93 protein-coding genes (1 of these 93 running past the window's edge) are annotated in these 110,207 nt (G+C 54.2%); 52 read left to right on the top strand and 41 right to left on the bottom strand.

What is annotated here, in order from left to right:
* The 11 genes from AC16KF_RS16745 to AC16KF_RS16695 form a co-directional block, all read left to right on the top strand.
* Positions 1-682: cohesin domain-containing protein (locus tag AC16KF_RS16745; RefSeq protein WP_484038497.1), on the top strand; the 682-nt coding region annotated here is incomplete at its 5' end.
* A gap of 68 nt (positions 683-750) precedes the next feature.
* The gene (locus AC16KF_RS16740) at positions 751-3,633 is read left to right on the top strand and encodes a PQQ-dependent sugar dehydrogenase (RefSeq protein WP_484038496.1); all 2,883 of its coding nucleotides are present in this window, start codon (positions 751-753) and stop codon (positions 3,631-3,633) included.
* A gap of 222 nt (positions 3,634-3,855) precedes the next feature.
* Positions 3,856-5,937: a hypothetical protein gene (locus tag AC16KF_RS16735; RefSeq protein ID WP_484038495.1), complete on the top strand. Its 2,082-nt coding sequence runs from the start codon at positions 3,856-3,858 to the stop codon at positions 5,935-5,937.
* Between the two features lie 166 nt (positions 5,938-6,103).
* Positions 6,104-6,640, top strand: coding sequence for an RNA polymerase sigma factor (locus AC16KF_RS16730; RefSeq protein ID WP_484038494.1), 537 nt, complete (start codon positions 6,104-6,106; stop codon positions 6,638-6,640).
* A complete protein-coding gene (locus AC16KF_RS16725; protein WP_484038493.1) occupies positions 6,627-7,160 on the top strand; it encodes an anti-sigma factor family protein in 534 nt (177 codons plus the stop codon). Before AC16KF_RS16730 ends, AC16KF_RS16725 begins: the two co-directional genes overlap by 14 nt.
* Positions 7,161-7,260: 100 nt before the next feature.
* Positions 7,261-7,752, top strand: a complete 492-nt coding sequence (locus tag AC16KF_RS16720) for a hypothetical protein (protein WP_484038492.1) — start codon at positions 7,261-7,263, stop codon at positions 7,750-7,752.
* 195 nt (positions 7,753-7,947) lie between these two features.
* Positions 7,948-8,487, top strand: a complete 540-nt coding sequence (locus AC16KF_RS16715; RefSeq protein ID WP_484038491.1) for a hypothetical protein — start codon at positions 7,948-7,950, stop codon at positions 8,485-8,487.
* Positions 8,488-8,626: 139 nt separating this feature from the next.
* Entirely contained in the window at positions 8,627-10,102 is a 1,476-nt protein-coding gene (locus AC16KF_RS16710) for a DUF1800 family protein (protein WP_484038490.1), read from the top strand.
* A gap of 337 nt (positions 10,103-10,439) precedes the next feature.
* Positions 10,440-11,642, top strand: coding sequence for a DUF1501 domain-containing protein (locus tag AC16KF_RS16705; protein WP_484038489.1), 1,203 nt, complete (start codon positions 10,440-10,442; stop codon positions 11,640-11,642).
* A 118-nt stretch (positions 11,643-11,760) separates the two neighbouring features.
* Complete coding sequence (locus tag AC16KF_RS16700) at positions 11,761-12,798, top strand: DUF5050 domain-containing protein (protein ID WP_484038488.1); 1,038 nt, start codon at positions 11,761-11,763, stop codon at positions 12,796-12,798.
* A gap of 64 nt (positions 12,799-12,862) precedes the next feature.
* Positions 12,863-13,612, top strand: coding sequence for a DNA methyltransferase (locus AC16KF_RS16695; RefSeq protein WP_484038487.1), 750 nt, complete (start codon positions 12,863-12,865; stop codon positions 13,610-13,612).
* On the opposite strand, the gene AC16KF_RS16690 is transcribed toward AC16KF_RS16695, so the two are convergent.
* From AC16KF_RS16690 to AC16KF_RS16660, 7 genes are all read right to left on the bottom strand, one after another.
* Positions 13,604-14,212, bottom strand: coding sequence for a restriction endonuclease (locus AC16KF_RS16690; RefSeq protein WP_484038486.1), 609 nt, complete (start codon positions 14,210-14,212; stop codon positions 13,604-13,606). The two genes, AC16KF_RS16695 and AC16KF_RS16690, sit on opposite strands and share 9 nt — an antisense overlap.
* Positions 14,202-14,435 (bottom strand): helix-turn-helix domain-containing protein, encoded by a 234-nt coding sequence (locus AC16KF_RS16685; RefSeq protein WP_484038485.1) that lies wholly within the window; start codon positions 14,433-14,435, stop codon positions 14,202-14,204. The genes AC16KF_RS16690 and AC16KF_RS16685 overlap by 11 nt, the downstream gene beginning before the upstream one ends.
* 117 nt (positions 14,436-14,552) lie before the next feature.
* Positions 14,553-15,527 carry an NBR1-Ig-like domain-containing protein gene (locus AC16KF_RS16680; protein ID WP_484038484.1) on the bottom strand — a complete coding sequence of 325 codons (975 nt, stop codon included), beginning with the start codon at positions 15,525-15,527 and terminating at the stop codon, positions 14,553-14,555.
* A 113-nt stretch (positions 15,528-15,640) separates the two neighbouring features.
* Positions 15,641-17,890, bottom strand: coding sequence for a hypothetical protein (locus AC16KF_RS16675; protein WP_484038483.1), 2,250 nt, complete (start codon positions 17,888-17,890; stop codon positions 15,641-15,643).
* Positions 17,891-18,048: 158 nt separating this feature from the next.
* On the bottom strand, positions 18,049-18,753 hold the full coding sequence (locus AC16KF_RS16670; protein WP_484038482.1) for a class I SAM-dependent methyltransferase: 705 nt from the start codon (positions 18,751-18,753) through the stop codon (positions 18,049-18,051).
* Between the two features lie 213 nt (positions 18,754-18,966).
* Entirely contained in the window at positions 18,967-20,112 is a 1,146-nt protein-coding gene (locus tag AC16KF_RS16665) for a polysaccharide deacetylase family protein (protein WP_484038481.1), read from the bottom strand.
* Positions 20,113-20,212: 100 nt separating this feature from the next.
* On the bottom strand, positions 20,213-21,298 hold the full coding sequence (locus tag AC16KF_RS16660; protein ID WP_484038480.1) for an inositol-3-phosphate synthase: 1,086 nt from the start codon (positions 21,296-21,298) through the stop codon (positions 20,213-20,215).
* 64 nt (positions 21,299-21,362) lie between these two features.
* Here AC16KF_RS16660 and AC16KF_RS16655 point away from each other — a divergent pair, with 64 nt between their 5' ends.
* From AC16KF_RS16655 to AC16KF_RS16645, 3 genes are all read left to right on the top strand, one after another.
* The gene (locus AC16KF_RS16655) at positions 21,363-22,631 is read left to right on the top strand and encodes a GAF domain-containing sensor histidine kinase (protein WP_484038479.1); all 1,269 of its coding nucleotides are present in this window, start codon (positions 21,363-21,365) and stop codon (positions 22,629-22,631) included.
* Positions 22,632-22,664: 33 nt separating this feature from the next.
* On the top strand, positions 22,665-23,663 hold the full coding sequence (locus AC16KF_RS16650; RefSeq protein ID WP_484038478.1) for a carbohydrate kinase family protein: 999 nt from the start codon (positions 22,665-22,667) through the stop codon (positions 23,661-23,663).
* A 92-nt stretch (positions 23,664-23,755) separates the two neighbouring features.
* Positions 23,756-24,907, top strand: a complete 1,152-nt coding sequence (locus AC16KF_RS16645) for a M20/M25/M40 family metallo-hydrolase (RefSeq protein ID WP_484038477.1) — start codon at positions 23,756-23,758, stop codon at positions 24,905-24,907.
* Between the two features lie 44 nt (positions 24,908-24,951).
* Here AC16KF_RS16645 and AC16KF_RS16640 read toward each other — a convergent pair whose 3' ends face one another.
* The 6 genes from AC16KF_RS16640 to AC16KF_RS16615 all read right to left on the bottom strand — a co-directional run bounded on the left by AC16KF_RS16640 (position 24,952) and on the right by AC16KF_RS16615 (position 34,110).
* The gene (locus tag AC16KF_RS16640; protein WP_484038476.1) at positions 24,952-25,995 is read right to left on the bottom strand and encodes a reverse transcriptase domain-containing protein; all 1,044 of its coding nucleotides are present in this window, start codon (positions 25,993-25,995) and stop codon (positions 24,952-24,954) included.
* Positions 25,996-26,197: 202 nt separating this feature from the next.
* Complete coding sequence (locus AC16KF_RS16635) at positions 26,198-26,368, bottom strand: SUMF1/EgtB/PvdO family nonheme iron enzyme (protein WP_484038475.1); 171 nt, start codon at positions 26,366-26,368, stop codon at positions 26,198-26,200.
* A gap of 31 nt (positions 26,369-26,399) precedes the next feature.
* Positions 26,400-26,747 carry a diversity-generating retroelement protein Avd gene (gene avd, locus AC16KF_RS16630; protein WP_484038474.1) on the bottom strand — a complete coding sequence of 116 codons (348 nt, stop codon included), beginning with the start codon at positions 26,745-26,747 and terminating at the stop codon, positions 26,400-26,402.
* A gap of 82 nt (positions 26,748-26,829) precedes the next feature.
* Positions 26,830-29,874 carry an SUMF1/EgtB/PvdO family nonheme iron enzyme gene (locus AC16KF_RS16625; protein WP_484038473.1) on the bottom strand — a complete coding sequence of 1,015 codons (3,045 nt, stop codon included), beginning with the start codon at positions 29,872-29,874 and terminating at the stop codon, positions 26,830-26,832.
* A gap of 127 nt (positions 29,875-30,001) precedes the next feature.
* Positions 30,002-31,717 (bottom strand): adenylate/guanylate cyclase domain-containing protein, encoded by a 1,716-nt coding sequence (locus tag AC16KF_RS16620; RefSeq protein ID WP_484038472.1) that lies wholly within the window; start codon positions 31,715-31,717, stop codon positions 30,002-30,004.
* Between the two features lie 20 nt (positions 31,718-31,737).
* Positions 31,738-34,110: a transglutaminase-like domain-containing protein gene (locus AC16KF_RS16615; RefSeq protein WP_484038471.1), complete on the bottom strand. Its 2,373-nt coding sequence runs from the start codon at positions 34,108-34,110 to the stop codon at positions 31,738-31,740.
* A 334-nt stretch (positions 34,111-34,444) separates the two neighbouring features.
* Between AC16KF_RS16615 and AC16KF_RS16610 the strand changes: the two genes are divergently transcribed.
* The 13 genes from AC16KF_RS16610 to AC16KF_RS16550 all read left to right on the top strand — a co-directional run bounded on the left by AC16KF_RS16610 (position 34,445) and on the right by AC16KF_RS16550 (position 51,277).
* Positions 34,445-35,428, top strand: a complete 984-nt coding sequence (locus tag AC16KF_RS16610) for a phosphatase PAP2 family protein (RefSeq protein ID WP_484038470.1) — start codon at positions 34,445-34,447, stop codon at positions 35,426-35,428.
* A gap of 60 nt (positions 35,429-35,488) precedes the next feature.
* Positions 35,489-37,684 carry a protein kinase domain-containing protein gene (locus AC16KF_RS16605; RefSeq protein ID WP_484038469.1) on the top strand — a complete coding sequence of 732 codons (2,196 nt, stop codon included), beginning with the start codon at positions 35,489-35,491 and terminating at the stop codon, positions 37,682-37,684.
* Between the two features lie 308 nt (positions 37,685-37,992).
* Positions 37,993-39,030 (top strand): heat-inducible transcriptional repressor HrcA, encoded by a 1,038-nt coding sequence (hrcA, locus tag AC16KF_RS16600; protein ID WP_484038468.1) that lies wholly within the window; start codon positions 37,993-37,995, stop codon positions 39,028-39,030.
* A gap of 78 nt (positions 39,031-39,108) precedes the next feature.
* Positions 39,109-39,654: a nucleotide exchange factor GrpE gene (gene grpE, locus AC16KF_RS16595; protein WP_484038467.1), complete on the top strand. Its 546-nt coding sequence runs from the start codon at positions 39,109-39,111 to the stop codon at positions 39,652-39,654.
* A gap of 140 nt (positions 39,655-39,794) precedes the next feature.
* Positions 39,795-41,675 carry a molecular chaperone DnaK gene (gene dnaK, locus AC16KF_RS16590; RefSeq protein WP_484038466.1) on the top strand — a complete coding sequence of 627 codons (1,881 nt, stop codon included), beginning with the start codon at positions 39,795-39,797 and terminating at the stop codon, positions 41,673-41,675.
* A 64-nt stretch (positions 41,676-41,739) separates the two neighbouring features.
* Complete coding sequence (dnaJ, locus tag AC16KF_RS16585; RefSeq protein ID WP_484038465.1) at positions 41,740-42,855, top strand: molecular chaperone DnaJ; 1,116 nt, start codon at positions 41,740-41,742, stop codon at positions 42,853-42,855.
* A gap of 143 nt (positions 42,856-42,998) precedes the next feature.
* Positions 42,999-44,444 carry a DUF6056 family protein gene (locus AC16KF_RS16580; RefSeq protein ID WP_484038464.1) on the top strand — a complete coding sequence of 482 codons (1,446 nt, stop codon included), beginning with the start codon at positions 42,999-43,001 and terminating at the stop codon, positions 44,442-44,444.
* 5 nt (positions 44,445-44,449) lie between these two features.
* A complete protein-coding gene (locus AC16KF_RS16575) occupies positions 44,450-45,385 on the top strand; it encodes a sulfotransferase (RefSeq protein WP_484038463.1) in 936 nt (311 codons plus the stop codon).
* 55 nt (positions 45,386-45,440) lie between these two features.
* Entirely contained in the window at positions 45,441-46,259 is an 819-nt protein-coding gene (locus AC16KF_RS16570) for a glycosyltransferase family 2 protein (RefSeq protein WP_484038462.1), read from the top strand.
* 116 nt (positions 46,260-46,375) lie between these two features.
* Complete coding sequence (locus AC16KF_RS16565) at positions 46,376-46,987, top strand: YveK family protein (RefSeq protein WP_484038461.1); 612 nt, start codon at positions 46,376-46,378, stop codon at positions 46,985-46,987.
* Between the two features lie 304 nt (positions 46,988-47,291).
* The gene (locus AC16KF_RS16560; RefSeq protein ID WP_484038460.1) at positions 47,292-48,734 is read left to right on the top strand and encodes an O-antigen ligase family protein; all 1,443 of its coding nucleotides are present in this window, start codon (positions 47,292-47,294) and stop codon (positions 48,732-48,734) included.
* A complete protein-coding gene (locus AC16KF_RS16555) occupies positions 48,731-49,459 on the top strand; it encodes a sulfotransferase domain-containing protein (RefSeq protein WP_484038459.1) in 729 nt (242 codons plus the stop codon). Before AC16KF_RS16560 ends, AC16KF_RS16555 begins: the two co-directional genes overlap by 4 nt.
* A 63-nt stretch (positions 49,460-49,522) precedes the next feature.
* The gene (locus tag AC16KF_RS16550) at positions 49,523-51,277 is read left to right on the top strand and encodes a GAF domain-containing sensor histidine kinase (RefSeq protein ID WP_484038458.1); all 1,755 of its coding nucleotides are present in this window, start codon (positions 49,523-49,525) and stop codon (positions 51,275-51,277) included.
* A 12-nt stretch (positions 51,278-51,289) separates the two neighbouring features.
* Here the strand turns inward: AC16KF_RS16550 and hydA are convergent, their stop codons facing one another.
* Both hydA and AC16KF_RS16540 read right to left on the bottom strand, forming a co-directional pair.
* Complete coding sequence (hydA, locus tag AC16KF_RS16545) at positions 51,290-52,744, bottom strand: dihydropyrimidinase (RefSeq protein WP_484038457.1); 1,455 nt, start codon at positions 52,742-52,744, stop codon at positions 51,290-51,292.
* Entirely contained in the window at positions 52,728-53,291 is a 564-nt protein-coding gene (locus AC16KF_RS16540; protein WP_484038456.1) for a hypothetical protein, read from the bottom strand. Before AC16KF_RS16540 ends, hydA begins: the two co-directional genes overlap by 17 nt.
* A 113-nt stretch (positions 53,292-53,404) precedes the next feature.
* Here AC16KF_RS16540 and AC16KF_RS16535 point away from each other — a divergent pair, with 113 nt between their 5' ends.
* From AC16KF_RS16535 to AC16KF_RS16515, 5 genes are all read left to right on the top strand, one after another.
* On the top strand, positions 53,405-54,589 hold the full coding sequence (locus tag AC16KF_RS16535) for a sensor histidine kinase (protein WP_484038455.1): 1,185 nt from the start codon (positions 53,405-53,407) through the stop codon (positions 54,587-54,589).
* On the top strand, positions 54,586-55,254 hold the full coding sequence (locus AC16KF_RS16530; protein ID WP_484038454.1) for a response regulator: 669 nt from the start codon (positions 54,586-54,588) through the stop codon (positions 55,252-55,254). Before AC16KF_RS16535 ends, AC16KF_RS16530 begins: the two co-directional genes overlap by 4 nt.
* 123 nt (positions 55,255-55,377) lie before the next feature.
* A complete protein-coding gene (locus AC16KF_RS16525) occupies positions 55,378-56,079 on the top strand; it encodes a sensor histidine kinase (RefSeq protein ID WP_484038453.1) in 702 nt (233 codons plus the stop codon).
* A 310-nt stretch (positions 56,080-56,389) separates the two neighbouring features.
* Positions 56,390-57,004, top strand: coding sequence for a hypothetical protein (locus tag AC16KF_RS16520; protein WP_484038452.1), 615 nt, complete (start codon positions 56,390-56,392; stop codon positions 57,002-57,004).
* 25 nt (positions 57,005-57,029) lie between these two features.
* On the top strand, positions 57,030-57,944 hold the full coding sequence (locus AC16KF_RS16515) for a CPBP family intramembrane glutamic endopeptidase (protein WP_484038451.1): 915 nt from the start codon (positions 57,030-57,032) through the stop codon (positions 57,942-57,944).
* A gap of 99 nt (positions 57,945-58,043) precedes the next feature.
* Here AC16KF_RS16515 and AC16KF_RS16510 read toward each other — a convergent pair whose 3' ends face one another.
* The gene (locus AC16KF_RS16510) at positions 58,044-58,670 is read right to left on the bottom strand and encodes a zinc ribbon domain-containing protein (protein WP_484038450.1); all 627 of its coding nucleotides are present in this window, start codon (positions 58,668-58,670) and stop codon (positions 58,044-58,046) included.
* A gap of 83 nt (positions 58,671-58,753) precedes the next feature.
* Positions 58,754-60,220 carry a pyridoxal-phosphate dependent enzyme gene (locus tag AC16KF_RS16505; RefSeq protein ID WP_484038449.1) on the bottom strand — a complete coding sequence of 489 codons (1,467 nt, stop codon included), beginning with the start codon at positions 60,218-60,220 and terminating at the stop codon, positions 58,754-58,756.
* A gap of 65 nt (positions 60,221-60,285) precedes the next feature.
* Between AC16KF_RS16505 and AC16KF_RS16500 the strand changes: the two genes are divergently transcribed.
* Complete coding sequence (locus AC16KF_RS16500; protein WP_484038448.1) at positions 60,286-60,717, top strand: hypothetical protein; 432 nt, start codon at positions 60,286-60,288, stop codon at positions 60,715-60,717.
* A 410-nt stretch (positions 60,718-61,127) separates the two neighbouring features.
* Here the strand turns inward: AC16KF_RS16500 and AC16KF_RS16495 are convergent, their stop codons facing one another.
* From AC16KF_RS16495 to mce, 13 genes are all read right to left on the bottom strand, one after another.
* A complete protein-coding gene (locus tag AC16KF_RS16495) occupies positions 61,128-62,345 on the bottom strand; it encodes a MalY/PatB family protein (protein WP_484038447.1) in 1,218 nt (405 codons plus the stop codon).
* Between the two features lie 112 nt (positions 62,346-62,457).
* Positions 62,458-63,096, bottom strand: coding sequence for an O-methyltransferase (locus AC16KF_RS16490; protein WP_484038446.1), 639 nt, complete (start codon positions 63,094-63,096; stop codon positions 62,458-62,460).
* A 146-nt stretch (positions 63,097-63,242) separates the two neighbouring features.
* A complete protein-coding gene (locus AC16KF_RS16485) occupies positions 63,243-63,890 on the bottom strand; it encodes an SGNH/GDSL hydrolase family protein (RefSeq protein WP_484038445.1) in 648 nt (215 codons plus the stop codon).
* 109 nt (positions 63,891-63,999) lie between these two features.
* Positions 64,000-65,403 (bottom strand): MATE family efflux transporter, encoded by a 1,404-nt coding sequence (locus AC16KF_RS16480; RefSeq protein WP_484038444.1) that lies wholly within the window; start codon positions 65,401-65,403, stop codon positions 64,000-64,002.
* A gap of 126 nt (positions 65,404-65,529) precedes the next feature.
* Positions 65,530-66,462: a glycosyltransferase family 2 protein gene (locus AC16KF_RS16475; RefSeq protein WP_484038443.1), complete on the bottom strand. Its 933-nt coding sequence runs from the start codon at positions 66,460-66,462 to the stop codon at positions 65,530-65,532.
* Positions 66,459-67,706 carry an AI-2E family transporter gene (locus AC16KF_RS16470; protein WP_484038442.1) on the bottom strand — a complete coding sequence of 416 codons (1,248 nt, stop codon included), beginning with the start codon at positions 67,704-67,706 and terminating at the stop codon, positions 66,459-66,461. The genes AC16KF_RS16475 and AC16KF_RS16470 overlap by 4 nt, the downstream gene beginning before the upstream one ends.
* Complete coding sequence (gene thrC, locus AC16KF_RS16465; RefSeq protein ID WP_484038441.1) at positions 67,703-68,971, bottom strand: threonine synthase; 1,269 nt, start codon at positions 68,969-68,971, stop codon at positions 67,703-67,705. The genes AC16KF_RS16470 and thrC overlap by 4 nt, the downstream gene beginning before the upstream one ends.
* A gap of 275 nt (positions 68,972-69,246) precedes the next feature.
* Complete coding sequence (locus AC16KF_RS16460) at positions 69,247-69,558, bottom strand: hypothetical protein (RefSeq protein ID WP_484038440.1); 312 nt, start codon at positions 69,556-69,558, stop codon at positions 69,247-69,249.
* 109 nt (positions 69,559-69,667) lie between these two features.
* A complete protein-coding gene (locus AC16KF_RS16455) occupies positions 69,668-69,832 on the bottom strand; it encodes a DUF2281 domain-containing protein (RefSeq protein ID WP_484038439.1) in 165 nt (54 codons plus the stop codon).
* A 101-nt stretch (positions 69,833-69,933) separates the two neighbouring features.
* Positions 69,934-72,816, bottom strand: coding sequence for a molybdopterin-dependent oxidoreductase (locus tag AC16KF_RS16450; protein WP_484038438.1), 2,883 nt, complete (start codon positions 72,814-72,816; stop codon positions 69,934-69,936).
* Between the two features lie 105 nt (positions 72,817-72,921).
* Positions 72,922-73,338 (bottom strand): GxxExxY protein, encoded by a 417-nt coding sequence (locus AC16KF_RS16445; RefSeq protein ID WP_484038437.1) that lies wholly within the window; start codon positions 73,336-73,338, stop codon positions 72,922-72,924.
* Between the two features lie 305 nt (positions 73,339-73,643).
* Positions 73,644-74,543 (bottom strand): FAD binding domain-containing protein, encoded by a 900-nt coding sequence (locus tag AC16KF_RS16440; protein ID WP_484038436.1) that lies wholly within the window; start codon positions 74,541-74,543, stop codon positions 73,644-73,646.
* Between the two features lie 178 nt (positions 74,544-74,721).
* A complete protein-coding gene (mce, locus tag AC16KF_RS16435) occupies positions 74,722-75,126 on the bottom strand; it encodes a methylmalonyl-CoA epimerase (RefSeq protein WP_484038435.1) in 405 nt (134 codons plus the stop codon).
* A gap of 188 nt (positions 75,127-75,314) precedes the next feature.
* Here mce and AC16KF_RS16430 point away from each other — a divergent pair, with 188 nt between their 5' ends.
* The 14 genes from AC16KF_RS16430 to tilS all read left to right on the top strand — a co-directional run bounded on the left by AC16KF_RS16430 (position 75,315) and on the right by tilS (position 92,582).
* Positions 75,315-75,695 carry a hypothetical protein gene (locus AC16KF_RS16430; RefSeq protein WP_484038434.1) on the top strand — a complete coding sequence of 127 codons (381 nt, stop codon included), beginning with the start codon at positions 75,315-75,317 and terminating at the stop codon, positions 75,693-75,695.
* A 74-nt stretch (positions 75,696-75,769) separates the two neighbouring features.
* A complete protein-coding gene (gene lysA, locus AC16KF_RS16425; RefSeq protein ID WP_484038433.1) occupies positions 75,770-77,173 on the top strand; it encodes a diaminopimelate decarboxylase in 1,404 nt (467 codons plus the stop codon).
* Positions 77,170-77,856: a Crp/Fnr family transcriptional regulator gene (locus AC16KF_RS16420; protein WP_484038432.1), complete on the top strand. Its 687-nt coding sequence runs from the start codon at positions 77,170-77,172 to the stop codon at positions 77,854-77,856. Before lysA ends, AC16KF_RS16420 begins: the two co-directional genes overlap by 4 nt.
* Before the next feature lie 127 nt (positions 77,857-77,983).
* Entirely contained in the window at positions 77,984-78,295 is a 312-nt protein-coding gene (locus AC16KF_RS16415) for a cupin domain-containing protein (protein WP_484038431.1), read from the top strand.
* Between the two features lie 74 nt (positions 78,296-78,369).
* On the top strand, positions 78,370-79,548 hold the full coding sequence (locus AC16KF_RS16410) for a hypothetical protein (RefSeq protein WP_484038430.1): 1,179 nt from the start codon (positions 78,370-78,372) through the stop codon (positions 79,546-79,548).
* 248 nt (positions 79,549-79,796) lie between these two features.
* Positions 79,797-80,330, top strand: coding sequence for a cytochrome b (locus AC16KF_RS16405; protein WP_484038429.1), 534 nt, complete (start codon positions 79,797-79,799; stop codon positions 80,328-80,330).
* A gap of 125 nt (positions 80,331-80,455) precedes the next feature.
* Positions 80,456-81,055 carry a GNAT family N-acetyltransferase gene (locus AC16KF_RS16400; protein ID WP_484038428.1) on the top strand — a complete coding sequence of 200 codons (600 nt, stop codon included), beginning with the start codon at positions 80,456-80,458 and terminating at the stop codon, positions 81,053-81,055.
* Entirely contained in the window at positions 81,052-83,076 is a 2,025-nt protein-coding gene (locus AC16KF_RS16395; RefSeq protein ID WP_484038427.1) for a hypothetical protein, read from the top strand. The genes AC16KF_RS16400 and AC16KF_RS16395 overlap by 4 nt, the downstream gene beginning before the upstream one ends.
* 338 nt (positions 83,077-83,414) lie before the next feature.
* Entirely contained in the window at positions 83,415-85,418 is a 2,004-nt protein-coding gene (locus AC16KF_RS16390) for a hypothetical protein (RefSeq protein ID WP_484038426.1), read from the top strand.
* A 186-nt stretch (positions 85,419-85,604) separates the two neighbouring features.
* On the top strand, positions 85,605-86,804 hold the full coding sequence (locus AC16KF_RS16385; RefSeq protein ID WP_484038425.1) for a BMP family ABC transporter substrate-binding protein: 1,200 nt from the start codon (positions 85,605-85,607) through the stop codon (positions 86,802-86,804).
* A gap of 154 nt (positions 86,805-86,958) precedes the next feature.
* A complete protein-coding gene (locus tag AC16KF_RS16380; protein ID WP_484038424.1) occupies positions 86,959-88,551 on the top strand; it encodes an ABC transporter ATP-binding protein in 1,593 nt (530 codons plus the stop codon).
* Complete coding sequence (locus tag AC16KF_RS16375) at positions 88,544-89,668, top strand: ABC transporter permease (RefSeq protein ID WP_484038423.1); 1,125 nt, start codon at positions 88,544-88,546, stop codon at positions 89,666-89,668. The genes AC16KF_RS16380 and AC16KF_RS16375 overlap by 8 nt, the downstream gene beginning before the upstream one ends.
* A gap of 444 nt (positions 89,669-90,112) precedes the next feature.
* Complete coding sequence (locus AC16KF_RS16370; protein WP_484038422.1) at positions 90,113-91,081, top strand: ABC transporter permease; 969 nt, start codon at positions 90,113-90,115, stop codon at positions 91,079-91,081.
* Positions 91,082-91,151: 70 nt separating this feature from the next.
* The gene (gene tilS, locus AC16KF_RS16365) at positions 91,152-92,582 is read left to right on the top strand and encodes a tRNA lysidine(34) synthetase TilS (protein ID WP_484038421.1); all 1,431 of its coding nucleotides are present in this window, start codon (positions 91,152-91,154) and stop codon (positions 92,580-92,582) included.
* 26 nt (positions 92,583-92,608) lie between these two features.
* On the opposite strand, the gene AC16KF_RS16360 is transcribed toward tilS, so the two are convergent.
* Positions 92,609-93,502 carry a tyrosine-type recombinase/integrase gene (locus AC16KF_RS16360; protein WP_484038420.1) on the bottom strand — a complete coding sequence of 298 codons (894 nt, stop codon included), beginning with the start codon at positions 93,500-93,502 and terminating at the stop codon, positions 92,609-92,611.
* A gap of 261 nt (positions 93,503-93,763) precedes the next feature.
* On the opposite strand from AC16KF_RS16360, the gene AC16KF_RS16355 reads away from it, so the two are divergent.
* The gene (locus AC16KF_RS16355) at positions 93,764-94,093 is read left to right on the top strand and encodes a stress response translation initiation inhibitor YciH (RefSeq protein WP_484038419.1); all 330 of its coding nucleotides are present in this window, start codon (positions 93,764-93,766) and stop codon (positions 94,091-94,093) included.
* A 402-nt stretch (positions 94,094-94,495) separates the two neighbouring features.
* Here the strand turns inward: AC16KF_RS16355 and AC16KF_RS16350 are convergent, their stop codons facing one another.
* Together AC16KF_RS16350 and AC16KF_RS16345 are read right to left on the bottom strand one after the other, a co-directional pair.
* Positions 94,496-95,488, bottom strand: a complete 993-nt coding sequence (locus AC16KF_RS16350) for a GNAT family N-acetyltransferase (RefSeq protein WP_484038418.1) — start codon at positions 95,486-95,488, stop codon at positions 94,496-94,498.
* Between the two features lie 82 nt (positions 95,489-95,570).
* On the bottom strand, positions 95,571-97,025 hold the full coding sequence (locus AC16KF_RS16345; protein WP_484038417.1) for a nitrilase-related carbon-nitrogen hydrolase: 1,455 nt from the start codon (positions 97,023-97,025) through the stop codon (positions 95,571-95,573).
* A gap of 90 nt (positions 97,026-97,115) precedes the next feature.
* Here AC16KF_RS16345 and AC16KF_RS16340 point away from each other — a divergent pair, with 90 nt between their 5' ends.
* From AC16KF_RS16340 to AC16KF_RS16330, 3 genes are read left to right on the top strand one after another with little or no spacing between them, the layout of a single operon-like run.
* Complete coding sequence (locus AC16KF_RS16340; protein ID WP_484038416.1) at positions 97,116-97,241, top strand: hypothetical protein; 126 nt, start codon at positions 97,116-97,118, stop codon at positions 97,239-97,241.
* The gene (locus AC16KF_RS16335; protein ID WP_484038415.1) at positions 97,216-98,418 is read left to right on the top strand and encodes a histidine kinase; all 1,203 of its coding nucleotides are present in this window, start codon (positions 97,216-97,218) and stop codon (positions 98,416-98,418) included. The genes AC16KF_RS16340 and AC16KF_RS16335 overlap by 26 nt, the downstream gene beginning before the upstream one ends.
* Positions 98,418-99,062 (top strand): response regulator, encoded by a 645-nt coding sequence (locus tag AC16KF_RS16330; RefSeq protein WP_484038414.1) that lies wholly within the window; start codon positions 98,418-98,420, stop codon positions 99,060-99,062. The genes AC16KF_RS16335 and AC16KF_RS16330 overlap by 1 nt, the downstream gene beginning before the upstream one ends.
* 234 nt (positions 99,063-99,296) lie before the next feature.
* On the opposite strand, the gene AC16KF_RS16325 is transcribed toward AC16KF_RS16330, so the two are convergent.
* The 3 genes from AC16KF_RS16325 to AC16KF_RS16315 all read right to left on the bottom strand — a co-directional run bounded on the left by AC16KF_RS16325 (position 99,297) and on the right by AC16KF_RS16315 (position 105,561).
* Positions 99,297-103,139, bottom strand: coding sequence for an ExeM/NucH family extracellular endonuclease (locus tag AC16KF_RS16325; protein WP_484038413.1), 3,843 nt, complete (start codon positions 103,137-103,139; stop codon positions 99,297-99,299).
* 364 nt (positions 103,140-103,503) lie between these two features.
* A complete protein-coding gene (locus AC16KF_RS16320) occupies positions 103,504-104,598 on the bottom strand; it encodes a DmpA family aminopeptidase (protein ID WP_484038412.1) in 1,095 nt (364 codons plus the stop codon).
* 78 nt (positions 104,599-104,676) lie between these two features.
* Entirely contained in the window at positions 104,677-105,561 is an 885-nt protein-coding gene (locus AC16KF_RS16315) for an ATP-grasp domain-containing protein (protein ID WP_484038411.1), read from the bottom strand.
* 193 nt (positions 105,562-105,754) lie between these two features.
* Between AC16KF_RS16315 and AC16KF_RS16310 the strand changes: the two genes are divergently transcribed.
* The gene (locus AC16KF_RS16310; RefSeq protein WP_484038410.1) at positions 105,755-106,246 is read left to right on the top strand and encodes an FKBP-type peptidyl-prolyl cis-trans isomerase; all 492 of its coding nucleotides are present in this window, start codon (positions 105,755-105,757) and stop codon (positions 106,244-106,246) included.
* A gap of 18 nt (positions 106,247-106,264) precedes the next feature.
* Here the strand turns inward: AC16KF_RS16310 and AC16KF_RS16305 are convergent, their stop codons facing one another.
* From AC16KF_RS16305 to AC16KF_RS16285, 5 genes are all read right to left on the bottom strand, one after another.
* Positions 106,265-107,068 (bottom strand): hypothetical protein, encoded by an 804-nt coding sequence (locus AC16KF_RS16305; RefSeq protein WP_484038409.1) that lies wholly within the window; start codon positions 107,066-107,068, stop codon positions 106,265-106,267.
* A 20-nt stretch (positions 107,069-107,088) separates the two neighbouring features.
* Positions 107,089-107,472, bottom strand: coding sequence for a hypothetical protein (locus tag AC16KF_RS16300; RefSeq protein ID WP_484038408.1), 384 nt, complete (start codon positions 107,470-107,472; stop codon positions 107,089-107,091).
* A gap of 92 nt (positions 107,473-107,564) precedes the next feature.
* Positions 107,565-108,800, bottom strand: coding sequence for an MDR family MFS transporter (locus tag AC16KF_RS16295; RefSeq protein ID WP_484038407.1), 1,236 nt, complete (start codon positions 108,798-108,800; stop codon positions 107,565-107,567).
* Between the two features lie 139 nt (positions 108,801-108,939).
* Entirely contained in the window at positions 108,940-110,019 is a 1,080-nt protein-coding gene (locus AC16KF_RS16290; protein WP_484038406.1) for a glycosyltransferase family 4 protein, read from the bottom strand.
* A 104-nt stretch (positions 110,020-110,123) separates the two neighbouring features.
* On the bottom strand, positions 110,124-110,207 hold the 3' portion of the coding sequence (locus tag AC16KF_RS16285) for a 6-pyruvoyl trahydropterin synthase family protein (RefSeq protein WP_484038405.1). The gene runs 294 nt beyond the window's last position; the window shows 84 of its 378 coding nt (coding positions 295-378); its start codon lies off the right edge, out of view; it ends in the stop codon at positions 110,124-110,126.

Here is a 110,207-nt window from a genome sequence, read left to right as displayed (position 1 = left end):
GGGCGCGCGTACGCGCGCCCGGAATTTGGAGTATGTAGTGAAACGAATTATTCCTATCCTATTGGCGCTCCTTATCGCGCTGATCGGCATTCGCGCCGCCTATGCCCAAGGCGCCGAGACCATCTGGCTGAGCGCTGTCAACACATCGTACAAAACAGGCGAGACCGTTCTCGTCACGGTCAACGCCTCCTCTGCCACGCCCGTTCAGGGATTCACCTTCCAGATCCGCTACGATCCGGAATGTCTGCGTCCGGTCAATGCCTCTAGCCCGATCGCGGGAATGAACGGTTTGCAACTTCCGCAGCTCACCGGTTTGGTGGATGGCTCGTACGCCAGCACTACCCCTCAAACGATTAACGGCGCGCTGGCAGAAGTGAGATTCACCGCCTTGCAAGGGTGCGACACCAGCCTGTATCTGGAAAGCGCCGCCCTGGCAATACGCAATGCCGAGGGGTTTGCCGCGCCGTTGTTGAGCGTTCTCGTCGGTGAGCGGAATGTCTCCTTATTCATCGACAAAGAAGTCGTAACGCAAGTCGCTCCGCAGGACAGCGGTTCGATGCTGGCGCTCGAGCCGCCGGAACCCGAAGGCGGAACGTCGATCGGGTGCATCGTAGCCGTCATTGCGATTCTGATCGCGGTGGGATTGTTCGGCGTGTACCGCGTCTTGCGAAAACCATCATGAGATCGGGGTTGCCGACTCGGCTGACTGAAAAGCGAATCAAGCCGCCCCGTGGAAAGATGCGAGGAGCAATGTCCAATACGATTCTTCGCGCCATGTTTTTGATCATGTTCATGACCTCGCTTCTCTCGCAGGGTCAGCCTGTTCGCGCCGCGCCGCCGTTCCCGCCAGTGGACATGTTCCAACTGCCGTGGGAGTTGGGCAAGGCGTGGGTTGCGTATGATGGGTTTGGGCGTCACGCGACCAGCGCGCACAACCCTGCCAACGGCGGAGCGGTTGATTTTGCGCCGCACACAAACATGAAAAAAGGCGAGAACACATCCAATGCCTGGGTGACCGCTGTTGCCGATGGCACGGTGGTGGCGATTTCCAAATGCCATTTGATCATTGCGCACAGCGGCGGCTGGACAAGCGAATACCAACACCTCGCAAATTTTCAAGTGAAGTTGGGCAACGCGGTGACGCGCAATCAACGCTTGGCAGTGATCGCGAACGCTTCGGCTCAACAGCCCGTGTGCCTCGGCAGTGAAGATCAGGATACGCCGCATTTGCATTTTTCACTACGCCCCAACATGGTCGGCGCGACGTTCGCGGGTTGGGAGTTCAAATATAACTCGCTGTTCAAAACGACAACCTTTGTCAAGAACGGCAACAGCGTTGGTTTATTCGCGCCCCTCTTGAATGTGATGGAAACATCCACCACGCCAACGCCGATAACCGCCACACCATCAACTCCAACATTGATTCCAACGGCGACCAGCACCGCGCTATCGGGCCCGTACATTTCGACGACAGTCAGCGCGCCGAATGTGGCTGTGGGCGACACCGCGCTTGTCACTGTCAATTTGAACAACGTGCCTGCGGAGGGCTACACCAGCGCGGAGATCACTTGCACTTACAACGCGAGTCTTCTTGAAGCGAGCAACATCACCTTTACGAATCTCTTCGGCGCCGATGCCGCAACGACGATCTTCGGTCCGCAAGACGGAAGTTTCATCGCCGCCATCGCGGGCAAGAAGGGCAACAGAGCGACCACAAGCGGCACGGTCTTCACTTTCACTGTGAAAGGTCTGCAAGCGGGATTGACCGCCATTGATTGCACCGCGCGCATCTCGCAAGGCAACGGCGCGTTGACGAGCATCCCCTATGTTGGGACAAGTATCACGGTTCTTGGATCATCCACACCGACGCCGCCGGTCACTTCGACGCCTGTGCCTGCCTCGCCCACTTCAACATTGATCCCCACCTCGACCAATCCCTCCGCCACCCCGACGATTGTCTCCACCCCACTTGGTCCCGGTGACTTGGTCCCTTCGCTGTCTTTCGTTCCAGTTGTCACCGGTTTATCTCAACCGGTCTTGGTCACGAATGCGGGCGATGGTTCCGGGCGTTTGTTTGTTCTGGAACGAGTTGGGCGCGTTCGAGTGATCAGCAACACAGGCAGTCTTCTTCCAACTCCTTTTTTAGATCTCACCTCGATCGTGGGTTCATCGGGAAGTGAAGAAGGTTTGCTGGGACTCGCCTTTCATCCCAATTACGAATCCAACGGATTATTTTTTGTCGCATACACCGATACGTCTGGCAATCTCGTTCTTGCAAAGTATTCGGTTTCATCAGACCCGAATGTGGCGAACCCTGCCAGCGCGGTGACCGTGTTGACGATTCCGCATCCGGGCAACGCGAATCACAACGGCGGGATGCTTGCCTTCGGCAGTGACGGTTACCTCTACTGGTCAACGGGCGATGGCGGCGGCGGGGGAGATGTTCCCAACAATGCGCAGAATACGAATGCGCTCTTGGGGAAAATACTGCGCTTGGATGTGAACTCCGGCAGTCCGTATTCGATCCCCTCGGACAATCCGTTCGTTGGCGTCTCAGGCGCGCGCGGCGAAATTTGGGATTATGGCTTTCGCAACCCCTGGCGTTTTTCCTTTGATCGAGGCACGAGCGATCTGTACATTGGCGACGTGGGGCAGGGGAGCCGCGAAGAAATTGACTTTGAATCCTCTTCATCATCTGGCGGACTGAATTATGGCTGGCGGGTCATGGAAGGCAGTCTCTGCTTCAACCCCTCCAGCGGATGCGACACCAGCGGAAAAGTTTTTCCCGTCACTGAATATGACAACACGGGAGTCACCTGCTCGGTGACCGGCGGATACGTCTATCGCGGTTCGCAGTCTGCGCCGATGACTGGCATCTATTTCTACGGCGATTATTGCAGTGGAGAAATTTGGGGGCTCCTGCAACAATCTCCCGGCGTTTGGGATTCCGACCTCATCACGGATACCTCGTTTTTCATCTCCTCGTTCGGCGAGGATGAAGCGGGCGAACTGTATCTCACCGATTATTCGAGTGGCTCAGTGCAGAAGATCATCGGTCCGAATGCGCAAGTTCCAACGGCAACTTTCACCCCAACCCCGTTCGAGTCGCCCACGCCTATTCCAACATTTACATCCGTTCCCGGCGCCACTCCAACGCCGACTGTTACAGATATTCCCATCCAAACGTTCACGCCATTGCCTACTGCTACGGCAATTTCCGGCGCGGCAGTCACTGGACAAGTGATCGCCTCAAAAGTTGTCACTGTGCGATTGTATGACACAAATGACACTTTTGTCTCATCGGTCAATGCGAACCCCGATGGCACGTTCAGGCTTGACGTTGCGGCGGGAACGTACACCATCGTCGCCACTGCCAACGGATTTCTCCGCATTCAAGGGACGATTACACTTTCTGGTGGAGAAACCCATGCCATGCCAGCCATTGCCTTGCTGGCTGGCGATATTGATGATGACGGTTCCATTGACCAATTCGACGCGATGACCATTGGTTTCGGTTACGGAACCTCCGAACCGCCCGGCGCAGACTTGAACAGCGATGGCATCATCAATATTCTGGATTTGGAATTGCTGGCGAAGAACTACCGCAAGACCGGTCCGATCCTGTGGGAATGACGCGCGAAAATTGAACGAGTAGACCAAAGCCCCCGAAGGCGAACCAGCCCGAAGGGGTTTTTGATTCGCAGTCTTTCGTCAAAATGGAATACAATCAATACATCGTTTGCAAAAATCTTTGCCACAGAGATCACAGAGACCACTGAGAAAAGCTCTTTTTACTCTGTGATCTCTGTGGCTTAGCAGAACTCACCACACAAAGCCTAATTCAAGGAGCGTATCATGGCGGCTCAAAAATATTTCCAATGGCAGAACGATATTTTGCTCAAAGATATTTACCCGATGCGGCTGGTGAAACTGCGCGACGTTCTGGTCTTCTTCAAAGAAGCCGACCTGTGGGCGGAATATAAAAACAAGGACATTGCCGCGCTGACTGCGGATGTGGCGGAATATAAAAGAGGGATGGAAGCCGCCCGCAAAGCGGAGATAGATAATTACTCGAAATTAAAAACGTATTTCCTTACGAAAGATGTAAGCGCCGCCTTTGCCAAATACAAACCCGTCGAGCCTGAGGCGATGGCGCTCATCCAAAAAAATCACGATCTCTTTATCGCGTCGTGGCCCAAGGATATTCGCGGCGAGCGCGGATTCATTCAAAGCCGCATCGAATCGTTCAAGTTGCAGTTGGGATTCGTGCGCGACCGGGCGCGTTACCTCCAACGCCAGCTCGATGCGATGCTCCCCGAACATCCGAACCGCCCGAAGGTGCAGGCGGAATATAAACTTAAAAGCGAATCGTCCATGCCGATGCTGCTGGATGAAATGGAAAAACTGCGCGAGTTCGATCTGTGCTACGACAAACTCGGCGCGCCGAAACTGGAGTGGTACAAACTCACCAAAGCCGACCCGAACTTCAAAACCTCCGAAGAGGAATTCCTGCGCACTTACGATTCGAAAACACCGGTCACTGTGAAAGATATTGCGCGTTTGAAAACGGAGCAATACGCCAAGACCCTCGAGGGCAAGGATCAATATCAACTGCTGGCGGATATCCGCGCGCGGTTCGAGAAAGAGCCGAAGCGTTTCCCGGTCTGGCTTCAATACATGATCGTCCATTTTTCGGGGATGCGCTATAAGTCCGCGCATGGATCGTGGGCAGACCCGAAGGACTTGCTCGCGCGTCTGCGCGTGGAGGAAGTGAAGAAAGCCCAAGCGGCTCTTTCCGACGGGGAGGTGGAAGCGCGTTGTAAGGAGAAGATCGCCCAGTACGAAGGGGCGGGAGTGAACAAGCCCGGGCTGGCGAAGGCAACTGAAAAAGTCTGGAAGGATCGCGTCGCGTTGCACATGCAGGGAGTCAAGGCGCGCGGACCGCAGTCCCGCCGCATCGGTTTGGACGGCTTGGCGGAAGCGGAAGCCAAATACGAGTTCATGTCCATGACGACCGATCAGGCGTTGGCGAAGTTGGAGGCGATGAAGGGTCAATTCCCCGCGTGGGCGTGGAAGATGATCGTCTTGCTCACGCCTCTGCGAGTCAATCACGTCACCGCGCCGGGCTGGGAAACGTTCACTGCCGAGGAAGATAAAGTCCGCTTTGCCGATAAAACTTTCTATCCGCTCCTCAGCAAGTGGGCGACGGATAACACCGGTATGTGGCGACCCGAGCATGGGCAGAGCCACGAACTCATCGTCTCGCGCGCGGTGTGCAATGAGACAGCCGAACACCTGCAACACATCCGCGGACATTTACCGCCCGGCGGGTTGACCGAAAACGCGGCGCGATATTTCAAATTGTTCAAAGCGAAAACCCCCGGCGTCACTTTTATCCGCCCGACGGGAGCGGAACATTACACACAAGGCGCGAGCATCTTCTGGCTGAGGTTTGTCGGCGGCGACCCAAGCCCGTGGCAGATCGCCAAAGGTGTGGAAGATGCGAATGGCGAAGGTCTGCTTTCAGGGAGTGTTGTGGGCAAGCAGAAAAAAGATCGAAGCGGAAAGAACGCGCCCGCCGCTCCTTCGTGGCAATACAAAATGGGCGAGCCGATCACGCGGAGCCGCACTACAGTGGACGCGAACAAGAAACCGATCCCTGAACATCAATGGCTGAGGTGGATCCATGAGGCGACAGTCGTTGAAGTGGTGGATACTGCCGACGGTACGTACGTGTACACTTTCGAAACATCCCTGCCCGATGACTTCCGCGGTACCTCCTGCCTCGGCGTCTTCCGCAACTCGCTCCGCTGGAATCTCGATGACGGCACCGAGGATTTCTACAATCGCTCGTTCGTCGGCTTTGTGCCGGAAGGTCAGGTTCCGACCGAACATATGAAGACGATGATGGATTGGAATAAGATTCTGGCGAAGTGAAAGATAGAGGATAGAGAGTAGAAAGTAGAGAGTAGAAAGTAGATGGTAGAGACTGGAGATTGGTCTGTGAACCTCAGCAGGTATCTCTAGTCTCTAATCATCTAATCTCCAATCTCTTTTTTTTCCTGCAACTTTTTCCCACCGACTCCTGTACTACAATTCAGCCATGACCGCGCCCACCGACCGCGACTTGATCGTCCGCGCCCGTCGCGGTGACGGCGGCGCGTTCAGCGAACTCGTCACGCGTTATCAGACCAACGTGTTCAATGTCTGCTACCGCATTCTGCATGAGCGCGGCGAAGCCGAAGACCTGGCGCAAGAGACGTTCATGCGCGCGTATAATCGCCTCGAGCAGTTCGATCTTGAACGCGAGTTCGGTCCGTGGGTGAGGCGCGTCGCCGCGAACTTGTGCCTCAATCATCTCGAGTCGCAGAAGGTCACCGCGCCGCTCGACGAGGATCGGGACGCTGATGAAAGCCAACGACCTGAGAAGCAGGTTGAGGTGCGAGAAAGAAGCGAGCAAATTCGCGCGGCGCTCGCGTCGTTGCCTCCGCATTATCGAGTCGTCGTCGAACTCAGGCATTATCAAGAAATGTCGTATGATGAAATTGCGGCTGAATTGAAAATCCCATTGAGCGACGTGAAGAGTCATCTCTTCCGCGCCCGCAAACTGTTGGCGGAGAAACTCCATGCACCTGACTGACCACATCTCGGATGTGCAACTCAACGAATATCTCGATAACGAAATTGCGGATCGCACACACATCGAATCGCATCTTGCTTCATGTGGAGAATGTGCGGCGCGTCTTACCGTGCTTCAATCGTTATTCGCCGAACTGGATTCCCTCCCCGAAGCGACTCTCTCCACCGACCTCGCCGCACGCTTCTCTTCGCAGGGACAGCTGACTCCGCAACTCTCGCGCTGGCTCACACTGACAGCGACTCTCCAAGCCGCGCTCGCGTTGATCGCGCTCATCATCGCCGCGCCGTTCGTATTGAACTTGTTGCCTCCTCTTGAAACGCCATCGTTCACCGAAGTATTGATCCAACTCCAATCGCAATGGCTCACATTCTTCAACACATTTACCAATTTCCAATTACCAAGCTTGCCTTCGTTACCACCGCTTCAAATCCCCACACTGACTCTTTCCCTCGCCCTTGCTTTTGCATCCCTGCTCTGGCTGGTGGGGAATGGGTTGCTGTTGAGGAAACAAATAAGATAACCATCGCGCTGAGCGGAGAGCCGAATGCAATTTGAGGCTCGTAGTCGAAGCGCCCTTCGACTGCACTTCGTTCCGCTCAGGGCGAAAATTAGGAGAATCCATGACCGACATCATCCGCGTAACACTGCTCGTTACATTGCTCGCCGTTGATTTTGCTTGTTATTTTCTCGTCGTCAGCGCGTTCTTCAACAAACGCGTCTTGAAAACGCTCAACGTTGCGAAGCAACTTCCCGCGCGTTCCTTGGGCATCGGATTCGTCAATTTCCTATTCTTCGGCACGATCACCGTTGTGTTGTTCGCAATTGCAGATGGTGCGGAAAATGGCGCGATCAAATTCATCGTAACGATCCCATCGTTATTGCTAGCAACTATTCTGGTAATTCTTCTCAGCCTCGGACTTTCCTCGATGGTGAGCATCCTCGGCGAACGGATTTTCCCCGATCTCTCGGCATGGAAGCAATCATTCTGGGGAACGGTCATTCTCACCTTTGCGTCCGCCATTCCCTTTCTGGGATGGTTCCTGCTCTTCCCATTTGTCGCCCTCACAGGCTTCGGCGCGGTGATATTGGGATTCTTCCAACGCGATAATTAATTTACCGCGAAGCCCGCTAAGCACGCAAAGATTCTTTCCTCTTTCTTCTTTCATCCTCCACTTTCCACTTTCCAAGACGCGCTAACCCCGCGTCTTTTCTTTTCATCTTTTCATCTATTCACTACTCTCTTCCCTGCAACTTTCCCTCTCCCTCCCCTGTATCCCATACATCAACCAAAAGAAAGGACATTCCCCATGGCTGACATCTCCGCCATCTTCTTCATCCTCTTGATCCTCGGCGTCGCGTACCCTGCGATGCTCGCCGCGTGGTGGCTATTGTTCCCTAAACTCATCCAACGCGCGCAGACCCGCGTCGAAAAATCCCTCGGCGCGACCTTCTGGCTGGGACTTGTCGTCGTCATCGCGCTTGTCATCCCCATCGTGATCCTGTTCGCGTTGCCGCTCGGTCCCGCCAAATCCCTCGCTTGGATTCTCCTCGGCGCGTCGCTGGTGTTCTCCTCCATCGGCTCCGCTGGCATCGCCGCGCACCTCGGCGAACGGATGAACCAAACGGGCAACAACTATTCACCTCTCAGCGCGTTCGTGCGCGGAGCACTGATCCTCGAACTCGCCGCCTTCTTCCCGCTCATCGGCTGGCTTTTCGTGTGGATTCCGCTCCTCATCACCTCCTTCGGCGCGACCGCGTTTGCGTTGCTGAATTGGATGCCGCGTGTGAAAGCCGTAAACACGGAGACAGGTACACAGGTAAGCACGTTGAAGGCAGAGAGTGTTTAGAAAGTCGGAAGTAGAAAGTGGAAAGTAGAAAGTAGATAAGTAGATGAGTAGATAAGTAGACCATCTTCCACTTTCTAGTTTCTACACCAACCAATCCTCTAATCCTCCAATTCTCTAATTCTCTAATTCTCCAATCCTCATGATCTCCCGCCGCGACTTCCTAAAACTTAGTACCCTCGTCACCGCCAGCGCCGCGCTTTCATCATGCGCCCCAGTGTACCGACGACTCACAGGCGGACTCCCCACCCTCCCGTGGACTCCGCTCGACGCGCAGGACTTTCTCGCGTTGAATCGACTCACCTTCGGTCCACGCGTGGAGGAACGCGCCCGCTTCGCAGAGATCGGCTTGCAAGCCTTCATCGAAGAACAGCTCGATGTTGAATCGATTGACGATTTCTCATCCGACCTTCGACTTTCGACCTTCGACACTCTTCACATGGACGCGAACGAGATCGAAGGCGTCACCAATCAACTCTTCGATGGTTACGACCGCGAACGACCCGCGCGCGAATTACGTCAAGCAACGTTGCTTCGTCAGATTTACAGCAAGCGACAATTCTACGAAGTGATGGTCGAATTTTGGAGCGATCATTTCAACATCTTCATCGAGAAAGAACCGCTGTTTTATCTCAAGACGGTTGACGACCGCGAAGTGATTCGCAAACACGCGCTCGGCAACTTCCGCGATCTCGTGTGGGCGTCGGCACATTCGCCCGCGATGCTGGTCTATCTCGATAACCACGTCAACGAGAAGAGTCATCCCAACGAAAATTATGCGCGCGAACTCATGGAACTCCACACCCTCGGCGTGGACGGCGGCTACACTCAAAGCGACGTGATGGAACTCGCGCGTTGTCTCACGGGCTGGACGGTCAAAGAACATTTTTGGTTGGGCGAGTTCACCTTCAACAAAGACATCCACGATGAGGGGGCGAAAAAAGTTTTGGGTCTGGCGATCCAGCCGAACGGTCAGAGTGAAGCGGAGCAGGTCATCGAGCATCTCGCGTCGCATCCATCCACTGCGCGATTCATCGCGACGAAATTAACTCGTCGCTTCATCGCGGGCGATCCTCCGCAAGAGATCGTCGAGAAAGCCGCGCAAACTTTTCTCGACACGCGCGGCGACATCAAATCTGTGTTGCGTGTGATTCTGCTTGATGGTCTCTCGCGCGCGCAACCAAAATATAAACGCCCCGCGAACTTCATCACATCCGCGTTGCGACTCACCAACACCGAAACCGACGGCGCCCTCAACGATTATCTGCTTCGCATGGGTCAGTTGTATTTCAATTTGCCCACGCCCGATGGCTATCCCGATGTCAGCGCGCCGTGGCAAAGTAATCTCATGCCGCGCTGGCAATTCGCGTTCGAGTTGATGCGCGATGAGATCGGCGGCACGAAAAATAATTTGAATCATTTATTGGATGTCTCTTCGACGGGCATTCTCGTCGACGACGTGGACGCGCTCACCTCTCTGCTTTTAGGCGCCCCTCTAGAACGCCTCGAACGCGACGGGCTAATTGCCTCAGTCCATTCAGCGGACTCTACCCCCGAGGAGACTCTGCAAATCCTCGCCGCTGGCATCCTCGCCTCGCCCGCGTTTCAGTGGAGATAAACCTCGGTGGTCGAGTAGTCCTGAGCGAAGCCGCCGCGCTGAGCCTGTCGAAGCGGTAGCGGAGACGAAGGACGTATCGAGACCACTAATAACCAGCGTAAATGATGCCAGATGTTGTGGTCTCGCCTGCTGGCGTCTCGACCACCTTATGAATAGAGATAACAAAGCAACTTTGGTGGTTGAGTAGGGCGGGTGCTTTTCCCGCCCGTATCGAAACCACCAATTGCAAATGTAAATGTAGCCAGATGATGTGGTCTCGATACGCTCGCAACGAACCACTTCGACAGGCTCAGTACAGCGGCTCGCTACTCGACCACCCAATGAATACGGAGTAAACATGCTACAAACCTTACCCACCCTACAACAAAAATCCTGGATGCCGCGACTCGCGTTCGCGCCTCATAACGTTGCCCCGCGCGGCGACACGCTTGTCGTCATCTTCCTGCGCGGCGCCGCGGACATTCTCAACATGGTCGTGCCGCATGGCGAAGAGGCGTATTACGCGATGCGACCAACATTGGGAGTTGCGCGACCAGATGACTCGGGAAAGAAGAAAGAGGAAAGAGTTTTAGATTTAGATGGATTCTTCGGCTTTCATCCCTCGATGAATTCACTGCTTGACTCTTGGTATTCGAATCAACTCGCCATCATCCACGCGTGCGGCGCGCCCGACGAATCGCGCAGTCACTTCAAAGCGATGGAACTCATGGAGCGCGGCGTGGACGATGAGCGCGGCCCCGCCTCGGGCTGGATCGGTCGTCACCTCGCCACGTTGAATACGGGCAACTCGTCGCCTCTGCGCGCGGTGGGGATGGGGACTCGTCCGCAACGGAGTCTGAGCGGAAGCGTCCCAGTCTCTGCCCTGCGTTCGATCGCGGACTTTCATCTCGGCGGTGATCCGCGCGCTCTGCAACAAATGCGCGCCGCGTTGAACATCGTGTATGAAGATGACGTGCTTGGGCAGGATACGTTATCCATTATGGATACTCTCGAAACGCTCGACCCAAACAATTACCAATCCCCCTTTACCACTTACCCCGACTCCGAATTTGGTCTCGCGCTCAAACAAACCACCATGCTCATCAAAGCGGAAGTGGGACTCGAAGTCTCAGCCATTGACGTGGGCGGCTGGGACACGCACTTCGCGCAAGGCTCGACGACTGGCATCATGCCGAATCTCATGAAAGATTTGGCAGATGGCATGGCGGCTTTCCACGCCGATATGCAGGAACACATGAAGAATCTCACCGTTGTCACCATGTCTGAGTTTGGTCGTCGCGCCTCTGAAAATGGAAGCCTCGGCACCGATCACGGTCACGGAAGCATGATGATGGTCATGGGCGGCAACGTGGACGGCGGCAAAGTCCACGGCGAGTGGCCCGGGCTGGAGGATGGTCAAATGATCGGACCAGGCGACCTCGCCGTCACGACCGATTACCGCGATGTGCTGTCCGAAGTGTTGCAGAAGCGATTGAACAACCCCGCCACCGATCAAATCTTCCCCGATTACTCGCCTGTGATGAGGAATTTGTTGAAATAATAAATTGTGATATGTCATGCTTAGGAGCGAAGCGACGAAGCATCTCTGACACCGTCGTAGAGACCCTTCGCTGTCGCTCAGGGTGACATGCCAAACATGAATTACAATCCATCGCACGATGGATTCGCAAAACAAGATTGTCTCAGCGTTCGATAAAACTCTCCTCGTTGGTCTGGGATGCGGCGTCCTCGTGCTGTGCGGCATCATCGCGTGGTTTGCGTACATCGTTCAAAACTTGCCCATCCCATCAACTGAATCCACGCAACTCGCTCCACCAACACAAACCCCCAATTCTCCAATCCTCCAATTCTCCTCACCACTCCCTCCTCCCACCGAAACTCTATCTCCCACCTCCATCCCAAACTTCAACGACTCTCCTCCAACAGGAAAAATCGTTTTCGCCTGTTACATCAAACAGATTGACCAGATCTGCCTGATGAACGCGGATGGCACAGGGCGCGAACAACTCACAGACTTCGACGCGACCGCGTTCTACCCATCGCTTTCACCCGACGGGCAAACGATTTACTTTTCCTCCAAACGCAGCGGCGGATTTGAAATCTACTCCATCGGAATCAACGGCGACGGACTGCAACGCCTCACGCGCGATATCGGCAGTCTCTACGCCCCCGAACTTTCCCCCAGCGGAGAGTTGATCGTCTTCGCCAAATCGGGCGACGGACTCTGGGTAATGAAACCCGACGGCGATAACCCGCGTCCGTTCACGGATCGCGACGACATTGACCCCACCTGGTCACCCGACGGTTCGATGATCGCTTTCGCCTCCTCGCGCAGTGGACAACGTCAATTGTTCGTGATGAATGCCGACGGCTCGAACATTCAACAAGTGACCGACTTGAACAACGTGGGCGGACGCAGTACCTGGTCACCCGATGGGACTCGACTCGCGTTCTATCGCGGTCCCGCAGGGGACCACGACATCTACATCATCAACATTGACGGCACAGGGCTGGTGCGACTCACGCACGGCGGCGATAACCTCGGTCCCTCGTGGTCGCCCGATGGCATCTGGATCGCCTTCACCTCCTTCCGCGACGGCAACAACGAAATCTACATCATCCACCCCGGCGGGACAGGCTTGACTCGGCTCACGAATAACTCAATCTCCGATTGGCAACCGAGGTGGGGAAGGTAGGTTAGGGTTGCAAACATTTTCTGCACCCTTGTCGCGTATCCCAAAATAGGATATTATTACCAGTATGACAATAAAACAATTAGATTTTCTTGAACAGAAAAAAAATGGCATATCAAAAAGAATTCAAGGTGGGATTTCCACAACAGATGTCGTGGTGTCTGCTTCCGTTAATGGAAATTCCGAAATTTTTCCTCAAATACTCACTTTGCATGTTCCTGAAGGTTCAAAAATTGCTGACGTTACATATGGCAATGGAGTGTTTTGGCGAAATGTAGAATTGTCAAAATACGAACTTGCCAAGAGCGACATTGCTTCGGGTGTTGATTGTAGGAAATTGCCATATGAAAACGAAAGTTTTGACGCATTGGTTCTAGATCCTCCGTACATGGAAGGACTATTACGAAATAACAAAGAGCACAAAGCGGGAAACGGCTCGTTTTCCGCATTTAGAAATTATTATTCGAATGGCGATGAAGAAAATGGGGGAGCGAAATGGCATGCCGCCGTGACAGACCTTTATTTCAAAGCAGGCGCAGAAGCGTATCGAGTGTTGCGGTCAAATGGCGTACTGATTGTTAAATGCCAAGACGAAGTATCTGCGAATCGCCAGTGGCTCACACATGTAGAAATAATCAACCACTATGAAAAAATGGGGTTTTATACCAAAGATCTTTTTGTTGTGGTTAGAACAAATAAAGCAGGAATTTCACGATTGATTAAGCAAAAACATGCCCGAAAGAATCATAGCTATTTTCTTGTGTTTATCAAATTGACCAAGAACAAAAACGGAAAATCTTTGCCTCGTTCAAGATGATTTTTGTTGGATTAGTTTGTCAAGTAAAGCAAATGGGTTGTCAGTAAAAGGCGGTTGTAAAGCCCATTCAATGGTAATGAGAGATGGCAATAAATGTTTTCGCTGATAAGCTGTGTACTTTGAATAAGTGTTTTCAGGTAATTCTGAGTTGAGCGCAAAAGCAAAACGCCATTGTTCTCCAAAAGCAAAACAATTTACAGCCAATAAATCGAACTCGCCTCTGAGCAGGCAGGTTGTATTCAGTTTGGTTTTATTAGGAAACGTAACCACTCGTCTGTCACTTGCGTCAACTTGGGCTCTTCCTGTCCATTTTCCACTGCCAAGATTTTTCACGCTGTTTGTTTGCAAACTCTTAACTTCTATAAGAAAAGTATGACCTTTATAAACTATCCGTCGATCTCCTTTCTTATTCCTGTCATGATCGTCGCCTTTTTCTTTTTCGGAAATGTCAGGATGACTCAGGTATTTATCATGGAATTTCTTTTCTGCAACATAGCCCAATAAAATCCCACGTAAACTCGGATTTTGGTCCACAAGTTCAGTGAGTTCGCGCTCAGTTATTCCCCAACGCTTTAAAATCGATTGTGTTTTAACCACCATCAATCTCCAATTGCTGAATAATTGTTGCAGGATTTACCTTTAGAGCTTTACACACTTCAAGAAACTCGATGATATCTAACCGTCTTTCGCCGCTTTCGTATTTTGAGACAAAGGATTGTGGTTTTTCCAACAGAGTGGCAACCTCGACTTGCGTTAGTCCTTTTTTGCGCCTTGCATCAAGTAAAACATCTCGCAGTTGGTTATGTGCGTCGCGCCTTTTCATGAGCAAATTTTATATCCTAATTCAGAATATCCAAAATTAGGATATTGACTAGGTGTCGTAAAGCCAAGAATCTACCTAATAAAACGGACGATGGGTAAGGTGGATACCAAGGTCTATTTACGGTCCCCCCATCTCCACCGTCCAATAGCCTCCAAAACTGCTTGTCCTCACAAACACATACCCCACCCCGATCTCAGTGACGCGCGAATTGAGGACGTTGTCCCATTGAAGCGGATCGAGTTTCCATTGATTCATCGCGTCGCCTGGCAGACCGAAAGCGAGAAGTTCAACATAATACGCGGACGTGTATCCCGCGTTGAGCAGGCGTTTGCCAGTCCACAACCCGTCTGAGCCGCGTTGCTTGAAGAAATCGTTGCACGCCATGTCGAGGCTGTGACCCTGCGCGGCGGCAGTGAGTTGCGGATTCACCGTCAGCGCGGCGCGACCCACATCCGCGCGGGCTTGGTTGATGCGGTCAATCAGTTGTTGGACATACTCGGCGTTGGTCGTGTAATAACAATTCGTCGTGCCGATCTGCACCGACGTTTCGCCGACGGCGATCTTCACCCAGAATGTTTTTTCGATTCCAATCGGCACAAGCTCGCCGCGCTCGTTGAGCAACTTGAAACTGCCGAGATATTGACCGTCAATGGATGGCGCGACGAGATCAACGGAAATATCCACGTCTGATTTTGCGGCGGTCTCAGGGACGGGAACCGAATCGGGCGCGCTCATCCGTTCGCCTGAGGCGAAGACAACGGTATACCCTTTCCAGTCGCATGTGCCAGAGTTTTGCAACTTCCATGTTTTGGTGAACGATTCGCCCTTTTCGAAATTCGTGTTGTCGGGGATCGTCACATCTTCGACGAACGCCGCGCTGTCGCGGCAACTTGGCGTAAGCGTGGGAGCCGAGGGGTCGAGCGTCGCTGTCGCGGTGGGCGGAATCGGCGTCGGGACGGTGAGTCCCTGCTTGGTGGGCGGCAGGGTAGACGTCACGAAAAGAATCGGCGCATCCGTCGGCGCGCCTTCCGATGAAACGGTCACGCATGAAGAGAGGAGAATTAAGAGGAGTGGGAGAATTTTTTTGTACATATTACTCTCTGCCATGTCATTCTGAGGAGCCGCGTAGCGGCGACGAAGAATCTCCGTCACGTTGCGCGAGACTCTTCGGTCGCTGGGGAGCGCTCCCTCAGAGTGACATGGCGTCAAAACATTATCATCTGTGATTTGGATTTTTCGAGCGGATCGCTGGCAATCTGCTCCTCGAACGTCTCGCGCGTCAATACTGGGACTTCAAGCATGGCGCGCAATAAGCGATATTTCACCAGCCGATAATTTTTCAAACGCGCCGCGAGGGCGGGGTCGCGCCCCGCTTTGTATGCGATCAACGACGCGCGCCCGCCAGGGATGACGAGGATCGTCTGCTCGGGCGAATACGGTGTTTCGGCGATTGCGCGACCAACGAGGGCTGAAGCAAGCACATAAAAAGCAAACTGGATCGAACCGTTTTCCTCCCACACGTGATTTTTATCCGCGAGGCTGGTGGAATATCCCAACCGCTTGCCGACGAGTTCAAGCATCGGGATGATCGTATCGCGTTCGTTGCGCCGCGCAGAAGCGACATCCTCCGCGCGCAACTTCAACGACGCGCCGTCGCGCTCCGCGTAGGAATCCAACACCGCGTAGATCATCGCTTTCGATGGCGTGAGCAAACCCGTAAAGCGCGGATACAAGTCATCTTCGATCTCGAGATAAATGCTGTTCGGATTCTTTTGCAAGAACGTGACGATTGCAACCTCCACGCGGTCTGCGAGAGACTCGACGGAGCGCGGACTTAAGTCCGCCCCACGTTCGGCAAGCGGACTGAAGTCCGCGCTCCAGAGTCCCGTCTCCACACTCTCGCCCGACGAATAATGAACAAACCGTTCATCCTCCGACAACGCCGATTGGATCAACGCGTTCGTCGCGCGCATGGCTTCGTCGAACTCCTGCATTTTATTTTTCAACGCGTGCGCCTCCGCCAACGCGATCAACCCTGCCGCGTGGACGTGCAAATAACTCGCAGGTTCGCCGCGCTCGATGAGATGCGCATGGATCGCTTCGCGCACAACCGCGACATCGGGTTCATTGGCTTCACGTTTTAAATGCTCTCCGCGATTCCATAAAATTTGAATCGGGTCATGTTCGGTTCGCAACGCAACGCTTTTCAAATCGAATCCTGCCGCGCCTGCCGCCGTAAGCGCCGACGTGAGAAACGGCGGTTCAGGCTCGGGCATGAATCCAAAGAAGGGCGTGCCGAGCGGCAACAACTCAAACAGATGCGCGAACGCGGCGTGCAAAGCCGTCGCATTCCAAGCCCAGTCATACCGCCTACGACGCAGCGCGATCTTATATGGTTCCACCGCCTCGCGCCCCCACAGCCAACCCGCCCACAACGCCGAGAGAGTCCAAAACGCCTGATTGGGACGCGGCAATGAACCGATCACCGCGGCAATCGGAATTTCTTTTTTGACTTCATGCGCCAACTCTTTGAGACGACCTTCATAGATGCACACCCCTCCGCTTTCTGGAATCTTATTGGGCCACGCTTCAAACACGATGGGTGAGCCTGTTTCAGTCCAGAGACTTAATCCACGCTCCAGCATTTTCCACAAGTTGTGCTCGCGGAATTGACTCGGGATGTTAAGTTGTTTCGGTCGCGGACGTGTCGGCGGATGATCCCACAACGTGTTGCCCGCATCGCACGCAACGAGGATCAACGCGTTCAACGCGCGTTTGCGTTCAGGCGTGAGATTCAATCCGTCAATGCGGTTGATGACCGTCGTTAGAAAATACAACGGACGCGGCAGGTAATGTTGAATCGCTTCCTCTGCATAGACGCGGTCATCGTCGTCGAGTTTTGCCACGCGCTCGAATGCGCGCGAACGATGCAGACCATCCGTTGCGGCGAATTGTTTGGCGCGGTCAATATCTCCTTGCGTGGCAACGCGCTCGCCCGAGTCGTTGCACTGCGGGCAAGTGTAAAAGCGGGCGTGCGGCGCGTCCGCTTCTTTGCGCCACAAAAAATATTCGGCTTGAACCTCGCGACTGCATTTTTCACACGTCGTCTGATACAACGATTGCAAATGCGCGCCGAGTCGCTCGTCGCCTTTTTTGACGGTTTCGAGTTCAGCCAGCGCGGCTTTGAAGTCTGATTCAGATGGGGGATTCGCCGCGATCTCCAACAAGAATCGCGTGATGGGATTGTTCACCGTGACCAACACGCGATACCCTGCCCGCGCGGCTTCGAGGACGAGTCGAGGGGAGAATCCGAAGGGGTCGAGCAACCAACTTGAAGTCGGCGCGTGAAGCGGAAGCCAGCGGGAGATCACTCCCTCCTCCAGCGGAGGAATGAATCGCGAGAGCGGACCTGCATCCGCTGGCTTCGTCCCTGGAATGTATGGCTCAGGTTCCATACGTTAAGTATACATCCCCCGAGCAATAACGTCCCGTAGGTTTAATTGAGGCGGCTATTAACCGTAGTAACGACTCTGCGAAGCGCGCTGTGCGTCAGTCGTTTACTTCGCGGCGAAAGAGCGACTGAAGTCGCCACTACGACATTTAGCAATGATGGTTAATCGGAATGGGAGCCTGCGGGACGGTTGAACGCGGCAAAAATTTCAAACAATGGAATGGGTTGATACAACGTGGCAATGTGCTCGACGCGAGCGATGCGTTTGAGTTCGCGTTTGATCTCGGCGATGCCGCGTTCGTGATACGCGCCCGAATATTCAGAGCCTGCGAGTTTGCGCCCGATCTGATAGAGAATATTTTCAGTCGGACCCGATACAACGAGTTGACCGTTCGGTTTGAGCAGATTCATCAATTCCGAAAGCGTTTGCGGCAGGTCTTGCACATGTTCGAGAACGTCGAGCGCGTTGATGAGGTCGAATGATTTTGGGGGGAGATTCGAAATGGGGATTTGATTTGCATCGAAGACTTGCACATTCGCGGCGAGAGGGATGTATTGCTTCACTTGTTCGAGTGGGTGCAGATCAATGTCAATCGCGGCAACATGTTTGCTTTGTTGCGCCAGAAACGGGAGCATCACGCCACTTCCGCAACCGAAATCGAGAATGTGTTCATACGGCGCGGACTGTTCGATATGATCCATCGCGATATGCAGTCGTTGCCAAAACAGCCAATTGATGAGTGCGTTGGCAGATGAATATGCGGGAAAGCCCGCTTCGTCGAGTCGTCCCTTTTCAGAGTCGGCAAGCACCTTGCGAATCGCGGAACGGTAGCGTGTTTTGTAGGCGTTGAATGAGGAGGAGTCCATGATATGGTGAAAATCCTTTACCACGAAGGCTTGCGCTGACGGTTCGTCTTTCGCTCACCGTGTCGAAGTGACGCGACAGTCACAATGGTTTGACGAATGGCGCAACGGGATGACTTCTTTTGCGCCATCTTTCGTGAAAGTCAAAATGGAAGAACCATAATGATCACGCAACTCACTTTCGTGTACTTCGTGTCCTTTGTGTTTAAAAAGAATCTACGGCATCGCCCCATACGTCGGCGCGCAGACGATATCGTAGTATTCAAGTTCGACAGCTTTGTTCTGTTCCGCATACTCCGCGGCTTGGTTGCCGATCTGACGAACCGTGTCAATGTTCGCTGAAACTTGATAGGGCCAGTATCGCGGGATGACCATACGCGGGTCGTTCACATAACCCTCGGGAAGAAACGCGGGACGCGCAGGGTCGGGCTGGTCGGCGAGCGGAATCCAGTTGTACATCACGGGTCCGCGCGGGTTGATGGTGAAGCCAAGACGATAGTTGTATTCGCGCGCGAATTGCACCGGGCGGATTCCGAAACTGCCGCCGGGCCAGATGATGCCAACGGGAGTTTTGCCGAAGTTGGTTTGCAGGTCGGCGATGGATTTTTCAAATTCAGTGCGGATGAATTCATCGGTGGATGAATCGCTCATGTTGATGTTGTGGATGTAGCCGTGCGATTGATGATCCACCCAGCCTTCTTTTTCCAAAGCGATGTTCGCGTCAATGCTGATCGCGCGCGGTCCATCTTCTAAACTGATCCAGCCGTTCACCACTTGCCAGCCCCATTCATTGAAATAGGGACGGAAATGATCGTCGAAATATTCGCCTTGATGACGGTCGTCGGAAATGAGCAAAACAGAACGCGCGGGTATCTTTGCATTGCGATCCATGAAGTCTGCCATCTGGGTCATGTTGATGGCTTCGAAACCTTGATCCTTCAGATCCTTCATCATCCGTTTGAAATCGGGCACGAGGATGTCGTTGGGGTTATCCACCGAGTCTCTGTTAATGCCATGGAACATGATGACCATCACGACCGTCCCGGGCGCGGCGTTGGTCGAACTCCATTTGTTGAGCAGATATTCGCACGAGTCTTGGATGTACGTATGCGGAACATCCAGCGGATTTATTTGACTCGCAACAAATATGGATGGCAACATCGGCGGTGTGCGGATCGCGGTCGGAGGGGGAACTGGGGTGCCCGTAGGAAGCGACGTCGGCGTCGGCTGGAGTTGCGCGAACGCAGTGCCAAACGCCTGAGTGAGCGCGGCGCTCATATCCTGTGTGGGAGGGGGAGTCGCGGGGGCGCAGGCGCTGAGAGTGAGGGCGAGCAGGCTGAGGGAGAGGAAGATGCGTTTCATTTGAAAGTGAACAGTGATCAGTGAATAGTTATCAGTAAATCGCAAATCCAAAATCGTAAATCGTAAATCGTAAATCCAAAATCGTAAATCGTAAATCGAATTACTCTTCGCTTTTTCCCGAAATGAAATCATCCACTTTTTGTTTGGCAGTTTCATCGCGGAATTGTTTGGGAGGCGTCTTGAAAAAATACGATGACGGCCCGATGATGGGACCCGCGAGTTCGCGGTCGAGCGCGAGTTTGGCGCAGCGGATGGCGTCGATCATCACGCCCGCCGAGTTGGGACTATCCCACACTTCGAGTTTCACTTCCACGTTGAGCGGCACGTTGCCGAAGGTTGTGCCTTCCATGCGGATGTAACACCACTTGCGGTCGGTGAGCCACGGCACATGGTCGCTGGGACCGACATGCACGTCCTTTGGGTCCATCTGATACGGAATCATGCTTGTCACCGCGTTGGTCTTTGAAATTTTCTTGCTCTCGAGTCGTTCGCGTTCGAGCATGTTGAGGAAATCGGTGTTGCCGCCGAAGTTGAGTTGATAGGTGCGGTCGATCTTCACGCCGCGATCCACGAACAGTGTGGCGAGTTGACGATGCAGAATTGTCGCGCCGACTTGACTCTTCACATCGTCGCCGAGGATCGGCAGACCCGCATCGGCGAAGCGCTTGCCCCAATATTCGGACGAGGCGATGAACACGGGAATCCCGTTGACGAATGCGCATCCCGCTTCGATAACTTGCTCCACATACCATTTGGTCGCCATCTCAGAACCAACGGGCAGGAAGTTGATGACCACATCCGTTTTTGTGTCGCGTAGGAGTTTGGCGATGTTGGCGGTGGAGCCAGGCGCCTTCTGGATCATGCCGCTCAGATATTTGCCCAATCCGTCGTGGGTCATGCCGCGCACAACGGGGACGTTGAGTTTGGGGACGTCGGTGAACTTGTAGGTGTTATTCGGTTCGGCAAAGATCGCTTCCGAGAGGTCTTTGCCCACTTTGGTGGCGTTCACGTCAATGCCGAGGGTGAATTCAATATCTTTCACGTGATAGTCGGCGAGCTGGGTGTGCATGATGCCGGGGATGATGTCATCCTTTTTAGCGTTCTTATAGAATTGAACGCCTTGCACGAGCGAAGAGGCGCAGTTGCCCACGCCGATGATCGCCACGCGTACTTTTTTTTGTGCCATTGTGAGTTCTCCTTGTGTTTCAATGAAGTTGCTTGGTAGGTATTTTGCCTGTGTTGTATAATCTATGACAATGATAACCAACGAGCGGTTAGACCATTTGGAACGCCTGCTTGAAGTGGTGCGGGGTTTGACGACAGCGCCCGATATTGAATCGTTTCTTCAAACCGTGATCACCGAAGCCAGCGAGATGACCGACAGCGCGTTCGCTTCGATCCTTGAATATGATAAGGAGGCGAAGGAATTGCGCTTCCTCTCGATGCAATGGATCCATCGTGAATTGCTCCGCCCGGTGGGCGTGCCGATCGACGGCAGCGCGGCAGGTTGGGTGTTCCGTCATACCCAGCCGCTGATTATACAGGATACGAGAATCGACCAGCGGCATTTCAAGGCGCCGGACCGCGTCTCGCAATACGATACCCGCTCTCTGGCGGCGGTTCCCCTGGTGGTGCGCGGCGAAGTGATCGGCGTGATGGAAGCCATCAACAAAAAAGATGGCGCGCATTTTACCGAGGAGGATTTGGCGATCCTGGGCACATTGGGCGCGCTTGCCGCGCAGGCGATGCGGAACTTTACGCTGATGCAGGATGTCAAACGGGCGCGGATCGAGTTGGCGGAACTTGAACGCCTCAAATCAGATTTTATCGCGATCACGTCTCACGAACTGCGCACCCCGCTTGGTTTGATTCTGGGTCACGCCACATTTTTGCGCGAACTGATCGGCGAGACGCACGGCGAACAACTCGATACCATCATCCGCAACACAACGAAATTGAAGGAGATCGTCGAAAACCTGGCGGATGTGGATAATTATCGGAAGGGATCCTCGCGTGTGCGCAGTCATCAGGTTTCGATGACGCGCATCGTGGAAGATGTTGCGCTCACCTTTCAGGATGAGGCAAAATCGCGGAACATTACGTTGCAAGCCGAGACCGGCAGTGACCCATTGTACATCGATGCCGACGGGGTCAAGATTAATATTGCCTTGAGCAATCTGGTGAAGAATGCGTTGCAATTCACCGACCCTGGGGGGGTGGTGAGCGTCAAAACGGGCGAAGAGTCGGGATATTTGAAAGTTTCAGTGACGGATAGCGGCATCGGTATCCCTGCGCGCGATCTGCCGCGCGTGTTCGAGCGCTTCTTTCAAGTGGAGACGCACCTCACGCGCCGGCACACAGGGATGGGTCTTGGACTCGCCGTGGCAAAGGCAATGGTTGAACTGCACGGTGGGCGTATCTGGGTGGAGAGCGAGGTGGGGAAGGGGAGCACGTTCACCTTCTTGTTGCCGGTTCAACAGGCGGGGAATCCGGTCAAAGCAAAACCGTTCTCGGAATAAAACAGGGTTGACGCCCTTTATAATTATCGCGCCATGCCTCCTCAATATCTTGTGCTTGGAAACCTGACGCGCGAATTTTTACTCCCTGCCAGCGGCTCGCCGCGGTTGGATGCGCCGGGCGGAAGCCTGTTGTACGCGGGGGCGGGGGCGAGAGTGTGGGTGGGTGAATCAGATGTAGGCTTGGTGGGACGCGTCGGGGATGATTATCCGCGCGCGTGGTTGAACGACGTCAAGGGACGCGGGTTCGATACCGCGGGGGTGAAAATCCTTCCGCAGAATCTTGATGCGCGTGAATTCATCTCGTATAGCGAATCGTTCGAACCCAACCCAGCCAACCCGGTTACGCAATTTGCGCGGCGCGGGATGACCATTCCTAAATCTTTATTTGGTTATCAGCCTCTTGAAGAACGCGCGGAACAGGAATCCCGCCGGCTTGTGGTGACGGATATTCCCGAGGAGTATCTCTCGGCTCGCGCGGCGTTGATTTGCCCGATGGATCTTTCCACGCAGAATCAATTGATCGCCGGTCTCAAGCGTGGGAGCGCCCACACGATTCTGCTCGCTCCTTCCTCTGCGGATATGAACCCCAAAGCGAAGCGCGCCCTGCCGGTATTTTTAAGCGGGGTGACAACGCTTTTGATTTCACAAGAGGATTTGCGAGGTCTTTTCTGGGGTGAGACGCACGATCTGTGGGCGATGGCGGAAGCTGTTTCGCTGTACGGATGCGAATATGTGGCGATTAAGTGCGGCGCGCAGGGACAATTGTTGTATGCGGCTGGGGCAAAGAAAAAATACGAGATCCCCGCTTACCCGTCCAGGCTTGCCGATCTCACCGGCGCGGGTCATGCGTTCAATGGCGGTTTTCTCGCGGGCTATTGCAAAAATTACGATCCGTTGGAAGGCGTGTTTTACGGAAGTGTCTCCGCATCGTTGAAATTGGAGGGGAGCGGCGCGTTCTATCCGCTAGATGTGTTGCCGGGGCTGGGGGAGGCGAGGTTGAATGTGGTCAGGGGGATGGCGAGGGATGTTTGATCTGCGCTGAGCGGAGTGGTAGCGAAGTCGAAGCGTGAGTAATTGGTGAGTGGTAATTCGTGATCGAGAATTAGAGAATTGGAGAATTGAGATTGGAGACTGGTGACTTGAAACTTGCGGAGCGTGTGATTGAGTTGGCGATTCAGATTCAACAAATCCCTGCGCCGACGTTTGGGGAGGGGAAGCGGGCGGAGTTTGTGCGCGGGTTGTTCGAGAGGGAGGGGTTGGAGGATGTGTTCGTTGATGAGGTGGGGAATGTGTTGGGGCGGTTTCAGGTCAAAGGTCAAAGGTCGCAGGTCAAGCCGCTTGTCGTTTCCGCGCATTTGGATACGGTGTTTCCCGTCGAGACAGATTTGCGTGTTCGGCGCGAGGGAAATAAAGTGTTTGGTCCCGGCATCGGAGATAACTCGCTTGGCGTTGCCGCGTTGTTTGGGCTGTTGTGGGGGTTGAGGGAAGGCGCGATTTTACCCTCACCCCCAGCCCCTCTCCCTCAGGGAGAGGGGAGTCGTGATGTGTGGTTTGTGGCAAACGTTTGCGAGGAGGGACTTGGCGATTTGCGCGGGATGAAAGCGGTCGTCGAGCGTTTCGGCGCGGAGGTGGCTGGCTATCTCGTCCTCGAAGGGATGGCGTTGGGTTGTGCCTATCATCGCGGCACGGGTGTGAAACGATATCGCATCACGGCGAAAACTGCGGGCGGACATTCATGGTCGGATTTCGGGAGCCCTTCGGCGATCCATGAGTTGTCGAAACTTGTGGTGGAATTGACTTCGATGAAGTTGCCCGAGTCGCCGCGCACGACGATGAACGTGGGGAAAATTTCTGGCGGCACTTCGATCAATGTGATCGCGTCCGAAGCGTGGATGGAGTTGGACTTGCGCTCGGAGGGGCAGGAGTCGCTGACGGAGTTGATCTCGAAGGTGGAGAAAAAGATCGAGGAGGCGAACCAGCCCGACGTCGCGTTTGAAGCGGAGGTGATCGGGCAACGTCCCGCCGGTGAAATCTCCGCAGAGCATCCGCTCATTCAACTCGCGCAAGAGTGCATCCGCGAGCAGGGAATGGAGCCAACGCTCACGTCGGGTTCAACAGACGCAAACATCCCGCTGAGCAAAGGCTATCCCGCGCTCGTGCTGGGAATCGCCACCGGCGGCGGCGCGCATACGACGAATGAATTTATCAATCTCAAACCAATTGAAAAAGGATTGGAGCAGTTGGTGAGGTTTGTGGGGGGAGTGATTGGAGATTAGAGGATTAGAGGAATAGAAGAATAGAAGAATAGAAGAATAGAGGATTAGAGAATTGGGGAATTGAGATTGAGGATGGCGCGGCGCAAGTTCCACGTGTCCCCATAGCGGACGTGATTGACCCAGCCTTGCGCGGAGGCGGTTAGTTGGTCGCGCGCAATTTTTCCACCATGATATGCCAACAACAAGCGACGATATTTTCTTTGAAAGGCGATCCCTTTTCGTTGTTTCAATCTTCGGTGAGTTGGAAAGACCGAGAACCCGAGGAATGGGATCCCCTCCGTGACGGGACGCGCCTGCGCTTTGTTCTCGTGGAGCGTCAGCCGAAATTGTTGCAAGCGTTGGATGATCCTGCCGCGCCATTCGAATAGTTCACCTTTGTCGTTCGAAAACAGGAGGAAATCGTCCACGTAGCGGACGTATGCCTTGCAATGCAGTTCGCGTTGAACGAAGTGATCGAACGGATTCAAATAGCAGTTCGCCCAAAACTGACTGGTGAGGTTGCCGATGGGCAAGCCGCGCGGACGATGCGCCGCAAAAAGGGTATCGCCTGGGAAGTAGATCATTTCGTATTCTTCAGATAAAATGCCGATGCCGCTTTGCAGTATTTTTTCGACCAGCCAGAGAACATTTTTGTCTTCGATTTTGGTTCTCAGCGTATCGAACAAGACTTCATGATCTATGCTTGGAAAGAACTGGCGGATGTCGCAAGTCAACACGTAGCGAAAGCGGCGGGCGAATTGGGTTACACGGTCGAGGGCTTTATGCGTGCCTTTGCCGATGCGATTTGCGTAGGAATCGAAAATGAATGATTGTTCAAACAAGGGTTCGATCAGATTGCACAAGGCATGATGAACGACGCGGTCGCGGAACGGCGCGGCGGAGATCAGCCGTTTCTTGGGGTCATGGATGTAGAAACTGTGATACTTGCCCGGGGCGTATGTTTTTGCGCGAAGTTCATGTTGCAGTTCGAGCAGGTTATCTTCCAGCCGATACTCGAACTCTGCCACGTTTGCATGCCCGCGCTTGCCTTTGCTGGCTTTGCGGTAGGCGAGGAGCAGGTTTTCCCATGAGTGGAGTTGTTGGTACATGAGGGTGAACGTCTCGCAGGTTGTATGAACTGATTGAATCGTTTCCAAAACCTGCGGGACGGCGAGTACGTTGCCCCGCCTCAGATCCTGGGCAAAGCCGAGGGATTAGGAGACGGGGCTATTCTATATTTGCCCAATCTCATTGCGAGATTGGCCAGGAATACGCCCCGCCATTTTTCTAAGGAGCCTCAACTGTGAAGGCTCAGCCCGCACAGGCATTTCGGCAAAACAAGAAAAGCGTGGACACCACCACACGAAACCCCTGATTGTTGTTCCTGTTATCAGGGTTGTTCCTGTTCCGATACGCACAACGGACGTTCCTCTCATTATTGTTGAACGCGCCGCCGCGCGCCACGCGGTGATGTTCGGGCATATCCCCGCAACAGCGGTACAACCGCGGGTTGCTATGGGGTAGTCACTTTCTTCCAGCCGCCTAGCAGTTTCCCGATCTCCGTAACCATCGCCGCTACATGATAGTATTGCCCTTGGGAAAGCCATTCCCATTTGGCGGCAAGACGCAAGTAGGTCCGCACTTTATCGAGCGATTCATCTGCCGATTTAAGAAAGGCTAACCGTTCCTTTCCCATTCGGTGATTAGCGGCTTCCAGTTGTTCGCGCAGATCGAATGCCGCATCCAGTAATCGCTTTGTGAATGTATGCCGGTGCGCGGTGGGGAAGTGATTTGTAATTGGCAACAGCCACGTGAGAAAATCGAACGTGCGTGTGAAGATGGGCATTTCTTGTCCGCTCATGGATACCTCCAAAAACCAAAAAATTTTTTTAAAACCAAGAGAATCAGAGCCTCAGAGAACCAGAGACTTCAGAGAACAGAGTTTAGAAAAATGGGGACACCACCACACGAAACCCCCGATAGTCGTACCTGCCAACAGGGAAGCCCCAGCACCGATACGCACAACGGACGAGCCTCACATCATAGCTGAACGCGCCGCCGCGCGCCACGCGGGGAGCACCTCCATCCAAATTATTCTTCTCGTTTTTTCCGTAGTTTTCATAATTCTCAGTCCACTGTGTAGCGCACCATTCCCACACGTTGCCGCTCATATCGAGCAAGCCATGCGGGCTTTGCCCGCCGGGGAAACACCCCACCGCGCTGGTAGACCCGATGATCATATTATTGTTCACTTTCTCCTGATCGAACTCGTCGCCCCATGGATACCGCAAGCCCTTTTCACCGCGCGTGGCTTTTTCCCATTCGACTTCAGTGGGTAGGCGCGCTTCCCATGTTGCGAGATCGAGTGAAATATTTTTGATCGAGTCTTTGTCCCATAGTTTCAACGCGATGTTTTCGTTTCGCATTTTGTCTGTCAGCCAGCGCGTGTAGGCGACGGCTTCATACCATGTGACGTTGACGATGGGATGGTTCGGCAGGTCGAACGCGCCGCCTGATTTGGGCGGTTTATCCTGTTTTGCTCGTTTCAGCCATTCCTTTCCGCTGTCCGTATACCACTTTCCGTTCGTATATCCTTCGGGGTCGGCCGCGAACAGATCGAATTGGGCATTAGTAACCGGATAACGGCTGATGAAATAGTTCTGTTTGATGTTGTATTCAAATTGCGGTTCTTCGTCATCATAGGCATCTTTGTCGTTTTTCTTACTGCTTCCCATAATGAACTTGCCTGCGGGGATTTCGCAAAACAAGAGATCGGTTGTTACGCCTTCGCGCGGGTCGCCGAGTTTGGCGAGGGTATCCCCGGCTTCGGCGCGTTCGCGCGGGATGAGGCGGCTTTGTTCGAGCAATTCTTTCAAACGAGTTTGAACGCGCGGCAGTAGCTCTTTTCCCAATTCGGAACGTTCGGCGCGGTTCAAGCCGATTTCGAGCAAAATATCTCCCGCCAGCCAGACCCTGCTCCATTCCTTATCATCGTTACACTCGCGGCTTGGGCATAACTCGGCTACCAGCGCCAGAGGTCCATCAATCGAACCGCGAATATACACGCGCCGGCTGACCGCCCAAAGGATCACCTGCCGCCAAAGAAGTTGATTATCGGCAAGTTCTTTTGCCAGAGCCGCAAAATCATCCCTCGAATCGAGATACGAGCCAGCCAGAAATTCCTGAAAGGAACGATGAGGAAAGGTAAAGACGTTGTTGTCGCGTTCGAGCAGTAATCCCGCCCGCAGTTTCATGGCTTCGATCACGCTTGCCGCCCAATTCAAATCGCCCTTGTTGATGGAGGCTAATCCTTTTTGCAGGCTGAGTTCGCTAATGCCCGCCAGCGACTCCGGGTCTTCGCTATTGATGTCGGTTTGCGCGTGCGCTTCATAGGCAAGTTTGCAGATCACTTGTTCAAGGTCGGCGTCCGCGCAGTCCGCCTCCAACATCAGCTGCCGCAGGCGCGCCGCCTCGTGTCCCTTGCTGGATTGTTCCCATTGCCAAAGCAGGATTTCAACGGTTTCTTTGTATAACAACGCGCGGGCATCGGGCAACCGTCCTTTGTGCGTGTTGACCACCGCCATTACGGTAAGCAATAGCGGGTTCGGGGCAAGTTTGCTTAATTCGCGGCGGCGGACGGCGCTCTTAAGACCCAGATTCAGTTCATCCGCTGTTTCGGTTGTCAGGACGCCCAGGGCTGTCAATTCTTTGTACCAGGCGTCGATGAAGGATTGCATCTTTTTGTTGTCGAAAGGCGCGAGTTCGAATTCGGGAAATCCCGTCAGGCGTAAATTCGGCTCTCCATCTTTCGGCTCCACATAAGAAAGGATACGGCTGGTCACGACGAAGCGATTCTTTGAAAATCGTTTTACGAAGGCATGCACCGCGTCGCGCACGAACACGCGCTGGGGGATCGTGGACACTTCATCCAAGCCATCGAAAAACAGGATGACTTTTCCCTCTTCCAGTAATTCCTGAATGGGCTTGGATGCTTTGGATAGGTTTTGATCCTTCAATCGTTTTTCGATGAAATCCCAGAGATGATGAGATTCGGCTCGTTCCGGTACTTTCTTGAAGGCTTTCACAAAGTCGCGCAGGATCACGATCACAGGTAGAAGGTCAGCGTCTTCCTTTTTCCAATGTTTGAGCCTGTCGGCGGTATGGGTTGAAAGACAATATGTAAGGAAATTGACAAACGTAGACTTTCCGCTTCCGGGGTCGCCTTTGATGACCAGAGATCGGTTGTCAACTACCGCTTGCAGGGAAGAGAGCGGGTTGGTCTTTCCTTCTCGTTGTGGAAATTCCAACTCAACATCAGGCGATAAGCCTGTTGCGTCAGCCATGTCCCTTGCTTGTTTTCTTATCTTTCCACGCGTCTCTTCGAATTCCACTTGGGCGGTTGTGTCTAAATCTATGTATACGTTTGCCAGACCAATGGTTCGTTGTGTGTTCGGGTCGGACGCGGTTAGGTCAATACCGCGCATTGAAATGCTGGACGTGAGGCTGGCGAGTACCGCGCGATAGGCTTTCAGGGCGTCTTGTGGACTGTGCAGGGCAGGTCCCCTGTACACGTTTCCCTCGATATATGTCCCCGCGTGAATAATACGATTGTTTCTACCGGTTTGAACGTTGCCATCTTTTACATCCCCTTTTACGAGAATGCTGTCATCCCCAGCCTGCATGGACGAAGCGTCAATCTCCCCGATCGTGATCGAAATCTCCTCGGCGAATTTTGTATCCCGTTCGAGAATCTTCCTGATCTGATATTCAAAAGAATCCCGGGCGCCCTTGTCGTCGGGCGTTGTTTTCAAATCCTGGATGATCTCTTTCGCCGCTTCCTTCTCTTCCACCTTGGGTTTGAACTTTTCCCACAATGCGCTTGCGAGTTTTTTTCCCGCTTCCCCGGCAAACGCCTCCCCGCCCTTCACGAGGTACGGTATCAAAACGGTCGCCACCTGTTGCGCTAAAAGAGCAATGTCAATATCCACAATCTGCCTCCGCTACTCTCCAGTCTCTACTCTCCAATCTCTCCCCCCAATTCTCCAATTCTCTAATCCTCCATCACTCCCCAGTCTCCAATCTCCAATCCCCAATTACCAATTACCACTCACTCCCTCACCCACCCTTCAACCCCACCACCTCAAACACCTCCAGCGGCTGTGCCTTGCCCTTTACCGTCAGCGGCGCGAAGGGATTTGCTTCCACTTCATCTTTCACGCGCTCGTACGCCTCTTTGCTGATGAGGATCTGATTCTTCGCCGCGTTTTCCTGAATGCGTTTGGTCGTGTTCACGCTGTCGCCGAGCGAGGTGAATTCGAGTCGCTTCTCGGTGCCGATCCAGCCAAGGACGGCTTCGCCGTAGTGAATGCCCACGCCGAAATCGAGATGCGCCTCTTTCGGTAATTCGGAATGTAATCGCGCAATCGCCTCGCGGATCGCCAACGCGGACTTCACCGCCCGCAACGTGTGATCGGGTTGCAGGATCGGCGCGTTGTACCACGCCATCACCGCATCGCCGAGGAACTTATCCACTGTGCCTTCCTGTGCCAGCACCGCGTCGGCCGCGGCGGCGAGATATTGATTCAACACCGCCACCAATTCTTCCGGCGAATGTTTTTCGCTGTACGAGGTGAAGCCGCGCACGTCTGCAAACAACACGGTGATAAAAACTTTTTTGCCGCCCACTTGCAAACTGTTCGGGTCGATCTGGTCGAGCACGGCGGGCGACACCATGCGTTGCAACAGTCCGCGCTGGGCTTCGAGTTTTTTGCGCTCGGTCAAATCGTCCAACACGATCGCCACGCCCTGCGTTTTTTGTCCCGCGTCTTTCAACGGCGAGAGATTCAAACGCCAGTCAATGTTGCCGCCTTCGGCGCGCGATTGGCTGAGTTCAAGCCCGATGACCGGCTTGTCGCTTTTTCGCACCGACTCAAGATGCGGGATGATGTTGCTCGCAAACGTAGGCACAACTTCATCGATCTTCCTGCCGACGATCTCCGCGGATGCCTGCCCCAAAATGGACGCGGCGGCTCGATTACACAGGGTGATCTGGTCCTCCACGTCGGCAGTCAACACGCCCGAAACGATGGAGGCGAACACATCGTCCATGAGGTTTTTGAGTTCGGTCACTTCGGCGAGCGTGCGCTTGAGGGAGGAGAACAGCCGCGCGTTCTCGATGGCGACAGCGGCTTGGTTGGCGAACGCGATTAAAAGGTCGCGGTCCGATTCGGAAAATATTCCCGTGCGGATGCGGTTGTCGGTGTAGATCACGCCGGTCAGTTCGGTCTTCACCATGAGCGGCACGCACAAAATGGAGCGCAGGTTGAAGGCGATCACGCTTTCCGTGCCGCTAAAGCGTTTGTCTTCGAGCGCGTTGGTGGTGAGGATCGCCTCGCCGGTGTCGATCACTTTTTGCACGATCGTGCGGCTGATGTTCGATTCGTTCTGATTGATCGACTCCTGTTCCCAATTGCGCGCGATGCGGATGACCATCTCGCCGCGTTCGTCGCGCAACATGAGGAATCCGCGCTCGGCTTCGGTGAGGCGGATGATGGTGTCCATCACGGCTTGGAGCACTTCGTCGATCTCGAGCGTGGAGTTGACCACCTGCCCGATCCCCGCGAGCGCTTGCAAGTGACTGAAGCGTTGTTCGAATGGGACGAGCGCCTCGCTGATACGCTGGAGCGAGGTGTCGAGAGTTTTCAATTCTTCAAGAGTTTGGGGAGTTGCGCCGGCGCTGACCGAAGCGCGGATCTTCTCTGCCTGCTTGGTGACTGCGATCACCTGGTCATTGATCGTGATGGCTTTCGCCTTTGCCGTGATCGTCGCCATGAAGTTTCCTTTGAGCCTGGCTAGGTTCTGGGTGAGTATTTGCCCGTCCAAAAGTGACGGATGCGGGCAAGGGTGATCTGTGATCGCAGGGCGAACGCCGCGCGCCGCGCTTCCACGGGGTCTGCTGTTCTGGAAGTATAAAGGGATGTTTGGTGTTCGTCCAGAAGTATTTTGATGCGCGAGGCGGCGTCGGGGATGATTTTTGCAAGTTTCTCGGCGCGTTCGATGGGCGTGGCGTCTACTTGCGCTGGCGCGTTCATTTGCCGCAAGCCGAAGTTGACGCTTTCGAAGGATTTTTCGATGGGAGAGAGTCGCGCCCAGCGTTCCCAGTTGAGGATCCAACGCGGGGTTTCAATGCCGCTCCGTTCGATGGTGGCGCGCACCACGGAAGGCAAACGATCGGAGAGCGAGTAGCGGCGGTTGAGGAAAAACGCCGCAACGGCGATAACGATCAGCGTGAGGAACAGATATAAGGTCGGAAGAAGCGAGGCGGGTCGGGTTGTCCCAGCGTCCACAAGTTCATCTTCCAATCTCGGGTCGATGGGTTCCTCGGGGAGTTGTTCTTCGCCGATCAATGTGCCGGGGTTGAGCAAGCCGGCCGGCGAATCGTCCTCGCGCGGCGCGAGCGGGCGGTCTAACGGGGCTTGGTTGCCGGTGGGTTCAAATTCCACCCAGCCGATACCGGGGAAGTAGACCTCGGGCCAGGCGTGCGCGTTCTCCTTGCGGACGGTGAAGGTGTTGACCTCGATCTCCTCCACTTCGCCGGCGAATCCCTCTCCGGATGTGGAGCCTGTTCCCTGCGCGAAGCCGACCGCCATGCGAGCGGGGATGCCCAGCGCGCGAAGCATGAGTATTTCTGACGAGGCGTAATACACGCAATAGGCTTGCTTGTGTTCGAAGAGTATCCATTCGAGTTTGTTTGCGCCGCGCGGCGCGGAAGGGATGGTCGGCGAGTATTCGATGTTCGCGCGCAGGTATTGCGTGATGGCAAAGGCTTTGTCGTAGGGGGTTTCGGTGTTTGCGGTGATATCGAACGCGAGGGCGCTGATGAGCGGCGAGAAATCATCGGGGAGTTGCAGGTATTTGTCGGTGACCCATTTTGGGTACTCTGTTCCCGCCGCGCGCAGAGCCTCGATGGTGGGGTTGTTCAGCGCGGCTTTCACCTGGTAGGTTTCGCCCGGCAGGATGCTGGGGGTTGCGTTCCATGAAACGATATCGAGTTGATCGCCGCCGGGCGCGGTGAGCATGGAACCGGGCCGGCTGACCCAGACCGGTTGCGAGGGGGAGTATAACAACGAAATCCGTTGTTCGCCGGTGTCGAAGTTAAACATCGCCGCGTTGGTATCGTTTACCCCGGGCAGTGGGTTGGCGGGGGAATATTCCTCGCGTGTTGTGCCGGTGGTGTACCACTGGTCGTTTGAAAAATAATCGTATGCGCGCCCGCGCCAGTAATAACGCGGCGGTTTTTTGTCGAACGCGAGTTCGGGCGCTTCCACTTTGAACATCAAAACATCGGACAGTGGGAAGCCCACGCCCAGTTCGAGCTCGGTGCCGAAGAATTCGCCGGGTCTTCCGCCGCTCGGAGAGTCCAACGCGCTGACGGCATTCTCAAACCGTTCGGTAAAATTTTTCCAGGGTTCTGAAACGCGGTTCCAGGCGCGGCGCGCGGCTTCGACGCGCAGGATGGAGGAGGGAGTCAGCCATGCCGCGAGGAGGATGAGACTCGCCATGATCGCCATGCCGCCGGTCAGGTCGATGCTGTTTTCGGGCGAGAGGAACACCCGCGATTGTTTCCATTGTGATTGCTGGTTTAGGAAGTTCAGCCTTCCCAGGAGCAGAAGCGCGAAAAGAATGAAAAAGCCGATCAGCAACAAGCGGCTCGCGATCGCGTTATCGTAACTTTGGATAATGAGAACCCCGAGAAAGGATGGCAGGCTGGCAAGCAAAAAGTTCTGGTGGCGCGTCAGGGCATAACCTGCCGAGGCGCTCAACGCCCAGAACATAACCGACATCATGGCGATAAAGAACAATGGGTCTTCAACGGGACGGCGCGCGACAAATTCCGAGATCGAAAAAAGCAACCTGCCGCCGACGCTAAGCAGTTTTTCCTCCATCTTCACAGGTCCCTCGATGAGGGAGGTCCATAAGAGTGGAAGCAGGAGGAGCATGTAGAAGAAGGACAGCCAACGCGCTGTGCGGCGACGGAATGTGCTGTAACCCAGCGAAAGTCCAATGGCGGAGCCCATCCAGGTGAAGCCGCGAATCAAGCCCAGATCCTCTGTCCATTCGGTGGCGATGAGGCGCGATGCGGCAATCTGCAAAAGGAGGATCAGCAGGATAACGGCGGTCCAATCCCACCAGCGCGAGAGAGGGGCTTCGGGCGATTTTTTCATCGGGGGGTAGTGTACAATACAACGAGGTGACACGTCAAATACTGGAGAGGGGTATTTCTTGAACGTTCTGCCGCAAGGCATCGGAAATAGGCGCTTGACGCAGTTGTCGCGCTTTTCTAAATTGATCGCGCAACTCTCTACCGTGCATTTGCACCGCTAAGTGTCGCCATGGCGCCATGCGACACCCGCAAAGAACGCAAAGAAAACCTTTTTCACTTGGCGACCTTAGCGCGCTTTGCGGTAAAAATCTTCTCATGTGCGGTAATCTGATTACGAATCAAAATGCCAGGGCAACGTGAACGTTGCCGTACTTTGCGACAATGAGGAGGAAGAGATGGGTTCTTTGATTCAAAACGGGATCGATTGGATCCTTGCCATACAATCGCTGGGCGGCTGGCTCGAAGCGCCCCTGAAATTTTTTACGTTCCTCGGTTCGCAGGATTTTTTCTTCCTCGTCCTGCCGTTCATTTACTGGAGCGTAGACGCCGGGCTGGGCATGCGCGTGGCGGTTGCGTTGATCGCCAACGTGAGTTTGAATTTCTACATTAAGTTATGGTTTGCAGGTCCGCGTCCGTATTGGGTGAGCGCGGAGGTGCAAGGGCTGACGGCTGAAACTTCGTTTGGGGTTCCCTCCGGGCATACCGAGAATGCGGTGGCGGTGTGGGGGACGATCGCCGCATGGATCGGAAAGCGCATTGCATGGGCGCTGTCAATCGCGGTCATTTTCCTCGTCGGCTTCTCGCGTCTCTACCTCGGCGTCCATTTTGTTCACGATGTGCTGGCGGGTTGGGCGCTGGGCGCGGCGGTCTTGTGGCTCATCCTGCGGTTTTGGGATTCAGCGGCGGCGTGGTTGAAAACAAAACCGGTCGCCACTCAAATGACGTTGGCGTTCGCGGTTTCTTTGTTGATGATCGCTCTTGGATACGTCAGCGCGGCGCATTTGGACGGTTACACCTTCCCGGAGGAGTTCCGCGTCAATGCGCTTCGCGTCTCCGACGAGTTGCCTGCCCCGGCTTCCCTCGAAACGATCGTCACCTCCGCGGGGACGTTCTTCGGTCTCTTCGCCGGTTTGGCGTGGCTCCTCTCACGGGGCGGGTATCAGGCAGACGGTCCGGGCGCGAAGCGGGCGCTGAGATTCTTCGTCGGCTTGATCGGGGTTTTCATCCTATGGCGCGGGTTGGGAGCGGTGTTGCCCGATGGGGAAAGTCTCGTCCCGTTGATGTTGCGATATTTGCGTTACACGCTGGTCGGTTTTTGGATCTCCGCCGGGGCGCCGGAGTTGTTTTTTCGTTTCAAATTGGCAGACCCGAAGATATAGGGGAATGCAGTTGATATAATCCCAAATCTAGTCCTATTCTCTGGGAGCATAACGTTTTCGATGACACTTGAGCGAGGCGCGTTACTTCATAAACGATACCGCATCGTTGAAATTCTTGGGCAGGGCGGCATGGGTTCCGTCTACCGGGCGGTGGATGAAAACCTTGGCGTGGACGTTGCCGTCAAGGAAAATCTGTTTACCACCGACGAGTATGCGCGGCAATTCCGGCTCGAGGCGGTGATCCTTGCGAATCTTCGCCATCCGAATCTTCCGCGCGTAACCGATCATTTTGTCATCGGCGATCAGGGACAATATCTGGTGATGGATTATATCGAGGGGGAAGACCTGCGCCAACGCATGGAGCGCATGGGCAACATCACAGAAGATGAAGCCGTGCTCCTTGGCGCGGCAATGTGCGACGCGCTCCAATATTTACACACGCGCAAGCCGCCGATCCTGCACCGCGATTTGAAACCGGGCAATGTCAAAATTACCCCGGATGGACATGTCTTTCTCGTAGATTTTGGCTTGGCAAAAGTGTTGCATGGCAGTCAGGCAACCACCACCGGCGCGCGCGCCATGACGCCGGGCTATTCTCCTCCGGAGCAATACGGCACAGCCCGCACCGATCCGCGCACAGACATTTATTCGCTCGGCGCCACGTTGTACGCGGCGTTGAGCGGCATCATCCCGGAAGATGGTCTCGCCCGCGCGATGGATAACACGCAACTTACGCCGTTGCGTAAACGCAACAGCAAGGTATCGCGCCGGCTTGCCTCCGCGATCGAACGCGCGATGGGCATCGACCCGGCGGAACGGTTTCAAAATGCGGAGGAGTTCAAAAATTCCCTGTTAGGTTCCAAAGGCAAGACCCAGCGCCTGCCGGGCGATTACGTCATCCAGCCGGCGCCGGCGGAGGACAGGTCTGAACCGTACGAGATGGGCGCGATCGAACGCGCGTCTACGCCGCCGGACATGAGTCCATCAGGCGGATTGCTCTCGCCCGAAGAGGAGGGGCCCATCTTTAAGCCTCCAAAGCGGAAGAAGAAAGGGTTCATCCGCCGGTTCGTTACCGCTGTTTTATGGCTGTTGTTGATCAGCGCGGCAGTGATCGTGGGCGCGGCGCGTTTTGCGCCGCAGTTCATCCCGCCCGCGTTGCTCGACACGTTGGAATCGCTTCACCTCCCATTCCTGTTTCCGTCCGCGGTTCAGACGAATATTCCCGCGCCAACCGCAACACCGACCGCCACCGAGCCGGCGGTGGAAGCCACGGCAACGGTTCAATCCACCTTCACGCACACTCCCACAAAACTCCCCACCGCAACGCTGAACCCGACCAGCACCCCCACGGTCGATCCCTCGTCGCTTGGCGAGCCAACCCAAATTGGCGGAACGATCGGGCAGGTCGCCTTCGCATCCGCGCGGTTAGGGATTCCACAAATCTTTATCATCAACACCGATGGCTCAGACCCCGTCCAACTCACGAACCTTGAACTAGGCGCGTGCCAGCCATCATGGTCGCCGGATGGGGCGCGGTTGGCGTTCATTTCCCCATGCCGCGCGCGCGGTGAAGTGCATGAAAACATCTACTCTGACGCGGGGATCTATCTCATTAATGCCGATGGAAGCGGATTGGCGCCCCTCACCGAGACTCTCGGAGCAAACTTCGACCCTGCCTGGTCGCCCGATGGGACGCGCATCGCGTTCACGTCCAACCGCGATGGGCGAAACGAAATTTACACGCTGGAGATCGCCAGCGGTCAGGTGACCCGGCTCACTACATCGGATGGCAGTATCGAAAGCGCGCAACCTTCCTGGTCGCGCGATGGCAGGATGATCGTCTACACCGTCAAACGTTTCGACGCCTACCAAGTCTGGGCAATGTCTGCCAATGGCGAAGACAAGGCGCAGTTGGTCCGCAGTGGACAACAGTTGTGGGATTATTTGCCGTTCTGGTCTCTGGACGGTTCCACCGTGTTTTTTAACCAGCGGAACCTCGCCCCAACGCGCCCGTGGTTGATGAGCATTCCGTTCGCGGGGCATGATACCCTGACCCCAACTAAGCTGGCGTTGCCAACGCCAATTGAGGATGTGGAATTTTCGCCGGATGGATTATGGATCATCTTTGAAAGTTCGAGCGGCGACGGCAACCGAGACATTTATTATTCCACAGTGAGCGGCGGCGACCGCATGCGTCTCACCGACGATCCCGAAGTGGATTTCGACCCAACCTGGCGACCGGTTACTGGTCAATAACCCTTCGCGTTGCAAATCGAAACAATGCCTGCCTCTAATTAACTACAGAGTGCTTTTGGACGCAGACCCTTGCACCGCCCGCAAGGGCAGGTGTAAACGTTGACCCACGCTGATTCAAAAGAATGCAAATCCGCGTTTTCTGCGTGAACAGCGTCCCGATTTTTATAGTGTAAGGTAATCTGTGCCTGCCTTTCTGAACGGCAGGCATTTTCTTATACACTTCTTATTGACTTCCCTTTTTGCCTCGTTTATCATTCATGTCACAAAGAATAGCACTCTCAAATCGAGAGTGCTAATCATGTAAAGCCATGGTCGAACTCACCGAACGCCAAAAGACGTTGCTTCTATTAATAATCCGCGATCACATCGAATCGGCCGAGCCGATCGGTTCGAAGCGGCTGGTCGAGAATTATCGCCTCGATTATTCGCCCGCCACGATCCGCAACGAAATGTCCGCGCTGACCGAGATGGGATATTTGCGCCAGCCTCACACCTCCGCGGGGCGCGTGCCCACCGAAGAAGGTTATCGCTACTTCGTCAGCCAGATGATGCCGAACGCCGAATTGCCCGAGGCGGTGCAACACACCATCTCGCATCAATTCCACCAATCGCGCGCCGACATGGATCAGTGGATGACGCTCGCCGCTTCGATCCTCGCGCATCAATCGCAGGGCGTTTCGGTCATAACCGCGCCGCACGCCGAGCAATCGCGCTTCAAACACGTGGAATTAATTTCCACGCAGGGACGCCAAGTGCTGATGGTGCTTGTCCTCGTCGGAGGGGAAGTGAGTCAGCAGATTCTGACTTTGGCGGAACCTGTGACTCAGGAGCGACTCAGCCAGACCGCCACGCGTCTTAACGCCCTTCTGGCTGGTCTCGCCGTGGACAATATCTCTGCCCTTGCGACTCCTTCCGACGCGCTCGATCAGGATATCCTCACCCTCATTCGGCAGGATGTGCGCCGCACCGCTGAAAGTAGTTCAGGTGAAATTTATACCGACGGCTTGACCAACGTTTTATCCGAACCTGAATTTGCCGAGTCGGATGAAGCGCGGCGGGCGTTGAAAATTTTTGAAGAGCGATCCACGTTACGCGACCTGCTTGCCCGCACAACAACCAACACCAACATCGGCGGCTTGCAAGTGTTGATCGGCGGCGAAGGCGAATGGGAAGAACTGCGTCAATGCTCGATGGTCATCGCGCGATACGGAGTCCCCGGCATGGCAACAGGGACGTTGGGCGTGTTAGGTCCCATGCGCATGTCGTACACGAAGACGATTCCGACGGTGAGATATGTCGCGGGCTTGTTGAGCGATCTGGTGAATGACACCATTGCAGGTGAATAAGAGTCTATCCAAAACAGGAGCGCGGACTTAAGTCTGCGCTCCGAAGTACTCCGAAATAAACATAAAGAGAGTGAAAGCATGACGAATAAGAAGAACCACAAACACGAAACGCACGAGATCAAGATCGAAGCGGCGGAAATGCCCGAAGCGGAGAATCAGCCGCAAGGGGATGTCGAAGCGTTGAAGCGTCAACTCGAAGATGCGGAAGCGAAACTCGCCGAAAGCGTCGAAGGCTGGCAACGTTCGCAGGCGGATTTCCAAAATTACAGAAAGCGCGTCGAGCGCGATAACGAAATGACGTTTCTCTCGATGAAGAGCGACATCGTCAAGAAAATGTTGCCTGTTCTCGATGATCTGGAACGCGCTCTGCAAAACCGTCCCGCCGACGATGCGTGGGCGAGCGGCATCGAATTGATCGCGCGCAAGTTGCAAAATATTTTAGATGTGGAAGGCATCAAGCGCATTGAGGCAACAGGCGCGGAGTTTGATCCGAGATTCCACGAAGCGATCTCGCATGAGCATAACGAAGATTTTGAAAGCGGTCATGTGATCGAAGTGGTGCAAAACGGATACATGCTCGGCGAGCGCGTGATACGTCCCGCGTTGGTGCGGGTGGCGCAGTAAAAATCATACTGCGTACTGCGTATTACGCAATACGCAGTGGATGTTTGTAATGCGACATTTATGTCGCTTTTGAGTTGCACCAGGGTAAGGGCGACATAAATGTCGCGGTACGAAACACGAATCATAGGAGAACTTTTTACATGGCAAAAATTATCGGTATTGATCTTGGCACGACAAACTCCGTTGCGGCGGTGATGCAGGGCGGGGAGCCTGTGGTGATCCCGTCGGCGGAGGGCGAGCGACTCGTCCCGTCGGTGGTGGCGGTGAATAAAAATGGCGAGCGGTTGGTGGGGCGCGTGGCACGCAATCAGGCGATCACGAATCCGCAGAACACAATTTTTTCGGTGAAGCGTTTCATGGGGCGTAAGTCTGACGACCCCGAAGTGGAACGCACGCGGAAGCGCGTGCCGTATGCGGTGAACGGCGCGGACAACGGCGACGTGCGCGTGCAACTTGGCGAGAAAGAATATTCGGCTCCTGAAGTGTCGGCGATGATCCTCGGCAAGATCAAGCGCGATGCAGAGGCATATCTCGGCGAAACCATCACGCAGGCGGTCATTACTGTCCCCGCGTATTTTAACGATGCGCAACGCAACGCCACCAAAGACGCGGGCAAGATCGCGGGACTCGAAGTCCTGCGAATCATCAACGAGCCGACGGCTTCATCGCTGGCGTATGGACTCGACAAAAAGAAAAATGAAATTATCGCGGTCTACGATCTCGGCGGCGGCACATTCGACATTTCGATCCTCGATGTGGGCGACGGCGTGTTCCAAGTCCGCGCGACGAGCGGCGACACGTTCCTCGGCGGCGACGACTTCGACCTCCGCATCATGGATCATCTTATCGAGCAATTCAAAAAAGACAGCGGCATTGATCTGCACAACGACCGTCAGGCATTGCAGAGATTGAAGGAAGCATCCGAAAAAGCGAAGATCGAACTTTCGACGACGATGCAAACGGAAATCAACCTGCCGTATCTGACCGCCGACGCGACTGGACCGAAACATTTGGTGATGACCCTCACCCGCGCCAAACTCGAACAACTGACAGCCGATCTTGTTGACCGTACGATTGCCCCGCTCAAACAAGCCTTGTCCGATGCGGGATTGCAAGCGAGTCAAGTGAATGAAGTGGTGATGGTGGGCGGCATGACGCGTATGCCTGCTGTGCAAGAACGCGTCCGCGCTTTCTTCGGCAAGGAACCTCATAAAGGTGTGAACCCCGATGAAGTTGTTGCGGTCGGCGCGGCAATTCAAGCGGGCGTGCTGGGCGGCGAAGTGAAAGATATTTTGTTGCTGGATGTAGCCCCGCTCTCGCTCGCCATCGAGACGTTGGGCGGAGTCGCCACAACTCAAATTGAACGCAACACGACGATTCCGACTCGCAAGAGTCAGGTGTTCTCGACTGCAACCGACAGCCAGACGCAAGTTGAGATTCATGTTCTGCAAGGCGAGCGCCCGATGGCGGCGGATAACAAGTCGCTGGGCAAGTTCATTCTCGATGGGATTCCTCCCGCGCCGCGCGGTGTTCCGCAGATCGAAGTGACGTTCGATGTGGACGCGAACGGTATCCTCAAAGTCAGCGCGCAGGATAAGGCAACGGGACGCTCACAACACATCACGATCACGGCTTCGTCTGGTTTATCGGACGCGGAAGTGGAACAGATGAAGAAAGACGCTGAATCTCACGCGGAAGAAGATCGCAAACGCAAAGATTTGATCGAAGCGCGCAATCATGCCGATAACACCGTCTACGCGGCGGAGAAGGCATTGCGCGAGTTCGGCGAGAAAGTCCCTGCTGAGGTCAAAACGGAGATCGAGACGAACGTCGCTGCGGTGAAGAAAGCCGCAGAAGGTGAAGATGTGTCGGCGATCAAATCTGCCACAGACGCGCTAGGGCAAGTGATTCAAAAGATTGGCGCCAGCGTCTACGAGCAGAATCAGGCCGCGGGTGGGGGAGAGGCGGGCTCTACATCCAGTGAGAATCCTGATGTGGTTGAAGGGGAAGTAAAGGAATAGGAAAGTCGAGAATTAGAGGATTGGAGAATTCTCTAATCCTCTAATTCTCTACTCCTCTTGGTTTATGTCTAACGATTATTACGAAACCCTGGGCGTGGGACGGAGCGCGAGCGATGACGAGATCAAAGGCGCGTTCCGTAAGCTCGCGCGTCAGTATCATCCCGATGTGAACAAAGAGCCGAACGCCGAGGAGAAGTTCAAAGAGATCAACGAGGCGTATGGCGTGCTTTCGGATTCGGATAAGCGCGCGCGTTACGATCGCTTCGGCAAAGCGGGGCTGGGCAACTCGGGCGGCTTCCACGATTACACGTCGGACTTCGGCGATATTTTTGAGGACTTGTTCCGCGGATTCGGATTCTCGACAGGTGGCGGGCGTTCGCGTCGGTCGCCGAGGCGCGGGCGCGATCTGCAAATGCAGATTACGTTGACGTTCGAAGAGTCTGTGTTTGGCGTGGAGAAAGAGATCGAATTCCAGCGCGAAGAAACTTGTTCGCATTGCAACGGCAACGGCGCGGAGCCTGGCACGTCGCCTGTGAAGTGCGCCACTTGTAACGGTCAAGGCGAAGTGCGGACTGTGCGGCAAACGTTTTTGGGTCAGATGGTGCAATCGTCTACTTGCCCGACGTGTAACGGACGCGGTGAGACGATCTCATCTCCGTGCAAAACTTGTCGCGGGAGCGGATTGGAACGCAAGAAGGTAAAGAAGAAGGTGCAAATCCCTGCGGGTGTGGATGCGACTATGCAAATCCGTTTAACGGGGGAAGGCAATCCTGGTGAGAATGGCGGACCGAACGGAACCGTGTATCTGATGCTGGATGTGAAGCCGCACAAGTTTTTCAAACGCCGCGAGAATGACATTTTGTTGAATCTCGATATCAACGTGGCGCAGGCGGTCTTGGGCGCGGAAATTGAAGTGCCGACGATTGACGGCGAAGAGAAGTTGAAAATCCCCGCTGGGACGCAACCCGGCAAAGTATTTCACTTGCGAAATAAAGGCGTGCCGCATGTGCGCCGAAGCGGACGCGGCGACCAGTTGGTGCTGGTCAATGTGGCGGTGCCAACCAAGTTGACGAAAGAGCAACGCGAGTTGTTCGAGAAGTTGGCAGAGAGTTTGGGGACGACGGTCAAGCCGCAAGAAAAAGGATTCTTGGATTGGTTGAATGAGGCGTTGGGGGGGTGATGGGGAGAGGAATGGAGAATTAGAGAATTGGGGTTAGAGACTGGAGACTGGTAAATGGTAATTGACGAGTGGACGTAATGACATGATGGGGACGTATGTTATACTGACTCGCGCTATACCATGAGGTTAATGAACGAATGAGTTTGACGAAAAAAAATGGCTGGATATCGTTTTTGTTTTTCATCGGGGCATTGAGCGCGTGTGTGCCATTGGCGGTGTATGCGTGGTTGGGGACATTTTCGCGCTATCTCGCTGATGATTATTGCGCGTCCACATATTTATATTCATCGCAAAATATTGTGGAAGCCACACTGCGGGCGTATTCGTTGTGGGGGAACAGTTACTCGCGTTTGATGTTTTCGCAATTGATCGAGTTGGGCGGCGTGAACGGCATCCGCGTGATGGCGGGCGTGGAACTTGTGATCTGGGCGCTGTTGCTCGCGTGGATGTTCGTCGAGTTGGGAAAACTTTTGCGGGTTCAGATACCGAAAGCGGGATACGTGTGGCTGGCGTGCATGGCGATCGCGTTGAGTTTGTATCAAACATCCGCGTTGTATCAGGTTTTATTTTGGCGCACGGGATTGATTCCCTATTCATTGCCGCTGTTGTGGTTCATCGGCATCGCGGCGTTTTTTCTGGGTTATGTCGAAAAGCCATACGAGAAATCGCGCGCCGTTCGGTTTGGAATCCTGTTTACCATTTTGATCTTCTTCGCAGGCGGATTGAGCGAAACGACATCGGGCATGTTGGTGGGAATCATGTTCGTCGCGGTCGCGCTCGTCTGGTGGACGAAGCGGCTCCATCAACGCCGCGACGTGCTGACGTTTCTCATCGTTGGTTTGCTCACTGCGATCATCGCCATCTCGATCACGGCGGCGTCGCCAGGGACGTCGAACCGTTTGGGCAGGATCATGCGCCAAGAACCAATCTACAATCCCATCGAACTGGCTGGCGATGTGATCCTTTATACGTCGCAGTTTCTTTTGGAAACAACTAAATCGTACCCGACGTTGATTGTTGTCGCGCTGGCGGTGTCATTTGGCGTTGTGTATCTCGCGCTTACAACAAGCCAGAAAGAATTATCGCCTATTCAAACATCGTATTTGTGGACGGCGTTGCTGATCATCCCAATTGTCATTTTCATCGTCATCGGATTCAGTTATGCACCCAGCGCGTTCGTGCGGACGTTCCCTGCGGCGCGCGCGCGATACGCATCCCATTTCGTGTTCATGCTTGGGTTGTTGATCGAAGGCGGCGTGTTTGGAATTTTGATGACGCAGGCGCATTCGGTCGTTCAATTGAAGTGGGTGAAAGTCGCCGTCGCGCTTTTGCTGGTCGCGTTGATCGTTCATCCGATCCGCTCGGCGCCGAGGGTGTATGCGCTTCATTATGAATATCAAAAATTTGCGCAACAATGGGATGAACGCGACGCGCTCATTCAACAAGCCGTTGCGAATGGCGAGACCGATCTCGTCGTCGTGCAATTGGACGCGCCTGGCGGCGTCGGCGAATACAAAGGCAACCCGCGAGATTGGATCAATCGGTGCGTGGCGCGGTTCTACGGTTTGAATTCGATCATCGCACCTTGAAGTCCATGAAAACCGATTTGCAAGCCTCAACCACTCAACCCATCCTCGTCACAGGCGCGCATCGCAGCGGCACCACGTGGGTTGGCAAAATGCTCGCAGGTTCGCAAGTTGCGTACATCAGCGAGCCGTTGAATGTGTTGCATCGTCCTGGCGTGTTGTGCGCGAAGGTGAAGCATTGGTATCAATACGTCTGCGACGACAACGAAGCCGAGTATCTCGCGCCGTTCGAGGAACTGCTCGATTATCGTTATCACACATGGAGCGAGATCAAGTCGCTTCGTTCACTCAAAGATTTTTTACGCATGGGGCGCGATTTCAAAATTTTTTACGACGCGCTCGAACACGGTCAACGCGCCTTGCTCAAAGATCCGTTCGCGGTCTTTTCGATGCCGTGGTTCGCAAAGCGATTCGATTTCAACATCGTCGTCACGGTTCGTCACCCCGCCGCGTTCGCCAGCAGTCTCAAACGCCTCAGCTGGAATTTCGATTTCAACGACCTGCTCGACCAACCTCTGCTGATGCGCGATCATCTTGAACCATATCGCGAACAAATGCAAGCCATCAAAGCGGATGATGTCATCGGTCAAGCCAGTTTGTTGTGGACGATGATCTACCGCACGGTTCATTCGCAGGGACGGCTGAATCGGCATCTCATCATCGTTCGCCACGAAGACCTCTCGCGCGATCCCGTCAACGGCTTCCGCGACCTATACGCCGCGCTGGGCTTGGACTTCACACCTCATGCCGAAAATAAAATTTTGAATTCAAGCAGTTCCGACAACCCGACCGAACTCTCGCGCCGCAAAACTCACTCCGTGAAAATGGACAGTCGCGCCAGCGTGGACAATTGGAGATCGAAACTATCTCCTGACGAAATAAACCGCATCCGCGAGATCACCGAAGACTCTGCACAATTGTTTTACCCCGACATCAACTGGTAACTCAATTACCAATTACTGTTCACTGATCACTAATAACTGCTAACTTTCTCACCCAATGACCACCCCAAAACCTCTCCCCATCGTCTCCATCATCACTCCCTCCTTTAACCAAGCGCGCTACATCGAAGCGACGGTCCAGTCCGTGCTGGCGCAGGATTATCCGCGCATCGAATACATCATCGTGGATGGCGCGTCCACGGATGGGACGGTTGACATCCTCAAAAAATTTGAAGGGCGAATCGCCTCGTGGGTGAGCGAACCAGATAAAGGTCAGACCGACGCGATCAACAAGGGGTTCGCGCGCGCGAAGGGCGACATCCTTGCGTGGATCAATTCCGATGACACGTATGAGGCGGGCGCGGTCGGCGCGGCGGTGAAATTTTTGCAGGGACATCCCGACGTGGGCATGGTCTACGGCGATTGCAACTTCATCAACGAAAGCGGACGCGTGATCGGCAAATTCAACTCGGCGCAAACGGATGAACGCCTGCTGAGGCAGGGATACGTTCACATCCCGCAACAGACTGCGTTCTTCCGCGCGGACTTGTGGCGGCAGGTCGGTCCGCTCGACCCGTCGTTTTATTTCGCGATGGATTATGATCTGTGGACGCGTCTCGCGGCGCGTTCGCGGATACAATATGTGCCGCAGACGTGGGCGAATTTCCGCTTGCACACCTCTGGCAAAACCATCGTCGCCGATGACCGCTGTTGGCCCGAAATGGTCCGTGTGCATTACCGCGATGGCGGCTCGTTCTTTTCAACCATCGTGGCAAAATACTATATCCGTAAACTCATCGCCCCGATCTGGAATTGGCGGCGGCGAAGGATGCTAAAAGATTCAACACAAACCCCGCAAGAGCATCGGGGCAGGTGACACGAAGTACACAAAGTTTAAAAGGCTGAAGGTAGAACTTTTCTGCAAAGACAGTCTCTAATCTCCAGTCTCTAATCTCTAATTCTCTAATTCTCAATTACCATTTACCAATTACCATGCACCTCTTCTCTCCCCCCTCCCTCAACGACCTGATTCGATTACTCAAAGCCTGGCGCTTTTGGGTTCTCGGCGCGATCCTCGGCGCGGCGATCGGCGCGGCGGTTTATTACGTCGCGCCTCCGCCGTATCGCGCGCGTGCAACGGTGGTTGTGGATTTCAATTTGGAAGCGGCGTTCCCGCAAGACACAGACCGTCAATATTTCTACTATCTCGAACGCGAGACTCGCAAACTGGAAGAGATTGCATATTCTGATAGTGTGATGAATCAACTATCTTCCGAGTTTGGGATTCCTGTTGATGAATTACGCGGCGGAAAATTGGAGTTGAGTCAACCCGCGGAGGGCGGCTGGCATTTCTATGCAACGGACGAAACCGTGCGACAAGCGGTGGGGATCGCATCCACGTGGGCGCGGTTGTTTACCGATGAAGTGAACAAGAAAGCCGCCGCTTCCGATGGATTGAATCCGTTCATTCGCGCGGATATGGCTCAGGTGGAGAATTTACCCTCCGAGCGAAGTTTGTCACTAAGCACATATTTATTGATTGGTGCAATTGGCTTCCTTGCCGTGAGCGCGTTTGGGGTTTTGTTTTTTGGCAAAGCAAAATGAAGATTCACGTACCGCGACATTTATGTCGCACTTTTCGAGCTACCATTAAATGGGTAACACGTAGCGACGACTTCAGTCGTCCCATTGCGGCAAAAGCGACTTTTGCTCTTTTTCAAATTGATCGAGCAATAAACCTAACCACTGAGACACGGCGACACAGAGAAAAAATGATTAAAAACTCCGTGACTCAGTGTCTCCGTGGTTCAAATCGGAGCGGAAGGATTGCTCGGTTTAATTGTGATTCTGCAATATGTCGCATTTGCGCTTATGGCGACATAAATGTCGCAGTACGCGCGGGGGCATTATGTCAAAGTTGACGCGCTTCCTGTGGGGCGCGGCGTTGATGGCGTTGCCTGTCACGAGTTTTCGTTACTTCCCAGGCATGGGCGAGGGGACACTTGTCCGTCCGCTGGCGTTTTACCCGATTGCGTTGTTGTTGCCGTTGCTCATCGTTCAATGGATTCGCGGCAAAACAGCTTTCCCACGCGCGGGGGCGTTGACTCCGCTGGCGGGGTTTGTGCTGGTCGTTTTGGTGGCGAGCAGTTTCGGGGCGTGGCTCGATCCGATTCCCTTGCGAGGGCAGGAATATTTCGGGCGTGTCATCCGCGCGTGGGCGACGCTGGTCATCGGCATATCCTTTTTCATCGCCGCCGTGTGGATGAATCGCAACGAAGACGACTTGAAATTTTCGGTGAGATGGATTCTCGCTGGCTTCGCGTTGGACGTGGCATGGAGCGGCGTGCAGGCGCTCGCGTTTTACACACCGATCCTTCCGAAGGTGACGGTCACGCACTGGCAACTCGCCTTCTCGATGCGCGAACTGGTGAAGACGAATCGAGTCTCTGGCATGGCGTACGAGCCCGCGTGGCTCGCGGGGCAGATCGCAACCGTCTATTTGCCGTGGCTGTTCGCGTCATTGCTCACGGGTGTGCGCGTCACGCGCTTTAAGTGGCTTGAAATTATTTTGTTGGGATTCGCAGGTCTATTAATTCTCGCTACCTACTCACGCGGCGGATTACTCACCGCAGGCGCGGCAACCGCGTTGACTTTTTTACTCGTCGGTCGCGCCGAACTTCGCTCCACGTGGACATGGTTTGTTTCAAAAAGTTTAATTTTACGCGCTGGGGTTTTGACTCTCGCAATCGGTGCGATCCTCGGCGCAGGATTGTTCCTCGCTCAAAAGGGATACATCGCGCGTATGTTTGAATCGGATGCGGAGAGCGTGGAGGAGTTCGTCGTAGAAAATTCAGCGGGTGCGCGCTCGGCGTATCTGGTCAGCGCGATGGGCGTGTATGAGGAGAGTCCCGTGTTGGGCGTGGGTTTGGGCGCGAGCGGATTGTACATGTACGATCATCTCCCCGATTGGTCGTTGACGGTCGTGCCTGAAATTGCGAAACAACTCAACCCTGAAAGTAAACTCTATCCGAACCCCAAAAATATGTACGCGCGTTTGCTCGCCGAAACAGGATTGATAGGCTTCGTTCTATTCATCGCGTTTTTATTTTCACTGCTCGCCGATTCGTTGACCGCGCTACAACATAAAAATTCATACGCGCGTTTTCTCGGCATCGCGGGCTTGTTCTCGTGGATCGCCATTGCCATCTATAATGCCACGCAAGATTCATTCGCCACTCCGAATCTTTGGGTCAACCTCGGAATTCTTGCGGGTGTGATGGCGTATGCGTTAGAATCGAATCACTTGCTCCCAACGCCGTCCTCGGCGGCTGAGCAGTTGGAGTCACAATGATCGTCCTTTCCGTTGGTATGCCGCGCGCGGGTTCGGGTTGGCACTACAACCTCATCCACGACCTGATGAAGACCACAGGTTGCGCCGACGCGCGCGACATCCGCGAAAAATATAAACTGCAAAAAATATTGACCGAAGTGAATTGCAACATCGGCGTCCTCTCCGCGCGGCGGTTGGGGATGGTGGCGATCCCCGCGTTGATGGGGAACACATTTGTCATCAAAGCACACGCGGGACCCACGACGACGAGCCGCCTCTTTCAACGGGTGGGCTTGCTTCACATCACCTACATTTATCGCGATCCCCGCGACGCCATGCTCTCGGCGTTCGACTTCGGTCAACGCGCGTTACAAAAGGGACGACCCAATGCCTTCTCGCATCTCACCGACTTCGACAAGAGTCTCGCGTTCATCATGGACTACGTCCGCATTTGGGAGAAGTGGACGCGCGAAAAGAATGTGTTGATCGCGCGCTACGAAGACCTGCTCACGAACTATGACAGCGAGGCGACGCGTCTGGTTGAGTTCCTCCGTCTACGGGCGAACCAGCCCGACGTCGAGAAAGTGATCGAGGCTTTTCGTCCCGAAAAAGGCGAGGGGCAACAGGGTCTCCATTTTTTCAAGGGAAGAATCGGCCGCTTCCGCGAATCCTATTCTGCCGAACAACAGGCAATTTTGAAAGAAAAGATGGGCGCGTATCTCGCTCGTATGGGGTATGAGGCGTAGTCGTAAGCCATCTGTAAGACCGGGCGGAAATTGCATTGTTACTTTTCGAGTATCATTGGAAACATGCGTAAATTTGAAACGCCGTATGTGGCAGACTGGTTGGCGGTTTCCCTGCGCTGGGTGACGCTGGTGGGATTGCTCGTATCGTTGGGACTGCGCGACTTGATCAACGCGGTTTCGCTGACCATTGTTCTGTTAATGGCGTTGTGGAATATTGCCATGAGCGTGTTGGTGGGGATGAACTTGCGCGTCCGTTTCCATCGGCACATTGTGCTGGCTGTTGATTTTGCGCTCGCCGCCTTATTTTTCTATTTGCAGGGCGGGCTGGGCAATGCGTCGGTATGGACTGGGTTGTATCCTATTCTCACCGGCGCGGTATATTTTGAGCTCTTGGGGTCGTTGGTGGTGGGCATCTTATTTATCGCGTGGCAGTTGTTTGTTTCGCGCGCGTCTCTCGTTAATGGTTGGACTTTTTCCATTTCAAATGGATTGACGCTCACTGTGTTGTTCACGCTGGTGTGCGGGGCGGGGGGGCAGATGTTGATGAGGCGTTTACGCTTCCAACGCCGCACCCGGTTGGATGCGGAGGAGCGGCGCAGTAACATGGAAAGCGAACGTCTCCGCGCCATCTATGAATTGACCTCCACGCTGACAGCCACGCTGAGTTACAAGCGCGTGCTCGATTCTGCTCTTGATCTGGGGTACTCTGCGTTGAATCCCACTGCCGATCCCGATGAGCCTGAACTGGATGAGCGGCTGGTGAGCGCCGTTTATTTATTCCGCGGGAATGAATTGCGCGTCGGTTCGGCGCGGCGATATACGAACGCGGATATGCGCGTCAGCCTGCACGGCAACGAGGGCATCCTCAAGAAAATTTTCGACGACGGCGAGCCGCTTCTTTCCACCGACGTGGGGTATGATCCCGAACTCGGACGCATCATTGCCTTGCGGTCCTGCACTGCCGCGTATTGTTTCCCTCTCCGCAGTGGGTTCAATATGTATGGCATGATGCTCTTTGCCCACCCCGACCAGAATTATTTCACGATGGAACGTCGCGGCTTGCTCGATATCATCGGCAGGCAGGCGGTGATCGCGGTGCAGAACGCGCGCCTGTATCAAGACCTTGTGGAAGAAAAAGAGCGCATGGTCGAGGTGCAAGAGGAGACGCGCAAAAAACTGGCGCGCGACCTGCACGATGGACCGACGCAATCCGTTGCGGCGATGGCGATGCGGATCAATATCGCCCGGCGCATGATGACGAAGAATGTCGACGAAGCGACGGATGAGTTAAAGAAGATCGAGGAGTTGGCGCATCGCACCACCAAGGAGATCCGCCACATGCTATTTACGCTTCGACCGCTCATTCTTGAGTCGCAGGGGCTGACCGCCGCGCTCGAAGCGATGGCGGAAAAAATGCGCGAAACGTTTCAACAGAACGTCGTCATCAACGTGGATGAGAAGATGCTCGAAAGCATGGAGATGGGCAAGCAGGGCGTGATCTTCTACATCATCGAAGAGGCAACGAACAACGCGCGCAAGCACGCCAACGCGGTGCACATTTGGGTGAGATTGAGACCTTTTGAAACGGGGATTGCGTTGCTGGAGATCGAAGACGACGGGCTGGGCTTCGATGTGGATGCGGTGAATAGATCATACGATAAGCGCGGCAGTCTGGGCATGGTCAACCTGCGCGAACGGACGGAGTTGGTGAGCGGCTTGCTCAACATCGATTCCGCGCCGGGCAAAGGCGCGAGGATTCAAGTGTACATCCCGCTCACCGAAGAGGCGACGGACCGCCTGCATCACGCGAAGAGGTGAAGTGGGCGGGCGTTAAATAAATTCGCCCATGCCGCGCTTCAAAAACTGACCGTTGCCTGCTTTGCCCATCCACGCATCTCTGTCCACGATTAGCCTTCCTCGCAGGAAAACTTTTTCGGGGTAGCCGATTAATTCCCAATCTTCGTACAAGTTATAGTCCGTGCGTTGATGTGACATGGCGACTCCGTATTTCACTTTCTTTTCGGGGTCCCAGATCACAATGTCGGCGTCTGAGCCTTCGAGCAGGGCGCCTTTGCGTGGATATAGGCCGAAAATTTTCGCGGTGTTGGTAGACATGTACGCGACAAATTGATTTGCAGTGATTTTCCCCGCGCGGACGCCTGTTGTCCATAACACGGGCATACGATCTTGAATACCGGGCAGTCCGTTCGGGATTTTTGTGAAATCATCTTTGCCTAACTCTTTGCCGGGGATGGCGACGGGTTTGCCTTCGTAGATGATCGGTTCCGTTCCATCAAAAAAGAAGGGACAATGATCCGTGCCGACGGTTTGCAGGATTCCTTCGGTCAATCCTTCCCATAGACGCGCGTTGTCATCTTTCGTTCGCATCGGCGGGGAGCAGATCCATTTCGCGCCGTCGGGTTGACGCAAGTTATCCATCGTGAAAAATAAATATTGCGGACAGGTCTCGCCCATCACTTTGACGCCGTGTTCGCGGGCATACTTGAGCATGTCCACTTCGCCGCCTGCGTTCATGTGGACGATGTAGACCGGCGTGTCGGCTTGTTGCGCCATCGCCGCCATGCGGAAGGTCGCTTCCACCGCGCCCCACGCGGGGCGAGTCAACGCGTGCCATTCGGTAGTTGTGTGTCCATTCGCCAATGCTTGCGCGACAAGCGTTTCGATCACGTCGCCGTTTTCGCAGTGCGCCATGACGAGCATTCCGTTGTCCCTGGCAATTTGCAAAGCTTTGAAGATACTGCCATCGTCGAGGCGCAATCGTCCATTGTAGGCGGTGAATACTTTGAGGGTTTGGATTCCCATCTCGCGCAGGGATGGAATCTGTTTGGCGATGTTCTCGTTGAATTGCGTGAGGTTCATGTGGAAGGAATAATCAATGGCGGCTTTTTGGGCTTTTTCGAGCCAGAGGTTGATTGAGTATTTGAAATTGTATTCTCCCTCACCCCTAACCCCTCTCCCGCTGGGAGAGGGGGATTCTGCGAGCGGAACAAAATCCATTGCGGTTGTCGTTCCGCCGAATGCGGCGGCTTTGTGACCGGTGTAATGATCGTCGGAGGAGACGGTGCCGAACATGGGCAGGTCGAGGTGGACGTGCGGGTCCACGCCGCCGGGGAGAATCAGCTTGCCCGACGCGTCAATCGTCAACGCCGAATCAGCCTCAATCGTCGGAGCGACGCGCTGAATCTTTTCATCCTGAATCAAGATATCGGCTTGAAACGTTTTTTCGGCGGTGACGAGAGTCCCATTCTTAATCAATGTCGCCATACGATTCCTGCGCTTCTTTGATTCCCAACAACGCGAGCAACACATCGGGAGGAATGTCCGTTTCGGGGAGGTCAACTTTGTAGAGTTGTTCGTTCTCGGCGCGTTCGCGCAGACTCTTCCAGAGCAGGTCGCGCTCTTCGCTTTGGACGACGAGGTCGTTGAGCAGTTTTGCGTTGAGCAAATATTCGCCCGTTGTGTAGAGGAACGTGAGACGCTTCCATTTGTCGGAATGGATGGGGTCGTTCAATTTCTCCAGTCCGCCGAGTTGAATTTTGAAATACTCCTCTTTCGCGCGCGGATGATGCGCTTCCTCTTTGAGCAGTTCGCCGCGCGTGGTCAGTTCGTGTCCTTTTACTTGGGCGATGAATTCGATCTGTCCGCTGTGATCGCCGAATGCTGAAGGTTGATAAAAGGCGAGATAATCCACCGCGACAACTTTCGGCGCGGTGCGAAGCGGGATACGATACCAGCCGAGCAGACGCGCAATTTCAAGGTCGCGGGGGGTTGGGAGGAGGCAGACGAGGATGAGGGAGGTGGGTTGAAGCACAAAATAATTATACGCCAGCGAGAGTTTCCGATGTCTTTCAATTATTGTTGTTTTCTTGAGCGTGTTTCTCGATGATTGGTTGTGCTGGATGAGGCTATAATTGACGACAACCTATGAAGGCTTCCGCTGGTCGCTATCAATGGATGTTTCATCTTACAGTTGCTTGTTTGTTTGGAGCGGCGGTGTTACGGTTATGGATCGAACAGCGCCATAGCCCCGGGGCGGGCGTGATGGCTGTTTTCCTGACGCTGTGGATGATCTTATTCATTGGCGAGGAAATTGTCTCAAAACGTCAGCCCAATTACTTTCCCTATTATTTGATCTTACAATCCTTGTTGTCTTTGATGCTACTTTTCACCGCCGAGTCGGGAGACTATTTTGCGGTCTTGTTTGGCATTCTCAGTATGCAGATCATACTGAGGACGAATATCAAATTTGGTACTGTATGGATTGGATCATTTGCCGTTTTAGTGAGTTTGCCGATGATCAAGACGTACGGTTTATTGGTAGGGATCGTCATTGCGCTAATCTATGCTGGTGGAATTGGACTACTGGCTTCTTATGCTCTGACACTGCGCCAGGTTCAGGATGCGTACGATTACAACCAAGTGTTGCTGGGACAACTTCACGAATCAAATCGGCAGTTGCAAGACTTTGCCCGGCAGAGCCAAAAGCTTGTGGAGGCGCGCGAACGTCATCACCTTGCCCGGGAACTCCACGACACGGTAACGCAGATCGTCTTCGCTATGACTCTTACGACGCGGTCAATTGTATTATTGCTTGATCGGGAATCGACCAAGGTGGGCGCGCAATTAGATCGGTTAAATCAGTTGTCCCAAAGCGCTCTCTCTGAGATGCAAGCGCTGATTTTGCAACTCCGCCCCGGGCCGTTGGAAGAAGGCGGGTTGGTTCTAGCCATCCAGCAACATCTTGCCAGCCGTTATTTGCCGGAGAGTCTGAACGTTTCGTTAGAAGTAGAAGGCGATTTTCCTCTAGACCCATCTGACGAACAGGGGCTTTTTCGCATCATTCAAGAAGCGCTAAATAATATCGTCAAGCATGCCCGGTCGCCTCAAGCGAGAATTCGATTGAACTTGCATAATCCGCCGTCTGTTGAAATTTCCGATCAGGGGCTTGGTTTCGATGTGCAACACGTGTCGAACAGTAACGGGATGGGGCTGGCTTCCATGCGCGAGAGGGCTGATGAGATTGGTTGGAACTTGAGAATTACAGGCTCGCCCGGCGCAGGCACATTGATCCGAATTGAGAAGAAGCAGTTAGGAGGTGAATTGTCATGATGGCGCAGGAAGAAAAAATAAAAGTGCTCATCGTTGACGATCACCAAATCGTTCGCCAAGGGTTGCGCGCTTTTCTGGAATTGCATGAGGATATCATTGTGGTTGGCGAGGCGGGCGATGGACGAACAGCCGTGGAAGCAACGCGCTTGCAACAACCCGACATCGTGTTGATGGATTTGGTTATGCCCAACTTGGACGGAATCGAAGCTACGCGACAAATTACGTCGCTGAGCGATACGATCAAAATCATTGCGTTGACCAGTTTTGCCGATGACGACAAAATCTTTCCCGCGATCCAGGCGGGGGCTTCAAGTTATCTACTTAAAGATATCTCCCCAGACGATCTGATTGGAGCCATACGCGCCGCTTATCGAGGGGAAGCCCGATTGCATCCAAATGTCGTTCGCGCATTGATGGATGCTGCGCGAAATTCTCGGCACGATGACTCTACGAACAAGCCCACTGAGACTGCGACAAATCTTACCGAACGCGAACTCGACGTGACTCGTCTCGTGGCGCAAGGACGGAGTAACCGCGATATTGCCAAAGCATTGTTTATCAGTGAAAAGACCGTTAAAACGCATGTCAGTAACATTCTCGACAAATTGAACCTGAAAGATCGCACGCAATTGGCAATTTACGCCATTAAGCAAGGGCTGGCTTAAAAAGTCTGATTGCGAGGGAGAACCGAATTGCTCGAATGGAAGATCGCATCCTCGCCGCCCCGCTCCAAGCGAATTGTAGTTGTAGCAACCTTTCTGATTTTCACAGCGGAGTTCGCGCAATCAGTGCTGTCCAATAAACGCGCTGAATTGACACCCTGGTATGTTAGCCTGCATGCGGTCTTCCTTGCGCTCTATGTGGCGTTTGTGTGGGTGCCGAACCTGCCTCGAGGATTTTGTCATTTCTACTTTGCAATCCAGTCCCTCATTGTTACCGTTATTTTGGGGCTGAACCCAAACTTCGGCGCTGTTGCGGCGCTATTTGTGTTGTTAACTTTCCAAGCGGCTTCTGTGTTTGCCGATAGAAGCCTCTGGATTTGGGTGGGGATTTTCACCGCCCTGACTGGGTTGCCAATGATGTACTTTCTGGGAACCCTCACTGGTTTGGCGCGCGCTCTGTTACCGATGATGGGTATTTTTATCCTGTCTGCGTATATTACAGCGGGCCGTGAACTTGAGTTTGCTCGCTTGAAAAGCCAAGCCATCATCAATGAGTTGACTGAGATCAATCGCCAGTTGCAAGCATACGTTGCTCAAGTGGAAGAATTGACGGTGATCGACGAGCGCAACCGGTTGGCTCGCGAATTACATAACTCGGTTTCACAAACCATCTTCACCATCGTCCTGACGACGCGGTCTGCCCAGATTTTGATGGAGCGCAACCCCGCCCTCGCGCGTATCTCGCTGGAACAACTCCACGCTCTCTCGCAAAGCGCCCTAACAGATATGCGCAAATTGATATCCCAGTTAAACCCCAAAACGGAATAAATCCATCATCCAGGGACGCATCATTTCGACGGTCATGATAATAACCGTCGAAATGATTATGCGCGCATCTACGGCCAGAGCTGTAGATGCATACAACCCAAGCCCCAGATTTCATTTCCAACGAAAGACCGTTCGGAATTGCGGCGCTTGACCGATGCGTATTCCAGTCGAACATGAAATAATGGGTGTGCTTGACCGGAAGCGTCCAAGTCAACACAAACATCCCATGTTATCGAGCTGGTGAAAGCCGCGTACATTAAGAACGGGAGCGAATAGTTGTTGAATAAGCAAAAGGAATAAGACAATGCAAATGAATCGACTGAATCTTCAAAAAGCTGGGGGGAATGCCGCTCGGATCAATGCGGTATTGGCGATTACCACGCTGATCGTGGCGTTGGGGCTGATCGGACCTACCGCGCTCGCCGATAATGCCTTACTTGCGCAAATAGCAATTACTAACCCAATGCCCTTGATTATTCAGGATGCGCTCAAGTTCATGTCGGCAATTGCGGCGACTGTCTTGATGGTCGCAATGTCCCATCGCTTGCGAAACGAGTCCCCGGTACTGACAACTCTCGCCACTCTATTTGGTTTCCTGGCGGTGATATGCCTGTTCGTCAACACCGGTCTAAGCTTGTTTGCCGTATTGCAAGCATCGCGCTTAACTCAAGGGCAAACGGGTATGTATGAAATTATTGGGGCGCTGGGAATGGCGGTCATCGTTATTAATGGACTATGGTATTTGCTGTTGAATGTGGCGGCATTGAAGACCGGGGGATTGCCAAAGCGGCTAAGTTATCTTGGATTGGTTATAGGCGGATTAAGCCTGTTGCCTCCGCTCGGTATCATTGTATTGCTCCTCAGTATCGTATGGCTAGCGTGGTTGGGAAAAACCTTATCGGCTGACCGTCAATTCTCAATGTGAGAGTGGATTATAAAAGGAGGATCAAATGCAAAGTCCTATTTACCATTACGAAGGGGATGGGTCTCCGATCTCCATTTCGCCAAAACCATATTCACTGGCAGTCTTTCTAATTCTGGCTTTTGGGATCTCATGGGCGGTCTGGGTTCCCGCAGCGCTGGCATCGTATGATTTCATCCGCTTCCAGATTAATCCATTCTTGACCGGCTTGCTGGGCGCTATTGGTCCGTCGTTAGCCGCGCTTATTACGACAGCCGCCTATGATGGGCGGGACGGTTTCCGCGGTCTATTTAAACGCTTGTTGACATGGCGGATCGGACTCCAGTGGTATTTGTTCGCGCTAGCCTGGCCCGTCGTTCTTTCACTGACAAAGACCGGTATTTCAATCTTGCTGGGTAGCCCAATACCAAACTTCTCGCAACCCCCTTTTGTGAATCTGTTTCCAGAGTTATTGAATGCCACCCCTTTGGTGTTTCTACCCGCCTTTTTTCTTCAACAACTGCTGTTTGGAAGTTCGATGGGAGAAGAATTCGGCTGGCGTGGTTTTGCCTTGCCGCGGTTACAGTTCAAAAAAAGCAGTTTGAACGCCAGTCTCCTTTTAGGGTTGATATGGGGGACCTGGCATTTACCCTTATGGTTAACCAAAGGAAATCTTGTTCAAGATGGATTTATCGGATGGCATTTTCTTGAATTAATGGCAACCGCCCTCTTGTTTACCTGGGTTTACAACAACACGCAGGGCAGTCTCTTGCTGGCTCTACTATTTCATGCCTCCATTGGCGTGACTGGGTTGTTTCTTTCCTCAGCCGAGCTTCACCCGTTGATTGGCGCAACCTTGAATTGGGGAATGGCTGGGTTGGTGATTCGCGTATTTGGATACCAACGTTTGGCACGCCAGAACATGGACTTGTCTGCTTTGCAGAGTGGGCTATTGGCAAAGTAGACAGCATGCACTGAGTAGAATCGAAGTGTGGAAAGTGCAGAGCAGATTCTACTCGCAACTTTCCACTTTCCACACTTGATTTTTGGTTGTGCCGAAAAGTTATTGCTTCGTCCCACACTCGGCGCAGAATTTTGCGCCCGCTTCCATTTTTACGCCGCATTTCTTGCAGAATTTTTCGGCGGCGAGAGGTTTGCCGCACTCCTGACAGAATTTTCCTCCGCCCGCTTTCGCGCCGCAGTGCGGACAAGTCGTTACGATGGTTTGTTTGAAGGTGTCGGCGGAAACGTAATCCACGGTGTTGGCTTTTTCTTGCGCGTCGCGTATCGCGGCTTGCACTTGAATGGACGACATCTCTTCCTGCATATCGGGGGCGCAGTCTTTGCAAAGCGTTCGTTGATCGTTCCAGCAATCGTCATCCACCCATTTGCCGCACCGTTTGCATTTGTGGAAATGCGGCTTGGCTTCCTCCACCGCGTCGGCAAACGCGTTATCGTGCGCCTTTTCCCATCCCGCCGAACGGACTCCGCGCGCCACGTTTGCGGCTTTCCCAAGGACGCCGCCAAAAAGGTTGCTCGCGGCATCTAATACGTTTGTCGCGGTTCCCATCGCCGAGGCTTGGAACTCGGTCTGGTAGCCGTTGCCGCAACGGTCACAGAAGAACTCGAACTGGAATCCCGCGTCCGTGCTTAGGTCGCGATAGTTTCGGGTGAATTGAATGAGAGTCATGGGTTAACCTCCGTGGAAAGATTATTTTGATTGTAGCACAGAGAGAAAAATTGACAGTCACCTTGAAGGTGACTGTCAATTGATTAGATAATCCCAACTTCTTTATTGAACTCAACGATCAACTCATCAATTTCATCGGCTTGCGTTTGCACGTCGGTCCAATAATTCGGCTCGTACCATTGCTTTTGGATTTCGTCATACGTGCGCCCCTGTTGCTCGACCCAGGTATAGTATTTGAGATTGTGCACGCGGCGGCGGTCGGTGTAACGGAGTTCGAGCATGTTGTCGGTCGATTCGCCTTGCAGGTAGCGGGCAAAGTCGGCGGCGGCGGAACGCTCGTTGTATTCGCCAAATTCCTGATGCATTTCATGCAGACGCGAGCGATACAACTCCATCGAGTCGGTGAGGATGGTGATCATCACATCGTTCTCGTCCATTTCGTAATACTTCGCGGTTTTGATACACGATAAAACATTCGAGATTCCAGAAAAGCCAAGTAAATCGAGATTGGAGACTAGAGATTCGGGCACACCTTGTTCGACGAGATATTGCCGTCCCGATTCTTCATTGAACAAGCGCGCAAGATTCACAACAGCGTTATCGTCAATCGCGGTGACGACATCCGTATTCTTGACATTATGAACCCACGGCACATGCTTGTCACCGATGCCTTCGATGCGATGCGCGCCGAATCCGTTTTCGAGAAGCGTGGGGCATTGCAACGCCTCACTCGCGACGATCTTTGAATCGGGGAATAATTTTTTCATGTAATCGCCGCTGGCAATCGTCCCTGCCGAACCCGTCGCAGACGCCATGCCGCGATACCGTCCGTGCTTGCCAGCCACCTGATTGAAGACCTCTTCCATCGCGTGCCCCGTCACTTCAAAGTGCCACAAGTAATTGCCAAACTCTTCGAATTGATTGAAGATCATCAAATCCTGTCCCGACTTTTTCAACTCCCAGCATTTATCGAAGATTTCTTTGACGTTCGATTCGGACCCGGGGGTTTTGATCGTCTCGCCTGCGACTTTCGCGAGCCATTCGAATCTCTCCTTCGACATCCCTTCGGGCAGAATCGCAATGGACTCGCATCCCAACAACGCGGAGTCATACGCGCCGCCGCGACAGTAATTCCCTGTGGAGGGCCAGACCGCTTTCTGAGTCGTCGGGTCAAATTGGCCTGTGACCAGTCTCGGCACGAGACAGCTGAACGCCGCCCCGACTTTGTGCGCTCCCGTCGGGAACCACTTCCCCACGATGGCGATGATGCGGGCAGGGACTCCCGTCAGCGCCGACGGAAGCTCGAGGAAGTTGACTCCGCCAAACGTCCCGCCTGAAGCGGTGGGTTGGTTGTGCCAGTTAATCCGAAAGAGGTTACGCGGATGAATATCCCAGAGTCCGATGCCTTTCAACTCATCCTTCACTTTCGCGGGAATCTTCGACGGGTCTTTCATCTGTGCATACGTGGGGATGACGATGTTCTTTTCTTTGGCGCGTTGGATGGCGCGCGCGCGGCGGGTTTTATCAACGGTCAGATCAATGGTAGTCATTTTGTCACTCCTGGGAAATATCGTTTAGCAAATGAATTATACTCGCCGAGCATAAGGAGACGAAAATGAAACAGACATCGGCAGGCGCGCTTTCGGGTTGTCTTGTGTGGGTTATTGCGTTCGTGGTCATCAGCATGTGTATTTTCCCCGTTTCGATGATCGTCGGCGTATCCACGTCTGTGACAGATTTTGCGATGGAGACGGTCGCGCCATTGATCTGCCCCGAGGGCACATCGGCTCAATCGCGTTCTTACGCAACGACAACAACCGATGAGTTCGGCAATTCAGAGCCGAGCACCGCGTATGTGATGCAGTGCGTGGATTCGAACGGCGATGTTGTGATGGAAGATCCTGTTACTTATGCATTCTTGTGGACGGGCGCGATCGCTGGGATTGGATTGATCCTTGCAGGAGTTCTTGCGTTCGTCTTTGCCGCGCCTGCGGGTGTGTTGATCGCAAAACTATTAAGCAGGATGAGGAAAAACCAGATCCGCTGAGCGATGGTGAAATTAATTACGCACATCTGTTTCAAGAATCAAATTTTAACAGAAGCGTAGGTTGTTTTTAATGCAAAACCAATTTGCGAGGTGTATGATGTGCTTAAGTGAAAGGAGGTAGCCATAGAGACACCGCCTGACAATTTAATAGAAGGTAAGAGTGGGATGCCATAAACTGGCGATAGCCCTCGGCTGTTGTTCCAGACGTTCCCCGAACGAAAAAAGAAAGAGGCAATTTCCCCGCTCCTTACCGGGTTCTAGAATTTTTGACGGATGGGTGATCCCCATCCGTCCTTTCTTTAAAAGAGCGTGTCCGCGCGAAATCAGCGCTTCACGAAAGTTCAGGCGACAGCGCAACTGTCGCCTGACTTTGACGCAGTACGACCGCATCAAAAACCTATTTTCGCAATCTACCGTCCATGAGTGTTAGCCGCTTCCACCTGAACGGATTGAAGCGCGAGTTTCATTCGACTTAATGCCTGCTCCACCAGCGGGCGAGGGGCGCCAAAATTCAAGCGGATGAAATTCTCGAATCCTTCGCCGAATTCCCCGCCATCACTGAGCGCGACCTTTGCCTGTTCGAGGAAGAACTTGAACGGGGAACCGGTGATTTGCCTCGCTTCTACATAGCCGCCGAAATCAAGCCAATGGAGGTATGTTGCCGAGGGGATTGTGAATTTTGCTTCCGGGAAATTCTCTCTCAAGCAGCCTATGACGAAATCGCGATTTTCCTTCAGGTAGATCCTCAATTCAGCCAGCCAATCGTCGCAAGCGCCGGAGAAAGCCGCTTCCGCGGCGATCAGCCCCAAACTGGAGGGGTGACCCGTCATGCTTTCACTGGTCTTCTTGAATTTTTCGCGTAAACCATCGTTGGGAATTATGGCGAAAGAGCAAAATAATCCGGCGATGTTGAATGCCTTGCTCGGGGCGATCAGGGTGACGCTCTTCGCGGCAATTTCGGGGGAAAGCATTGCCGTTGGCATATGTTTCGATCCGTCTAATATCAACTCGCTATGAATTTCGTCCGACACGATCACCGCGTCATTTTGCAGGCACAATTCTGCCATCTTCGAAAGTTCATCGCGTGAGAAAACCTGCCCGGTCGGGTTATGAGGATGGCAGAGCAGGAACATGCGGGTTCGCGCGTTGTTCATGTGAAACGCCCGGGCAAACACGCCAAGGTCCAGGTGAGATTTGAGCACGCCGCCTTCGCTCGTGAACGAAAATTGAGCGGTTTGTTGTGTCAGCCCGATATTTTTGTAAATGCCATAAAACATGTGATAGACAGGCGTTTGTATCAATACGCCGTCGGACGGATTGCAATACGTGCGCGCCGCGATGTTGAATCCGTTTACCATGCCGGTCGTTTCCACAACCCAATCGGGGTCTACCTGCCATCCATACAGCCGTTCCATGCGGTTCGCAACGGTCTGCCTAAGTTGGCGCGTGGCAAACTCATATCCCAGCACGCCGCGCTCGATCGCCTGATGCAGGGCAAGGCGGATCGGCTCGGGAGTGGCGAAGTCCATGTCGGCGATCCACATCGGCAATACGTCCGGCGGATACATATTCCATTTGGCGGAGTTTGTGTCGCGGCGTTCGATGATTTGATCGAAGTTGTAGGGCATGATGAGTCCTTGGGGAGTGGGATGGGGGGGGCGAGTTACAAGATACGGGTTACGAGTTATCAGTGAGCAGTTATCAGTGATTGAAAGATACGCAGTACGCAATACGAAATAGTTATTTCTTATACGCCACGATCATCCCGTCGCGGACGGGGGTGAGAGAAACTATCCAGTCCGAATCAGTCGTCACGTCGCGGGTGAAGCGGCGGATGGCTTCGGTGGTTTCCTCGTGGTCGTTGGGGTCGAGGATTTGTCCATGCCAGATCATGTTGTCAATGATGAGCAGTCCGCCTGAGCGGAGTTTCTCTTTGATGACGGGAAGCGAATCGGGGTAGCCTTCCTTGTCAATGTCGTTGAAGATGATGTCGAAAGGGCCCGATGTCTTTCGCAGTGACTCGACCGCTTCGGCATTGTGAAATTTGACCAGATCAGCATAGCCGAGTTTGGCGAGATGATCCTGCGCCATCGCGGAGAGTTTGTCATCCCAAACTGTGTGATGAATAACGCCGCCTCCGTTTTCGCGGACAGCCTTCGCAAACCACGCGGTGGAATATCCGTAGCCTGAGCCAAGTTCAAACACGGACTTCGCGCCGATCATGCGCGCGAGTTGGTAGCAGTAATATCCGCACGCCGCGCCGAGGGCGGGAAATTTATTTTTCTCGGCATAGTCTTCCATTTTTTGCATTTCCGCATCACGCGGCGGGACGAGGGAGGTGAGATAGTCTTGCAGTTTGTCGTAGTTGATTTTTGGCATGGGAGGCTCCTTGTGGAAAGTAGGAAGTGGAAAGTGGAAAGAGGTTGAGTTGCAGGTTGCGAGTTACGAGTAATCAGTGATCAGTAATCAGTGATCAGTGAGCGGGCGCTGGAGATTACGAAGAACGCAGTACGCAATACGAATGGCTACGGTTTGTTGTCTGTGATCAAAATATCCAACGCCACAGGCAACGCGAGCTTCGACCACTCAGTGTACATTTTGCCTGACGGGTGCAAACCGTCGCCCGCGATCAACGATGGATCATTGACCGCTTCGCGCGAGATGGGCGTGATGTCAATGTAGTGCGCGCCCGCCTTTTCGGTCTCTTCGCGGTTGATCGCATTAAATCGGTTGATCTCGTCCGCTATTTTCTTACTGTCGCGGTCGCCTGCAAAGGGTGTCACTCCCCAATCGGGGATGGATAGCACGATGACGCGGTTCGCGTCGCCGCCTGCGTATTCGATCGCTTTGTTCAAGAGGAAAACAAAACTCTTGCGATACTCTTCAATATCCAATCCGCGATATTGGTTGTTGACTCCGATCAGCAGGGAGACCAAATCGTATGGGGGATCAATTTTCTGCGCTTGAATTCCATCCCAAAGTTCGTCGGTCGTCCAGCCTGTGCGGGCGATGATGGTGACTTCGACACCCCCCTCAATCCCCCCAAATTGCGAAGCAATTTGGGGGGAAGATTCGACCAGGGATGCAAGTTGGTTGGGCCAACGTTCAGCCTCGTCCACGCTTTCGCCGATGGTGTAGGAATCGCCGAGGGCTAGGTAACGGACAGCGGGCATATCATCGTCTCCTGAAACAAGCGTGGTTGGATTTTGAGTACAGCCTATGAGGAAAGCCAGTAAGAGCGCAAGCCGAATTATAGCCACAAAGCCTCAGTGTGGAAAAACTTCAAGAGGCAGAATCAGGCCCCACCGTCGAGAGAAGCGGGGTTGTGTCCGTGGTCGTGTTGACGAGATCATGAATCCACTTGCGCGAGAGATAACGCCGCGTGATGACGATCGCTTTGACGACCTCCTCTATTAGCACCAGCGCGTACACAAAATAGACGGGGAGATGCAGGACAAATCCGCCGATGAGCGCGGCGGGGACGCCGATCAGCCAGATTGAGAAGAGTTCGGTGAACATGGCGAAACGCGTGTCGCCGCCCGCGCGTAACGCGCCGATGAACAACATGAAGTTGTACACGCGCAGCCACGCGGACAGCGAATAGACCAGCATGATGTTTTTTAAATCATACACGGCTGAATCGGAAACTTGATATAGACTCGCGATAAAGTCGCGCGAGAAGAACACGATCACGCTGCCCAATAGCGCCAACGTCACAGCCATGATGGTGAAGCGGCGGCTGTATTCGAACGCGGTCTCTTTTTCTTTCTCGCCGATCTTGTTGCCGACCATCACCGCGCAGGCATTGCCCAAGCCGATGAACAAAACAAACATGAGTTCTTCGATGGTGGCGTTGATGTTGATCGCCGCGATGGCGTCGGTGCCGATGCGCGCGTAGACCGCGTAGTAGAAGGTAATACCGAACGACCAGATCACTTCGTTCAGCGCGGCAGGCATGGACGTGCGCAATATGTTGAACAGGAACGCGCGATCGAAGTGAAAGAACGTAAGCGGATTTGCGGCGAGCGGGGTTTTTCTCGCGTACACAAGAAATAACAACAACACACATTCAAACGCCCAGCCGGTGGCTGTGCCGATCGCCGCGCCGCGCACGCCCAGTGCGGGCAGACCAAAATGCCCGAAGATGAGCGAGTATCCGAGAGCGGTCTTCAACAGCAACGCCAGCGTGGTCACAGCGACGGTCAACGTGACTTGCGTGATGCTCCGCAAGATCGAAATGTATGAGAACGAGACCGCCATCAACACATAACTCAGTCCCACAATGCGGAGGTAGTCACTGCCAAGTTTGATGACCTCGCCATCCTCGGTGTAGAACGACATCAGCGTTTCGGGGATGAACACCGCCGCCAGAGAAAACATCGCCGCGACCGAGACCGCGACGATGAGACAAATCCCCAACACTTTGCGGATGCTCTCCGCATCGCCTTTCCCCCAAAACTGCGCGGTGAAAATGGACATGCCGCTCGTCACGCCGAAGACGAAGAGGATGAGCAGGAAGAAGATCTGATTCGCCAGCCCCAGCGCGGCGACAGCCGTCTCGCCCAACTGCCCGACCATCAACACGTCAACCATGTTGAGCGAAGCGGTGATCAGTTGTTGGAACGCAACCGGCACAGCCAGAGCCAATGCGGCGCGGAGGAATTCTTTATCTTTGAGGAAGGTCATGGGAAATTTCGATGGATGAATGATGAAAGTTGGATACAAGGCACGAGATACGGGTTACGCTTTGCGAGATACGCGCAGGTAACTTGTAACTCGCAACATGCGGATAACATGCTTGTCGTCGCTGATTTACTGATCTTCCGGCGCTTCTCTTACGATGTACAGCGGTCTGCCCTTGGCTTCGTCGTACAACCGCCCAATATATTCGCCGAGGATGCCGAGCGAGATTAATTGCACGCCGCCTAAAAACAGCACAAAGACCAGCGTGGTCGTTTGCCCTTCAAAGAAATGCGTGCCTGCCAGGCGTAAAATCGCAACCACGGGTATGGCGATGATGGCAAGTCCCGCCGAGGCGAACCCGAAAAATGTGGCTACTTGCAATGGGAAATATGAAAAGCCTGTCACGGCATTGATGGCGAGGCGGAGCATCTTGCGGAACGGATATTTCGTCTCGCCCGCCGCGCGCGCGGCGCGTTTATATTCCACGCCGATCTGTTTGAAGCCGACCCACGCGCTCATGCCGCGCAAAAAGCGATGCCGCTCGCGCATCTGGTTCATCACCTTCACCACTTTGCGATCCATCAAACGGAAGTCGCCGGTGTCGAGCGGGATCTTCACATCGGTGATGCGATAGATCAGGCGATAGAACAGCGACGCCGTCCACAACTTGAACCACGATTCGCCCTCGCGTTCGGCGCGCACGGCAAAGACCACTTCGTACCCCTCCTGCCATTTCTTCGCCATGTCGAGAATCAATTCGGGCGGGTCCTGCAAGTCCGCGTCAATGATGACGACCGCGTCGCCGCGCGAATAATCGAGTCCGGCAGTCACCGCCACTTGATGACCAAAATTCCGCGCGAAGATGACCGGGCGCACGCGCTGATCCGTTTTGGCAAGGTCGCGGATGATATCGCTCGAACTGTCGGAGGAGCCGTCGTCGATCAGGATCAATTCCCACGACTTGCGGGTTTTGTCCATCACTTCTTTCACGCGGCGATAGAGTTCGGGCAGGTTGTCTTTTTCGTTGAAGATGGGGGCAATGATCGAAAATACGATATTCATGGATATGATTTCTTTCGGTTGGTTTTTTTTCCACGGGTGGAGTCGGTTGGGGTGGGGGAGGCAACCGTATGGGCGGATGAAGCGCGGGCTTTATCCAACAGTTTGAATTTGCGCGAGCCGCGCCGGGGCGGGTTCACCTTTTCGGGCGGCGCCACAAATTGCGTGTTGCCGTCATCTTCGAAGGGAGATAAGCCCAGGATCCTCCGTTGGAGGTATCCCGCAATGATGATGGCTGACGCCAGCACGGGCACTACGAGCAGGGCGCCGAGAATGCCCTCGAGCACCGTCGCCGCGATGATGGCGATGAAGACGATCCCCTCGTGCATGTGCACGCTGCGCCCCATGATGAGCGGGCGCAAGAAAAGATTCTTCAGGGTCATCAAGATGAAAAAGACAGCGACGAGGATCATCGCCACCCAAAAGTTCGGCAGGGGAATCCACGTGGAGCCTTCCAGGAGGGCAACGCTTGCCGCAATCACGGCGGCGAGGAACGGTCCCACATCTGGCACGAGCGTGAATAAGCCGGCGATCAAGCCGAGCGCCAGCGCCCCGGGGATACCGAGGATGAGCCATGTTACGGTGAACACCGCGCCGACGATGATCATCAGCACGATCTGACCGCGCAGGTATGCCATCCAAATACGGCGGATGCGGCGATACAATTCGTGAATTTCCGCGCGGTAGGGCGGCTGGACGAAGGAGAACAATCTCTCGCGCAAGCCCGCCCATTCGGATAGGAACAGGTAAGCCCCCACGAGGATGACGAGGAACCATAACACGCCCACGGAGGTTGTTTCGAGCAAGTGCAACGCGTCTTTTGGCAATGGCGCGGTGATCGCGTCCTGAAGTTGCGCCAGGCTCTGCCCCCATTCCTCGAGGTGGAAGACCAGGTTGCCGATTTGAACGGGTTGCATCAACATTGCGCTCAACTGACTCGAGAGGTCGACCAGGTCTTGAAAGACCACCTGCGCTTCATCATAGAAGATCGGCGCAAGAGTGGCGGGCACGCCCACGAGCAGGATCAACGAGGAGAAATAGACAATGTTTACCGCCGCATTGCGAGACATTCGGGTGTTCTTGGTAAGATACACAACCGCTGGGTTGATCAAGTAGGCGATAAACGCGGCAATCACCATGTTCCGCGCCACATCGCGCCCATAAAAAAGAAATGCCACACAGGCGAGGAAGAAAAGAATCCCCGCAGTGTATCGGAAGGTTGGGCTCCACGGCGTATCCTGGTTCATAACAATGTTTTCACGGCATTCAGGGTCGGTTCGATGACCGGCGCCTCGGCGACCGCCCGCATCGCCGCGCGGATGTCTTTCAATCCGCTACCGGTATTGATTACCAGGATGGGATTCCCGCTTCCGATCACCCCAGTGGAAATTGCCCGCGCCACCCCGGCATACGCCGCCGCCCCGGCGGGTTCGGCAAAGATGCCCACCTTGCCAAGTTCGGCAATGGCGTAGAGGATCTCTTCATCTGATACATTAACGTACGTGCCGCCGGTTTCCTTCGCCGCGCGGACCGCGCGCGCGCCATCGCGCGGCAAATCGACAGAGATCGAATCGGCAATCGTCTTTGCCGTGACAGGCTTGATGGCTTCGGTGTTGGCATGGAAGGCGTTCGAGATCGCCGCAGACCCTTCGGCTTGCACGCCGATGATGTGAGGGGTGTTTGCCATCCAACCGAGTTCCACCAGGTCTTTGAAACCTTTGTGGATTCCCGAAATGATGTTGCCGTCTCCCACCGAAACAAAAACAGTCAACGGCGGATGCTCCAAACCCGCGCCGAACTCTTCGTGCCATTTCGCGTGGGCGTCCTGCCACCATTCCCAAATTTCGAATGCGGCGGTTTTCTTTCCCTCCGCCGTGAACGGATTGTAGCCCGTGTTGCGGCAATACCAACCGAACTCGTCGGCGCATTTCACGGTGAGGTCGAACGCGTCGTCGTACGAGCCGTCCACCAGAATCACTTTCGCGCCGAAGATGAGCAGTTGCGCCACCTTCGCCGGCGGAGCGGACTTCGGCGCAAAGATAATCGCCTTTTGCCCAACCGCGGCAGACATCCCTGCGAGAGCCGCGCCGGCGTTCCCCGTCGAAGCGGTGACGACGATCTCCGCGCCGATCTCATGCGCGCGAGTCACCACGATGGCGCTGGCGCGATCCTTGAAGGAAGCCGTGGGGTTGCGGGACTCGTCCTTTAGCCACAGGTTTTGCAACCCGTATTTTTTTGCAAGGGAGGATAATTGATAAACGGGTGTTCCGCCCACAGCATGAAGCGGGGTTGAGTCGCCTTCAGGTTCGCCCACCGGCAGGAGCGGCAAATATCGCCACAGCGACGGGTCGTTGCGCGAGAGCAGGTCTTCGGGCTGGTATTTGGTCTTGATGGAATCGTAATCGAGCGTCACATCCAAATTGCCGCCGTCTTTGGGGCAAGTGTACGCAACTTCGTTGGGAGCATATTCCGTTCCGCATAACGAACAGCGGTAGCCGAGGAATTTATCCATGCGCTGATTTTACCCGATACATGTGAAGACCTGATGGGTCTCCGCGAAAGCACAACGGATTCGCGGCCATGTCCACGTGTGGATTAAGATTATCAACGTCGTGAATAAGACCTGTCAGGTCTTAAACAAAAAAGACTTTCAGGTTTGAAAACGTGAGAGTCTTTCTATGGAATAGTGAAGTATTTGGTTGATTTAAGGCGAAGCCCGCAAGGTTGAATTAGTAAAATCAGGCTTTTCAACTTGAAAATATCGCAAACTTCTCGTGAGCGAATCGTTTACCTTTTCATAAAAACTAGCATCATTTCATAAATTTGAAGAGTCGCGAAATAGAATAACAAGGGAACAAATAATGCAGAGATAATGTATTTGCTTTTCCTCTTGTCTAGAAATAATTCATTTAAAGTCACGTCGAGATTTGAGGACTTTCCAAAATAAAACAACATGGCAGCCATGGCGACTCCTGAAATTCCTCTTGCAACAGCTGGGTATTCTCTATATACATGAAAAGCTAAAAAAACACTGAAAAACGCTAATAGTGTTAATATCACAACTAGTAAATACTTTTGAAATTGTATTTTGATTTTCATTTAGAACTCCTGAGCTAAAAAAATCTCAAGAAAGATGTTCGTATCAAGCAGAGCCTTCATGGTAACCGCCCCGCAATTCAGCAATTTGGTGTTGAAGTTGAACCGAAGTTTATTGGCCGCGCAAATCTTTCAACGCGCCTTCCCATCGGAAGTTCATGGGGGCGCTTTGCTTTTTGACTCGGTATTCCAACAAAAACGCGACAAAATCCCGCACCTCAGTTTGCAAGGCGGGCGGAAGCATGCGCAACATTTCCTGCAAGGACAAATCAGCCATGATTGTCTCCTGTTCTCTCTTTGCCTATTTTACCCGATATGCAAAAAGGACTCTCAGACGTAAAATCTTGAGAGTCCTTTTCATATTTTATCCTTCCGCATTCATCCTTGCCGTTCTTCCCTCTCCCAAATCTCCCGCGCAATGGACTCCTGATCCACAGGCAGCCTATCCACCCTCACACCAACCGCGTTATAGATCGCGTTCGTGATCGCGGGCGTGGTGGGAATACTGCATATCTCGCCAACTCCCTTCGCGCCATACGGTCCCGCCGCAGTGGGATGCTCCACGATAATGGAGGTGATCTCAGGTGTGAGCATAATCCCAGGGATGCGATAACGCGCCAAACGGTCAGTGACTACGTTGCCGTTGTCCATGATGAATTCTTCGGTGAGGGCGTTGCCGAGTCCCATCATCACGCCGCCTTCGACTTGTCCCTGCAAGCCCAGCGGATTGACCGCCATGCCCACGTCGTTGGCAGAGATGACTCTCAGCACACGCACTTCGCCAGTCAGTTTGTTGACTTCCACTTCAGCGGCTTGGACTCCGAACGAAAAAGCGAAGTGCATATCGCCGCCTGTTCCCAAAGGTTGTGTCTTCGGCGCTTCGTATTCATACAACGCGCGTGGATGTTGTCCCAGCGCTTTCATTTCTTTGGCGACTTCGGCGTAGGTCATGGAATGCCCATTGGCATGGACGATTCCATTTTCAAAACGAATCTGCTCAGGCTTGACGTCATATTTCTCGGCAAGTGTCGCGGTGATGGCATCTCGCAGAGTCTTCGCCGCATAACGTGACGCGTTGCCAGTGACAAACGTTTGACGCGACGCAGTTGTGGGTCCGCCGTTCGGAGTCAAATCCGTATCCATCACCAACACCTTGACCTGCTCAGGCGGAACAGACATTTCTTCCGCGACGGTTAATCGCATGACGGTGACCAGCCCCTGCCCCATTTCTGCGGACGAACTCCGCACTTCAAACATGCCGTTATCGTACAACTCAACTTCGGCGTTGGAAATATCAGGCGCGCCGCCGCCAAGTCCCGTGTTTTTGTATGCCGCGGCAAATCCCCAAGAGCGTACCAAGTGCGGCGTTTCAAGTTTCACGTGCGGCTTGAACACATCCCTCTCAGACAAACCTGAAACCTGACACATGGCGCCTGACACCTTATCAATACATTCCATGAGTCCCACCGACTCGCGCAACTCCTGTCCCGTGTTCGTGATGCTCCCGACATGCAACGCATTGATGCGACGCAGTTCAACAGGCTCGATGTTCAATTTCTCGGCGAGCATGTCCATCATTGATTCAACCGCAAACGCCGACTGCGTCACTCCGAATCCACGGAACGCGCCCGCAGGCGGATTGTTGGTGTACATGGCGTAACAATCGGCGCGGACATTCGGCACATCATACGGACCCGCCGAGTGCGTGGTGGCGCGGGTCATCACCTTTTCGCCGAGCGACGCGTACGCGCCCGTGTCGCCATACAATTCAGACTCGCTTGCCACGATGCGACCATCTTTCTTCGCGCCGATCTTGATTCGGATCTGCGTCGCGTGCCGCTTCGGATGGACCAGCAAACTTTCATGCCGATCGAACAACAACTTCACGGGTCGTTTCGTCACATCCGCCAGCATCGCCACATGGATCTGCCCCATCACATCTTCCTTGCCGCCGAAGCCGCCGCCCATCAACTGCCCGACGACGCGCACACGCGACTCATCCCAACCCATCACACGCGCCACTTGCGTTCGATCCTGATACGGAATTTGCGAACCGCAATAAATTTCAAGTCGGAAACCTGACAGGTCTCCTGAAGACCTGTCAGGTTTTACTGGAACTGCGATACTACATTCGGGTTCGATGAACGCGTGGTCATACGTCGGCGTGTGAAACGTATGTTCAAGGATCACATCCGACTCGGCGAATCCTTTTTCCATATCGCCCTTGCGGACTTTGATGTGCTTGAGCAAATTTCCTTTTTCATGGATCTGCGGGACTCCCTCCTCACGCGCCATCACGGGATTCGTGATCACGGTCTGCGGATCAAATTCCGCTTCGATCAACGCCGACGCCTGATTCGCAACCTCAAGCGTTTCCGCCGCTACGAGCGCGATCGCATCCCCCACATAGCGGACGCGTTCTCCAACTCCCACCATCACGGGCCAGTCGTAGATGATCAGTCCATGATTGCGTTCGGCGGGAATATCTTCGGCGGTTAAAACTGCGACCACACCTTTCAACGCTTTTGCTTTTGAAATATCAAGTTTGGTCAAGAACCCATGCGGGATCATCGCGCGTTTTACTTTTGCGAACAGCATATTGTCGAACACGAGATCGTCGGTGTAGATCGCCCTGCCGTTGACCTTTTCGATTCCATCGGGGCGCAGATGCGTATGTCCCACCGATTTATGGACATGAATCGAATCAGGGACGTTCGGCTTGCGAACAGGCTCGCCCGTCCGCAACGACTCTGCCGCGGCGAGAATCGCATTCTCAATGGTCGGATACCCCGCGCAACGGCACAGCGTATCCTTCAGCGCAAAACGGATTTCATCGCTCGTCGGATTCGGATTCCGCTCGAGCAGCGCATACGCCGTCATGATCTGCCCGGGGATGCAAAATCCGCACTGCACCGCGCCATGCTCTACGAAAGCCTCCTGCAAAGGATGCAGCGTCTTTCCTCTTTCCTCTTTCTTTTCTAAATCCTTCGCGCTCCTCGCGTGCTTAGCGGTAAATTCCCCCGCGAGTCCCTCAATAGTCAACACCATCTTCCCCTCCGCCCGCTCGGCGGGATACATACAAGAGACCACAGGTTCCCCATCCACAAGGACGGTACACGCGCCGCACTCCGCCTCGTCACAGCCGATCTTTGTCCCTGTGAGGCGCAGGCGATACCGAAGCAGATCCGAAAGCGTTTCATTCGGCTTGGCTTCGAGGGTGTGTTGAAGTCCGTTTACGGTAAAGGAGAATTGATTGGTCATGGGTCACTTCCTAAAGATCGAACCGCGGAGACACTGAGCCACGGAGTTTTTAATTGGGTTTCTCGGTGTCTCCGTGTCTCAGTAGTTTTCTCGAGATGTTTTCCTTCATAGAACTCGGCGATAAATACCGTCTTTCAAAACAGGGACATTGAAGTTGATAAGCAACCCAACACGAATTCCTGTGAGTCTCATGTATGTCAATAATTGGGCTTCATGAACGGGAATAACCCGTTCCACCGCTTTCAATTCGACAATCACGCGCTTGTCGTAAATAAGGTCTATCTCATAGCCTGCTTCCAATTCAATGCCTTTGTACTTCACAGGCAATTTCACCTTATGCACAAACGGCATTTTCTGTAATTCGCTTTCATGCTCCAGACACACCTGATATGACGACTCAAGTAGACCAGGACCAAGTACCTTATGAACTTCAATCGCCGCTCCGATGATCTTATCGGTCAGGTCTTTCTCTAACAACGGTTGATTGTTCTTATTCTTCAGAACTGGAAAGTTGCGCTGCATTTGTCATCCTTTCATCTTTAACCACGGAGACACTGAAGCGCGGAGAAAACCAATTTTAAAAATCTCAGTGTCTTCGTGTCTCAGTGGTTTTCTCTTCTGCTCGTAACCACGCGGACTCGACCCATCCCCGAACAGCCCACTGACGATATATCTGCGATAGTTGGCGCTGGAACGGCAGATAAAAGAATTCATTTTCATTCTACAGTTATGGTAATAACTTCCACGACCTTTGAGGCTTTCTCGCGCTGGTCAATGTCAAAAGTAACCTGTCACGTTAAAAACGTGACCTACGTTTTTTTGCACTCTCAGTGTCTCCGTGACTCCGTGGTTTTCCTTTCTGCTCGTAACCACGCGGACTCAAGCGTATCCCCAAACAACCCGCTGACGATATGCCTGCGGTAATCCGCGCCTGCCCTGCGCGCGCTGGTGCGGAATTGGGCTTGGGCGAGCAAAGCATTCAGCGCGGATTCGAATGTCGCTTCGTTGAGAGATCCTCCGCGCAAAACATCTTCGGCTTGCGTGGCGCGGAAGGGAGTCCCGCCGCCGGGACCGACGGCGATGCGAATGTCTTTGATGATGTCATTCTCGCGTTCGAGCCAGACGGCGCAATTCAAGATGGGAAGCGCGACGCCTTGCGGACGCATGATCCGTTGGAAGCAGGAGGCTTGATGGAGAGTGGAAAGTGGCAAGTGAAAACCAACGATGAGTTCTTCGCCTTGCTTGATGGAGGATTTGCCGGGACCGAGAAATAAATCTTTGAATGAGATTCGACGCGCGCCATTTGCGCTTGCGATTTCTGCTGTGACATTTAACGCGAGCAAAGCGATCGTCCCATCGGCGGCGGGGAGGGCGTGGGCGACGTTGCCTCCGAGGGTGGCGACATTGCGGACTTGCGGACCGGCGATCAAGTTGCAGGCTTCGGTCAAGGCTTGGGCGTGGCGAACAGTTAGAGGGTCCAGTGCGATGCGGTTGACCGGGATGGCGGCGCCGATGAAGAGTTCATCTCCGCGCTGTTCGAGGAGAGTCAGCTCGCGGATGGAAGTCACATCTACTAATGTTTGGATGGGTGAATGGCGTCCCTGTTCGAGGTCGAGGAGTAGATCGGTTCCACCGGCGATGGGGAGCAACGGACGCGGGGCGTGGGCGAACGCATCGATGGCTTCGGCGAGAGTCTTGGGTTTGAGATAATGTTGCCAGAGTGTCATTTGTTCTTGAACGCGAAGGATTTGACGCATTGGAGGGATTCTAGTGGTCTGGACGGTAAGTAATTTAACATAGTCCGCGTGGTTTTCTCTCGTAAATCTGAATCGACTATGTTAAATTACTTTTCAAACGCACCACTAGTTCACCCCTTCGCATGTTCTTCGCATCTCTTGCTGCAAATCAGATCTGATACAACTCCACTAACACTCCCGAAGCGCTGTCGGGGTGGATGAACGCGTACTTCTTCCCATCTGCCGCGGTGCGCGGTTCTTCGTTGATGAGCCTCGTGCCTTTCGATTTCAACTGCGCCAGCATGCCCTCGATATCGTCCACCTCTACGCAGATGTGGTGCATACCGGGTCCGCGCTTGGCGAGATATTTCGCAATGCCCGAATCGTCCGAAGTCGGGCGGACCAGTTCCACTTCCGCGCCTTGAAGCGGCAGGAACGCCACCTGCGATTTTTCGGCGGGCACGTCGCGTAGTTCGTGGAGTTCCATCCCCAGCGCGTCGCGCCAGAACGACAGGGCTTTGTCCATGTCGTCCACAACAACGGCGACGTGGTTGATCTGTTTTACGTGAGGCATATGTGTCTCCGACAAACCTTCAAACACAAAGGGCACAACGGTCACGAAGGTTAACCATCAATCGGCAAAACCAAATCCTCAAAATCTCCTTGCCTTTTCCTTTGTGTACTTCGTGTCCTTCGTGGTAAGAGTCTTAACTTCGATTATATCCGCTTGCCAGAGAATCAGAGAGCGATTAAGATAGAGGCATGCCCGCTCTTCCATTCAACGTCCGGCGCGTTGCGACGATCATCGGTATCGTTGCGCTGGTGTTCATCGTGTTAGAGTTCAATCGCCGCCTCGAGGAAATGAATTTGCTCAATAAGCAATATCAGCTTGTGCAACAGCAAGCCACGCAGGCGGTGCAGACCCAAACCGCGTTGCAAACGCAGGTGGCTTTTGCCGCTTCCGATGGCGCTGTGGATGAATGGGCGCGCACCGACGGTCACTATGTGCAAGAGGGCGATCTGCCGGTCGTGCCGCTGGGTCAACCGGGCGCCGCGCCCGTCGAATTAAGCACGCCCGCGCCAACTGCAACGCCGATGACGAACATGCAAATCTGGTGGGACTTGTTCTTCGGCGAACATTAATTGCGTCCACAGATTTGGCAGATTACGCTGATGTTTTCAATCTGTGAAATCTGCGCGCTCTGCGGATTTTTATCATGCCCAACCCAAATCCATTTTGGATGACCAACCGACTCGCGCTCTTCCCCGAATCGACTCGCGCGCGCGGCGACTCGCTCTTCCTCGCGGGACATTCCCTCGCCTCTCTCGCAGATGGGCATCTGACTCCGCTGTACGTATATGATCGCGCCACCCTCGACCTCGCCGTTGCGGAATATCAATCCGCGTTGCGCACGTATTATCCGGGCGAGTCGCACATCACCTACGCGGGCAAAGCCTTCCTGTGCAAAGCCATCGCCGCGTGGACTCAACTTCACGGCTTGACGGTGGATTGCACCGGCGAAGGCGAGATCGGAATCGCCGTTGCTGGCGGCGTGCCGCGTGAAAAGATTCTTGTGCATGGGGTGAATAAATCGCTAGCGGACTTGAAGTCCGCGTTCCGAAATGCGGGGATAATAGTTGTGGATAATCTGACAGAAATAAATAACGTAGTAACGACTTCAGTCGTTAGCAAAAGGGCGACCGACCCCACAGAGGCGCTTTGCGGAGTCGCCACTACGCCTAACCTCTGGCTTCGCCTCCTGCCCGGCGTTGCCGTCTCAACACATCATTCACACACACAAACAGGACAGCACGATAGCAAGTTCGGCATGACGCGCGAAGAGATATTGCAAGCGGTGCAAATCGGCAAATCGGCAAATGAGCAAATCGGCAAATCAGCAAATGAGCAAATAGGTAAATCGGCAAATCTTCCAATTAATGGAATCCACTTTCACCAAGGCTCGAATTTCCGCGACCCTGAGCCGCTGATCCCCGCCATTGACATGGCTCTCGACATCGCCAAAGAGATCGGCTTCAACGGCGCGTGGCATTTTTGTCCCGGCGGCGGATGGGGCGTGGCGTATCACGAAGATGAATTGCCGAACCCATCCATTGAAAGTTATGTGCGCGGAATTGCCGAAGCAGTGATTGAAGGTTGCAAACAACGCGGACTCGACCTCCCCATTTTGCATCTTGAGCCGGGGCGCAGTCTCGTGGCGCGGGCGGGCGTGGCGATCTATCGCGTCGGCGCGATCAAACAACGCGGCGATAAAATTTGGATCCTCACCGACGGCGGCATGGCGGATAATCCGCGCTTTGCGTTGTACGGCGCGAGGTATTCTTGCTTACCCGTCGAGAGACTCAATCGAGAAGTCAACGCGAAGGTTTCGATTGCGGGACCTTATTGCGAATCGGGCGATGTGGTCATCGAAGATTTGCCGATGCCGGAGTTGAAAGAGGGCGAGTTGATCGCCATCCCTGTGGCGGGCGCGTATCACTTGAGCATGTCGTCCAATTACAACGGCGCGCGCCGCCCGGAAGTATTGATGGTGGAGGAGGGAAAGGTGGAAGTGATGTTGAGGAGGGAGACGGTGGATGATTTGCTCAGGCGCGATCCATGACCACCAATGCCGACCTGTTTCTCAAACGCCTGCGCGCTTCCGAATTCCTTCACGGGTTGGACGAGAGCGCGTTAAGACAGATCGCCGAGAGCGCGGCGTGGAAGGTCTATCCGCCCAACGCGGTCATCTTTTGGGAAGGGGATAACGAATCGAATTTGTATTTCCTGCAATACGGCTCGCTCAAAGCCATGAAAACCTCACCCGATGGGCGCGAACAGGTTCTGCGATTTCTCTACGCGGGCGAGGTGTTCAATGAGGTCGGCGCGTTGGCGCGAAAGCCGAATCCTGCCACAGCCATTGCGCTGGAAGAGTCGGGGGTGTGGCTTCTCCCGCGCCATGCGCTGGACAAGATTCTGTTGGAACATCCGCAGGTGGCGTTGCAGATCATCGAAAACATGGCAGACAAGATCGTCGGGCTGGTCACGCTCGCCGCAGATCTATCGCTGAAAACGGTCGAGGCGCGTTTCGCCAAGTTATTGCTCGATGCCGCGGAAGGGGATGTGATCGAACGCCGCCGCTGGACGAACCAGACCGAACTGGCGGCGCGACTCGGCACCGTCCCCGATGTGCTCAGTCGCGTCATCCGCGAACTGACGAAGGTGGGGCTGATCGAAATGGACAGGCAATCCATCCGCATTTTGGATCGGGCGGGCTTGGCAGAACGGGCAATGATTCAGGAGTAAAAAAGATCGGCGCGCGGATTACGCGGAATTCCATTCATCCGCGCGCAAAAGAATTCCAAAAAACCCGACAAAAGTCGGGGCGCGAAACGGGGGCGAGGAGTACAGTTTTGGCATACAAGGAGACGCCATGCCCGACATCTATTTTCCAGACACAAAATCCAAAGCCGTTTTTTCCGCCGATGGACCAAAGCCGCAGTTCCTGCTCGACGCGCCGCAGTTCAAGGCGCTGGTAGTGGGGTTGGAGGCGGGACAGCAACTGCCTGTTCATCCCGCTGAAGCGGCAATGTACCATTTCCTCGAAGGCGAGGGGCTGATGACCGTGGACGATGAAACTTTCGCGGTCAAACCCGGCGTGACTGTCATCGCGCCCAGCGGATCGAAGCGCGGCATGAACGCCAAAACGCGCCTCGTTTTCCTCGGTTCGAAAGGCGCATCCTAGTACCGCAAAGTTCACTTTGTGAATATGGACAAGGTGAACCTTGTCGTACTGAATCTTTTCCAAAGGAAACTCTCATGCCCATCCCTTATCTTCTCACTACCTTGCTCTATATTTTCGTCGCCCTCTTTGCTGCGGCAGATGCGTCGCTCGTCAGCCTTAACCTCGCCAGCGCGTTTCCTGCCCTGCGCTGGGTGCGCGTCCACTTTATTACGCTCGGCATCCTTTCGCAGACCATCTTCGGCTTGCTTCCCGTTCTCGTCGCGTCGCTCGCCAAAAAGACGAGACCCGCCATCCGCTGGGATATCTGGCTCACGCTCAACGCGGGATTTGTCGCGCTCGTGGCGGGATTCGCGGGCGTCAACCATCCGATGATCTTTGCGGGCGGCGCGCTGATCTTCACCGCCGCGACGCTTTTCTTCATTCAACTCTGGAACGCGCGCGGCGGCAACGCTCCCGCCTCGCTTAAGTTTTACATCGCGAGCGTGTTTTATTTATTCGTCGGCATCCTCGTCGGCACGGGCTTGTGGCTCAACTGGAGCGAAGCCCTCTACATCAAAGTTCCGCTTGAGGTACATATCCACGCCAACTCGTGGGGCTTCATGTCGCTGGTTTTCGCGGGTCTGTTCGTTGACTTCATTCCCATGATCACGGGTCGTCCGCTGGGCGGGAAGAACGCGATCTCTTACATCTACTGGGGCATGACACTCGGCGCGTTCGGGCTGGTGCTCGGACCCTGGCTGGGCGGCTCGCTTCCCCCGACCATTACAGGCTTGATCTTGCATCTCTCGGCGACGATCCTGTTGATCGTCCTGGCGGGACGCGCCCTCAAAGCCAGCGGTCATCTCTCGACGGCGGGCGGCTGGCACTTGCTCGCTTCCTACACATGGATTCTACTCCCCGTGCTCGTCGCGCCGTTGATTCTGACTCACCTCATCCCGGGCGGACCCGTCGAATCGATTGCGCCTCAACCCCTGATTTATGGCTGGGTACTCCAATTCGGCGTTGCCCTCATCCCATACATTGCGCGTCGTTTCTTTCTCAAACAGGAAACTCCTCCATTGGGCGGTCACTGGTTCAGTCTGGCGGGCATCGCCCTCGGCAGTGTTCTGGTCTGGGTCAGCATCTTCCTCGTGGATATGCGCGGCGTGTTGTACGGAATCGGCTTCGCCCTCTACGCGCTGGCGCTGATTCCCCCCGTCAAGGAACTGTTCGAGATCGTCCGCGATGGGTTCAGGAGAATCGAGTCTGTGTGATAAGCGCAAGAGTTTTCTTGTGGTACTGAAACTTCAAATGTTAGACGTTATCGAAAATATTTTTTCGGACGCGGATTGACACGGAAAACGCGGATTTTTTCTTCGTTATCAGCGTTCATCGGCGTTTATCCGCGTCCTACAAAAGAACTTGGGCTTATTACCGATAAAGTCTATTGCTTTCATGGCGTCTTCATCGCCAGTTCACAACGTTGCTTGATAATGACTTCAAATCATACAAGGAGATGTTCATGTCAAAGTCCACACCCGCCCGTTACAGCCCCCTGATGGTTACGCTTCACTGGTTGACTGTTCTGCTCGTCTTTGCCGCATTTGTGGTCGGAAAAGCGATGGGCAGATTGCCGAATGACGATAGCGCAAAACTCATGCCATTGGCGATTCACATGATGCTGGGAATCACCATGCTGGTCGTGATCGTCGTCCGCTTCCTCGCGCGGATGAGGACCCCGCATCCCGCCTACGCCTCCACAGGCAACGCCTTGCTCGACGCTCTCGGCAAGTTCGCGCATTACGCTCTCTACCTGCTGGTCTTTCTGATGGCGGCCAGCGGCATGGCGCTCTCCGCGCAGGCGGGGCTTCCGCAAATTGTCTTTGGCGGCGCAAGTTCCCTGCCTGCCGACTTCTTCGACTTTGCGGCGCGCGCCATGCACGGCTTCATCGCGCCCGCGCTCTTCCTGCTCATCCTCCTGCATGTCGGCGCGGCGTTCTATCACCAGTTGGTTCTCAAGGATAAATTGTTCGCGCGCATGGGGTACGGAAGATAATCCCCCCTCCGCACAGTCCATAGGGCAACAGCGCCAAGAGAGTTTCAAACAGCCGACTTATTTATGTAAGTCGGCTGTTTGCATTATGGGTGATTTCGAGCTATCCATGTTATAACAGTCGCACGATGAAGTACAACGTTGTTGCGCTCGCGCAGATGAATAGCGACCAAATAAGAAATCTGGCTCGCCTTCACCGCCGTGTTCTACATTCGTTATTGAGCGAGCTTGGCGCGCCGTTCCTGGAGCGTTATTACCAGTTTGCCCGCGCGGACTCGTCGGTGATTGGGATGTGCGCGTTGGGCGCGGAGGGGAATCCGCTGGGGTGGGTGGTGGGGTCGCCACAACCGGAACGAGTCGCCCGTCGGATGAGCGAGGCGCGGGGGTGGTTCATCATCCACATGGCGAGGGTGTTGTTCGCGAATCCAAAAGCGATCTGGCAGGTTGTTGTTTCATCGCGGTCGGCGTCCGTTACAATGAGGCCGGGCGCAATCGAGTTGACGTATTTTGGCGTGGATGAATCGGCGCGCAAAAAAGGGTTGGGGCGCGAATTGTTGAACGCGTTCATCGAAGCCGCGCGCGGGAAGGGATTTACCTCCGTAGAGTTGAGCGTGGAAGCCGGGAACGCCGCCGCGATTGCATTGTATACTTGGGCAGGTTTTCGCGTGGCGCGTTCGTACACAGAAGGCGCGTTCGACCGTCATCGCATGGAATTGATGCTCACATGACAGTTCTCCTTCGTAAAATCGAATCGTTTGCCCAGCCGCGTTATGCGCCGTGGCTTTTTTTGATTGTCGGGTTCCTTGCCTACGGCTTGTTGTTATGGCGTCACGGTTTTTATTGGGATGATCTGCCGATGACGTGGATCCGTTACGAGTTGGGGCGCGAAGCGATGGCGAAATATTTTTCGACGGCGCGCCCTGTGTGGGCGGTGCTGTATCAGGTGACGACAACCTTCCTCCCGCCTGTGCCGATGGTATGGCAATTTGTTTCGATCCTGTGGCGCTGGCTCAGCGTGGTGTTGTTGTGGCAACTCGTCCGCGAACTGTGGCGCGACCGCGACAAGATGGCGGCGTTGGCGGGATTATTGTTTTTGCTCTATCCGGGGTTCAACTTGCAGTATGCCTCTTTCCTCACCGCGCATTTTTGGATCGTGGTCTGTTTCTTTTTCGCGTCGTTCTTGTCGACGTTGCGGGCGATGAACTCGCCCTCGCGCTATTGGCTGTTCACCAGCCTGGCGATGATCCTCTCCGCGCTGAATTTGTGGATGCTCGAATATTTTTATTCGCTCGAACTGATTCGCGCGGCGATCATTTTTTACGCGTTGCGGCAGAGCGGGCGGGGAGAAAAAGTATTTCAAACCGCGCGCCGCGCGTTTTTGCAGTGGCTTCCTTATCTATTTGTCTTCGTTGCGAATATTTTGTATCGCATGTTCGTGTTTACGAATGTGGCGTATCAAAATGTGTTCTTCTCCGAATTGCGGACAGATCCGCTTCGGGCGCTTCTCGGCTTGATGAAAAATATCGCGGCGGATCTGTGGCTCGCCTCGGCGCAGGCTTTTGGAACGATCTTTACGTTTCCAAACCCCGCGCTCGACGGTCCGCTAACGACGCTGATGTATCTCGCGGTGGTGATCGTCGTCGGCGTATTGGTGTTCCTCTTTTTCAAGAGCGCAAATGTTCAACCTCAAAGACAGTCAGCGTACTGGGCGATCGGCATTGGCTTGATCGCCATGCTTCTCGGCGGAGGTCCTTATTGGCTGGCGTCTCTCGATATCAGCCTTTCGTTTCCCGCGAGTCGTTTTACCATGTCGTTCATGTTCGGCGCGTGCGTATTGATCGCGGGGCTGGTTGAGTTGATTCCCAAAACACTGCGCGTTGTGTTCGCCGCAACCCTTGTCGCGCTTTCGGCGGGCAGGCAGGTGATGATCGGCGATTCGTTTTTGCAGGATTGGGAGGCGCAGAAAAACCTGTTCTGGCAAATGCGCTGGCGCGCGCCCGCGCTCCAGCCCGACACGCTCGTGTTGATGAACGAGCATCTTGCGTATTACGCCGACAACTCGATCAGCGCGGGCTTGAATTGGATCTATGACCCCGGCGCAAGCGCGGACGATATCAAGTACGTCATCTTTTATCCGGGCAATCGCCTCAATGGCTCGCTTGCTTCCCTCGAGCCGAACACCCCCATTCGCTACAGTTACATCGCGGGTGACTTCAACGGCAACACATCGGATGCCCTCGCGTTTTACTACGACCCGCCGTATTGCCTCCGCCTGCTGGATTCTGATCTGGATAAAAACAACCGCTTCATCCCCGACGACAGCCTGATGCGCCAGGCGTCGGCATTATCCAACCCCCAGCGGATTCTGCGCGAGCCGCCCGCATCCATGCCCGCGTTCTACGGGGCGGAACCTCCACACGGATGGTGCTACTACTTCCAAAAAGCCGAGCTCGCGCGTCAATTCGGAGATTGGGATGAAGTGAACCGTCTCGCCGATTCCGCCTTCAAACTCGACGAGCATTTCAACAATCCCGTTGAGTTGTTCGTCTTCATCGAGGGTTATGCCCACGCAGAGAAATGGGATGGTGCGATTCAACTATCCAAAGAAGCGCGGCAAGTTTCAAAGAGTTATGTTGACCCGTTGCTCTGCAAGTTGTGGAAGCGTATCGCAACAGAAACCGCATCAAACGAAGCGCAAACCGAAGCATTGAATGAAATCCAAAATCTCATTGAATGCCCCGAAGAATGATTTGCAAAACCCTTCACGAAAAATAATGCCGAAGGCGTCGCGTGGCGCCGTGGCGACAGATGACATGATATTATCGCGTATGATGTCGGGGTTTGATTTGAACCCGATTACGATTTTGAATGAAATCCAAAACGTATTGGAATGTCCAGCGCAATAATTGAGACGGATTCTGTTTGTAGAGTAATCCCGAAGGGATGATAGGATTATAGAAATTGAGCATAGTTTCCGAAATCCCGAAGGGATGACATGATCGTATTACCTATGACACCCCTTCGGGGTTAATTCATATTTCAAATTCGCGCACTAGAATCATGTGACCCCTTCGGGGTCTTCGACCTATGAAATTTTTTCGCCCACCCGTCGTTCTCCTCCTTGTCGCTATCCTCGCTTACGGATTGCTCATCCCGCAACTCGGCTTTTATTGGGATGACCTGCCCATCTCGTGGATCGCTTACGAGCTCGGCTCCGAAGCGTTGACCAAGTACTTCTCGACCAACCGTCCCGTGTGGGGATTGTTGTACCAGATCACGACTCGCATCATTCCCGATGAACCCATCTACTGGCAAATCTTCGCGCTATTTTGGAGATGGCTCGGCGCGGTGATGGTGTTCGCCATCGTCGAAAAATTATGGAAGGGCAAGCCCCGCCTCGCGCTGGGCGTTGCTCTTCTCTTTTTGGTCTACCCTGGATTCACTCAACAATGGTCGGCGTTTTTATATAGCCATTTCTTCATCGTGCTGTTTTTCTTTTTATACTCCTATCTCCTGATGTTGCGTGCCATGGAAGAACCGAATCGCTATTGGCAATTGACCGCGTTCGGCTTGATCTTCTCCGCGCTCAACTTATGGATGATGGAATATTTCTACGTGCTGGAACTGATGCGCGTGGGCGTCATCCTCACTGCCCTGCGCGGCGAGACGATGAGCCTGCGCGAGATGGCTATTAAAACTTTCAAGTTGTGGCTTCCATACTTAATCGTTTTAGTTTTGGCGATTCTCTCGCGCTTGTTCATCTTCAACAATCAAGTCTACGGGATTGGACTAGGAGACTCGTTGAAGTCCGCGCCGCTGGAGACGATTATCAATCTTGCGCGAAACATCCGTTCCACGTTGACTCTCGTCCTCCGCGATGCGTGGGTGCAAGTGACGCAGTTACCTAAAATTTCATCGGCTGAGCCCATTCTTAATTCATATTACATCGTCGTTGCGTTGGCGGCTCTTGTGTTGATCGCAGGTTTCTTGTTTGTTTCGCGTGAAGAAACGCAATTGATTCAAAAGAATATCAAAGATTCGCTTTGGATGATCGGCTTGGGCATCTTCACTCTCCTGCTTTCGGGCTGGCCCTTTTGGCTGGTGGGATTCGTCCCGTCGCTGGCGTGGCCCGCGAGTCGATTCACGCTTCCGTTCATGTTCGGCGTCAGTTTGATCTTTGCTGGCGTGGTCAGTCTGATTCCATGGGAGCGAATTCGTATTGCTTTATTTGTTTCATTGATCGGTCTTGCCGTTGGCTATCAATTTTTAGTAGCGAATAATTACAAGCAAGATTGGCAAACTCAAAAAGAATTTTTCTGGCAAATGACGTGGCGCGCGCCGAGCATTGCACCCGATACTGCCATCATCATGAACGAAGGCGCGCTGGAATATTACGCGGATAATTCTTTGAGTCCCGTCGTCAATTGGGTGTACGCGCCTGAGAAACGCGGCGAAGATATTGATTATGTGTTGCTGTATCCCACCACGCGTTTGCGAAGCGATGCACTCCCGAAACTTGAACCTGATCTACCCATCTTCACTGAATATTTAGCAGGACAATTTCATGGAAATACATCGCAGGCGTTGGCGATTTATTTCATGCCGCCGGGTTGTATGAGGATTCTTGATCCCGATGTTGACCGCGTGAATCGCGCCATCCCCGAACAAAGCCTGATGCGTTTTGCATCGCGGCTGACAAATTATGAGTTGATCTCATCCGAGTCAAGTTCACAGATGCCGAAGCCGTATGATCCCGAGCCAATACATGAATGGTGTTATGCCTTCCAGAAAGCGGACTTGGCGCGTCAATTCAAACAGTGGGATGAAGTTGTGTCGCTGGGCAATGCCGCGTTCGCCGAGGGTTTGAATCCAACTGACCCGGCGGAGCGATTCGTGTTCATCGAGGGATACGCCCATGCGGGCGAGTGGGAGCGCGCGGTAGAACTATCCATGCGATCGTTGAGCGAATCGGAATCGATGAGCGCGCCCCTCTGTCGGTTGTGGGAACGTGTCGCGGCTGAGACAGCCGAAGGTCCGGGACGAAGCGAAGCGTTATCCGCAATACAGACGACTCTCGCTTGTAATCCATGAAAAAAAGCACTTGCGTATATCGTGTGGTTTGTCTAGAATAGGAAAAGATTAACCTTTTGTGATAAAATTTACTTGTATAGACAAGTTGTCAGACAATTAATCCGTGAAAGGAGGCTAACGCCAAAGAATTGTTTTCTTGCCGCATGAGTTGTATCTTCACCAAAATCACACAATAGGAGTAGAGAAATGCGAAAGTCACTTTTGCAGGTATTCGGTTTGTTGATCGTCCTTTCATTGGTTCTGGCGGCATGCGCCCCTGCTGTCGAGGAGGTGGGTGGGTTCCAGATCCCGGCTGTGGAAGACGGCAAGTTCAATATCGCGATGGTCTTGATCGGACCGCATGATGACGGCGGCTGGTCGCAGGCTCATTATGAAGGCTTGCTGTATGTGAAAGAGAATGTGCCGAACACGAACGTGGCATACATTGAGAACGTGCCCGAAGGCGCCGATTCGGAGCAGGTGTTCCGCGCGTTGGCGCGCAAGGGTTTCGACCTGATCATCGGCACGTCGTTCGGCTTTGGCGACCCGATGGAGATCGTGGCGGGCGAGTTCCCCGACTCGATGTTCATTCATTTGACCGGCATTAAGTCGAACCAGAAGAACTTCGGCAACTTGATGGGCGCCATGGAAGATATGAAATATCTGGCTGGGATGCTGGCTGGCGCGCGCGCCAAGCAGGACGGCGAAACGAAACTCGGGTACATGGCGACCTTCCCAATCCCCGAAGAAGTGCGCCTGGGTAATGCGATTGCGTTGGGTATGAGGAAGACTTGTCCCGAATGTACGATGGATATTCGCTGGCTCAGCACGTGGCATGATCCTGTGATCGAGAAGGAAGCCGCGGCTTCGTTGTTCGATGCCGGCGCGTATGTTGTGTTTACCGGCGCGGATACTCCCGCCGTTGCCGATGTGGCGATGGAGAAGGGCAAGTATGGCGTGACCTATGATTGGTACGGTTCGTGCAAAGTTGAGCGCTGTCTGACTGCGCCGTATTGGGTCTGGGGTCCCGAATATGCCCGCATCACCAAAGGCGTCATTGACGGCACGTACGTTCCCGGCTGGGACTATTTCGATGCTGAAACCGGTTCGCTGGGTTTGTACGGCTTCATGGAAGGACAGGAATTGACGCCGGGCGTTGCCGATCTTGATCCTGCCGTTATTCAGGAAGTGCGCGACATCCTTGCGCAGATGCTGGCTGGCGAGTTCACCCGCTTCGATGTGTTCAAGGGACCGATCAACGATAACAAGGGTAACGTGGTCCTGCCGGAGGGTCAGAGCCTCGAGCAGGTTGACCTCGATGCGTTCCCTGAGTTCGGTCTGCCGTGCAGTATCGATGTTTGTATGAAGTGGTGGGCAGAAGGCATCACCGCTGAGTTGCCGGAATAAGCAAATTGACATGGACGGGGCAGGGCTGTGAGGTTCTGCCCCGTTTTGTGTAAGCGGAGACAAGTAGGCAAGTAAACAAGTAGATAAGTAAACTGGTAGACACGTGTGTACGTGTTTCCTGGTTTACCTGTTTACATTTCCCCCGGAGTGTGCCGTGACCGCGAACCCAACAACTGATTTACAACAGCCTCCCCTCGTCGTCGAAATGCGCGGCATTGTCAAGCGGTTTCCCGGCGTGCTTGCCAACGACCACGTGGATTTTGAATTACGCGCCGGGGAGATCCATGCCTTGTTGGGAGAGAACGGCGCGGGTAAAAGCACATTGATGAATGTATTGGCGGGGTTATACAAACAGGATGCCGGTAGCATCAAAATCAAAGGCAAGACGCTGGAATTTTCTTCCCCGCGCGATGCCATCAAAGCGGGGATTGGGATGGTGCATCAGCATTTCATGCTTGTCCCTTCGCAGACCGTCACTGAAAATATTTTGTTGGGGTTGGACGAGCCTCGCTTCCTCATGCGTTTGAGCGAATACGATAAAAAGATTTCTGATCTTGGCGATCAATATGGATTGAAGGTTGACCCGCGCGCGAAGATCTGGCAGCTTTCAGTGGGCGAACAACAACGAGTGGAGTTGTTGAAGATGCTTTATCGCGGCGCGGAGGTTCTCGTAATGGATGAGCCAACCGCCGTCCTCGCGCCGCAGGAAATTGACGTGTTGTTCGAGACGTTGCGCTCGATGGTTACGCAAGGCAAATCGGTGATCTTCATCAGCCATAAATTAAACGAGGTCGCCTCCATCGCGGACCGCGTCAGCGTGTTGCGGCGCGGCAAGGTGACCGCTTCGGGAGTCCCTGCCAAAGGTGTGAGCAAGCAGGAACTCGCCAGCATGATGGTGGGACGCGAAGTGGTGTTGTTCGTGGATAAAAAGCCGAAAGAGGCGGGCAAGCTCATTCTCGACGTGAAAGATGTCCATGCGGAGAACGATAAGGGATTGCCCGCGTTGCGCGGATTGTCCTTGCAAGTGCGCGCGGGCGAGATCGTTGGCATCGCCGGCGTGGCTGGAAATGGACAGATCGAGTTGTCGCAGGTGATCGCCGGTCTGCGCAAGTGTAAACAAGGGGATGTGGTGTTGAACGGCGATAAGGTCAGCAACCGCGATACTTTGTTTGGAATTCAACACGGCATGTCGTATGTGCCGGAGGATCGCACACATGTCGGCAGTTCGCCCAACTTGAGCGTGACCGACAACGTCATCATGAAAAATTATCGCAAAGCGCCCATCTCGAAAGGTTCGATGATCGACATGAACGCGGCGTCGAAATTTGCTCAGCAACTCAAGGAAGCGTACGACATCATCGTGCCGACGGTCAACACGCCCGTGCGTCTGCTCTCCGGTGGCAATCTTCAACGCGTCATTCTGGCGCGCGAGATTTCGGGGCATCCCAACTTTATGGTGGCTGTCCAACCAACGCGCGGGTTGGATGTGGGCGCGATCGAGGGAGTCCACCGCTTGTTGTTGACTCAACGCGAGGCGGATGCGGCGGTGTTGTTGATCTCGGAAGAGTTGGATGAGTTGCTTGCGCTGAGCGACCGCGTCTACGTGATCTACGAGGGGAGAATCATGGGGGAGGTAAAGGTGGGGGCGGGCGAACCAGACGAAAGGTTGGTCGAAGCGATTGGTCTGATGATGACCGGCACGCCGCTGGAACAAATCCACAAAGAAGGAGTCGCGTCGCATGGCTGAATCCGCGTTGACGAAAAAACGAATCGGGTGGCGAGTCAAACTCGAACCGAGGCTCGACGAACCGACCCGAAAAGAATCGCTGATGATCTCGCTCGGCGCGGTGGCGGTCGCTTTAATTCTGGGCGGCGTGGTAATCGCCTCTGTCGGAGGCAATCCGTTCGTCACTTATTATTATATTGCGCGCGCGGCGTTTGGAAGTGTCGGCGTGCTTTCGGACACGATCGTGAAAGCGACGCCGATCATCCTGACCGCGCTGGCTTGCACGATCGCGTTCCGCATGAAGTTGTGGAATATCGGCGCGGAGGGACAGTTCATCATGGGCGCGTGGGGCGCGAGCGCGATCGTGCTTGCGCCGGCGCTCGCGCCCGAATCGCCGCGCTGGATGTTCATCCCGTTGATGGCTCTGGCAGGGATGGGCATGGGCGCGCTGTGGGGGGTGATCCCGGGCTATCTCAAAGCGAAGTTCAACGTGAATGAGATCATCAGTTCGTTGATGTTGAATTACATCGCGGTCTCATGGGTGAACTTTTGGATCTTCGGCGTGTGGAGCGAGGGCGGATTTCAGATGAGTCCGAAGTTCCCTGTGAACGCCTCCCTGCCGCGCTTGTCGGATTATGCTTCGACGATCCCATTTCTGCGCGGACTCACCACACATGCCGGTTTGTTATTCGGCGTTGCGGCGGCGGTCATTTTGTGGTTCATCGTGTATCGGAGTCGCTGGGGGTATGAGATCCGTTTGATCGGCGATAACCCTCATGCGGCGAAATACGCCGGGGTGAACATTGTGAAGAACACGATTCTGGTGATGGCGCTTTCGGGCGCGCTGGCTGGGCTGGGCGGTATGAGTGAAGTGTCGGGCGTTGTCCGCCGGTTGCAGACCGCGCCTCTCAACGCGGGGTATGGCTTCACCGGTATCATCGTGGCGTGGCTGGCGAAGTTGAATCCGCTGGCGATCATCGTCGTTTCGATCTTGTTCGGCGCGTTGATTCTGGCGGGGCGCGAGATCCAGCCTTCGGGCATCCCGAAAATGATTCAAGGTATTATCCTCGTGTGTTTGATCGCGAGCGATTTTCTGTTGCGCTATCGCGCGCGGGTTGTGAAAGGTGAAGAGGAATAAATTTATTAAGTGATGTTGCGCAGTTTTGCTTCGGCAGTGAACCGTCCACGAATAAAACCACGAATTTACGAATGGCAGCGCGTCAATTCGTTTACATGTGCCCGTTAGGGTATTCGTGCAAATTCGTGGACGGTAATCACAACTGCGAAAGAACATCTCTCCGCCAAAAACAACCCTGCATACGGCGGCTTATTAACCGCTTTTTGAAACACGGAGTCACGGAGACACTGAGAAAGAAAATAAAAAAACTCCGCGACTCACATGTCCCGATGTTTTTCGGGAGCGCCTTCGTGGTTAAGGATTTGAGATTTTTGCAGGATAGTCATTCGTAGGTCAGGCTTTTAGCCTGACGTGCTTCTAGCATTTGACATATGGCGGGTTAAAAACCCGCCCTACAAATACTTATGCAAGAGGTTGAATAGGAATCATCGGAGAAATTATTTTATGGATCCCATCGTTATTCTTCAGGCAGGCGTCGCCAGCGGAACCGTGCTCCTCTTTGCCACCTTGGGCGAAGTATTAGCCGAACGCTCTGGCGTGCTGAACCTCGGCGTGGAAGGCATGATGTTGATCGGCGCGATGACCGCCTTCAGCACGACCATCGCCACCGGCAACCCGTGGATCGGCGTGCTTGCCGCGATGATCGTGGCGGGCTTGCTTAGTCAGATCCACGCGTTCATTTCCATCACTCTGCAAGCCGATCAAGTGGTGAGCGGGCTTGCGCTCACGCTCGTTGGAGCGGGCATCAGTCTTGTGTTAGGCGAAGGCTTGAGCAAGGCGGGGACGGTTTCGCTCATGCCGAGTTTTTCCATCCCGTTGCTTGCGCTCATCCCGGTCATCGGTCCGATCTTCTTTACCAACCAAAGCGTATTGGTTTACATTGGATATTTACTGACGCCGCTCGCATGGTATTACATCAACCACACCCGCCCGGGTTTGCATCTTCGCGCAGTGGGTGAGTATCCCTCCGCGGCAGACGCGCTCGGCATCAACGTTTTTCGTTTGCGTTACGCGTACGTCTTCGTCGGTGGGATGCTGGCGGGGCTGGGCGGCGCGTCGATTAGTCTGGCAGTCGCGCCCGGCTGGTTCAGCGAACTGACCACGGGCGGGCAGGGCTGGATCGCGGTCGGACTCGTCATCTTCGCGCAGTGGGATCCGATCCGCGCGGCGATCGGTTCGTACGCGTTTGGCGCGCTCCGTCGTCTCATCCTCGACATTCAAGGTCCGCTCACCCTGCTCGGCTTTGACAATCCCTTTTACTACAACTCCTACCTCGGTTTCTTTTTGCAGATGATTCCCTACGCGTTCACGGTCATTGTGCTGGTGATCGGCTCGCGCGAATCGATCCGCAAACGTCTTGGCGCGCCCGCCGCGTTGGGCGTCCCGTACATTCGCGGCGAGAGAGGCAAGTAATTTTTACCGAGAAGGGCAAAGATCGTGAAGGAAAGAGTAAGTCTTCACATTTGCCGCGTTCAAGAAAATAATGCTGGATCACATCGCCTCCACTCTCCGCGAACAATGCGGACTCCATAAAGACAGACCCATCATTGCGGGCGTATCCGGCGGACCCGATAGCTTGTGTTTAATGAATGTGCTTCGCGCCGAGGGCTATCGAGTCATCGTCGCGCACTTCAACCACAAACTGCGTAACGATTCCGACGCGGATGCCAACACAGTCGAGCAAGCCGCGGGACGACTCAACCTCAAGTGGGTGATCGAAAATGGCGATGTGCGCGCTTTTGCCAGCGCGGAAAAACTATCGATCGAAGAAGCCGCGCGGATATTGCGTTATCGCTTTCTAATGAAGCAGGCTCGCCGTTACAAGGCGCAAGCTGTGGCAGTGGGTCACACGGCAGACGACCAGGTCGAAACCGTGCTCATGCACTTTGTTCGCGGCGCGGGCTTGGCGGGCTTGAAAGGCATGAGCCACCGCGCGATCATTCACATGTTCGACGATGAAATCCCCATTGTGCGCCCATTGCTCGATGTCTGGCGCGAAGAGACGGTCGTCTATTGCGCGGCAAACGGGTTTCGTCCGCGACACGACCCCAGCAACGCCTCGCTCGATTTTTTTCGCAACCGCTTGCGTCACCTGCTCATCCCCACTCTCGAATCATACAACCCGCGTTTCCGCGAGACGATCTGGCGCACATCGAAATCGCTGGCAGGCGATCACGAAATCCTGGTCAACGCGCTCGATGACGCATGGAAGGATGTCGTCGCCCAGGAAACAGCGGACTTCGTCGCCTTCGATATTTCCGCATTCGCCCAACAACGCGTCGGACTCCAAAGGAACCTGATTCGCCGCGCTATGGGGCATCTTCACCCCGACAACCTCGACGCGAGCTATGCCACCCTCGAACGCGCTGTCAATTTCATCGCAGACTCCGAGCATCCCACGCGCATGGATTTGTCGAAGGGTTTACATTTGTTGCGCGAAGGATCGTTGCTCTACGTTGTGCAGGGTCACATCACGCTCCCTGTGGAACGCTGGCCCCAACTTCCTCAAGGGCAATCGATGATCTCGTTGAGTATCCCCGGTCAGGTGGAATTATCGGGCGGTTGGAGACTCAACTGTGAACGCTGGAATATTGCCTCGCTTGCCATGGAAGAAGCAAAAGCGAATGAAGATCCGTTCCAGGTGTGGTTGGATGCGCAGGAATTATCTGGCTCGCTTGAACTCCGCGCTCGGGAGGACGGCGACCGCTTCGAGCCGCTCGGCATGGACGGTCACGAGGCGAAACTTTCCGATTTCTTTATCAACGTGAAACTGCCCCAGCGCGCGCGCGACCGCTGGCCCCTCTTATGTATTGGCGAGCGCGTGGTGTGGGTGCCCGGCTACCGCCTTGCGCATCCGTTTCGTTTAACGGAATCCACAAGGCAGGCGGTCTACTTCTCATTGACCAGAGATTGATTCACCCCAAGGAACACAAAGGGCGCTTAGGTATTCCCCGCAAGTTTTTGCAACTTAATGAACAACTCGCGCCATTGGATCTTCGACACGCCAAGTTTCTGGCGGATCGCATCCGGTTCCACACCGGCGCGATAATCGTTGAGGGCGCATGTCCAGCGGCACATGTCGAAGGAGAGGTGCTTGTTGAGTCCCGCTTCGTTGCTGACGTCTTCGAGCAGGTATTCCAATCGTCGTTGCGACCACGGAAAGAGTTTGTCCTCCGGCTTGTACTGGGCGGCATATTCCTCGTAGGCGGGAACCCAGTCTTCGGGCAGAGTGATCTTCCGTTCCTTGTAGCGATTCGCGGGGGTCGCATATTTGATGAAGACTTGCAGTCCGTTGGGCGAATCCAGTTCGAGATGCTCGAGTTTGATTCCGAGAGTCTCGCTCTTTTTGATCCCCGTTGACAATAACAAATACACCAACGCGTACGGACGCGCATCGGGCTTCGCGGCGCGGCGGTGACGATCTGCGGCGAGGAGAACTTCATCGTATTCTTTGGGAGTCAGCACAGTTGGGATGGGACTGATGGCAGAGCGTTGCGCCACCTTCTCGGCTGGGTCAACGACCAACGCGCCGAACTTATGCAACCAGCGAAACAGCGATTTGACCGCCGTGATGCGCCGCGCCAACGTCTTGGGACTGCATGGCACGTCGCGCTCTTTTTCCATCCATTCGAAGTAGCGGTTGAGTTCTTTGGTGGTCACTTTGCCGATGGTAACGTCTTCAGGCAGGAAGGTGGTGAGCAGGCGCACATCCGACAGGAAAGCTTTGATCGTGTTCGGCGAGCGTCCCTGGTCAGCGAGGTAACTCTCCCACGAGTTGATCGCGGTAACGAGCGGCGTGTTCTGGTTTAGGTGCGAGGCAATTTTCTCAGGCATGACATCTCCTCTTGTTCGTGTAGTTTAGCCGAGGAAAGAGGAGGTGTCAACTAGGGTAATCGCATTTGAAAATCTCGAGGCTCAAAACACGGTGTTATGCCTTCGAATCCGCTAATCTTCGCCAGTCTGCGCGAATTTTTCCGAGAAAGGTTAGCGTGAATTCGTGAGGATTAGCGGACAAAAAATCCAAATGCGATTGCCCTAAGGTGTCAACGGAGAAGTTTGATGATTACCATTGCTTATAATACAATCTGAATTACTATGCCTACCAACAAAACCGTCTGGTCCTCCGAGCAGGGCGACTTGCGAAAATCGCCATCTCCCTCATCGAGAGGGAGTCTTCCCCCTCAGCAACAAACCATCTACCTCCACCGCGAATCGGCGGGACGCGGCGGCAAGGCGGTGACGTTGGTGAGGAATCTTGTGTTATCGGCGGATGAGATGAAGTCGCTGGCGAAGAGGCTCAAGCAGGAGTGCGGCACAGGCGGAACGGTGAAGGACGGGGTGATCGAAATCCAAGGGGAGCATCGCGAGAAGATCGCGGGTTTGCTTATGAAGTTGGGATATAAAGTAAAAATCGCAGGTGGGTAAATTTGTAGACAGGATTATTCCTAGCCACCCGACAGCTTGGTTTTTGGACGCAGAAAAACGCAGATGGACGCAGATTTTTTTGCAAGCCATTCTGAAAAATCCATCTGTATCAGCGTTTTCAGCGTTCACACCGCACTGGCGCTCGGCGCAAGTGTCTGCGTCCCATTTTTAAAACTGTCAGGTAGGTAGGATTATTCTTGTGGTTAAGGATTCAGCCACGGATACTTCGACACTCCTTTCAGGCTCAGTACAAGTTTCACGAATTTGCGCGAAAAAAGCCGACCAAGTTGAATCTGGTCGGCTTTCGCTTTACGCGATTCGGGAAAAACAAAATCCGTGAGAATCTGTGAAATCCGTGGCTAATTACTTAAAGATTAAATTGGGAGGCAAGTCATCTCCTTGTTATTTGCTTAGCCGTCGAATTTCTTCCCCCGCGCAGATTTCTTTTTCATACAAAAACTCGCGGCGATAGATTTTCATCCCGAAGCTTGTGTAAAACTTGGCTGAGTCGGTGAAGCTTTGCGCATCGGTATCCAGGATGACGCGCCGCATCCCGTTTTGGTAAAAGGCATTGAATGCGGAAAGCATCAGGTTTTTGCCGACGCCTTTTCTGCGGAATTTGGGATTGGTGAACACACTGCCCACACGTCCCGTATTCGGGAATTCGACCAGTTTTGCATTGCACAGAATTCCGCCTGCCGCTTCATCGCCAACAAAAGCAATGAAGCAATAGCCTTGGGCGTTGGAATAGTAAGGATCGATAACAGGCTCGTCTTCATTGTTCTCTTCTTCAGGCTCGGCGCTTTCAAGGGGCGGGAGCGAATACGCGCCCCAATGATCCATGAACGCGGCATCTTGCACGGGGCTGACCAGATCCCAATCGTCATCGTTGTCTAAATCGAAAGAGCGGATCTTCATGTCACCTGAAAGCGCATGCTCGCTTTTAAGTTGAATGTCGTAATGCGCCCACGTGCGGATATTGGAAAAACCCGCCTCTTCAAACAATCGGATGGCTTCATCGTCCGATTCAAAGATATTGACCTGCAAGACGCATCTGACTCCCTTTGGGGCGTTCGCGCTTAGTTTGAACGCTTCCTCTTCTGCCCACTGGATCAGCATGGAGCCAGCGCCGGTATTCCAATGATCGGGGCGGACTCCGCCGCCTGTTTCAAAGACGAAGTTATTTTCCTTGTCTGCGACATAAGCATACCCGACGATATTTTTTTGCTCATCTTCAACAACAACTTTACTGCTTGAAAATGGAACATAACGGATCAAGCGGATATTGCCCGCGCCATCCACTACGGCGCGAGGGTTGGCGCGGTTGGCGTTCAACATATCCACGACTTGTGGGGCATCGGCGGAGGTGTAGTGTCGGAGGGTGTATGATGTCATGAGGTTTCCTTGATTTGAATCGTCCCGCAGGGTTGCTCGAACAATTCGCGTGGTTCAACCAACCTGTGGGACGTTTGGGCAATTATGCCACTGGTTTATTTTTGCGCCGCGCCGCGAACATCCCAACAAACAATCCCAGCAAACCGAGCAACATCATATTGCCAAGAGTATCGCCGACCTTCGGGTACAGCGTGTTGACGGATGTGATCGGCACGGTCATGTTTTGGATGCCGACAAATTCACTTTCAGGCTCCTCAAACGTGTCAATTTGATTGAGCACGTTGCCATACGCGTCGCTGACCAGCGAAACGCCCTGCCCTGTTTGGCGGAAAATTGTGACGCCATTTTCCACGGCGCGGAAGGCGACCATGTTCGCGTGGATGTCGCGCACGCCGAGCCAGTCTTGCGAGGGGACAATGAGCAGGTCCACATTTTGGGCGCCAGTTTGTTTGATGATGTTCGGGAAGTCCGCGTCCCAGCAGATCACCGCGCTGAGTTTGCCATAGGGTGTATCCACCGTCTGCAAAACGCCGTCGCCTTTGAGCGTGCCTTCGAACATATTGCCGCCATATTTGACGTGATGCAAAATCACGTCGCCGTTCGGGTCAATGATGCGGACGGAATTCACAGGCGGGGTTTGTCCGATGTCAAACGTCGGCGCGACGATATAGATATTTTCTTCTTTGGCGAGCATACCCGCATTGGCGATCATCGTCTCGATCTGGTCGGTTGTGCCAATTACGCCGCCTTCTTGAATGACGACGATGTTCGCGCCACTCTGAGCCAACATGCGGATCTGATTCAATTCTGCCGCGTGCAATTCATCCATGGCTTGACGAAAACCCGCTTCATCCCCGCTTTTGAATTGATTCAGCGACTGGGACAGAGTCCCCTCTGGGAGCGAAAAGCCCGCGATGACGGCGGTCTGCTTGGGTTGGGCAGGGAGCAGAATCCGGCCGAGGCTGAGAAGAAGGATGAGGGTGAGTAGCCCAGCCGAAGCCCAGGAAAGAGGCGAAGCGTTTCCTCCCCAAAAATGATTGACCACGCTGGCGAATAGACTCATCACGAAACTGATTCCCCAAATCCCAAAGATGGATGCGATCTGCATGGCGACGGGGAAGCCGCGTTGGGTGTATGCCAGCGCGCCGAACGAACCAAAGGGACTACCGCTGGCTTGGAAGAAGTCGAGCGCGGTGGCGGCGATGGGGTAGATGATGAGCGCCCATGCGGAGGCGGGGAAGCGAACGTGAAAGTAACGATCGATGACAACGGCAAGCAGGGTGATGGGCGCGACGGCAAGGAAGAAGCCGATTTCACCGAGGCGCGGGAAGAAGGTGGCGCCGCTCCACGAGACGATAAGCGGGATGGCGGTGGCGAGCCAGAGCAGGGCAAAGTCGAGCCCTGGTCTTTGGCTGTTGCGATAGAAGCGCAAGGCGAAGACGGGGACGATCCACGCGGCGAGAGGGAGGTTCCATTTGCCGCCGACGGCAATGAAATTGAGCGCGAAGATGATGAGCAGGTAGAGGTAGTTGGACATGAGGGACTCCTTGTTTGACGATGGGCGATTGACCATTGACGCTGGAGATCGTGTATCGCCTGTGGTCTATGGTCGAGATAGCGTCATTGTATGGATTTCCCCCGCTCGCCGCATCGTCCTTTCGGCGCGAAAGCGGACATTGTCCGTTCGGACAATATGCTTGTGGGTGGGTTGAAGTACAATGCGAAGCATGAACAGCCCCAACGTCAATCTTGACCGAAAAATAGTTTTCCCGTTCTATATCTTCCTGACCGTGCTGATGGGGTATTTGGGCGTGGCGGCGGTGATGTCTGTTTGGGAGGCGGGCGAAATGGCGGTGATCGTTTCAGTGATCGCGTTATTCGTTCTGCACATCGGGCTGTATTGGCTGAACGTGTTGTGGGTGGAGCGTAGTGAGCGCTGGCTTTTTTTCTATTACCCCGCGCAGACGGCGGCGATGGCGGGAATCGTCTTGTTGTTGAACGGACGCTCAGAAGTGGGACTGGCGTTTCTTTTTTCCGCCACCCTGTCCATTGTGGGAGAATCGCTGGGCGTTTGGGGCAATACGCGCCGCGCTTTTTTAATCGGCGTGTTTTACATCGCCTTGTTGCTGGGCATATTGTATTGGTTTTCCGACCGCGAGACCTTCTTCGGGTCGTTGACGGGATTGCTGGTCAACGGCGGGGCGATCATCTTATTCATGGTGATGTTCAACCACTTGTTCGCGCAACGCCAAAAGGCGATCGATCTCGCCGAAAGCCTCGAAAGCGCGAATGCCAAACTCGCCGCCTCCGCCGCCAAGATCGAGTCGCTGACGTTACAGAACGAACGCCAACGCATGGCGCGGGAGTTACACGACACGCTGGCGCAGGGCGTGGCGGGGTTGGTCTTGCAACTCGAAGCGGCGAAAGCGCATCTGGCGTCGCATCGAAATGAACGCGCCGCCGCCATCGTCGAGCAGTCCATTGCGCGGGCGCGAAGCACGCTGGCAGAATCTCGCGCCGCGATTGACGATTTGCGGGCGGCGCCGAGCAAGATCGAAGACTCGGTCCAGGAAAGGATCGAACGCTTCACACGCGCGACGGGTATTCCATGCGAAAGTGAAATCGTGGTGAACGAGAATCAGCTTTCCCCCGAAACGATGAATCACGCGCTGAACATTCTGGGCGAGTCGTTGACCAATGTTGCGCGTCACGCGCAGGCGGCGCGGGTGAGGATAAAATTCATCGCGCAAGGTCAAACGCTCGAACTTGAAGTCTGCGATAATGGCAAAGGCTTCGACGTGAATCGGCAGGCAAAAGGTCGCTACGGGCTGGTGGGGATGCGCGAGCGGGCGCGGCTCACAGGCGGAATACTCTCCATCCAATCCGATTTAAATGGAACGTGCGTGCAATTCGTGATGGGGAGGTCGTGATGATCCGCGTGATGATCACGGATGACCATCTCATCGTCCGCGAGGGATTGCGATTGATTCTCGAAACAGCCGACGATATCGAAGTCGTTGGCGAGGCGGTGGATGGCGCGGAATGTCTGGAGTTAACGAAAAAACTCAACCCGCAAGTCATCCTCATGGATCTGCAAATGCCGCGCATGGACGGCATCACCGCCATCGAGCGCCTGCGAAAAGATTTTCCCGCAATCGCCATTGTCATCCTCACCACCTACAACGAAGACGATCTAATGATCCGCGGTTTGCAAGCGGGCGCGCGCGGTTATCTGCTCAAAGACTCGAGCCGCGAAAGTTTATTGGATACGATCCGCGCCGCCGCGAAGGGCGAGACGTTGCTCAAGCCGGAGATTCTCGCCCGCGTCCTCGCGCCTCAGACGCAGGGGAAGCCTGTTTCGCCCATCCAAGCCGACTCCACTCTGACAGAGCGCGAACTGGAGGTGTTGCAATCCGCCGCAAAAGGCGAGCGCAACAAAGAGATCGCTTATCAATTGGGAATCACCGAAAGAACGGTCAAGGCGCACTTGCAAAGCATCTACCAAAAATTTGGCGTCGATTCGCGCGCGGCGGCTGTGGCTGTGGCGGCAGGCAAGGGGTTGTTAGGAACGTGACGTGAAAGGTATCACCCTGTGAGTTAGTTCACCTGATGCAGTTCAATCCCACAGGATTAGGATTTACGCAGTTGAATCTGTTGCGCCGTAGTTGACTGCGGTGGCGGCAGTGCAACTGCCCGCCAACTGCGTAAGTCCTGAGGATGCAAGAAAACAGCCCTGCGATTTGTTTCGCAGGGCTGTTTTCTTGTTATTCACTTGACGATCAATCCAAGTCAAGTAGGTTGAATCTGTTTACGGGACGAAAGTCCCACCGCCGAAGTCGTCGAAGTAGGCGTCTTTGGCGTTGATGAACCAGAGTCCGATGCGGCCGCCTTTGGGGTTGAAGAAAGCCTGGTCGCCGGCGTTGAGGGTGACAGCGCCAATCTCGACGCCGTTCTTGTAGATCAGCACCAAGCCGTTGGAGAGAGCGCGCGCGCCGAACTGATCGCCATCCGCGAAGGTGACGGGGATCTGGCTATAGCCGTACCATGCGAGCGTGTCGGGGCGGTAGGTCCACACGGTGACTGTGTTGGTGTTGGCGTCGTATAACACTTCGATCACGCCAGAACCCCAGTTGGGCAGGATCGAACCCTGAACTTTCAACAGCAGGTTTTGTTCGAGCCCGTCCTCGTCCACATCGGTGAGGGTTACGAAGACTTCTTGATCCACGCCGAAAGCGTTCCGCCAGTAGATCGGTCCGTTGTTGCGCACGTCCACCATTTGATTGCCGACGATCTTGTACGCGCTGGTGGAGCCGCGCCAGTTGGGTCCGAGCGCGGAACCGGGGCGATTGAAATTGTCAAGCACGGAGGCGCTTGGGAAGGGCGGATCAAGTTCCAGTCCGATAAGAACCGGGTCGTGATCCGATGAACGGTAGGCATCCGGCGCGTAAATGGCTTCCTGCGCGGCTTGTTTGAAGGACGTGTCGTAGTCGATCAGGTCGGCTTCATCGGAGTTGATGTGCCAGTCTGCCATGCCGGTCACCTGGCGGAAGAGCGAGCTGTTTGCCAAGCCGTAATCGAGGTAGCCAGTTTGTCCGTCGAACACGTACGAGTAGGCATCCTCACCCTGGAAGTGGAAGGCAAGGTCGGTGTAATCGTCGCTGGTGCCGGCGGTATCGTCTGAGCCAGCCTTGATGGCGTCGATGGGGTCTTCCTTGTCGTACGAGTTGAGGTCGCCGATGATGAGGAAGTCGGCGTCGTTGCTATTGGTCGGGTCGGTGGCGAGCCAGTCCACAATGGCTTGCGCGGCGGCTTTGCGGGTCTGATTGCAGTTGCCCTGACCATCGCCAAGATCCGGGTCGCCAACGTCGGCGCAGGCGGAGCCTTTGGATTTGAGGTGGTTGATGACAACCGTGAAGCGCGCGCCGGTGGCGATCTCTTCGAAGGTTTGAGCGAGCGCCGGGCGGCTCTTGCTGTCGTTGAAGCGCGGGTCGACCGATGAATCGAGGATGGCGAAGTTGCCAACCGGTACAACCGTGCTTGTTTTGTAGACGAAGCCCACGCGGATCGCATCGCCGCCGATGACGCCAGTGTCGATGAAGGAATAGGCGCCGGGTCCGAAGGTTGCGTTGAGTCCGGCTACGATCCCGTTGGTGGGGTCGCCGAGCGGGCTGACGCCGGGGGTGTTTTCCAATTCGTTCAAGCCGATCACGTCGGCGTTCAAGCCGGTGAGCGCGGCGAGCAGTTTATTGCGCTGGCGTTGGAATTCCAACGGCTGGCTGGCGTCGGCGCCGCGACAGTCGAGGTTTTGATTCGCGCCGCATGGGCCGGGTCCGGTATCGCTGTTCGTGGTATCGAGCGTCAGGAAGAAGTTGAGCGTGTTCATCGAGGCAACTTTGATACTGCCGCCAACATCTTCGGGAGAGGCCGGGCGCGGGTTAACAGAGGCATACGATGCGCCCTGCGTCGGCTGGATTCTGTAAATGTTGAACGAGTAATCCATGACGCCGGTCACGTTCGCAAGCGTATCTCCGCCGCGGAAGAGGTTCGAGAGATCGAACGGGCTTCCGTTGGGGTGGATGGCTGGGTCCGGGTTGGAAGTCGAGCGCCCATCGTCGAGGGTGATTTTATCGAGCAGGAAATCTTGCACGGCTTGCGTCACCTGCGGCGAGCCGGGTTCAAATTGGGCGGTGGGGGTGAGGTGGCGTTCCGAAGTTAACACGATCTCGTTGAAGCGGTCGAAGTTAAAGTATTCGGAAATCACCAACGCCTGCGGGAAGGTCACGCGCATGCCTTCAAAAGGCTCGAAATCTGTAACGGCGCTCACAGGCAGTGATACGGTTGCGGCGGTGGGGAGCGGATTGCCACTGCTTAGCACTGTCACGCCGGTGAAGGCTGTAATCTCGGTTAAGCCATTGAATTCAGAGACAACGCCTACAACTTGCACGAGGTCGCCAATCGCCACATTGACCGCCGGGGAAGATCCATCGAAGACAAAGATGCCTTCCGAGGTAAGCGGGTCGGCGTCTGCATCGGCATCCTCTTCTTGCGCGTGGAAGCCGTTGAGGTCGCCGTTCGCGCCGCTGGCGCCATCCTGGAAATCGCCAACGACGATACCTTTAATGACTACAGTCTGCCCAGCCACTGGGGAGGAGGCGCCGTTGCCCTGAACATCATGGATCTTATTTTCGGCGGGGCATCCGGCAAACTGACTGCCATCCACTTTTTTGCCGGGCGAGAATAACGACCCGCCCGAGCCGGTAGCGATGGAATGTTTGACAAGCGGGTCAGCCCCAGTTACGTCTGGGTCGCGCGTCAGGGATTGATTGTCGCCGCCTTCCGCGCCGTATGTGTAACTTGCCACATCCACCGCGCCGTTATTCAACGTGACGGTATCGCCGGTGTTGTTCAATCCCAACTGCCCGGCGGAAGCCGTTTGCACTAGGCTGAAGCCGAATGTGCCGGCAGGTGTGCCGCCCGCGAACACGACGATCGAACAACTGGCAGGGATGACCGTGCCGGCAGGGAAAGTGTGACGCGCGCTATTGCCATCGCTTAACGTCCAGCCGCTAATGTCTAAACTCGCCGGTTCGTTGTTAACGATCTCGACAAATTCATCCTGGGTGGCGTTGGCTGTGCCGTCGCCGTTCGCATCGCCATTGGCGGCATCCGGGTCGGCGTGGATTTCATTGATGACGATGGCGACAGGTTCCTGGACTGTCAATGCGATCGAAGTATTTCCTGAGCGCAGTTCCGCATCGGTAATGGAACACGCCAAAGTCTTGACGCCTTCGCTTGTGCCGCCGTCCACCGTCGCAGAGAATGAGAAGATATTGTCGCCGGCGGCGGCATCCCCATTCAAGCCGTCATCGAGAAACGCCTGTGTGGCGCTCCCGCCGATGGATGAAAGATCGCAACTCACCGCCAAGCCTGTGCTGGCAGGGTTTGTGCCGGGCGTCACAGTGACCGCGAGCAGGCTGGGGTCGCCTGGCGCCACGGTCGCCGGGGTGGCGGAGCCTGCGCCGGATGGATTCGTGGGACCAGCCACAACAAATGTCTGACCGGTGTTGGGGCTTCCAAACGTGTGGGCGGCTGTAGATGCCCAGGTGAAATCACCGTATGCGTCGCCACTGCCGGTCAATTGTAGAGATGAACCTACAGTTGTCGAACTCGACTGGGCGACTCCAATATCTGTGCTGGTCATACCGTTGGCGGGTCCGTTTGTTGCGGTAAAGCTACCTTCATAGCTCAGAAACTGGATAACCGTATCGCTGGCATTGACCAACGCGATACCGTCTGGGGCTCCGTTTTGTATCCCATTCAACGGGTAGGAAAGGAAGACCGTCCCATAGCCGCCTTGTTGATTCGGGATCGTTCCGCTTAATGCGTCGGTATCGTAAGTCGCTCCGCCGGAGCCATTGTAAAGGACAATGTCCCAGCCTGTCAGGTCGGTGCCTGCAGGGCCAGCGACTTCGATCGATTCGCCGGCATCGTCGCCGGCATTGTCGTAATGGATTTCGTTAATGAAGATTGTCGAGGTGGGGTTGGAAAACGAGCGCGGCGCCGCTTGGGCAACCTGGGCGGTTGATACTCCGCTCAAGATCAGCGCCAGAATCAAACTGACTGAAAACAACTTAGGTAGGTACCTTTTCATACGTTTCTCCTCAGAAAATATGGATGGGTTGGTATGCGCAAACATGCCTCAAAGGCTGGTCGGTTGTGAAGTTCGGTTTTTACGAACGCAAGCACCTCCTCATATCGATCACAATCGAACCAGAGTATTCCGATTCCCCGCCCGCCCATTTTAGATGAAGGGCAATAAAAAGGCAAGGCAAGTGTAACCAATTGCTCGATCCGGTCTGCGGTACGCCCGGTTCACGATTTTAGTTTCATCACTTTTTTCTCTCTACCGTACATTTGCACCGCTAAGTGTCGCCATGGCGCCATGCGACACCCGCAAAGCCTGTACTGAGCGAAGCCGAAGTGAACGCAAAGAAAACCTTTTTCACTTGGCGACCTTAGCGTGCTTTGCGGTAAAAATCTTTCATGTACGGTAGAAAAACTTTTTTCAATTCTTCGTGCGGCAATGCCTTCACAGAAAACCCAAGATGCCCGGTCATATCTTCTGCCGCGACCATCGAGTTGATAATGGCTTCTTCCGTCGCAAACACTGTCGCGTGCAACAGCGGATTGAGCCGTTCGTTGTCGAGCGCTTTCAGATCAACCACTCCGCTTTTACCCGCCAGCGCGGCGTTGGGATTCGCCGTTGAGAACGCGAGAAAGATATCGCCCGAGCCGTTGCCGCCCAACGACCCCGTCCGCGCCATGCCCAACGATACGCGCTTCGCGATCCGCTTGAGTTGATGCGGCAACACAGGCGCGTCAGTAGCGATTACCACGATCAACGAACCCTGTTCTTGTTTATATGGGTTCTCGCCGTTCGTCCATGCGCTATGTTCGGTGAGATATCGCCCCACAGGCACGCCCGCGATCGTCAACTGATAGCGGACTCCAAAATTGGATTGCGCGAACGCGCCGACCATCCACCCGCCGAATCGTTCAGGAAGTTTTCTGGAGGAGGTCCCGCTCCCGCCTTTGAACTCGTAACTCATCATGCCCGTCCCGCCGCCCACGTTTCCCTCCTCGAGTGGACCTGATTCGGCTTTCCTCAGCGCTTCTCGCGCGTGATGCGGTTTGACGAAGAATCCGTTCATATCGTTGAGCCAGCCATCGGCGGTCTCTGCCACCACCGGGCACGACCATTTCTGAAACAGGGCATTGTTCTCCGCCTGCCATTCGATGATCGTATCGCGCACAATTCCCACCGAGTGCGTGTTCGTGATGCCGATGGGACCTTCGAGAAAGCCGCCTTCCTCCACCCATGCCGCACCGGTCATTTCGCCGTTGCCATTAAAAGGAAACCACGCCGCAAACACCGGGTCATGATTTGCTTTTCCGCGAGGGTGGATAATGGTGACCCCTGTCCGCGCCGACTCGCCTTCGATGATCGTTGAATAACCGACTTCGACGCCCGCCACATCGGTAATCGCGTTGTACTTTCCTGTGTTCCCCTCAAATGGAATCCCCAAATCTCGCGCGCGTGGTTTTTTCATACATGTCTCCGTTGAGATAAAGATACTATGCGGGTTACGGGTTATGCGTTGAGCAATACGTAGCGCGTATGAATCCGTTCATTGAGTTGCCTTCGCCAGCCCAACTAACTGCCTTGCCACATCCTGCATAATTTCGTCTGGCGCGCCATCCACCGCTTTCGATTGGATGCGGGTATCGATCTGGTCGTTGACATAATCCACAGCGACAAAATCTTCAAGTGTGAGAGCGATCTCGGTGGTGAACCAATCTAAACGGCAGAGTGAAGCGATCGTCTGGGTGATGTGGCGTAGCGGGGCGAGTCCATATCGATGTTCCTCTGCCGTTGTAACCTCGGCATACACGTGCGTGAACGGGTGCCACCAGCAGGGATGGGTTTTTCCCGCCGCATAGAAAACTCGGAACCAGGCGGGGCGTCCCTGAATGGTGCGGGGAATGATTGTGGCTTGAAGCAGGTATTTCTGTTTGGGGAATTGCATGCGCGCGCGCAACACCTGCTCGAGGGAGAAAGCGCCCAGAACAACTCCTTCGCCGCCTCCCTCGTTGGAGGGTTTGATCACGAATTGAGATCCGAGCGGGTTCAGGTCCAGTTCGGGAAGGATGGGTTGTTCAAGAAAAGGAGGAAGCAGTATTGTGTGAGGCGTGATGACGCCCGCTGTGATGAGTTCGAGGTGCATTGTGGCTTTGTCTTCGGACCAAAGAGACAGTTCGGCGGGGTTGATCCGTTTTTTGCCGTGTTCTTTTGCCCAATTGTTGATCGGGAGGAAGCGGTCCTCGCCTTGTGAGCGGTCTAGCAACGTGTGGAAGGTGTGTTCGCCTTTGTACAGCGCGTTGACCGATTCGAGTAAGTTGTCTGGCGTGACCTGCCAGAGCGTCAGCCCCTGTTCTTTACAGGCTTTTTCGACAAGTTGAACAAAGTCAATATCATATTCCCAATACCACGGCAGGCAGATGTCGTGCTGCATAGGGGAATTGTAAGGGATGAAGGGGACAAGGCGCAAGACAGGAGAGTACGAGATATGAGATATGAGATACGGATTTCTGCGCATCTGCTTGCACGGTTCTACCTGTCTACGTGTTTACATACTCATCTGATTCCGAGTGTACATGTTTCTCTCCCGCTGATACAATCAACGCACTTCAAGAAAGGAACTTAACATGAGCATTGATTCGGTACAGGATGGCGTGGTGGTGTCGATGGATTACACCCTGCATGTGGATGGCGAGTTGTTGGATAGCTCGGATGGACAAGGCCCGTTGCAGTTCTTGGTCGGGTATGGGAACATCATCCCCGGGCTCGAAGATGAAATGATGGGGATGAAGATCGGCGACAGCAAAAAAGTGGTCGTTCAGCCGGTGGATGGGTACGGCGAATTCGATGAGAGCGCGTTCATGGATGTGCCGCGCGATCAATTCCCCAAAGACATGAAATTCGAGGAGGGGTCAGAGTTAACAGTGCGCGATAACGAAGACAATGTCCGCATGGCGCGTGTTGACCGCATCGATGGCGATATGGTGACGCTAAATTTCAATCACCCCCTGGCGGGAGATGTATTGCACTTTTACGTGAAAATTGTCAAGTTGCGCGAGCCGAACGAAGAGGAACTGGCGCATGGGCACGTCCACGAAGAGGGGCATCATCATCACTGAGTTTGGTCGGTAATTAGCCTAAGGCGCATTCGCCGGGGGCCAGGGGATTTCAACAGGTCCGCCATAGCCGTGTTTTTCCTGCACGAACACGCGTCCATGCGAAGGGATGCCGCACCCCGGCTCATCCACCTCCACGGTGATGAAGGGGAAATTGGAGCCCAGCGTTTCGAAGATGATTTGTCCACTTTCACATCGCCATACTTCGATAAGATATTGTTGCATGTTCGCGTCTTCGTATTTCCCCGGGCTGATGGGTACCGGCTCCCACGAAATGACAACCTTGCCATCCTCCTTGCGTTCGGCGGTTGCCCATGCTGGGCCGGGATAATATGGCGAGACCGGCAATTTCAAGCCGGGGTACACAATGGGCAGTTGTCCCGGGTCGCCTTGAATTTCAAGGAATTTTGCGTTTACCCAGCAATTATTATCCCGGTTGTTTTGGTCTTTGTTTGCCACCCAGACCCAATTGTTGGCGTCTGTCCGCCCGATTAATTTGACTTTCGTGGAGGCGTTGAACGCGAATAGATAGAGGTATTCAGCGCCGGGACCGTAGCGGCAACTCAACTTGTCCGCGATCACTTTAGCGGATAGATTTTCCACGGTGGGGGGCGGCGTTTGTGTGGGCGTAGGTGTTGGCAGGGGGGTATCGGTGGGTCGCGGTGTGTCAGTGGATATGGGTAGAGCGGTGGCGGTTGAGGTTGCGGGAATTGCCGGGGGTGTGTTCGCAACTGTAAGGGAGGGGGAGGCGGTTTGTCCCGATGGATTCGGCGCGCAGGAGGAGGTCAGAATGAGGCAGAGGAGGGAGAATGCTTTGATGTTCATCCTCGCATTGTACCCAATTGTTATGTTGCCGCCATGCTTCTCGAGTCATTGGCAAAACCGAGCAGGGATGCCATGCCTTGAACGAGGAGACTACCGCCGAAGAAAACCATGGAGTATTCCATATTGTTAGTGAAGAGTCCGCGTTGGAAGGTCCACACGAGGGTGGCGGTGCCGAGGATGACGAGACATAGCCCGGCGATGGGAAGTATGCCCGGCGCGATGGGGCGGGCGCATGCAACCCATGTGAGTAAGCCGATGAGGATGACGCTTGTTCCCGCAACAATTTTTGCTGTCATCCATGGAATCTCATTTGCTCGGATTCCTGAATTGGAGAGGGTGAGGGCGAGTAACAATCCAGCCACGATGGAATTGATCAACGCGAGAAACAGGGATATGGTTTTCATGAGACGCCTCCGGGTTGAAGTTTCTCCCAGCATAGGCGCGTGAGGCTCTCAAAGACTCTATGGAGGCTCTCAAAGACTTGAAAGTTGACCGGTTACTCGTCGTTGGATGGTTGGAAGCGAGGCTCAGCCCCCAATTTCAAATGAAGAAGGTAATACCAAAATGCGGAAAGCGCGCAGAGCGCCCCGCCGAGATACCAAAGTAAGTGCGGGTTGTAGTGATCGAGGATCAAACCTGCCGCGGCGGGCCCGATGGTGGCTGGCAGGGTCCAACCGAGATCATAGATTGCCATGTACCGTCCGCGCATATCTTCGGGGGCGAAGCCGGTGGCGATTACCCGGTTGGTGGGGAAGACGATCATTTCGCCGATGGTGATGATGATTACAGCGGCGAGAAACAGCGGAACGGAACGGATGAGCCCAATCATCGTGAAGCCTGCCATGAAGAAGAGCACGCCGGCGGTCATGGTGAGAAAGGGTGTGAATTTTCGTATTTTTCGGCTAACCCAAAACTGAAGTAGTACCACTTCAAGCCCGGTGATGGATAACATGGCGCCGTAAATTTTCGGGGCGATCCCGTGCGTGTCGCGCAAATAGACGGGCAGGGAGCTATATTGCTGTTGGTACACCAGCAGGGAAAGGATGCCCGCCACCGTGAACGAGATATAGCCCGCATCGCGCAGGACGATCCGATAATCGGCGAAGGTTTTTTTCAACGATTCGTTTTTCTTTGCTTCTTTGTGATGCGCGGGCTGGGTTTCGGGCAGTTTGAAATATAGGATGAGCGCGACGAGACTACTGAGGACCGCGTCGGTAACGAAGAGGGCAAAAAAGGATTTTTCAGCAAGCAACCCGCCGAGCGCGGTGCCGATGATCCACGAAAAATTGAAGACGACGCGCGTGATCCCGAACCCTTCCTGGCGTTTATTTTCCGGCAGGATATCTGCCATCATCGCGTCTTGGGCGGGCGCGGCGACGCGGGAGAGCAAGCCGACAAGGATGACAAGGAAGTAGAGCAGGTTGATGTTGTTTGCCAACCCAAAAGAGAGACTGCTCACCGCGCTGAAGATCAAGCCGAAGAGGATCAATCTGCGGCGGCCGAAGCGGTCTGTCAGGGCGCCGCCGATGGTGGAGCCGATAATTCCCGCGAGTGACGACATGCCGATGAGGATCCCCGCTTGGGTCATGCCGACGCCGAATTTTTCTGTAATGTAGAGCGCGAAGAAGGGGAAGAGTAGCGTACTGCCGATGGAATCAATGAACGAAGTAAAGACAACGACCCAAAAAAGAGAGGGAAACCCGTTATATGTCTTTTTGACGCTGTTGAGCATGAGTGACCTGTTTTTCAGGCGTCGGGAATCTTTCCCGCCTGCGGACTTGGATAATGATAATCGCTTTTTCGGGGAGTTTACTGTTCAGTCCTGTTTTACAGCTGTTCGTCATTATTTTGTAATTTGGGTGATTCTCTACTCACCCACGCTGAGCGGAGCGCGGGGACGAAACACCAGCCATCCGATATAGAAATTCTCTAACAATCTTTCCCATCTCCTCCCATCTTGGCTGTGACCTGTGCCTTTTCACCGCATGCAATGACAATCTCGCCAATAATTCTCTATTTCTCGCCAATTCGCTCAAGTGATTTGCCAGCGTTTCCGCATCATTCGGCTCGATCAAATATCCATTCTCGCCATGCGCGATGATCTCTCCCGCCGCGCCAGCCGTTGACCCGATCGCGGGCAGACCGAAGCACATCCCCTCGAGATAGACGATCCCAAATCCCTCGTAACTCGAAGGCACGACCAGCACATGCGCCTGCTTGAGCTTTTCGATGAGGGGTTCGTTATCTAATGTGCCGTGAAATGTGACAATGGACGATAGACCGTTGACCATGACAAACTTTTTCATTTCCTCGGCATATTTTGGTTCAGCGGTTAGTCCTCCAACCACGTCCACCCCGACCTTCGACCTTCGACCTTTGACTGCTTCGAGCAAAATATGAAGTCCCTTTCGATAAATCACATTCCCAAGAAACAGAATTCGTAACTCGTCACTTTTCGCGCGTTCGATAATTTCTTTTTCCGAAATCCCATCCCCAAACCTGTCCGTCGGCGGATACGCAACGACCGATGGTTTACTATTATCTAATAATCGACTAACTACTCTTTCTGTGGTCTTTGAATTGAAAATAAACCCGTCTACGCTTTGCAGGTATTTCTTTTCAACGATCCGATAAAGCCAATTCTGCCATGCGGGTCTCAACTCAGAGCATCGCAAGTGGTGGACAAGAGAAACGATGGGGTAGGGATGTTTCCCTGCGTTCGCCGCGATCAACGATGGGTGGTTGAGTTCATCTTGAATCAGAATATCCAGGTTGGGCGGAAGTCGAAATGGAAAATTATCCGTCAAATGTGACGCGTAATTCCGCCAGGGCAGGGAAATGATCTCAACTTGATCCCCTTGCGCTCGAAGATATTCCACCAGCTTGCGGTCATACAAATACCCGCCGCTGACTGTTTCTAAGGAGCCGTAAATAACAAATCCGATCTTCATAATTGGTATGTCACTCTGAGCCCTTCGATAAACTCAGGATAAACTTCGCGAAGAGTCTCTGATGCGGTGTAAGAGATGCTTCGTCGCTCCTCAGCATGACATGCCTAGCGTTCCACTCGATACGCCGCCCACGCGGACTCGTTCTCCCACAACACAACCTTCACCGCGGAGATGCTTTTTGCTGTGAT

Source organism: Candidatus Defluviilinea gracilis (genome assembly GCF_057138825.1).
This window is presented reverse-complemented; position numbering and strand designations above follow the sequence as displayed.

What these genes read in the sequence shown, in the direction of transcription:
- AC16KF_RS16715 (WP_484038491.1), top strand. Translation starts at nt 7,948, where the DNA reads ATGGCTGACATCTCCGCCATCTTCTTCATCCTCTTGATCCTCGGCGTC.
- AC16KF_RS16440 (WP_484038436.1), bottom strand. Translation starts at nt 74,543, where the DNA reads ATGACACTCTGGCAACATTATCTCAAACCCAAGACTCTCGCCGAAGCC.
- AC16KF_RS16420 (WP_484038432.1), top strand. Translation starts at nt 77,170, where the DNA reads ATGACCACCAATGCCGACCTGTTTCTCAAACGCCTGCGCGCTTCCGAA.
- thrC (WP_484038441.1), bottom strand. Translation starts at nt 68,971, where the DNA reads ATGGATAAATTCCTCGGCTACCGCTGTTCGTTATGCGGAACGGAATAT.
- AC16KF_RS16535 (WP_484038455.1), top strand. Translation starts at nt 53,405, where the DNA reads ATGAAGGCTTCCGCTGGTCGCTATCAATGGATGTTTCATCTTACAGTT.
- AC16KF_RS16360 (WP_484038420.1), bottom strand. Translation starts at nt 93,502, where the DNA reads ATGCCTGAGAAAATTGCCTCGCACCTAAACCAGAACACGCCGCTCGTT.
- AC16KF_RS16565 (WP_484038461.1), top strand. Translation starts at nt 46,376, where the DNA reads ATGCACCTCTTCTCTCCCCCCTCCCTCAACGACCTGATTCGATTACTC.
- AC16KF_RS16455 (WP_484038439.1), bottom strand. Translation starts at nt 69,832, where the DNA reads ATGGCTGATTTGTCCTTGCAGGAAATGTTGCGCATGCTTCCGCCCGCC.
- AC16KF_RS16690 (WP_484038486.1), bottom strand. Translation starts at nt 14,212, where the DNA reads ATGGTGGTTAAAACACAATCGATTTTAAAGCGTTGGGGAATAACTGAG.
- AC16KF_RS16620 (WP_484038472.1), bottom strand. Translation starts at nt 31,717, where the DNA reads ATGGCGACGATCACGGCAAAGGCGAAAGCCATCACGATCAATGACCAG.
- AC16KF_RS16290 (WP_484038406.1), bottom strand. Translation starts at nt 110,019, where the DNA reads ATGAAGATCGGATTTGTTATTTACGGCTCCTTAGAAACAGTCAGCGGC.
- AC16KF_RS16480 (WP_484038444.1), bottom strand. Translation starts at nt 65,403, where the DNA reads ATGACCTTCCTCAAAGATAAAGAATTCCTCCGCGCCGCATTGGCTCTG.
- AC16KF_RS16475 (WP_484038443.1), bottom strand. Translation starts at nt 66,462, where the DNA reads ATGAATATCGTATTTTCGATCATTGCCCCCATCTTCAACGAAAAAGAC.
- AC16KF_RS16485 (WP_484038445.1), bottom strand. Translation starts at nt 63,890, where the DNA reads ATGCCCGCTGTCCGTTACCTAGCCCTCGGCGATTCCTACACCATCGGC.
- AC16KF_RS16710 (WP_484038490.1), top strand. Translation starts at nt 8,627, where the DNA reads ATGATCTCCCGCCGCGACTTCCTAAAACTTAGTACCCTCGTCACCGCC.
- AC16KF_RS16635 (WP_484038475.1), bottom strand. Translation starts at nt 26,368, where the DNA reads ATGCCCGAACATCACCGCGTGGCGCGCGGCGGCGCGTTCAACAATAAT.
- AC16KF_RS16570 (WP_484038462.1), top strand. Translation starts at nt 45,441, where the DNA reads ATGACCACCCCAAAACCTCTCCCCATCGTCTCCATCATCACTCCCTCC.
- AC16KF_RS16310 (WP_484038410.1), top strand. Translation starts at nt 105,755, where the DNA reads ATGAGCATTGATTCGGTACAGGATGGCGTGGTGGTGTCGATGGATTAC.
- AC16KF_RS16500 (WP_484038448.1), top strand. Translation starts at nt 60,286, where the DNA reads ATGAAACAGACATCGGCAGGCGCGCTTTCGGGTTGTCTTGTGTGGGTT.
- AC16KF_RS16555 (WP_484038459.1), top strand. Translation starts at nt 48,731, where the DNA reads ATGATCGTCCTTTCCGTTGGTATGCCGCGCGCGGGTTCGGGTTGGCAC.
- hydA (WP_484038457.1), bottom strand. Translation starts at nt 52,744, where the DNA reads ATGGCGACATTGATTAAGAATGGGACTCTCGTCACCGCCGAAAAAACG.
- AC16KF_RS16340 (WP_484038416.1), top strand. Translation starts at nt 97,116, where the DNA reads ATGGATTTCCCCCGCTCGCCGCATCGTCCTTTCGGCGCGAAAGCGGAC.
- avd (WP_484038474.1), bottom strand. Translation starts at nt 26,747, where the DNA reads ATGAGCGGACAAGAAATGCCCATCTTCACACGCACGTTCGATTTTCTC.
- grpE (WP_484038467.1), top strand. Translation starts at nt 39,109, where the DNA reads ATGACGAATAAGAAGAACCACAAACACGAAACGCACGAGATCAAGATC.
- AC16KF_RS16670 (WP_484038482.1), bottom strand. Translation starts at nt 18,753, where the DNA reads ATGGACTCCTCCTCATTCAACGCCTACAAAACACGCTACCGTTCCGCG.
- AC16KF_RS16295 (WP_484038407.1), bottom strand. Translation starts at nt 108,800, where the DNA reads ATGCTCAACAGCGTCAAAAAGACATATAACGGGTTTCCCTCTCTTTTT.
- AC16KF_RS16470 (WP_484038442.1), bottom strand. Translation starts at nt 67,706, where the DNA reads ATGAACCAGGATACGCCGTGGAGCCCAACCTTCCGATACACTGCGGGG.
- AC16KF_RS16335 (WP_484038415.1), top strand. Translation starts at nt 97,216, where the DNA reads ATGAACAGCCCCAACGTCAATCTTGACCGAAAAATAGTTTTCCCGTTC.
- AC16KF_RS16735 (WP_484038495.1), top strand. Translation starts at nt 3,856, where the DNA reads ATGGCGGCTCAAAAATATTTCCAATGGCAGAACGATATTTTGCTCAAA.
- AC16KF_RS16605 (WP_484038469.1), top strand. Translation starts at nt 35,489, where the DNA reads ATGACACTTGAGCGAGGCGCGTTACTTCATAAACGATACCGCATCGTT.
- AC16KF_RS16305 (WP_484038409.1), bottom strand. Translation starts at nt 107,068, where the DNA reads ATGAACATCAAAGCATTCTCCCTCCTCTGCCTCATTCTGACCTCCTCC.
- AC16KF_RS16390 (WP_484038426.1), top strand. Translation starts at nt 83,415, where the DNA reads ATGAAATTTTTTCGCCCACCCGTCGTTCTCCTCCTTGTCGCTATCCTC.
- AC16KF_RS16445 (WP_484038437.1), bottom strand. Translation starts at nt 73,338, where the DNA reads ATGCAGCGCAACTTTCCAGTTCTGAAGAATAAGAACAATCAACCGTTG.
- AC16KF_RS16695 (WP_484038487.1), top strand. Translation starts at nt 12,863, where the DNA reads ATGACAATAAAACAATTAGATTTTCTTGAACAGAAAAAAAATGGCATA.
- dnaJ (WP_484038465.1), top strand. Translation starts at nt 41,740, where the DNA reads ATGTCTAACGATTATTACGAAACCCTGGGCGTGGGACGGAGCGCGAGC.
- AC16KF_RS16505 (WP_484038449.1), bottom strand. Translation starts at nt 60,220, where the DNA reads ATGACTACCATTGATCTGACCGTTGATAAAACCCGCCGCGCGCGCGCC.
- AC16KF_RS16450 (WP_484038438.1), bottom strand. Translation starts at nt 72,816, where the DNA reads ATGACCAATCAATTCTCCTTTACCGTAAACGGACTTCAACACACCCTC.
- tilS (WP_484038421.1), top strand. Translation starts at nt 91,152, where the DNA reads ATGCTGGATCACATCGCCTCCACTCTCCGCGAACAATGCGGACTCCAT.
- AC16KF_RS16680 (WP_484038484.1), bottom strand. Translation starts at nt 15,527, where the DNA reads ATGTACAAAAAAATTCTCCCACTCCTCTTAATTCTCCTCTCTTCATGC.
- AC16KF_RS16575 (WP_484038463.1), top strand. Translation starts at nt 44,450, where the DNA reads ATGAAAACCGATTTGCAAGCCTCAACCACTCAACCCATCCTCGTCACA.
- AC16KF_RS16675 (WP_484038483.1), bottom strand. Translation starts at nt 17,890, where the DNA reads ATGGAACCTGAGCCATACATTCCAGGGACGAAGCCAGCGGATGCAGGT.
- AC16KF_RS16730 (WP_484038494.1), top strand. Translation starts at nt 6,104, where the DNA reads ATGACCGCGCCCACCGACCGCGACTTGATCGTCCGCGCCCGTCGCGGT.
- AC16KF_RS16330 (WP_484038414.1), top strand. Translation starts at nt 98,418, where the DNA reads ATGATCCGCGTGATGATCACGGATGACCATCTCATCGTCCGCGAGGGA.
- AC16KF_RS16720 (WP_484038492.1), top strand. Translation starts at nt 7,261, where the DNA reads ATGACCGACATCATCCGCGTAACACTGCTCGTTACATTGCTCGCCGTT.
- AC16KF_RS16520 (WP_484038452.1), top strand. Translation starts at nt 56,390, where the DNA reads ATGAATCGACTGAATCTTCAAAAAGCTGGGGGGAATGCCGCTCGGATC.
- AC16KF_RS16740 (WP_484038496.1), top strand. Translation starts at nt 751, where the DNA reads ATGTCCAATACGATTCTTCGCGCCATGTTTTTGATCATGTTCATGACC.
- AC16KF_RS16530 (WP_484038454.1), top strand. Translation starts at nt 54,586, where the DNA reads ATGATGGCGCAGGAAGAAAAAATAAAAGTGCTCATCGTTGACGATCAC.
- AC16KF_RS16700 (WP_484038488.1), top strand. Translation starts at nt 11,761, where the DNA reads ATGGATTCGCAAAACAAGATTGTCTCAGCGTTCGATAAAACTCTCCTC.
- AC16KF_RS16490 (WP_484038446.1), bottom strand. Translation starts at nt 63,096, where the DNA reads ATGCCAAAAATCAACTACGACAAACTGCAAGACTATCTCACCTCCCTC.
- AC16KF_RS16320 (WP_484038412.1), bottom strand. Translation starts at nt 104,598, where the DNA reads ATGAAAAAACCACGCGCGCGAGATTTGGGGATTCCATTTGAGGGGAAC.
- AC16KF_RS16495 (WP_484038447.1), bottom strand. Translation starts at nt 62,345, where the DNA reads ATGCCCTACAACTTCGATCAAATCATCGAACGCCGCGACACAAACTCC.
- hrcA (WP_484038468.1), top strand. Translation starts at nt 37,993, where the DNA reads ATGGTCGAACTCACCGAACGCCAAAAGACGTTGCTTCTATTAATAATC.
- AC16KF_RS16655 (WP_484038479.1), top strand. Translation starts at nt 21,363, where the DNA reads ATGACAATGATAACCAACGAGCGGTTAGACCATTTGGAACGCCTGCTT.
- AC16KF_RS16610 (WP_484038470.1), top strand. Translation starts at nt 34,445, where the DNA reads ATGGGTTCTTTGATTCAAAACGGGATCGATTGGATCCTTGCCATACAA.
- AC16KF_RS16685 (WP_484038485.1), bottom strand. Translation starts at nt 14,435, where the DNA reads ATGAAAAGGCGCGACGCACATAACCAACTGCGAGATGTTTTACTTGAT.
- AC16KF_RS16640 (WP_484038476.1), bottom strand. Translation starts at nt 25,995, where the DNA reads ATGTACCAACAACTCCACTCATGGGAAAACCTGCTCCTCGCCTACCGC.
- AC16KF_RS16350 (WP_484038418.1), bottom strand. Translation starts at nt 95,488, where the DNA reads ATGACATCATACACCCTCCGACACTACACCTCCGCCGATGCCCCACAA.
- AC16KF_RS16375 (WP_484038423.1), top strand. Translation starts at nt 88,544, where the DNA reads ATGGCTGAATCCGCGTTGACGAAAAAACGAATCGGGTGGCGAGTCAAA.
- AC16KF_RS16705 (WP_484038489.1), top strand. Translation starts at nt 10,440, where the DNA reads ATGCTACAAACCTTACCCACCCTACAACAAAAATCCTGGATGCCGCGA.
- AC16KF_RS16430 (WP_484038434.1), top strand. Translation starts at nt 75,315, where the DNA reads ATGCCCGCTCTTCCATTCAACGTCCGGCGCGTTGCGACGATCATCGGT.
- AC16KF_RS16300 (WP_484038408.1), bottom strand. Translation starts at nt 107,472, where the DNA reads ATGAAAACCATATCCCTGTTTCTCGCGTTGATCAATTCCATCGTGGCT.
- mce (WP_484038435.1), bottom strand. Translation starts at nt 75,126, where the DNA reads ATGCCTCACGTAAAACAGATCAACCACGTCGCCGTTGTTGTGGACGAC.
- AC16KF_RS16370 (WP_484038422.1), top strand. Translation starts at nt 90,113, where the DNA reads ATGGATCCCATCGTTATTCTTCAGGCAGGCGTCGCCAGCGGAACCGTG.
- AC16KF_RS16410 (WP_484038430.1), top strand. Translation starts at nt 78,370, where the DNA reads ATGCCCATCCCTTATCTTCTCACTACCTTGCTCTATATTTTCGTCGCC.
- AC16KF_RS16725 (WP_484038493.1), top strand. Translation starts at nt 6,627, where the DNA reads ATGCACCTGACTGACCACATCTCGGATGTGCAACTCAACGAATATCTC.
- AC16KF_RS16665 (WP_484038481.1), bottom strand. Translation starts at nt 20,112, where the DNA reads ATGAAACGCATCTTCCTCTCCCTCAGCCTGCTCGCCCTCACTCTCAGC.
- AC16KF_RS16460 (WP_484038440.1), bottom strand. Translation starts at nt 69,558, where the DNA reads ATGAAAATCAAAATACAATTTCAAAAGTATTTACTAGTTGTGATATTA.
- AC16KF_RS16345 (WP_484038417.1), bottom strand. Translation starts at nt 97,025, where the DNA reads ATGTCCAACTACCTCTACCTGCTCATCATCTTCGCGCTCAATTTCATT.
- AC16KF_RS16550 (WP_484038458.1), top strand. Translation starts at nt 49,523, where the DNA reads ATGCGTAAATTTGAAACGCCGTATGTGGCAGACTGGTTGGCGGTTTCC.
- AC16KF_RS16615 (WP_484038471.1), bottom strand. Translation starts at nt 34,110, where the DNA reads ATGAAAAAATCGCCCGAAGCCCCTCTCTCGCGCTGGTGGGATTGGACC.
- AC16KF_RS16560 (WP_484038460.1), top strand. Translation starts at nt 47,292, where the DNA reads ATGTCAAAGTTGACGCGCTTCCTGTGGGGCGCGGCGTTGATGGCGTTG.
- AC16KF_RS16400 (WP_484038428.1), top strand. Translation starts at nt 80,456, where the DNA reads ATGAAGTACAACGTTGTTGCGCTCGCGCAGATGAATAGCGACCAAATA.
- AC16KF_RS16650 (WP_484038478.1), top strand. Translation starts at nt 22,665, where the DNA reads ATGCCTCCTCAATATCTTGTGCTTGGAAACCTGACGCGCGAATTTTTA.
- AC16KF_RS16660 (WP_484038480.1), bottom strand. Translation starts at nt 21,298, where the DNA reads ATGGCACAAAAAAAAGTACGCGTGGCGATCATCGGCGTGGGCAACTGC.
- lysA (WP_484038433.1), top strand. Translation starts at nt 75,770, where the DNA reads ATGCCCAACCCAAATCCATTTTGGATGACCAACCGACTCGCGCTCTTC.
- AC16KF_RS16415 (WP_484038431.1), top strand. Translation starts at nt 77,984, where the DNA reads ATGCCCGACATCTATTTTCCAGACACAAAATCCAAAGCCGTTTTTTCC.
- AC16KF_RS16325 (WP_484038413.1), bottom strand. Translation starts at nt 103,139, where the DNA reads ATGAAAAGGTACCTACCTAAGTTGTTTTCAGTCAGTTTGATTCTGGCG.
- AC16KF_RS16405 (WP_484038429.1), top strand. Translation starts at nt 79,797, where the DNA reads ATGTCAAAGTCCACACCCGCCCGTTACAGCCCCCTGATGGTTACGCTT.
- AC16KF_RS16315 (WP_484038411.1), bottom strand. Translation starts at nt 105,561, where the DNA reads ATGCAGCACGACATCTGCCTGCCGTGGTATTGGGAATATGATATTGAC.
- AC16KF_RS16355 (WP_484038419.1), top strand. Translation starts at nt 93,764, where the DNA reads ATGCCTACCAACAAAACCGTCTGGTCCTCCGAGCAGGGCGACTTGCGA.
- dnaK (WP_484038466.1), top strand. Translation starts at nt 39,795, where the DNA reads ATGGCAAAAATTATCGGTATTGATCTTGGCACGACAAACTCCGTTGCG.
- AC16KF_RS16385 (WP_484038425.1), top strand. Translation starts at nt 85,605, where the DNA reads ATGCGAAAGTCACTTTTGCAGGTATTCGGTTTGTTGATCGTCCTTTCA.
- AC16KF_RS16515 (WP_484038451.1), top strand. Translation starts at nt 57,030, where the DNA reads ATGCAAAGTCCTATTTACCATTACGAAGGGGATGGGTCTCCGATCTCC.
- AC16KF_RS16395 (WP_484038427.1), top strand. Translation starts at nt 81,052, where the DNA reads ATGACAGTTCTCCTTCGTAAAATCGAATCGTTTGCCCAGCCGCGTTAT.
- AC16KF_RS16510 (WP_484038450.1), bottom strand. Translation starts at nt 58,670, where the DNA reads ATGACTCTCATTCAATTCACCCGAAACTATCGCGACCTAAGCACGGAC.